The sequence below is a fragment of the Mesorhizobium subarcticum genome, assembly GCF_055456085.1.
Genome location: NZ_JBVBEG010000002.1, coordinates 403,075 through 514,420, shown reverse-complemented (window position 1 = coordinate 514,420; position 111,346 = coordinate 403,075). Strand labels below are relative to the sequence as shown.

Sequence of the window (111,346 nt, the reverse complement as noted above, 5' to 3'; positions counted from 1 at the left end):
GTCCAATGCATTTCTCGTGTGCCACCTCATCCGGAGGGACAACCCTGATCTGTGCCCTTGCGGCAGGCAGGCCCTGCAATCGTTGCCCGATACCACTTCGAATGACCTGGTTCAGGTCGGTCGGAAGCGAGACCTCGACGCCGGTGGTTCTGGCGATTACACTCAAGACGGGGCCGCAGGGCTTGGCCCCGGAACCAATCTCTATCCCTGTTCGAGATGGAACGGCGCCGGATAATACTCTGAAGCCGATACCGCCAAAAACGGCACCATGCCCCCAGCCGTCGAAAAACGCTTGATCCATGAGGGGCCATCCTATCTCCAATGATCATTATAATGACGATCAATCTGTGATATTATAATGATCAACATCGAAATAGGAGGCTCTCTGTCATGTTCATGAGGTTCGCGTTCGCAATTTTCGCCGGCGGCGTGCTCGCTTTCTTCGCCCTGCCCGATCAGGAAGCCAGCCTTCGCATGCTCAGCTTTTCCACTGCTTTCTTGATCCTGTCCCTCGCCGCCGTCTGTGTCATCGAGTTTCGAACCCGCAGTATCGAACGTTATCGTCTTCGGTCGTCGTTACAACCGTCGCGCTGTGATGACGATCTTCCTTTGCATGACGCTGCAAAGGTTGAGCGCTCCGCCTGGTCAACGTCGGGCGTCAACCCCAAGGATTCGAAACTGGCCTGGCAGTACCGCGTCAACGATCAGCGCCCTGGCCGCTTCAAACTCTAACAGGCTCTCCGTGCCAGGATCTGCTCAATCACGCACACTTCCGTCAGGTCTGCGATCTCCTGATACGGTAGCCCCAAATGATGAGGCTTGCGCAAGGCAGCGTCCCGAATTCCCAAAAGGCGGAGACCGAGACGCCCAGGAACGCCGCCAATGTGCCGATCGTCTGAAGGTCGGGTTGCGCGCCCGCGCGCAGTCATAAGGGGTTCCTGCGCAGACACCACCATGCTGCGGTTCGCGCGCAAATGGTTCTCCTACGACCGAGACTGAACCCGGGCTGCTGGAAGCTCTGGAAGAGTTGGTGCAGTCGGCGATCCGCGGCGATCCTGAGGCAGCGCTGCGGTGGGTCAGCAGGAGCCAGCGCCACCTCGCCGGCGCGCTGGCTGAACGCGGTTTCACCGCCAGCCAGAAGCTGGTCGGTCGGTTGCTGCGCCGGCTTGGCTTCAGCCTTCAGGGCAACAGGAAGACGCGAGAAGGTGCTTGGCATCCTGACCGCGATCGGCAGTTTGAACGTAAGCGCTCATTTCCATGCGCGTTGACGCGGCCCGTTTGACCGGGGTCGCTGTCGGCCAGTTGCATCGGATCAAGTAGCGGCGGTTTTGGCGAAGTTGAATGGCAAGAGATCGGTGATGTCGGCATTGTCCGCGCGCTGCGGCAATTCCGTGAGGACGTGGCGCAAATAGGCCAAGGGCTCGATGCCGCAAGCTCGGCATGTCAGCATGAGGCTGTAGACGACGGCACTGGCCCTGGCTCCGTCCACAGTGTCGCTGAACAGCCAACTCTTTCTTCCAGTGGCAAAAATCCTGATGTCGCGCTCAAGCAGGTTGTTGTCGATCGGCATCCTGCCGTCTTCGGTGTAGCGCGTCAGGTACTCCCACTGGTTCAGGGTGTAGGACACGGCGTCGCCGATCTTGCTGTCGGGCAGGACCTTCGGGGCTATGTCGTCGAGCCATGCCTTGAGAGCGTTCATGATGGGGACGCTGTGTTGCTGGCGGAAACGGCGGATGCATTGATGTCGCGTTTCGCCCTTGTCCGGCTTTTCGTTGCGCGTCTGGCTTTCAATCCGGTAGAGCTGTTCGAAGAACTTCAGCGCCTGCTCCGGCGGGCCGCCGCCTTTCTTTCTGGTCTTCAGTGCATCGACGAAGCGACGTCTGGCATGGGCCATGCACCCCAGATGGGTCGCTCCTGCCAGCGTGCGCCAGGCGGTATAGCCATCGCTCATCAGGATGCCGCGGTAATCACCGAGGAAGGCCTGCGGATAGATCTGGCCGCGGCCGGGCTGATAGTCGAGCAGCACGATCGGTTCGTCGCTGTCCTCTCCACTCCGATACGCCCACATGAAGGATGTGCTGGTGGCTTCCCTGTCCTTTTCCTTCAGGACCTGGACCGTCGTCTCGTCACCATGGATGAGCGGTTGTGACCGAAGCCGCAGCTTCAGTGCGTCATAGATGCGGGAGAGATGCTTCTCGCTCGATCCGATCACCCAATGCCCCAGAGCGCCGCGGCTGACGGGCACGCCGGCTCGCTCGAATGCCTGGCTCAAGCGGTAGAGCGGCGTGCCATCGACATATTTGTGGACGAGCGCGAAGGCCAGCGTCGAGGCCGTGGCGATGCTGCCCGGCAAGGGCTGCGCGGGCATCGGGGCAATGACAACAGGCGTATTGATGCCGGTCCGGTCGCAATGGCGGCATGCATACTTGAACCGCACATTCTGCAGGACCTTCGCCTTCACCTCGATATGGAGCTGCTCGGTGACGGCCTCACCCATGCGATGCATCTGGTGGCGGCAGCAAGGACAGGCCTTCTGACCGTCGGCAAGGTCATACTCGACGCGCTCGCGCGGCAGGTGTTCCGGCAGAGGCTTGCGGCCACGCTTCTTTCCCTCCGGCTTTTCGGTGGACGGAAAGCCGGTGTCCGGCAGGTCGACGACATTGCCATCTTCGCTGCTGGCGTCGTCTTCATCGGCAATCTGTTCGGCTTCATTGAAGAGGCGATCAACGTGCTTTTCGCTCTTCGGCGCAAAACGATGCAGCCGCGCTAGCGCCAACTCTTCCTCGAGCTTGGCCACGCGTTCTGCGAGCTGGCGGTTCTGCGCCTGCAGCGCAGCAATGCGCGCCATCAACTCCTCAACAGTCGGTTCGCCAGGTCGATTCATCGTAGTTTTGAATCTGAACCGCACCGACGCGTCAACCGCACAATTCGGGAGCCGTCAGCCCGCAACCTGATATTGCCGCACCGGATGGCGCACCATTGCATCGATGTCGATGCCGTCGAGAATCCAATGGAGCTGCTCGGTCGTCAGCGTAACCACCGCCGTCTCCCGGCGTGGCCATCGGAACCTGTCTTCGGTCAGCCGCTTTAGAACCAGCATGAAGCCGGACCGGTCAAAGAACAAGAGTTTCATCCGGTCGCGACGGCGATTGCAAAAGGCAAAGACCGCAGGCGCAAACGGGTCGAGCTCCATCACCTCCTGAACCAGGACCGCAAGGCTGTTGATGCCGGCGCGGAAGTCGATCGGTTCGCGATGCAGGTAGACTGTCAGGTCAGCGCCCAGTCTGAACATGACCCAGTGCTCCGATGATCGCCGTCAATGCATCCACATCACCGCATTCCAGCGTCAACTTCACGCCGTTCGGCAAAGACGCGCTCACCTTGGCTGGGAGTGGCGACGACTTCGACAGCCGCTCTTCACCACGCGTGGCAGGCCTCTCTACCGAATTGCCCTGCATAGGCAGGCTGTACTCCGCGGCGACGCTGACTTGAACTGGAATGAACGCCGACGGCGCAGGTGGCGGCAAAGCAACGGCGTCTTTGGTCGTCTTTATCCACTTCCGAAGAAGGTTGGCATTGATCCCATGTTCAAGCGCAAGTCGCGATACCGACACGCCAGGCTCAAGGCAGGCCGCAACGAGCCGCTCTTTTGACGCCGCGTCGTACCGCCGGCGGCCGTTACGCAAAATTCGCCTCACCAGCAGTTTCTGTTCATCGTCCTCAATCACGTGGTGTCCACCTCCAAAGTGGACACTTCATGCCAAAACACGCTCAATGGAAAAAGGTGCAGAGAAATTCGCGCTTTCTGTGGAAGCGCGAACTTCAGACCTTCGCCAACGAAACCGGATTGGCCATTTCTGTCGCCCACCACCCACCCGGTACGAGCAAGTGGAACCGTATCGAGCATCGCCTCTTTGCCTTCATCACGCAGAACTGGCGCGGCAAGCCGCTGATCAGCCACGAGGTCATCGTCCAACTGATCGGAGCGACGACGACGGACAAAGGCCTCGATGTGCAATGCTGCCTCGACGAAAACGCGTATCCCAAAGCGATCAAGGTCTCCGACGCCGAAATGGCCGCCATCAACCTTGCCCGCGACGACTTTCACGCCGAGTGGAACTATACGATCTCACCACTGCCATGCACATCGATTGACCATGGATCTTCGGCTCCCAGCGCAAACCGCGCGCTCTAGCAGGCTGTTGAAGAAGGATCACGTTTGGCCTTGAGGATAGCCTCGTCGCCGTTCTGATAGGCGAAGGTGATGTCGATCGAGCCGTCGCCGGTAACTTCGTCCATCTCATCGAAGCCGGCCCATGTGAAGAAGACCATTGACGGCCCGTACCCGAGATCGAGGCCGGCTAGCAGGGCGCCAAAGGCGATCTCACCGTGGTTGTCGGCCCCAATGGTGACCGTGGCGGGTCCGCCGAGGTCGAGATAGCCGCGATCCCACAGGTCAGCTTCGATGATCCGCCAGCGGCCGATCAGTTGACAGCCCGCGGGCGCGGTCATGTCGGCACCGCCAGCAGCTTCGGCAACCGCACGAGATTGTAGGCGGCGGCGTTGAAGGTGAAGGCCCATCCGACGCGGTCGCGGCCACGCAACTTCGTCTTCGCCTGTCCGGCGACCGTCTTGATCCACCCGAACGCCTCTTCAATGCGCTTGCGAATACGCTGACTGACAGCATAGCCGCCATGCCGCGTCGTGCGCCCGTCGATCGCCGAACTCCGGCCGCTGGTGTTCTGCGCCACATGCGGCGTCACCTTCATCGAACGCAGCTCATTGATGAAGTCTTGCGCGTCATAGGCCTTGTCGGCACCGAGTGTGATCGCCTGTGGCCGCTCCGCTCGCGGTTCGATCATGTGCAGTGCGGCCACCCGCTCAGCATGCCCGTCGGCAAACGTCAGGCAGGCGTCGACCAGAAGGCCATGGCGGTTCTCCATCAGCCCATGCCCCATGAAGCAGAGCTTCGCCTCCTTGCCCCGCCCTTTGCGATAGAGCCGGGCATCCGGATCGGTGGTCGAGGCATGTGTGTCGTTGGATCGCTTGTGGCCATGGAAGTCCGCTTCCGCGTTTCGCCCGCCCCCTTCAGCCGGCGGCTCGCCATGACCACCGCTTGGGCCGTCCTTCGGTTTGACGCTCTTCATCGATGCCCACGCCTCGATCAGTGTGCCGTCGACCGAGAAGTGATCCGTCGACAGAAGCTTCTTCACCTTGGGTTGCGCCAGCACTGCCGCCAGGAACTTTGCAGCGATGTCGCCCTCCAGCAGCCGGTCACGGTTCTTGGAGAACACCGAATGATCCCAGGCCGCATCGTCGACGCCAATCCCGACGAACGAAGGTCGTATTCCAGCCGCTCCATCAACAGCCGCTCCGAGCGGATCGAGTAGAACGCCTGCAGCAGCATCGCACGCAGCAGCTTCTCCGGTGGGATCGACGGCCGCCCAATCGGCGAGTACAGCGCCGCAAACTCCCGCTCCAACGCCGAAAGCGCCTCATTCACAATCGCCCGAATACGGCGCAACGGATGATCGCGCCGCACCCGAGCCTCGAGGTCCACATAGCTGAACAGTTCGCCCGTCTGTCCGTCACCGCCCCGCACGATTCACTCCCACCTCTTCGTGGTCAGAGTGAATCACGAACCTGAGACTGTCGCGAGCCCTTTTTCAACAGCCTGCTAGGGTTCTCCTCAGCCCATGGACCTCAAAGACAGCAATCGCCATCTTACAATCAAGAGCACAAGATGATCGATGATCCTGAGAAAACCGATCTCCTCATCTCCAAGCTGAAGGATTTGTTACCGATCGACGCAGCCATCACCAAAGATCTTCAGCGTATCCTCGCAGCAAAATCGCCCGAGATCCCAATTCCCGCAAGGTGTCAGGTGGTCGACGTGCTGAATCTCGGCGACGAGGGCGGCGTTGCCTGTTGCCTCGACATCGGCGGTGACGACGCGGCGGCTGTCCATATCGTCTCCATCACCCACCTCCTCTTCGATCGCCGCTTTCCGCTGTTCCGCGACATCGATACCTACCAACGCCGGCGCATCAAAAAACTCAAGCGGCAGCGCGGCCGCGGATTCTGACGCCATCAATCGCGGCGCGTCGATCCAAATTCCTCCCGCTTACCGGTCATCACATGAAGCGTTTGTTCCGCGCCGAGCCCTTAGTCCTGGCCCTTGAAACGCCCCGGCTATTTCGCCGGTAATGTTCAACGCGCTATTAAATCATTCTATTGATTCGATAGCGGCTTGGCGGCATTATCAGGCCCATGACAAAGGTGTCGTGGCCAAGCGCTGCGCAGGTATATCACGCTTTAGGAGGGCTCCCGGCGCGCGGGAGCTACTTGTGCCGTTGCCCAGTACCAAGTCACGGGCAAGGGAAAGGCGACCGCCATCCCTCCCTCTCTGTTCGTGACGGGGATTATCGTCTTATGCTCTACTGCTTTGCAGGCTGCGATCCCGTCGACATCGAGACCGCCATTGCGGACCTGGATTTGTCGAATCGCGCGGCCGAGCCTCTGCGTCGTGTTCGTCCGGCGGCGGCCAAAACCACGGCAGCGGACGCGCGCGCGCTCTGGTCGAGAGCGATTGCGCTCGCCGGGACGCACGGCGAAGCTTATCTTGCCTCTCGCCGTCTGCCGGCGACGTTGCCAACTTTGCGCTATCTGCCGGATTATCGGTTGGGAAAGAACCGCTTTCCCGCGCTGGTGGCTGCTCTGCAGGCCCCAGACCGTTCGATCTGTTCGGTGCAGCTCACCCTCTTGCACCCGACACGGCCAGAAAAGGCGGCGCTAGACGAGCCGCGCCGCATCATCGGCCCGAGCCGGGGCTTTGCCTTGCGGCTCGCCCCAGCGGCCGACGTCCTTGGTATTGCCGAAGGCTATGAGACCGGCCATGCCGTAATGCTGCGATACGGCCTGCCCGTCTGGTGCTCACTGGGAGCACCACGTTTGCCATTTCTTCAGCTGCCCGAATGCGTACAGCGGATCGTCGTTTTCGCCGATCCGGACAAGCCCGGCCTCAGCGCGGCCGAACGCGTTCGCGAAGCCAACCCTGAGCGCCAGGTCCTCATTCACAGACCGCCCGACGACCGGGATTTCGCGAAGCTGTGGGAGGACGATCCGACGCCCGAGACCCTACCTTGGATCTTCTGCTGCGCGAAACACTCGGCGCAGACACCTGAACCTGTCGGCGGGCCAGCTTGCCATAAACTTTGATCACAAATTTGGCACCACTTGTTCTGGCGAAGGGTGCCTTCGAGCATCGAGAACCTGCACCAGGTGCGCGCCTATCTCTACTCGACACCCATGCCTTGGCTTCAGAAGACCGGGCCGAAGTCTTCCGTCAGAGGATACTGTCGACCACTCGGTGAACTGCTCTAATGAGACCTGTGCGCGGGTGTCTAGACTGGCGTGTTGATGTGTGATTCTCTCAATCAGTACAATGGATTGGGGGATGCGATGTCACGTCGGCACATTGGTCAGGAAAAGTTTGGTTTTGTCGTTGATCGCGGCCAGCATTCGTCTTTGGATGCGCTTGCCAGACTGATTGACTGGGTGCCGATCGATCAGGCCCTTTGTGTGATTTCCTGCTCTTCGAAGGGCGAGCCTGCCTGGCCGCCAGAGGCGTTGTTCAAGGCGATGCTGCTGTCGATCTGGTACGACTTGTCCGACGTCAAGCTTGCCGAGGCGTTGGACGACAGAGGATCGTTCCGACGGTTCTGCGGGTTTTCGGCTCAAGAGCAGACACCTGAGCGAACGGCTTTCGTGCGTTTTCGAAAGGCTCTTGTGGCCCATGGTCTGGACAAGACGCTGTTCGACGAGATCACCGGCCAGCTCAAGGCCAAAGCGATTCAGGTGAAGACCGGCACGCTTGTCGATGCGACGATCATCGCCTCGGCCAGCGAGGATGACGAAGAGGGCCATTGGGTCAAGCATAAGGGCCGACCAGCGGTTCATGGCTTCAAGGCCCATGTCGGTGCCGACGCCGATATCAGCTCTGGTCGAGGAGATCGCCGTCACACCCGCCAACATCAACGACGGCAAGGCCGGTCCCGATGCTCTGCCTGACAATCCCGGCCAGGTGTTTGCCGATAGCGCCTATCGGCCCGTTACTGGACTGGATTCGGCCTGCGTGAAAAGGCCCAGGCAACAGACCGCGACATCGACTTCTGGGTAAGCATCCTCGAGCGGGACGGCCGCCTGGCCAAGGGCAAGCTGAAAGCCGCTGACATCCTTTACCGCCCGGGCGAAACCAAGACCAATTGAGCAGGGAACCGAGCGCGATGGGCACAACAACAAGGGGCGGCGAGGTCACTATACGCGACCTCGCCAAATCCTTCACCCTCGGCGGGCGCCAGCTCCCCGTGCTGAGGGCACTCAACCTCGATATCCGCTCCGGTGAATGCCTGGTCATTGTCGGTGCCAGCGGCTCCGGCAAGACCACGCTGCTGCGCATCCTTGCCGGGCTGGAGGCCGCCGACAGCGGCGCTGTCGCAATCGACGGCAAGCCGGTGCATGGCGTCGGCGCCGAGCGCGCGGTGATCTTCCAGGAACCGCGCCTGCTGCCCTGGCTGACCGTACTCGGCAATGTCGCCTTCGGCCTCGAAGTGCGCGGCGTGCCCAAGCAGGAGGCCGAGGAACGGGCCCGCTTCTACATCGCGCTCGTCGGCCTCGCCGAATTCGCCGATGCCTGGCCCAGGCAGCTTTCCGGCGGCATGGCGCAGCGCGTCGGCATCGCCCGGGCGCTGACCGTGCAACCCGAGATCCTGCTGCTCGACGAACCACTGGGCGCACTCGACGCCATGACCAAGATCGGCATGCAGGAGGAACTGGCGCGCATCTGGAGCGAGGAGAACGTCACCATTGTCATGGTCACCCATGATCTGGAAGAGGCGATCTATCTTGCCGACAGGGTGCTGATCCTGCCCGGGGAGAAAGGCGGCGCGGCGCGGTTGATCGACGTCGACCTGCCCCGCCCACGCGAGCGCAGCGAAAGCCGCTTCGTGCGCTACCGTGAAGAGTTGCTACGCGAGTTCGGCCTGCACTAGCGGAAGCGAACGGATCGGCACGACGCATGAAACGGCAATACTGCAATGCTTTGAGCCATATGCGATAGCTCTGGAGTAGTTGGGGACAGAAAGCCCTCCCCTTACGCGCCAAACAGCCGCCGGTCCCAGTAGACGGGCTGATGGAGACTCGTGTGGATCCTTGAAAACTCCGGATGAGCTGGATTGATCAGCACATTGCTATCGAGACGCGCCACGACGCTCGGCACCAGCAGGATGACACTGCGCCGTTCTAAACACCAGGTTTCGCCAAATCCCTTGCTTACCGTCGCCGGCATCGTGTCCCAGCCGGGCAGTGACGGCTGCGAAAAAACCTCGTAGCTCAGTCCGCGCGGAATTGTGATTTCGATGTAGTGCTGGTTGGGCGGCAGTCGGCCACTGCCATGCACCAGCTTTTCCAGGAGGGCGGTCGAATAGTGCTCGCTGGTGTAGATGATAGGACTTCCGGACGTATTCCATCGCCCTGGTGCGACTGTCGAGCCTGTCGCGTCGAAGATCGGGTAGGTGCCGGCCGGATCGCCGACGCGAAAGGACAATAGGGTGCGATCGAGAGTCTGCGCCGTCACGCAGCACTGCCGTACTTCAGACCTCCGAGGATATCGACCACCATTTCGGCGCCGAACTCGCTGAGGATGACGATATCGATCGGTCGCTTGTCCTCAATCATCGGATGCGGCCGAAACAAGAAACCGCGTGCTTCCTCTTCGTTCTGCCAGACATCGACAGCAAGCCCCCAGACGCGCGCCACACGGGCCAATCGTGTGCCCTCATCCGACGACAGGCGATGCGCCGTCTTGCGCCGCTCGTAGGTTGCTTTGGGGATCAGCCGATATTTGAACTGAGCATCTCCCGGGGCAACGAGATGGGCAACGCGCTCGACCACCCCAATGGGAAGTCCATTCTCGATCCGGGAGATCAGTCCGAATGGCGACCGCGCCGCCACCTCCTTAGCAGGCAGCCCCAACACGTCGGCTACATTTCCGAACGCCAGCATTCCACTCTCCATTTCATGTGAGGCACAATATAGCCTCACATGATGCGCCTTGCAAGCGTCTGCATTCGCCTTCGCCATAGCTCCAGCCCGCGATGGCCGGCACTATCTTGTCACGGGCTGGCGGTTAGCGCGTACCGATCCGATCACCCTACGATCCTTGCTGTCACGCGTTAGCCTTTGGCGCCCGCCAGCAGCATCAGTCCCACCGACACCTCCCCTGCGTAGCCTTCGAATAGCGCAGAGGCGGCGAGTGCGAACCGCCTTGGTCGCGAATAATTGACACCAGGAAAAACGCGTTTCCGCCAGCGCTGAACAAGGAAGCCCGGAAGAAAGAATGGCCGGGCTCGGATACGGCCCGGCCAAAAGAAGGGTAAAGCCTTCAGGGAGGAAACACCGTCCGGTGGAATGGGAGGAAACCATCGAACGATTTTACCTGTTTGATCCTATTTCAACGCCTTGGCGACGAATAGGATTCCAAAGATCATATAAAACGGCACAAATTCGTGCGCCACATTACAGAACGGTCGCAAGCGCGCGGTTCCGGTCTGGAGAGGTCACCATAGTTGGTGTGGCATGATGACAATCCGATCCTCGACATAGACTGTTTCATCGATGGCGCGCATGAAGAGCACGCGGTCATGTCCTCGTGCCGGAAGCTACGCCATCCCGGCGGATCACGCCGCGGACGGCTACATCGCCGCCACAGCCGCTGCTTGCAGTTCTATGGTCGCCCACCTGAAACATCAGCCTATTCGAGTCTACTGGGTTAACCACTGTCAATCCATGGGAAGCATCGTTGAACCCAATGGGTTGAACGAAACATCGGTTCAATGATTTAATCATAAGGCGAACGATCTAAAGTCGGATGGCACCTTATGAGTGACTTTGCTGTTCTGGGTCGCACGGTTGGCCCCCAGCACCCGGAAATTCAGACGCTCTTGCGTCAGGCGCGGGACCAGCAGGCCGCGTCTTGTGTTTGTGTCGCCATCCCGGAGTGCCGATGTACATTGCCGCTGTCGGCGAGGAATTGATCGTCAATGCCGAACACCGGCAAGGACCATGCGGTAGACTGTGATCGCTATGAACTGCCCCTTGCCCTGTCGGGAAAGGCGGAGGTCCTGGGTCAAGCGATCATTGAGGATCCTGCATCGGAGGCCGCGCGGCTGAAGCTGGCCTTTGCACTGACACAAGGCAAGGCGCGGCAGGGGTCATCCGGCGAGGGGACTTCGCACCACACTGTGAAAGCCGATCCGAAGAAGCTCACGCTGCGAGGCTTGCTTGACTATCTCTGGGAAGAGGCGGAGCTGACATTAATGGCGCCCGGCTTTGTGGGAAAAAGAAATTGGGGGTTGGTCCGGAAATTTCTTTGGGGCGCGGCCGATGCAAAGTCGAGCCAGAAGTTCCAGTTGCGCGAGCTGCTGTTTATGCCGGCAGTGTACTCGCCTGAACAAAAGGATCGCCTGGCAGCGGATCGGGAGCGGGCTTTCGCGGCGGCAGCTAAGGCGAAGCACAAGAAGATCGTGATCGGAATTGTGAAATCGCTGGATCCCGCCCGGTTCGGTGGCAAGCTGTCGATCAAGCATATGCCCGACGCGCCGCTTTTCCTGGATGAGAAAATGTTCAATGCAGTGCCGAAGCGCTTTGCAGCTGAATTAGACCTGTGGCGACTGCACGAAAATTCGCACCTGATCACCATCGCAACGGTCATGCAGATGCCGTCCGGCATTCTGTCGATCGACGAAATCGGCTTTATGAACGTGACGGAAAATTGGATTGATCGGGATAGGGGGACGCCTCGCGACGCCGCCCCTCCCACACCACCGGGCATACGGGTCCGTACCACGGCGGTTCGATCGGATTAAGCTTGGGCAGAGACATGGAGTCGAGGGAGACCGAGAGACTCGAAGTAATGGTTGCGCAGGGCCTGTTGGACCGCCGGGTGTCCTGACATGCGCCAGAATCCCGTCGGTGAACCGGCGGCAACCGCAGCTCCGAACTTTGGTACGCCATGACGGCGCAGTTCCTTGAAGCGGTTGTGCCCGTTCACCCATTGCCGCCAGAGATACATGCGTAGTCTTCGGCGGATCCACGCTTCCAAGTTCGTAAGCACCCGTGGGGTCTGGCAGAAGCCGAAGTAACCGCGCCATCCGATGAGGTATGGCTTCAGCTCGTTGATCAACTGCGGCAGACTGATCCCCCGTGTCCGGCGTGTCATGTCCCGGATCAGCGTCTGGAATTTGTCGAGGGCCTTCGGCGCAATGCGCCGCTCGCTCCCGTCATTAGAGATGCTGAACCCCAGGAACTTCCGCTCCTCCGGTCGCGCCACCGCGCTCTTCGCCTCGTTGACCTTCAGCCGGAGCTTCTTGGTCAGGAACCGGCTTACAGAAGCCATGACCCGTTCGCCGGCGCGGTGGCTGCGAACATAGATGTTGCAGTCGTCCGCGTAACGGCAGAAGCGGTGACCACGTCGGGCCAGTTCCTTGTCGAGGTCGTCGAGCAGGAGGTTGCTTAGGATGGGCGAGAGCGGACCGCCTTGCGGGGTCCCTTCGTCCACCGGACGGACCAGGCCATCCTCCATCACCCCGGCATTGAGGAATGCTCGGATGAGTTTGAGCACACGCTTGTCGGACACCCTCGCGGCAACGCGCGCCATCAGGCTATCATGATTAACCCGGTCGAAGAATCTTTCGAGGTCGAGGTCAACCACGTAGCTGTAACCCTCGGCAATGTAGCATTGCGCTTGGGCTACTGCCTGATGGGCAGAGCGTCCCGGGCGGAAGCCGTAGCTGTGATCCGAGAACGTCGGGTCCCACTGCTCTTGGAGGACCTGCAGCAGGGCTTGCTGGATCAGTCTGTCGACGACGCAAGGTACGCCGAGTTTTCTGACCCCGCCGTCCGGCTTGGGGATTTCAACCCGCTTGACCGACTGCGGCTGATAAGTTCCCCCGAGCAATCGAGACCGAATGCTTGGCCAGTGCTCACGCAGGTAGCCCTTGGCGTCGTCGATGGTCATCCCATCCACGCCTGGACCGCCCTTGTTGCTTCGAACGCGTTTCCACGCTGTTTCCAAATTCTCTCGGCTACATACCGTCTCCATTAGCTGTTCTGTCCAAGCAGGGCTTTCGGGTGCCGACTTCGCCACGAGTGGTTCGGCCCCTTGGTAACCGCTAACAGGGGCTTCACCCCGGTCCCTCGGTTCCAAGGCCAATGAATACTGGGTCGTCTGCCGCTTTCCACTCATGAGTTGCCAGTCCTACTTGCCACTTCCAATCGTTCGGGCCTTCGGTCATCGTTTCCGGCTCGGCCTATCCGTTTGCTCCGCCTTTCGGCCTTGGAGTGCCTCACTAGCCTTGCCGACAGCATCACCTACTACGCCCTCTGCTGACTCCTGCATCACGGTCAGGTCACCTTGCGGTTCCCTCAGTTCCGAAGTCGGAACATGACGCAGGCCTCCCCAGGTAAGTTCAATCGCCTTCCCCGCGCACCTGCCGGATCTACAGCCCTGCCCCTTGATGGATATGGACTTCGCGACACGTTGCCCGCTCGTCCGGCCAGGGATGCCTCACATCCGGTTTCTGTTCGTCAGGTCGCGGTTTTGCTCCACGCTTCCTTCAGACACCACCTCGCGGTGATGCCCTTGCGCTTTGCTAAGCCTTCACCTCCATCAGGTTGGCTAGGGGACTTTCACCCCCAAGCGGTTGAACATGCTGGGCACACAACTAAGCCGCTAGTCGCGGCAATTGGTGCCCGCTTTGAGAGACGCCTCCTGTCTGAGAGGATTTGGGTGTTGCAAACCCATCCTTCAGACAGGAGATCCAGATGGCTGAGATGAGCCCTCTGCGTCGCCGGATGATCGAGGACATGACAGTCCGCAATCTATCTCCGGCCACGCAGCAATCCTACCTTTATGCAGTCGCAAAGTTTAGCCGCTATTTTGGCCGATCGCCCGCTCGGCTAGGCCTTGACGATATCCATGCCTTCCAGGTTCACCTCGTGTCGAAGGGCATTTCCTGGTCGGGATTGAACCAGATCGTCTGTGCACTCCGGTTCCTCTATGGCGTAACGCTCGGCCAGGATACAATCCCGGAGCATATTCCGTATGCGCGCGAGCCTCGCCGGTTGCCGGTTGTTCTTTCCAACGACGAGGTCGTCGAATTTCTTCAAGCTGTCTCCAGCTTGAAGGCGCGGGTGGCTCTGACAACAGCTTATGCCGCCGGTCTCAGGGTCTCGGAGGTCTGTGGTCTTCGCGCCAACGATATCGACAGCTCAAGGATGGTGATCCACATCACGCGTGGCAAAGGCGGCAAAGCTCGCTACGTCATGCTGTCGCCGGAACTGCTCGGGATCCTGCGCAGCTATTGGCGCTTGGCGCGGCCCAAGGACATTCTGTTTCCTGGGCGCGATCCTGACAAGCCGATCGAGCCGTGGGTGCTGCATTCCGCCTGCCGTTCGGCGGTTACGGCGGCGGGTCTTTCCAAGCACGTCACCGTCCATACGCTGCGGCATTCCTTTGCCACTCACCTGCTCGAGAACGGGACCGATATCCGCATCATCCAGGTCCTGCTCGGCCACGCCCACCTCTCGACAACAGCGCGCTATACGCAGGTCTCCACTGACACGATCCGGTCGACGGCCAGTCCGCTCGATCGATTACGACTGGAGGTGACTCCGCCGGAATCGTAATCGGTTGCGCCCCACCTTCGAAGTCGCCGACATCTTTCGACGACATGGGAGCTCCTACAGGCGTAACCACGCCGTCCATCTTGGCCGCGGCGAACGACGCGTCATGGGTGCGATCGAAGCCTGCCGGACACCCAGGCTCGGCGGCCACGTCGATGCCTGCGATGATTGCGGCAGGACCCGCATCTCCTATAATTCCTGCCGCAATCGCCATTGCCCGAAGTGTCAAGGCGCGGCCCGCAAGGAGTGGGTCGATGGACGCGTCGCCGACCTGTTGCCGGTCCCGTACTTTCATGTGGTCTTCACGCTACCACCTGGCATCGCCGAGATCGCCTTTCACAACAAGGCGGTCGTCTATGCATTGCTGATGCGGATCGCAGCCCAGACGCTGCAGGCCGTTGCCGCCGACCCCAAGCGGCTGGGCGCCGAGATCGGCATCGTCGCCGTGCTTCACACCTGGGGCCAGGCCATGACCCATCATCCCCATGTCCATTGCGTCGTGCCCGGCGGCGGTCTCTCGCCCGGCAGGTCAAGATGGGTCGCTTGCCGGCCGGGCTTCTTTCTGCCCGTGCGCGTGCTGTCGCGCCTGTTTCGGCGGCTCTTTCTGACTGCCCTTGCCGACGTCTTCGCTCACGGTGAACTCCGCTTCTCCAACGAACTCAGCCATCTCAACGACGACGAGGCGTTCACCCGCCATCTCGCGCGTGCTCGCCGCGTCGAATGGGTTGTTTATTCGAAGCCACCGTTCGGCGGCCCTGACCAGGTGCTCGCCTATCTCGGCCGTTACACCCATCGTGTTGCCATCGCCAACAGCCGCATCGTCGAGGTCGATGACGGCCATGTTGCCTTCAGATGGAAGGATTACCGTGGCAATGGTCGGGACCGCGAGAAGATCATGCGCCTTGACTCGCGCGAGTTCATCCGGCGCTTTCTTCTTCACGTGCTTCCCGCCGGCTTCCACCGCATGCGTCACTTCGGCTTTCTCGCCAATAGCCACCGACGGGATCGGATCGGTCTCTGCAGGCAGCTCCTCGACCAGCCATCACCAGCAGGCGGGCAGCAGCAGACCGGCAAATCACAGCACAGGCAGTCCTACGAATGCCCTGACTGCCGGCGTCCCATGCACAGGACAGGGATCACTGTTGCGCCTGTTTCGCCGCCCCGGCCATCATCTTTCTGGTGCGATACATCATGAACTCCGACAATCCGCACCCCCTCCGATATGCCCGCAAAACCAAGCGCCCCGCCTGCGCGCGACACCGCTTGGCCCTGGTCACACCGAAAGACCGACAGTGTGCATTGAGAGCGCAAAAATCGCCACCGATCGCCCGCCAAGCTGCTCGCGAAGGTCGCCGGATCAAGCCAAACTTCGGTCGTGCCACCGCTGCACGCGACGAATTCGCTATCGCCGTCAAACAGCGTGCCCTACTATCTCCATAACAGCGGCTAACAACCCGCGCCTTACTTCAATCCGGCTTATGTGAGGTCGCTCGAGCTCGCCGCGACGACCGATGCGACCTCACATAACCCTCCAGATTCCGTTTCAGCACGACGACGAAAAGGAATTGATCGAGGTCCTGACCGGGGAGCATCGGCGGTTTGTGAAAACGTTGCGCTACAACGTGCTGCCAGCGGTGCCGATGGCGTTCGGTCTTCTGACCGACGTTGACCAACAGGGAACCGCGCTTTTTGTCGTACCGCACGATGCCAAGGAGGCGGTACGGGCGGAATTCGACCATCTGATTTCAAGCTGCGAGCTCGAGACCTGGCGCTGGGACGCAAGCGGCCCCCGACCGGCGCTACCGGGCAAACAGCAGCGGCTTTCCGCTCCGCCCGGCAGGCAGGCTTTGGAATATTGACCGAACAACTGAAAAGCCGAAGCGCGGGCGACGGCTGGCGCACCCAGAGGGCAGGCTGAGCCTAGGGGCTTGCGCCTGGCGCCGGTGTTTACGCTAAAAGCGACCGTTGATCGGGGCCGTGACCAGGGGGTGCGAAAAGGAGAAAGCGATGCTGAAGAAATTCGACATGGATCCGGGAACGGGCATTGTCATCGCAACAGTCCTCATTTTGGTGCTGTCCGGCGCCCGGCTTTTGAACCAGTGGGACAGTCTATCGTTTTGGCGAGAGCCGGGGCTGATCGCGGCTATAGTTCTCGGATTGATTTCGGCGATTGCGCTTGCCGTCGCGTTCGTGGTCCGGCGATGGCCTCAGCAGAATGTACAGTATGATCCAACGCGCCGGGGACCGGTTATCGATTTGCAGGCGGATTCGAAGACTGACCAGCCTGGTTAGATGCGTTTCGGATATCGCGGAGGATGATGGCATTCGGATCGGGCACGTCAGCAAACTGCCACAGGCCAAGGTGCTGCTTTTTAGCGACCTCCTGCGCGACGATATAGGGAGCATGGACCGGAGCGCCGTTCGGAGTGACGGCCGCGAACGCCCAGCCGGTCGAGATCAGCGCCGTGCCGAGATCGATGCGAGAACCGGCCGCGGAACCTGAAGTAGGCTGCGCGACGCAAACGACGAAGCGCGTTTTGGTCGCGGCCTGCCAAGCGGCCGTGTAGCATTGAGGTTTGAGATCCCGGATGAGAGAGACGAGCATTGCAAGGCTTGCCTCCCCGCAATCGACATGCCCCCCTGCGCTATTTGTGAAATATGTGCCTCGCAGGCAGGCTTGAACGCCGTAGAGACGGTGGGTCTCACCGGCATAGGTCCAGGTGTCGCCGGTGCTGAACGATGCTGTGGCGGGGATCGGAAACCAGAGATTGGGTTTGTCCTCGGCCAGTGCCGGAACACTGGCGAGGACGGCCGCGAGAATGCCGGCGGCGGCGAAGCCACGTTTCATTATTGATACCTGCTCAGATTGAACCAGAACCGTTGTTTGCCGTCGGTCGTTGTGAGATCGAGATAGTTTGGCTCCGTCCTCTGCTCGCGCCGCGTCACGGCCGATGTTGGACGCGCACCGTAACCCGAACCTCTCGGGTTCGTGTCCCAAGAGGCATTCGTTGCATTCCGCGCAGCACAGAAAGCGCCGTTATTGTCAGGCTTGTAGACAGTTTGTGAGCGAGAGCTGTTGTCGCTCCCGCTCGATTCCGTCTCGGGCGAGACGGCGATCGTGCCGTCTGGGCAGGGTTTGAATTTCTCATATCCGATACGACCGGAACTGCCGGCCTCGGGGCACTGGGGCCAGGGCTCCCCATGCGCGACCATACGGAAAGCGCGCTCGACCGGAGGCACACATTTCCCGACGCTCGCCCAACCCTGCGGGTTGAGGATGCATAGCAAGACCTTACAGCCAAAATCATCAGCATGGGCCGGCGCCGGGGACAGAGCCGCCAAGGTCGGCAAAAACGCCACAACGGGAAGAACCTTGCTCATTTTCATTGTGTCTGCCTCATTTTCTCGATTGCAGTTCATCGATTCATTGTATTAATTCCGCATTCCAGAATCGGCAACGGCGCAGGATTATTTTAATGATTCGATCCCGCAAAACGGTACTTGCAGCGGGTGCGATCCTGGTGACGTGCCAAGCGGCGTCTGCACAGGAAGCTTCGCAGAAATTCCAGGACCGAGTTACGGCACCTGCCACGCGCAGCGTTAATGCTGCCGTCGACGTGAATGGCCGGGTTATGCCGGCCTACCAGGTTGAAAGCCAGGACGTGCAGCGGATCGGTGCGGCGGGAGGTGCTGACCGCGCGGCCGCTACGGTGACATCGACCTTGGCTGACAACCCATGCCCCGGCGTCGCTGCCCTGTCGAAGGACGAAGGACAGCGGATCGTCGAAGCGGTCGCGCGCCAGCAAGGCTTTGCCCCGCCCCTCGTCCTCGCGGTTGCCCGGGCCGAAAGCCGCTTCAATTCCGGCGCGCTATCGCCCAAAGGGGCCTATGGCCTGATGCAGCTTCTGCCGTCCACGGCGGTAAGCTACGGTGTCAATATCTGCGATCCCGCGGATAATGTGAAAGGCGGGATCGGCTTTCTGCGAGATCTGCATCGCAAATTTCCTAACCCGATATACATGCTCGCCGCCTACAATGCCGGCGAGGTCGCGGTTCTAAAATATAAGGGCGTGCCGCCCTACCCCGAGACGGTTGGCTACGTCGCCAACGTCATCAACGATTTCTACCAATGGCCATCGGTCGGGTCTGGGGCAGTGATGCCCACCGGGGTGGTGAGCCTTGACCTGGCCGTCGTTCAATCGGCTGCGGCCGGCGCAGCGGATCAACGAAATGATCCGACATCCCGCACCAACTCCCGCAATGGCAGCACAATGACGTCTCGCGAAGCGACGGTGCCGGTCTGGCAAGGCGGGATGGTGCAAAACTTTGACTGAGGAGAAGCTTTGATGACCTTGTGGAAGATGTTTGCTGCACGCAGCACTGGTGTGGCGATGCCGCTCATGCTCTTGGCAACGCAGGCGATGGCTGGGGGCGGAAATCTCCAGCCGGTGCAAAGCACGCTGCAGACGTTGGTGCAGACCCTGACCGGGCCGATCGCGACGGCTTTGGCGGTTCTGTTCTGCATTTTCATGGGCTTCATGGCCTGGGCGGCACGCCTGTCATGGTTTGTGGCCGGCAGCTGGGTCTTGGGTATCGTGCTGGTCTTCGGCTCGGCCCAGATCGTCGAATTCTTTCAATCCGCGGTCGGAAGGTGATCGGCATGGCAGACGGCCGGCTCGATCCTGGCGAGCCCAGATTGTTGATCACTCCGCTGGTCAAGGGCTTGACCCGAGCGCCGACGGTGCTCGGTATCCCCTACGAGCTTGCGGGGTTCATCGGCGTGCTGACCGCTGTCGTGTTCCTTGCAACCCATAATCTGGTCATGCTCTCTATCTGCGTGCCGCTCTATGCGGTTGCCAGGATCGCGATCCTGCGCGATCCCATGTTCATCGAGATCATGTTCATCCGTTCACGCAAGACGCCGCCCCGAAGCGCCAGCTTCTGGGGTGCGCGCAGTTATCGGGTGTGACCGTGGCGATCGCACGGGCTCTTCGCGATGAACTGAGTTTCGGGGCCGTGTCTCGTCGGGAGAATCCGGTTTCGGCCCATATACCCTATTCGCGGCATGTGTCCGACGAGGTGATCAAGACGCAGGACGGCATGTTGATGTCCTTCGTTCACATGAGCGGACTGTGCTTCGAGACGATCGATATCGCCGAGATCAATTCGCGCCTGCTCGGCCGCAACGATCTCATCCGGGGGTTGGCGAATTCCCGCTATGCGATCTACTCGCATATCGTGCGCCGCGAGGTAAAGCCGGCGATCGAGTCGAGCTTCGAGAATAAGTTCTGCCAAGAGCTGGACCAACGCTACACGGCGGCCCTACGCACCCACCGCATGTTTGTGAACGATATCTACCTGACCATCGTGCGGCGCGAGCTGCAAGGCACGGTCGGGACGGCGGATCTCGTGATCCGCAAGCTTTTGGGACGAAGGGCTGCGGACGGTCGCTCTTCGAGCGAGGAGCGGGCGCTGATCGAACTCACGGACGTGATGAAAGCCGTCCGAGAGAGCCTGCAGGCGTATGGCGCGCGGGTTCTCACCGTCGTCAAGCGCAGTGACGTTTGGCATTCCGAGCCGCTGGAATTCCTGGTGCAGCTGGTCAATGGCGGATTTCCGCGGCCGATGGCACTGCCGCGCATGAAACTCGCGGAGGCGCTAGCGACGAAGCGGCTGTTCTTCGGCCCGAATGCGCTGGAAATTCGCGGGGCGTTCCCTGGCGAAACGCGATACGGCGCCATCATTTCGGTAGGCGAGTACCCCTCCATCACGGGACCAGGGATGCTCAACCCCATGCTAAAAGTGCCGCACGAATTCATCGTCACGCAATCCTTCGCCATCATCGACAAGCCCCAGGCGCTGACCCAGATGGAGCGGGTCGGGCGCAAGATCGACATGTCGGATGAAGCCGGCTCGATCGTGGCCGATCAACTCGGTGAAGCGCGCGATGAGCTTCTGTCCTCGGAAGCGCTCTATGGCTTGCATCACCTGACGGTGCTGTGCCTCGGGAAAACCATGGACGACGTGGCGCGCTGCGTGACCGATGTCGGCACGGCGCTGACGGAGGTGTCCGCCCTGTGGGTTCGCGAGGACCTGAATTGTGAACCTGCGTTCTGGGCCAGCCTGCCCGGCAATTTCGCTTATGTGGCGCGCAAGTCGATGATCTCATCGAAGAACATGGCGGGCTTCTCCGCCTTTCATAACTATCCGAGCGGCCGGGCTGGCGGGGTGCATTGGGGAACGCCCATAAGCGTCCTCGAGACGACGTCGCAAACGGCCTACTTCTTCAACTTCCATGTTCGAGACCTCGGCAATTTCACTCTGAACGGTCCCTCGGGCTCGGGCAAGACGGTCTTGCTCGGCTTTCTCGCGGCACAGGCGCAGCGCATCACGCCGCGCCCCAAGCTGGTGATGATCGACAAGGACCGCGGCCTGGATATCTTCGTGCGGTCGCTTGGCGGCCGCTATGAGGTTCTGAAGGCCGGGGAGCCTTCCGGCTTCAATCCGTTGCGCCTGCCCGATACGCCGCGCAACCGGGATTTTCTCTTCCAGCTTTTCAGCTTCATGCTGCGTCGATCCGACGGATACGCCCACTCGACGCGCGAGGAGCAAGTCATCCGCAACGCGATCGCCCAGGTGGCGAGCGCGCCGCCGGAAGGTCGAACCATGGAGGAGTTCGCCGAGCTGTTGCGTGGTGCGATGCGCGCCGGCGATGACGACCTCTATTCGCGCTTGCAGCCATGGATGAGGCCGGATCAGCGCGGTTGGTTGTTCAACAACGCGGAAGACTCGTTTTCGATGTCGTCCATTTTCGGCTTCGACATGACGAGCGTGTTGAGCGACGCAACGACCAGCACGGCGGCCTTGCTCTATATCTTCCATCGCATCGAGGAGCTGCTTGACGGGCAACCGGTCATGATCTTCCTCGATGAAGGCTGGAAGCTGCTGGACAATGATATTTTCAGCTACTTCATCAAGGACAAGCTGAAAACCATTCGTAAGCTGAATGGCATCATTGGCTTCGGCACGCAGTCAGCGGCGGATATTGTGAAGTCATCGATCGCCAACACGCTGATCGAACAGACGCCGACCAATATCTTTTTCCCCAACCCGAAGGCCGACGAGGAATCGCACAGGGCGTTCGGGCTGTCGGAGCGCGAGATCAAATGGATCCGCGAAACCCCGCCTGAAGCCCGCAAATTCCTGATCAAGCATGATCAGGACAGCGTCATTGCGCGCCTCAATCTGGGCGCGATGCCTGACGCGATCAAGATCCTCTCCGGTCGAATTGAGACGGTTCAGGAGCTCGACGCGCTACGCGCGCGCGTCGGCGACGATCCGCAGGTTTGGTTGCCAATCTTTCTTGGGAGGGACCCGGAATGAAGACCATTATGGGCGCGACGGCCGCCCTTGTGACGGTGTTCGCGGGATCGACGGCCATGGCGGCCGTGCCGGTTTCTGACAGCCCGATCCTGTCGCAGCGGAGCGAGGACAAGGCCGACAAGGTTCAGATCAAGCTCATCCAGGAGGATACGAAGTCCGCCACGCAGGGCGTCAATTGCTCGGTAACGACACCCAAAAAGGCGCAGAACGTGAAGAGCCCGAAGGCTTCGGTCGATCCGGCCAGTGGCCGGGCGTCCTTGGAACAGGCCAATCCGGACATCAAGGGCTCTTCGGCGTTCGCCTCGACCGGGTCGGGATCGGGCGCTGTCGGCGGCAATGCCGGCGAAAGGGGCCAGTTGGATATCACCGGTCAGGTTCTCGGGGGCATGAATGGCAGCATGTCAACGGTGGCCCCCAATAAGCAGTCCTTCGAGACCATGGGTCAGGATATCGGGACCGACAAAACGGTCATGGAAGCCTTCGACCGAAACAGCGCAATCCGCGCCCAAGGCGGGCTGACCTTCAACGAGGTGATCCAGGCGACAGGGTTCTTCGCCCAAGCTTTCAACGTGCGAAACATCGGCACTGCCACACTGACAAGTCGGGGATCCTCCGGCCTGGTGGTGCTCACTCCCGCGTCCCCGCCGCCTGGCTCGGGTGGCTCGACAAGCTGTCCCGGGGCTATGAGCGGCGGCACGGCCGGCAACCCGTGCTGCCCCTCGACGGACAGCGCATGCACGGCGCCGCGCACGACCGACACGGTTGAAAACGTCTCGCCCGTGCTTTCGCAAATCCAAAGGGACGCGAACCGCGCTCCCGTGACAATGACGACCGACGAACTGATGTCGGCCGTCAAGCAATATCAGGCTCAATAGGAGAAAGCGCTATGCGTGGAATTCCGTTAACAGCGGCACTCTTCCTTGGCTTGGGCGGCATCGCCTTTGCGCAGGTGCCTACGATCGACGAGGCTAATCTGGAACAGGCTCGGCAGATTGCATCGGCCACGAGCGAGATCCTCAGCACCGACCGCAACATCATGAACTATACGCAAAAGACGCTGCAGGCCGTCACGGGCGACCGGTCTAGCCAAGCCGGCCAACTCGCGCAGATGGCCTTGGGCAATGGCGGCTTCTCCATGGGGGACGCGCCTTCGCTTGGTAGCGTGATCTCGGGCGGCTCATTGTCGTTCGCCGGCCTCGGCAATGGATCGCAGGGCATCGTTTCAAACATGATCAATGGCTTGCAGCTGGTGAAAACCATTTCGGGCCTGATCAATGGCCAGACGACGCAGATGGATAAGAACTACAGCGCCCTGGTGAACGTCGCGGCCACTGTTACCGGGCTGGTGGACTCCTCGCAAAATGGGGTGAAGACTCGTTCCAGCGCTTTTCAGTCGGGCGCTCAACGGATCGGCACGGCGCAGGACATCAAGGGCTCGATCGATCAGAACAGCCAGATCATGGTGCAAACGGGTCTGACCGTGAACGAGCTGATCGGCGCGGTGAACACCGCTACGGCTGCCGCCAACCAGGAAAACATCGATCGTATGAACCTGATCACGCAGGCCTCGCGGGGGCTCGAATACAAGTCCGGCCAATGACGGTGCGCTTTCTTCTATCAGCGGCCGCCATCATTGGCGCTGTCGCGACCTCCGGGTGCGGCCACAAGCCGCTCAAGGCTCCATGCTCGCGCGACGAGGGACCGATGCAGCCGATGGCGTTCGCGGCGCCCGAACCAAGAACAGAAGCGAAGAAGCCATTCGAGTGCGGTCCGATGAAGGCACTCAATAGCGATCCATCTCTGTTTCCAGGTGGGATGGCAAAAAAATGAACTTCAATATCACGACGCTTCTGCAACAGGTCGACAAGTTCGGCAATAACTATGTATCGCAAGCCTACCAGAACCTGGCGTCGGCCCTGACCGGCGGCGGACAGGTGGGCGTCGCCGGCCTGATGCTGACGCTGTACGTGATATTCTGGGCCATCGGCATCTGGCAGGGAACCTCGACCGGATCGGGAAAAGAGATGGTCTGGCGCCTGTTCCGCGCCTTCGTCATCTACGCTCTGGCGACGAGCTGGGGGGACTTTCAGACATATGCCTATTCGTTCGCGAATGAGACACCTTCCGCGATCGGGAACAGCCTTCTGACGAGCGTTTCGGCCAATGTGACCGGGACATCGGCCGGGCTGAACTCCGTCAACTCGGTGCAGACGGCCCTGCAAAATATCTGGGATTCGCTCGCCAATTCCACCTCCGCCTTTATCAAGAGCCTTGGGGTGTTGAACTTCGGCGGCTACGTGCTGGCGGCGATCATCCTTGTCGTCGGCGCGCTGCTCATCGGTTATGCGATCTTCCTCATCATCCTGTCGAAGATCTTTCTTTGGCTTTTGCTGGCGCTCGCCCCAGTGTTCATCATTCTTATGCTGTTCGGCTACACGACCCGGTTCTTCGCCGGCTGGGTAACCGCGATCGTGCAGTACATGTGTGTGCAGATACTGGTCTACGCATTCTGTGCCTTCTTCATCTCGATCACCCAGACTTATTTCGACGCGGTCAACCGGTCGAACGGCGCTGCGACAACGACCTTGACCGAAGCCGCGCCGCTGATCCTGATCTGCCTTGTTGGCGTGCTGCTGCTGTCGCAAATCACCAACGTTGCCGCCTCTCTCGCGGGGGGAATTGGTATTGGAACGCCTTCGTTTGGGCGCTTCTACGGCGGCGCCTTCGCAGCGATGGGCCAAGCCGGTCAGCGCAGGCTGATGGGACGCTTGGGCTGGAGCACCCGGCAGGAACGCCTGGCGGGTCGCGAGCGGGCACGCGTGAGCCTCGCACAGAGAAGGTATGAGAATTCAGCGGAATATGCACGGCTTTCCCGAAAGCTAACGGATCCCGCATAGGTTTGGGGCACCAATGAGCGATGTGAAGGAAAACGCTGGGCGACAGGCGAAGGAAACCGAGTCTCCCTTGCCGTACTACGTGGATGCGGCAATCTGGGAAAAAGATATCGCGCGGCGCAATCGCTGGTCGCGATCTCTGGCGTGGTGTGTGGCAAGCGTCGCCTCGGTCATTGCCGTTGCAGCGGTGGGCGCGCTGATCCTTGCGCTGCCGCTCAAGACTTATGAGCCCTACATGGTGGTGGTCGACAAATCCACCGGGTTTGTCGAGGTCAAGCGGCCGCTGGCCGACGGTCCTTTGCAGCAGGACGAGTCGATGGGGATGTTCGATATCGTACGTTATGTGAAGGCTCGCGAGACCTACGATCCGAAGGCGCTGAAGGACAACTTCGATCTCGCGCAATTGCTGAGCGCCGGCGATGCCTCGAGGGAGCTCGTCGAGCTTTTCAGCCCGGCAAACAAGGTGACGAACCCTGTCGTGCTGTACGGGCGAAACTCCGTCGTGGCTGTGACCGTGAAGTCGGTGACGTTTCCCAACCAGAGGACCGCCCTGGTCCGGTTCATGACGGAGGAAAAGAGCCAGGCGAACACCGTGCAGCGGCATTGGGTGTCATTGATCCGGTTCCGCTACACCGGCGTGCCGGCCAAAAACGAGATCCGCTTTCAAAATCCGCTCGGCTTCCAGGTGCTCGAATATCGGCGCGATCAGGAGACGGCCCCGGCACCCACCGCGGAGACACCGCAATGAAGGTCGCCGCCATCCTGATGGCAATCGGGCTCGGCGTTTGCGCGGTTCAGCCGGCCCTTGCCGAACAGACCCCTCGGGCGGGATCTCGTGACAGTCGCATTCGCTTCGTCTGGTATCAGAAGGACGATGTGGTGTCGGTGCCGGCCAGCTATGGCGCCTCGACCATGATCGAATTCGGCGATGACGAGAAAATCGAAACCCTCGGCGCTGGCGACGTCCCGGCCTGGAGCATCGAGCCCAACAAGAAGGGCAATGTGCTGTTTGTGAAGCCGATCGAGAAGAATGCGGGCGGAAATCTCAACGTCCTGACGAACAAGCGCAGCTATGTGTTCTTCCTCAACGGCGAATTTCGGCCGGTTGCGCAACAAGTCTATGCGATCAAGTTCCGCTATCCCGAAGAGGTGTCGGACGCGGCGCTGATGGACGAAGCCCGGGCCCGGGCGGCACAGCCGAACCGGCAGGGTTTCAAGGCCGAAAACGCCAACTCGTCCTATGCCTACAAGGGGTCGTCGGCAAATAAGCCGCTCGTGATCTACGACGACGGCGTGAAGACCTGGTTCCGCTTCGATCCAGCAAGGGAAGTGCCGGCGATCTATGTCGTTGATAGCGAGCGCAATGAGACCCTTGTGAATTATCGCCGCGAGGGCGCGTACATCGTCGTCGACAAGGTCAATTACCAATGGACGCTGCGCAACGGCAACGAAGCAACCTGCGTCTTCAATCTGAGACTGAACAATGTGAACGAACCGACCGGGCTTGAACCTTACGAGCCGCAGCGTGTCGGCGGTGGGGCTGTTCGGAAAGTGAGGGGACCCGATGCCATCTCCCAATGAGTACAGAATGCTCGCCGAGGAAGGCACGGCGGTCGCCCCGCCAAAATTCGGGGCGAGCACATTCTTCAAGATCGTGGTGCCGCTGGGTGCGGTGGTCTTCGCCGGCTGGATGATCTATGCGGCGACGCGTGCGCCAGACAAGCCGCTGTTGACGGCGTCGGATGGCGAGGAGTTTCACACCACACAGTTTCCCGCACCTGGGCTCGATACGCCGCGTCCCCAGCTTGATAACGGGACCCTGAAAATTCCGACGGCTCCCGAGGAGCCGCCGGCCGCGCCGGCGCAGCCGCCGTCGACGGTCGAGGCTCCGCCTCCCCCTCCACCAGCATTGCAACCGCCTGCAGCTCCACCGCAGGTCCAGGACGATTCCGAGGCCCGTCGCCTGGCTGAGGAAGAACGACGCAGGCAGGAAGAAGAGGAGCGGCGCAAATGGGAGCGCTTGCGCGCCAAGCAACTCGTCGTCGATAGCGGCGATGCGCCTGGCAGTGCATCAGCACTGGGCGGCAATGGAACGGATGCAACGGCGGCCGGGAACACAAGCGAGGGCGAGGAGGACCCCAACCGGCGTTTTTTGGCACGGGCGAGCCAGAGCGGAGCGGATACATCGAAGGCCACGATGAACCCGCGCACGGACGCTCTGGTCGCCCAAGGGACGATGATCAAGGGCGTGCTCGAGACGGCGATTCAGAGCGATCTTGCCGGTATGGTTCGGGCCGTCGTGTCGGAGGATGTGTGGTCGTTCGACGGTCGCAGGGTTTTGATCCCCGGTGGCTCCCGCCTTATCGGTGAATATCGCAGTGGCCTCGCAACCGGCCAAACGCGGGTGTTCATTGTGTGGACACGCCTGCTTCGATCGGACGGCATGTCGGTGCAGCTCGGTTCGACCGGCACCGACGAGCTCGGTCGCAGCGGCATGCCGGGCGAGGTCGACAACCATCATTTCGAGCGCTTCGGCTCGGCGATCCTTTTAAGTGTCGTGGGTGGCGCGATGCAGCTCATCGCCAACCTTGGCAACGATCAGAACGGGTCGAACACCAATCAGACCGATACTGATCCGCAGACCGGACAGACGGTGACAATCCAGACGCAACCCAACCAGTACATGCAGAACGCGCGCCAGATCGGCGCGCAACAGGTCTCACAAAGCCTCAACCGCATTGCTGAAGAGGCGCTTCGCAATTCGATCAATATCGCGCCCACGATCCATGTCGATCAGGGGTCGCGCATCATGGTGTTCGTCCGTCGCGACCTCGATTTTTCGGAGTTCTATCCGGACCCGGTACGCGAGGCGTTGAGGGAGATACGACGTGAGCGGGCAGCAAAGAACCGTCTTTCTAAATAAGGCGCTGGAGCCGGTGCGGCGCTGGCTCGACGACGATCGCGTGGTCGAAATCTGTGCGAACGGGCCTGGACTTGTGTGGGTCGAAATTGTTGGCTCGACACATATGGAGCCCTTCGACGTCCCCGAGCTCGACCGCGCCGCGATCACTTACCTCATGGAACGTATAGCGGCATCATCCTCGCAATCGATCAGCGAGGAAAATCCCTTGCTTTCGGCCGCCCTCCCCGGCGGCGAACGCTTCCAGGGCGTGCTTGCGCCGGCGACGCCGACAGGAGGCGCCTTCGCGATCCGCAAGCAGGTCGTGAAGGATATGCGCCTTGATGATTACCGGAAGCGGGGGTCGTTCGATACGATCTCCGTCCAGGATCCCGGCGAATTGAGCGAGACCGACAGCGCCCTTTGCGAATATCTCGACGCCGGCAAGATCGAGGATTTCCTCCGCCTGGCCGTGCGGGAACGGTATTCGATATTGCTTTCAGGAGGCACATCGTCGGGCAAAACGACGTTTCTGAACGCGATTTTGCACGAGGTGCCTTCGGATGAGCGGATCCTCACCATTGAGGATACGCGAGAGGTTAAACCACACCAGCCCAACTATCTGCCCCTCGTCGCATCAAAGGGCGACCAGGGCCTGGCGCACGTGACCGTTGAAACGCTGCTGCAAGCCGCCATGCGGTTGCGGCCGGATCGAATCTTCCTGGGCGAAATCCGGGGAGCGGAAGCCTATTCGTTCTTGCGCGCCGTCAACACAGGTCATCCCGGATCGATCACGACGATCCATGCGGACAGCCCGACCGGTGCGTTTGAGCAGCTAGCCTTGATGGTCATGCAGGCTGGGCTCGGGCTGAGCAAGGCAGAGATCATCGATTACGTGCGGTCCGTCCTGCCGATTGTGATCCAACAAACGCGCCGGGGCGGCTGGCGCGGAACTTCGGCGATCTGGTTCAACCGCATGACCGAATGGAGAGCCGCCAGAAAGGTTCCCCAGAATGTCTCGCGTATTCGCTTATAGGCTTCTCCTCGGCCTCATCGGCCTCGCCGCCTTCCTTGCCCTTTGGAGCCTGGCCTACGAGCTGGTGACGACATGGCGGTGGAATCCCGCCCTCCCCTCTGAAGGCGCCTCGCGCTGGGGGCTTCTAAAGTACCAGAACGCGCAACGCAGCTTAAGCGGCCTGTTCGTTGCCTGGCAGCATTTCAGTCAGCGCCTGGCCTATCATCCCACGCAGAGCGAGACGATCATCCGGGGCGCGATCGCGGTCGCGGTTGTCGTGGCGATCGGCGTCGGCTTGATCTTTGCAGGCCTGATCAATCGCAGGCCAAAGCACTACGGCGATGCGCGGTTCGGCACAATCATGGACGCCGAAAGGAAAAACCTGCTGGCAAAGCAAGGCTTGATCCTCGGCAAGATGGGTGGGGCGACGATCCGCTCGGACGAGCCCGCGCACGTCTTGGTGGTCGGGCCGACCCGATCCGGCAAGGGCGTCAGCTTTGTCATTCCGAACGGTTATATGTGGCGAGGATCCTCGGTGTGGTTCGATCCGAAGCGAGAGAACTTCGAGGCGTTCGGTGCGCACCGGCAGGCTCTCGGCGATAAGGTCTTTTTCTTTTCGCCCGGCGAGCAGGATTCGCATCGCTATAATCCGCTGGATTTCATCCGGCGCGATGCTCGCATGCCGACGGACTGCGCGGTGGTCTCCTCTTTCATCATCCCCGAGGCGACAGGAAGTTCCGAGATCTGGGCGCGCGCCGGCCGGCAGCTGCTTTCGGCCATGATAGGCTATGTGCTGACGTCACCACGCTATGAGGGGCAGCGTCATTTGCGCGCCGTCGCGATGCTTCTTTCGACCGGCGTGGATTTTCTCAGGGTGCTGACGAATATCCGCAATGACGAGGAAAAATATCTGCCTTCGTGGGTCGTGCACGGGCTCAACCAGTTCATTGCGCTGGAAAAGGAAACGCGAAACTCGGCCTACTTCAACCTGACGGCGGCTCTCAACCCCTGGACCAATGATCTCGTTGCAGCCGCTACGGCGTCGACCGATTTCGATATCTCGAAGTTTCGCAAGGACCCGACGGCTCTCTTCATCGGCTGCTCCGTGGCGCAGCTCGACGTGTTCCGGCCCATTATCAAACTCTTGGTTCAGCAAATCCATGATGTGCTGATGGCTTCCTCGCCAGGCCCTGACGAGCCATATCAGGTCCTGGTGATGATCGACGAGTTTCGCCAGCTCGGCAAAATGGAGTCTATCGTTTCCAAGCTGGCGATCAACGCGGGCTATGGCTTTCGCATGGTTCTGATCCTGCAGGATCTAGCCCAGCTTGACGAAGTCTATGGAAAAGCGACGCGGCAGACCACGGTGACCGCGTGCCAGGTGAAGCTTTTCATCCGCATGAACGACGTGGAGACCTCGGAACATGTCTCTGTAATGCTGGGACCGACCACGATCGAGGTGCCCACAGCGATCATCAGGGCTGGTCAAGGTATATTTGGGGGCCGAGACAAGAGTTTAAGTTATCAGGAAAGGCCGTTCCGGACGGCGGCGGAGCTTCGGCAAATGCCGGCGAAGCAGGCCGTGGTTCTGGGCTCGAGCCCCCCTGGTTTCATGGTGCGCAAGATCACCTATTATAAGGACGCTCCCTATAAGGCGACCTATCAGGAATTTCGGCACCGGCGCTTGAAGGTTCCGCCTCTCTCACGATGGCAGGATCTTCCGCTGCGCTCCATGGCGGAGGTCGAAGCGGCGGCTAACAACGCGCCGGCGGCACCTTTCGAGTTGGGGGAACCCGATACCGTCGAAGCACCGGTTTCAGGCGATACAGCCTATGCCGATGCGGTGTCGCCTGCGACTGGTGCGGCGGCTGAAAGGGTTGATCCCGTCGCGTTAAAGCCGAAAGTAAAGAGCGACAGCGCGGACGCACCAAAGGCGCTGCCAAGCTCAGGCCGTCCAACGGGCGGTGAGGCTAAAGCAAAGAGCGAGGTCGCCGCTGAAGTTCCGGAGTTGAAGCCGAAGCGGACCGATCAGACGGCGGATGATGCGGCGCGGCCCCTTCCCACCCTTGGCCGGCGATCGGCGCCGGCAGCATCAAAGGCGTCCGACCCGAGTGCGTCTGAAGGCAAGGCGAGTGTCTTGCAATTCCAAGTCCGGCCGGGAAACAAGTCCACGTCGATCGCCGCGCTGCTCGCATCGCTCGATCAGGACGTGGAGGCCGGCGCTCTTTCCCTGTCACCGTCAGTGGATAGCGGAGATGTCGACGGGGTACCGTCAGCCGCTCTTGAGGCGCTGCAGGATCAAATTAGACGTCACGGCGATCGCTAGGACGTGAATTCAGTTGAATACAAATGAGCGATTTGTGTCTTCAGTGCCTATGTCGAGTGTGAGAACAAGACGAAGCGTCCCTAATCCGATGGCGGGCGCATCGAACCGTTTCGTTGCGCCTCCCGGTTCTGGGTGGGGACGTGAGCTGATTGCTGGTCCGTAAAATGCGATTGATTTTCACTCTACCCAACATGTATCAAAACCGATACAGTGCACCCCGATGAAGGTGATTGAATGGCTTGGAAGCAGCAGAGCGGATGTTCGAGCGTTTCCTGACGATGCGCGGATAGAGGCCGGCTGGCAGCTCGAACTTGTCCAGCGCGGCGACGATCCCGACGACTGGAAGCCTATGCAGATCGTGGGGGCCGGCGTCAGGGAAATCAGAGTCCGGGAGGCATCGGGAGCGTTCCGCGTCATCTATCTGGCAACGCTGGAGGACCGCGTTTTGGTGCTTCATGCGTTCCAGAAGAAGACACAGGCCACATCCAAAAAAGACCTCGATCTGGCGGCTCAACGGCTAAAACGATGGAAGGCAGAACGATGAACGTAGAAATCTATGAGAACGTCTGGGACGCCCTGGCGGACACCGAACAAGAGGCAGCAAACCTCAAGGCGCGCTCGGCGCTGCTCTACGAAATCCGTAAGGCAGTCCAGCGTTGGGGCATTCCTCAGGAGGAAGCCGCCAAGCGGCTCGGTCTGACGCGCCCTCGCACCAATGATCTGCTGCGCGGTAAGCTCGCCAAATTCTCGCTTGACGCCCTCGTCAACATCGCCGCCTCCGCTCACCTGGATATAGAAATCCGGGTGAAGGAGGTTGCATAATCACGAGGTGTCTAATCCTCGTCTTTCCTCGGAGTACATTTTGCGTTTGGACGCGAGGATGTGCCGGACGGAGCCGCTGCCAGAGCCCGGCTTAGGGAACAACGAGCCCACGCAGTGGCGCATTACGAGGCAACTACTGCTTTTGCGGCTTTTGTGAATCCGGCTCTTCGCCTTCGACTGGAGCGGTGTTGATGCTCCTCGACTGCAGGCGCTGCAGTTCTTCGAGCCGTTCGCCTTTGACGATCTCGGGATCAAGCCGCTCGTTAGGATTCTGCGCCAATACGCGCGCGGCTTCGCTTGCGGCTTGTGCCTCACGAGCTTCCTTCGCAGCGATGCTTTCGGCGTCGCGTACCATTTCGCGGTCTTGCGCAACCTGCTCAAGCGAGGTCGGATCAGCCGATCCAGCTCGTTCGTCGCGGATCTCCTGCTCGATGGCGCGATTACGGATCTCGCGAGCGCGATCGGCCTCAAGCCGCTCAGCCGCCTCGATCTCCTGGGCGCGATGGATCAAAGCTTCGGCGCGCGCGCCGGCAATCCGATGGGCCTGGTCTTCACTGACATGCGTGACGCCACCTTCCTGCAGGGATTTGAGATCCGTCCGGATCGCAAGCAGCTCCATGGTGGGCGCTGCGCGCCGTAAGAACTCCGCTTTCGTCTGGCCGTTCATCATGGCCGCTGTCTTGTTAACGGTCTCGTTGATCTGTTTTAGGTTTTCCCGCATCTGGTCCGCGGTGGCATCTGAACTCATTTGAACACCCTTTCCATCTCGAATAGCAACCACAACAGTACCGGATCGGAAAGCTTGCGTCATCCGATCAATAAATTGACTCGCTATCGCGTTATCCGGCTGAGAAGCAGCAACCGAGTGCCAGTCCCGAAGGCTTGCGTGGGTGGCCTGCAGCTGGCGCACCGAAATCGGAATCTTTATCGGGTTGGCCTTCGCGTAGTCGATCCGCTGGCGGGCTTTCTCGATGACGTGCGGGTTTGCACGGGCGTAGGCGCGGTCACGCGCCTCCCTGCCCGGCCGCGGCTTTTCGGCCGTGGCCACAATCGCCTTGTCGCGCGGACCATAGCTTTGTGATGACGCTCGATAGGCCGCGGAAGTCGCGACGATTTTCATGCCCTGCGCTTGTGCGTGCTGGGCATAGAGCGCGCGCCATTCGCGAAGCTGGGCCGGACCTGGTCGCAATCGCTCACCGTCCTCACCCTTCACGGCGACGATGGCATGGACATGAATATGGCCGCCCTCCTCCGCCATATCGGCATGCATGCCGAAGGCGAATTTGTGATTGGGGAACTGCTCATGCAGGAACCCACGTGCGGCCCTCACCAGAGCTTGCCTGTCCTCGCCCGCCTTGGCCGACAGGATCATGTGCATGGTGTCGCGAGGCTTGTAGGAATTCAGGGTCTTGTCCCAGGACTGTGCGGTCTGCCGAACCGCCTCCTCAGACGCGATCGCGGCGCCGTCGGCGCCGATCGCCGCTCCGTCATGGGTAAGGCGCGCGAGCTGGAACACGACACCGGCTTTGCCGTGGCTGGGCTCCCCAATTGGCTTCACCGAAACGGTATCCTCCTTGACCCCAAGCGCCTCGGAGATCCGCGAGGCAATCATGGCCCGGGTCGGTGCCGAGAACTGGCGATCCTGCTGGCGTCGATCGGAAAAGTGAAACCGATGCTTTACCTTCTCGTTCCCGTTCTCACCCCGCACGACGCTGTGTCCGGCCATGGTCGCGACGACGCGCGCGACGCTCGATCCGTCCTGCAGAGTGTCGATACGATAGGCGAAACCGTGGCCGGCGAAACCTGCCTGAACTGCCTGTGAAAGGCGCTCGGCATTCTCCTGCCCTGCCAGCGAAAGCCGAAACGTCGCCACATCCTCGCTCTCCCGCCGCTTGTCGAAACCCTTGCCCCACAGTTTCATTTCTTCGGCAACGGCTTCCTGCGTTGCCAGGATACGCGCGTCATGCGTCTCGAGCGCGACGCCCTCCTTCTGGATATATTGACTGATGGCGGCTGCCCTTGTGACGCCATGCCCGTAGGAAATCACCTTCAGAACGGCCGGCTGATACCCGGCCGCCAGCTTGTCGGCAGCGGCCCTCGGTGCAGGTCCGCCGGCGAGCTTCCGCCGCTTCGCTGGCAGGGCGAGGTTTAGTCGCCCGGCTTTACCGAGCGGCGGTTCCAGCTCCCCGGGAGACGAACGCGGCACGGGCGGTTCAGGTGGCTGGCTTGCCCCGAAACCGCCCTCCCCTGTCCGGCCGCGAACCGTCTTGAGCAACCAATCATCGTCATTTCCAGCAAAGGACAACATGGCCCGATGCCGGCGCTTGCGGTTCGCCGCGCTCGCGCGAATCCGATCGGCTATGGCCTGTATGGACGACTGGTCGAGGTTCACGCGCCCTCACCATCCAGCAGATGCGCCGCCTTCCGAAGTTTCAGGCCATGCGCGATCGTCATCGCCGTCAATTCGGCGTCGACAGCTTTCACCCTCTCATCCAGCGCTTCCCATATCGGCAACGCCGCCTCCATGGGGGCAGCGTGGCCGGAATGAATGGCATGGAGAAGCTGGCTGAGGTTTCGGCCGACCATCCGGACTTGCGAGGCCAACGCGGCGACAGTGCGTGAATTCTCAGCTGACAGAGCGGGACCGACATCCAGGCTGGCCCGGATAATGCGCCGCAACGTCTCCGCTCGGTCAAGCTGGAACACCTTGCAGGCCTCATCCAGGAGCGCGCCTGCCTCCGGCCCGATATCGATCCGGGAACGCTTTCGAGTGTCCTTGTGGGCGGCGCTGGTGTCCAAAATTCCTCGCTATGGCGGATGGGCCTCACGTCGAAGACGGTCCAGGTCGAAGCGAAGCGACGACCTGCTCAGCCAATTTGGACCCAAATTGCGTATCTTGTCAATTCACCATACCACATTATACTGATCCGATGACTCGCTAGTCCAGAACCAATTATGCATCACGGAATATTGCACCGATGCGCAAATTCATATTATCACATAGGCACTTATGTGCCTTCGCACTTTGCTGCATCGGCGCATAGGCATAATGCAAGAAAGTCACTTTGGCGCCAAATCGCCTATGTGCCTTGACGCCAAAGTCGAACGCGAACATTGGGAAAAAACAATGCCGGAACAACGCGCGGTGCAAATCACAGTGGCCTCTCCCAAAGGCGGGGTCGGCAAGACCATGACCACCATCCTGCTCGCTGGCGAATTCGCCGCCGCCGGTCATCGGGTGACGGTGCTCGACACCGATCCGCAACTGTCCGCGGTGGAGTGGAGCAAAAACAGTCGCCGCGCCGGGTACGCTCTTTCAAACATCGACGTCATCCCCATCGGCTCGACCGACGAACTGATCGATCGACTGGCGCAATCCGACGCCGAGGACCTGCTGCTGGTGGATGTCCAGGGCACGGCCGTGGCCGCACTCGGCCCGGCCGTCGCCAACGCCGACTTCGTGCTGATTCCGACGAAAGCGCACGTCTTCGATGTCAAGCAATGCCTCGGTCTGATCCGGCACATCCGCTCGCTTGGAGGGCGCCACCGCAAAATTCCTTACGCGGTGATGCTCAACATGGTTTCGGGGATCGAGCACAACACGATGGCCTTTCGCACGGCGATCCAGCTGCTGCGGCAGGCCGACGCCAGCGTGCTTGAGACGTTTTTGTCGCAGCGGCCGACCTTCGCCTCAATCGCAACCGCCGGGACGCTTTACGAAGTCCAGCCTGTGAACAAGGCCGTGCAGGATGCTCGCGACCAGACGAATGCCCTGACCGCCGAGATCATCCGCAAACTGAACGGAGCCACCCCGCAATGAACGAGAAAAGCGGTCGGACCGCAAACCAATTGCCGCTGCCCGCCTTGAAACCGCGTGCCCGTTCGGATGATCCGTTCTCGCGCAACATGGCTGCCATAGTGGAATCCAGCATCAGCGAAACGGACAACCTGGAGCAGCAGACGAGAACCCGGTCTGCCAGAGAGGCGAAAGCGAAGATAGAAAGGCCAAAGGCAGACGGCGGGACAGCCCGGCTGCACACGCGCATTCCGGTCTCGCAGATGATCGAGCTGCAGGTCCATTGCGCGCGCAACAGGACAACCATGCAGGAGGTGGTTCAGGGTCTGATAACGGAATTCCTTGCCCGGCAGCCGAAGTAGCCAGACGCGTCCATCAGCGTCGATCGTTACGACCAACCGCGCACGATACGGGCCAACGTGGATTGGCTACATCTCTCCGGGAAGGGCCATCAAAGACGCTGTTGAACGACTGACGTTCGGTTCCATCCATCACCAAAGCGAATCGATCCGCGTCTGCTGATTCAAACCATTCATTGGACGCGCGCGTCCGGCTGCGCGATTCTGTCTGCAATGATCGCGCAGCTCTATCGCCTCTGTATCGAACGCCGCGACGCGGATCGGAACATGGCGCGCTTCTATGCGCTGTCGATCGAGGAGACCCTGTTCGGCCAGACCTGCCTGGTCCGGCGTTGGGGTCGGATCGGAACCACCGGCCGCACGGTACAGCACTCCTTTGATACCGAGGGCGAAGCCGTCGAACTTTTCCTCGCGCTGCTGCGCGCCAAGCGGATGCGCGGCTATCAGCCGCGATCCGCCCGACGCGCAGAAGCGATCCCGTCTGGTTGACAGGGTAGCCGCTGGGGCGACGGGAGCCAGGCGAAGTCGTTCGTGTCCTCGCTCTGGTTGGAGCTGTCGCGCTTGGGTCAAGCGGGGAATTCGACGGCGCCGACAACGATTTCGGAGCTGTTGCGCTCGATGCCGCGTTGTCCGTCCACTGGTGTAGTGGATGCGCCCAAGACCCCTCGGGAGGCGGCGAGAAAGGCATCGAGAGCGGCGGCAGACTTGGCGCCACATTGGTACTGGAAGCCGTTGGCGTCGTCGCACTGCTGTGCTGACTCCGGTGCATCGATACCATTGAAGCGAATGCGCTGGCCATGGATCTCGATCGTGTCGCCGTCGATCACAGATGCGATCCCAGCAATTGCTGCCGGCCTCGGCTTGATTAAGTTCTGCAGATTGATTTCCGGCAGCGATCCGCTGTTAATGCATGACAAACTGCGTCACCAAAGCGAAAGCCGCAGCCATGGTCACGAAGACCAGCCGCATCGGCACGCCGGCCCAGCGCCGTACGAGCGAGCGTCCTGCGCCAGTAAGCTTGCGCCACGGGCTCGACCGATCATTATAGCGGGATTTCTCCAAGCCCCTTCTCCCCGGCGCAAGAATGCGCCCCAAAATACACGGAAAGTCCACAATCCTATCGGAACCGCTCCACTTTTAAATCAAGCGTTATTCGACCATGCTTCCAATCGATGTCACCAAAGGTGAGATTGGCGACCTCGCTCGCCCTGAGACCCAGCCGAGCCAAGAGCAGCAAGACGGCGCGATCACGTAACCGGTCTTCGCCATCACAAGCGGCAAGGAGCCGGTCGATATCGCTTTGCCCAAGGAAGCGCGGTGTCGTTGCCATTTGCCAGCTTGCAAGCTCGGAACCGCATATTCCCGGCCAGCGGGGCATTGCCCGATCGCCACAAGGTATTTGAGGTAGGCGCGCGTTGCGACAGTGATACCCTGAGCCCGAGCGCGGCCATGCGGTTTCGCGCGGTCGAGCACGAAGCCACGCATCGCGGTCGCCGTATAAACCTTTGGATCAGTGCCGAGCGACAACAGAAGGTCGATCAAGATTGGCTGATAGGTATCGAGCGTGGAATCCTTGATACCACGCTGCTCCTTCATCCAGAACCGGAACGCGGCAAGTGCTGGCTAGGTCTCCTCCAGCGACGTGTGCAGCTCTGCAGGCAGAATGTTTTTCTCGCGCAAATAAGCGGCCGCACCCTGCGGAGCGCGCGCGCTTTTGCTGCCCTGGAACACCGACGCCGATGCACAGAAGCCAACCGCGAGCGTGCCAATGTCGAAACCGGTCGCTCGTACCCAGTCACCCCATAGTGCCAGTAGACGCACCACCTCGACGATCGGTGCGGGGGAATAATTCTGCTGAGAAAGCCACTCCTTGAACCCGTCAACATGCGGCAGTAGCCAGTTGATCGAAAGCGCGAATTTCTCTGCACCTTTTTCCATTGAGCGTGTTTTGGCATGAAGTGTCCACTTTGGAGGTGGACACCACGTGATTGAGGACGATGAACAGAAACTGCTGGTGAGGCGAATTTTGCGTAACGGCCGCCGGCGGTACGACGCGGCGTCAAAAGAGCGGCTCGTTGCGGCCTGCCTTGAGCCTGGCGTGTCGGTATCGCGACTTGCGCTTGAACATGGGATCAATGCCAACCTTCTTCGGAAGTGGATAAAGACGACCAAAGACGCCGTTGCTTTGCCGCCACCTGCGCCGTCGGCGTTCATTCCAGTTCAAGTCAGCGTCGCCGCGGAGTACAGCCTGCCTATGCAGGGCAATTCGGTAGAGAGGCCTGCCACGCGTGGTGAAGAGCGGCTGTCGAAGTCGTCGCCACTCCCAGCCAAGGTGAGCGCGTCTTTGCCGAACGGCGTGAAGTTGACGCTGGAATGCGGTGATGTGGATGCATTGACGGCGATCATCGGAGCACTGGGTCATGTTCAGACTGGGCGCTGACCTGACAGTCTACCTGCATCGCGAACCGATCGACTTCCGCGCCGGCATCAACAGCCTTGCGGTCCTGGTTCAGGAGGTGATGGAGCTCGACCCGTTTGCGCCTGCGGTCTTTGCCTTTTGCAATCGCCGTCGCGACCGGATGAAACTCTTGTTCTTTGACCGGTCCGGCTTCATGCTGGTTCTAAAGCGGCTGACCGAAGACAGGTTCCGATGGCCACGCCGGGAGACGGCGGTGGTTACGCTGACGACCGAGCAGCTCCATTGGATTCTCGACGGCATCGACATCGATGCAATGGTGCGCCATCCGGTGCGGCAATATCAGGTTGCGGGCTGACGGCTCCCGAATTGTGCGGTTGACGCGTCGGTGCGGTTCAGATTCAAAACTACGATGAATCGACCTGGCGAACCGACTGTTGAGGAGTTGATGGCGCGCATTGCTGCGCTGCAGGCGCAGAACCGCCAGCTCGCAGAACGCGTGGCCAAGCTCGAGGAAGAGTTGGCGCTAGCGCGGCTGCATCGTTTTGCGCCGAAGAGCGAAAAGCACGTTGATCGCCTCTTCAATGAAGCCGAACAGATTGCCGATGAAGACGACGCCAGCAGCGAAGATGGCAATGTCGTCGACCTGCCGGACACCGGCTTTCCGTCCACCGAAAAGCCGGAGGGAAAGAAGCGTGGCCGCAAGCCTCTGCCGGAACACCTGCCGCGCGAGCGCGTCGAGTATGACCTTGCCGACGGTCAGAAGGCCTGTCCTTGCTGCCGCCACCAGATGCATCGCATGGGTGAGGCCGTCACCGAGCAGCTCCATATCGAGGTGAAGGCGAAGGTCCTGCAGAATGTGCGGTTCAAGTATGCATGCCGCCATTGCGACCGGACCGGCATCAATACGCCTGTTGTCATTGCCCCGATGCCCGCGCAGCCCTTGCCGGGCAGCATCGCCACGGCCTCGACGCTGGCCTTCGCGCTCGTCCACAAATATGTCGATGGCACGCCGCTCTACCGCTTGAGCCAGGCATTCGAGCGAGCCGGCGTGCCCGTCAGCCGCGGCGCTCTGGGGCATTGGGTGATCGGATCGAGCGAGAAGCATCTCTCCCGCATCTATGACGCACTGAAGCTGCGGCTTCGGTCACAACCGCTCATCCATGGTGACGAGACGACGGTCCAGGTCCTGAAGGAAAAGGACAGGGAAGCCACCAGCACATCCTTCATGTGGGCGTATCGGAGTGGAGAGGACAGCGACGAACCGATCGTGCTGCTCGACTATCAGCCCGGCCGCGGCCAGATCTATCCGCAGGCCTTCCTCGGTGATTACCGCGGCATCCTGATGAGCGATGGCTATACCGCCTGGCGCACGCTGGCAGGAGCGACCCATCTGGGGTGCATGGCCCATGCCAGACGTCGCTTCGTCGATGCACTGAAGACCAGAAAGAAAGGCGGCGGCCCGCCGGAGCAGGCGCTGAAGTTCTTCGAACAGCTCTACCGGATTGAAAGCCAGACGCGCAACGAAAAGCCGGACAAGGGCGAAACGCGACATCAATGCATCCGCCGTTTCCGCCAGCAACACAGCGTCCCCATCATGAACGCTCTCAAGGCATGGCTCGACGACATAGCCCCGAAGGTCCTGCCCGACAGCAAGATCGGCGACGCCGTGTCCTACACCCTGAACCAGTGGGAGTACCTGACGCGCTACACCGAAGACGGCAGGATGCCGATCGACAACAACCTGCTTGAGCGCGACATCAGGATTTTTGCCACTGGAAGAAAGAGTTGGCTGTTCAGCGACACTGTGGACGGAGCCAGGGCCAGTGCCGTCGTCTACAGCCTCATGCTGACATGCCGAGCTTGCGGCATCGAGCCCTTGGCCTATTTGCGCCACGTCCTCACGGAATTGCCGCAGCGCGCGGACAATGCCGACATCACCGATCTCTTGCCATTCAACTTCGCCAAAACCGCCGCTACTTGATCCGATGCAACTGGCCGACAGCGACCCCGGTCAAACGGGCCGCGTCAACGCGCATGGAAATGAGCGCTTACAGTTGATCCGAACATCGACACTGCGGCGATATCTATACTTTCGCTTTGTCACGCTGATTTCTGATTTCCTCGATTTGCTTGTTGACGCCGGGGAAGTCCGGCGCGTAGCAACAAATCGGAGGTTTCAAAGCCATTCCAGCGTCGGCGGGCAGCTTTTCCAGCATCACCCCTGGGTTTGCTAAAAGAGGCACCCGCAGCGTGTCTTGTGCATCGGGAGACGGCGGCTGCGACGACGGGTGTGGTGATGCACCCGCGGCGGCGCTGATCATGCTGATGAGGAGACATCGATCATTCACGTCGTTCTCTGCTGACGGCGCGAAAGTCTCCCATACGGCCTCTCTTTTGGGCTGGTCTGGCGCCGGTCCGGCCTTGGCCTGCAACGGCTCCGCCGACCTTCTTCCCCTGACCGCAAGCGGTCATTCCTCGCGAGCCAACAAGCTCGGCTGCCGCCGTCCTTCGCTAACGCTGCGGTCCTGCGGATGCATTCCGTCCAATCCGTCGCCTGTCGACCGCCATCGAGGCCGCATCGGACGGCTTCGAACAACCTCAGGAGATACGACAATGGCTCAGATCGGCACCTTCACCCGCGACGAAACCGGCGCATACGCAGGCACCATCAAGACCCTAACCCTCAACGTCAAGGCCACCATCAAGCCCTGCGACCGCGACAACGACCGCGCACCCGACTTCCGCGTCACAGCAACGGGTGTCGAGTTCGGAGCAGGCTGGAGCCGGACCGCCCGGGAATCGGGCGCCGAATACCTCTCGCTCAAGCTCGACGATCCGTCCTTCACGGCCCCGGTCTACGCATCCCTCGTCCAGGGTGACAAGGGCGAGCACAAGCTCATCTGGTCACGCTGACCAGCACCACGGCGCTCCGCTCAAAGCGGGGCGCTATCACTCAATCACGTAGCCCAGCGCACGATAACCCACTCGTCGCTTTGCGGCCATCCGGGCCAGCACGGGAACGGTGCTATCGACGTAATCGACGACCAAGACGTCTTTCTTATCATCATGCTGGCGATGCAGACGGCCGACATACTGCGCCAGAGTTCCCTTCCAGGCGATCGGCATGGTCAGGAACAATGTGTCGAGCCGGGCGTCATCGAACCCTTCCCCGATATAGCGGCCTATCGCAAGTATCAGGCGCTCATCATCGTCTGCGACATTCAACGCCGTGTTGGCTTGCTTGCGATCCTTCGCCGACATGCCACCGCGCAGCACCACGAGGTTTTTTACAAACGGCGAGAACCTCTGCTGGAGATAATCGAGGTGATCCTTCCGCTCCGTTAGCAGGATGGGCGAACGTCTGGCCTCGAGGGATTTCAACACGTCATCGAATATCAGGTCATTTCGGCCTTGGTCCTGCGCAAGGGCCGCATAGATCGCTGGCATTGACGGGCGCTCGGCCGAGACGAGTGACGATGGCAACTCAAACTTCGTCGAACGGTCGCGGGCACGGTGGCGAATACCACGCTCGGCAGCTTGAACTCTCGCATCGACCCGATGGCGAACGGGGCCGCATTGCATGAAGATGATCGGATGATGGCCGTCCTTTCGGGCGACCGTCGCTGATAAGCCAACCACGTATCGCGCCTTGGACCTGCGAGCGACGAGTTCAAAACTTGAAGCGGACAGATGGTGGCACTCATCGACAATCAGATGACCGTAATTGCCGACAATGTCATCGACCTCGCCATTCCGAACCAAGCTTTGGATCAGCGCCACGTCGATGATCCCTGTTGGCTTCCTTTTCCCGCCACCGATGATGCCGATCTGCTTTGGGTCGATGCTCAGGAAGGAACTCAGACGCTCCACCCATTGGGTGAGAAGCTCCCTGCGGTGAACAAGAACCAGCGTGTTGCAGCTTCGATGTGCTATGAGCGCAGCTGCGACAACTGTCTTGCCGAAGGCAGTCGTGGCGGCGAGCACGCCGTTATCGTTGGCGACAAGAGCATCAAAGGCCCGCGATTGTGGCCGGCGTAATTCCCCTTGAAACGAGACGCCGGCGGGTAGAGCCTCTCCGTCTTCGCGGTGATCCTCGAGAATGGCGGTCGTGCCATGGCTCTTAATGAGTTCAATTACTTCGTCGAAGCAGCCTCGTGGCAGCGCGACATGGCGTGGATGAAGCTCGGCACAGGAGATAATCCGCGGCTTGCCGAATGTCGGCAGTCGCATTGCTTGCGCGCGATAGAATTCCGGATTTTGGAACGCTGCCAGACGCACGAACTGTGCGATCAGCGCCGGCGGAAGTTCCGTCCTATCGAGGTAGACCTGATCTGCGACTACGACCTTGATGCCTTGCGGGATAGCAGCTTCTATTCGCCGTGGCTCGCTACGACGTGACGGCAACATCTTCCACGGCTCGTCGGCATGTTCGTCATCAACCGGCATCCGGACCCCCAAGACCCGCCCCGCCAATTCAGCTTCGTCGGCGATCCTGAAGACTTCGTCTGCCGATAGCCTGCTCAACGACGACAGGTACGCCCACTGATCATCGTAAGGTCGCAAGTCGCCATCGACAAAAACGCTGTTGCCATTTTCTCGAGCCTTCCTTTGTAAGGGAAGCGCGATCAAATTACCGAAGCCGCCAAGTGGCATCGTGTCCTGATTGGGAAAGAAACGGTCATACGATGTGAAGCCGATCTCGGGACGGTTCTCCATCGTCTCTGTTATCAGCGCGGCACCAAGTTGTCGGGCGATCTTCGCGGGAACGGGCTCGGAGAAGAATATCCAGACATGGCCTCCGTTTCCCGACCTCGAGCGTTCGAGGGCTGCGGCAATACCTTTTGCACGACATGTTGCCAGCAAAGCTCTGGTATCATCCGCCCAGCTTTCCTTGTCGAAGTCAGCAGCAAGGAACCAGCATGTTTCGTCTTGCAGCAATGGATATACGCCGGCAACAAAGTCGCTTGAGCGAGCATCGCCGCCACGGAGGTGCTTTTCGATGATATCTTCGGAATATGGGATGAAAGCCTGATGCGGGCAGTCCCCGCATTTCACCTTTGGCTTGCCGCAGATTCCTTTCGCCCACTCGTTGGAACAGTAAGGCGAATAGCCGGTGCGTCCATCCTTTCTATTTTCCCATCGTACCGGAAAAACATCGGCGCGGCCGGCAAACAGCTGCCAGAACAACTCCACCTTTTCCATCGACGGTGAGCTGTTGGTAATAGGTGCATCGGCGAAGGCTGGCTTCTCCACGTCGGCTTGGCCATCGGAAATTAGCTGTTGCTCAAACGCTTCCAGTTCACGCTCAAGCGCCATCCGCTCATCATTCAGATCGGCCAACCGCCGTCGAATGCGCGCGATGTTATCCCAGGGAACACTCTTTTCCGCCAACTTTGTAGCTTTCGCCTAGATGATCATGCGGATTAGCATAGGCCAAAGACGCTCGCACTTTAAGACCGACACCATCCATCTCACTAGCCCGAAGGCTCCGAGATTATGCGGAGCATAATCCGCCGCAACCGCCGGCAAATCCAGACTTCAGCGACCATAACTCCGCATAATCCCGCTCTCTGCATAATCGACGCTACCCGAGTAGACGCGGAAGTGAGGGCCTTTGTCGGAAGGGTTCTCGACGCGGATCAGCTTGGCCTTGACGTTGAGGTTGAGGGTTTTGATCGTGTCGGTGAACCGTAGCCGGTGGAGGTGAAGGTGCCGATGGTAGCCATTGACTCATTCCTTTGTTGGTCGGGCCGCGCCCATCGCGACCTCGATGACGGTCGGTGGAACGGAGGCGATCGACCCGCACCCACCGGGGTTCGGCGCGTTTTCACAATAAAGGACTTGGGCGGGCGATGAACGGCGCGGGAGCGGCAGGAAGAAGCCCTCGGCCTCCGGGCGGAGGTTATCAAAGGCGACGGATAGGCGCGGGATATTGTGCAACCAGATCGTCGACGGTCAGCAATGTAATGCCCTCGACGATCGACTGAGCAATCAGGATCCTATCGAAGGGGTCCTTGTGGATGGGGGGAAGCCCCTCCACGGCTATGGCATGCTCGCTTGTGATTGGCAGGTCATAATAGCCGTTGTCGATCAGGGCCCTGCGCAAAAGACGCGCATCGACCGTGAAATCAGCGCGGCCCAGACCCCGTTTGATCGCAATCTTCCAGAGACTTGCAGCGCTGAACGTCAGGTCGTTGTCGGCATTCTCGATCTCAGCGAGGGCGGCAGGCGGGAGCTTGTCGGGCTCGCCCGCCGCCCAGAGCAGAAGATGGGTATCGAGCAGAAGTTTCATGCGTCGCCGCCAAACAGCTTCTCGATTTCCTCACCGGCCATGCGATCAAAATCGTCCGGAACGGAAAACTGCCCGGCCATAAACCCGACGCGACGCATTTCGCCGGCCGCAGGAGCGTCTATCGCGACGACCTTCACCATCGGCTTGCCGGATTTGGCGATGATGAAAGATTCGCCCTTGGCCGCCTTGTCGATAAGGCGTGACAGATGCGTCTTGGCCTCGTGGATATTGACGGTGCGCATTGCTGACTCCATGACTTAGTCCATGCAACTTAGTCTATGCGTGCCTGACGTTCAAGTGGACCTGCCGAAGAAGGCTGAAGGTCCCGCCTTGCGGCGGAGCCCTCGCGCGAGATCCTCAGTCCCGGTTGGGGCGAGACCAGATCAGCTGCAGGCCTTCCTCGCCTTCCACCTCGATCAGGGTGGCGTAGATCGGAGCGGGGAAGCTCGGGTCGTCCAGCTTGACCGAGAGGTAGTCGCGGCCCTCGTTGGAGACCTTCTGCCAGGCGGCTCCGAGATCGACGCTACCCGAGTAGACGCGGAAGTGAGGGCCTTTGTCGGAAGGGTTCTCGACGCGGATCAGCTTGGCCTTGACGTTGAGGTTGAGGGTCTTGATGGCTCCGGAAAATCCGGAGTTGCCGTTTGAGGTGAAAGTGCCGATGGTAGCCATTTGTCGTCTCCTTGAGTTTCTCGGGCCGCGACCACCGCGACCTCGATGGCGGTCGACAGACCGGAGGCGATCGGCCCGCACCCGAAGGGCCGGAACGAAAGTGAAGGGCAGCCAGGGCGAGGCTTTCTTGTTCCGCGAGGAATGATGGCGAAGCCAGCAGGGGAAGAAAGTCACGACCGGCTGTTGCAGGTTGAGAACGAGGCGAAGCGAAGCGAAGACGGCCTTCGGTCAGACCAGCCACATCGAGGACGCATGTGGTGCGCCCTTCCATGAAACCCCGGCCACGGACGACAGGCGAAGCCTATCGGCATGATCGCCGCAACCGCAGCCACGTTGGAGCGCCATCAAGCCCGGCCGTCCCCGTCACGCGTCATTGCAGAACGACGGCCCCGTGGCCGGAAAGACGCACCAGTCTGCTCATATCGGTCGAACGACGACGAGGCCGATAGGCGAAACTCCAGCAGCCAGGCAACCTGCTGCTTCAAGCAGGAACGGCCCCTTAGCGGTCATGGACATAGGCATCTCGGACTGGGCGCCGGCACGGGCCGGCTGATTGGCTCCGGCCCCGGGATTACCGCTCTGACAGGGGCCAGCCGCAAGGCGGGGCCTTCAGCCTGCTGTGCAGCCCGGTGTGCTGAAGCCAACGACGCTTTCCAGGCTGGACGATCACACGCCGCACATCCCTTCACATTCGTTTGGCAACAAGTCGAGCTGGCCTGTGCCGTCGACAAACCGACTTCGCCAAGGGGAACGCCGGATCGGTGCAGAAAGACCTCGCCGCCGATACCGCGCAGGCCGGTGCGAGTTGCCCGGTCAACGTCGACAGCATCGGGGACATGCCTCGGCGTCATTGTCACGCATGGATCGCCAGAGGCTGTTGGCGTGGATGGGGCAGCCGAGCGCTTTTGGGCGGATTCCGAGCCATTGAGTGGCGACCGGATGCTGCAGCGAGTGCCGGCGCGTGAGGCTAACCGGCGCGGGATCGTTTCGATCCGCCGGCTGTGGTCGTGCACTGCCAGCGGGTCATGCCGATCAAGACATTGGCGCGCCGGTCGACGGTGCGGGTAGAAGCGGGAATCGATGCCCAACGCTTGCCCACAGCGGCGTTGAGGCGATTTTCGCGCAGATTACCGTCCGAGACGAACCAGAAAGGGGCAGCTCATTCGGCGACATAGCCAGCGCAAATGCTCGTCGACGGCGACCGGTTCCCAGCGAGCATCGGCGAATATAGCGCAATCCAAAGGCCCGAAATGACCATGTGCCGCCATAAGGGCGAGCGTGGTCGATTGCACACCTGCGCCCCAGACTCAGGACACGAAGGCGGATCAGGGAGGGCTCGGCGCCCTCCCCTTGCAAGAGCGGAGCGCGTAACATCAGGCCGCCCTCCCCAATTCTTCCGCCTGCGGCTGGAATTCGTGGAGATAATTGACCGCGCGTTGCGCGTGGGCGGCTGCCTGAAAGATCGCCCGCTTGTCGCTGCCCAGCAGGCTGGCCCAGCCCTGAATATAGGCGGCATGATCGGGCCTCGGCTCCAGCTCAGGGACGATATCGAGGTCCGCGCAGAGCATCGCAGCACCCAACTCCACGAGCAATTCTTCGCGCGCGCGATCCGTGCGGTCCTTGTGGTAGCGGCTGAGGTCCCTGTTCAGCCGGTGAGGAGCCGATGTCCAATGCAGGGTCTCATGCGCGCGCGTAGCGACGAACGAAGCCATGTCCCGGAAAAACTCCGGGGACGGCAACTGGACATGGTCAGAAGAGGGACAATAATAGGCCTGGTCTCCGCCATACCGCACGACCGCTCCTGTATTGTCAAAAAAGCGATCGGCATGCTCGATGCGCTGGACAGGATCAGTAACAGGATCGGGCGCCGCGTAGTATTGCTCGGGAAGGCCCTCGATCTGGTCGGCGCAAAACACCGTGTAGGCCTTGAGGAACGGAATACCCCGCTCGACTTCCTCGCCGTGCGCATCGGTTTCGGTCTTGGTGAACCGGCTGGCGTAAACAACCATGGAGCCGGTCTCGCCTTCGCGAACCTGACCGCCGAGTTCCGTACTCTGCTTGAACGTCATCCAGACCGGAGAGACAAAGCCTCTCGCGACCGCCTCCGACCACAAAAGCAGTGTGTTGATCCCTTGATACGGCACGCCGTTGTGACGGAGCGGCCGTGTGATGCGACCGGTCGTATTCGCAACGCTCCACGGTTTGACCCAGGGACGCACGCCCTTTTCCAGATCCGCGACGATGCGATCGCTGATTTTCGTATAGATGTCGACGCGGGGCTTGTTGCTCTTCCTGTCCATTTCAAACCTCCATTCGAGGCCGCGCCGATCGCGACCGTCACGAGGTCCGACCGCGCAGGACCGCAGGTCCGCGAACCCGGTCGAGGTTGAATCGGAGGAAGGAGAAGTCTCGCAGCCGGGCCGCAACGGCAGTGGAGGACGGCGAAGCCGTTTCGCGGCCGAGGACCGCAAGCAGGACCATCATTCGTGACGGCCGCGATCGGCGCGGCCAAACCAAAAGGATTTCCTTCTCTTTCAAGGATCTGGAGTCGGATACATTGCGACACGCAAGCAGGCCGGCGCCCCTGGAATCGGGCGGAACCGAAGTCCGCCCGAAGAGTGTCAGCCCAGAGCCGCCATCTGGAGATCGGCCGCCTGCCGGCTGACGCCCTGGCCGGGATTCTCGGTCTGGCGTTCGTAAGGCTTCCAGCCTTCACCAACGACGTGCTCGTAGGCTGCCACGGCGCCCTCGGCCGCCATGCGCAGCGCATGGGCCTGCAGGCCCATTTCGGCGGCGAATTCGCGCTTGCGCTGGGCCTTGCTGTCGAAGCCGACCGGACCGTCAATGTCTTCGTCGCGGGTGTCATTGGCGAGCTTGGCCGTAGCGTCCTTCGCCTCGGTGACGGCTTTCGAGTAAAACTGGCCTGCTCCATAAGCCGAACCGACATGGGAGCCGACGATCCTCTGCAGGTGGATCTGCATGGCCTTTTCGGAAAGGCCCTCGGAGAGCGTATCGGCCCCATCGATCAGGCTGCGCTCGTGGAATTCGCGGATGCCGTCGCTGTCGAGGACGGGAAGGCCGAAGCTTTCGGAAATGAGGGTGGCCTGGTGGCCATCCGGGCAGCAGAGCCGGACCATTTCGAGGGTGGTGCCCTTGCGGAGCTGGACGACGCGGGCCTTGGTCTTGGTGGAGCGGGTTGAACTGGACATTGAGCTTTCCTTTCTAGCGATGCCCTTCAGGTGTTCCGGCCCTTGCCGGTCTTCCCTGCGGGTGCGGTCAAAAGGAACCGGCGGAAGCTGGACGCTTCAGGGTCCGGAGCCTGACAGGCGAGCGAGGTTGGCTTGCGGACAAGCGGGGCCAGTTCTTCACTGGCCCTGCGCGGGACGCGGGCCAGCCTTGCCGAGATCGGCGGGTTCCGGCCGCTCCGCGGCGCGACAGCGGCCTTGAAGCGAACAGCCGCGGGTTCAGACCGCAGCAAACCCGCCGGGAAGGCTGGCAAGGAGATGGCACGGATACCGGCATGCGGGAGGAAAAGCACCCGGTCGACCCGCGCTGCCATGCCATCGCACGGCCTGCCCAATGACGCCGGGCGTCCGCGGTTTGAACGCCGGCTGCTGCTGGTATAGGTGAGCTGCGCCGGTCCGCCGCTGCGGATCAACTCTTGGCCTGCTCCCATGTCGGGCTGACAGCGCACTGCATTCAATCCCGAGGCGAGGGCAGCAATGACCGATCACAACGACGACTACGTCTATGACGACGCGACAGGGGAATGGCGACCAGCGTCGGAGATGGCTGCCATTGCAGCTTCTGCCGGAAGCATCGAAGTGCGCGATGCCGCCGGCAACGTGCTGGCCGACGGCGACTCCGTCGTCCTCGTCAAGGACCTCAAGGTCAAAGGCGCGGGGCAGACCCTGAAGCAGGGCACGGTGATCAAGTCGATCCGCCTCACCGACAATCCCGAAGAAATCGACTGCCGGCATGACGCGATCAAGGGGCTGGTGTTGCGAACCGAATTCGTCCGCAAGCGCTGACCAGGCCGCGGTATCAGGCGCGCATCAGGTCCGGTGGCAGTCTGGCACGCAGCACCTCGATTGCAGCATCCTGCCTTGCGAGCTTGCGGGAGAGAGCGTCGATCTCGTGCTGCCTCTCCAGTGTGATCGCTGCAAGGTTGGCCCGATATCGTTCGAGAAACATTGCCGGCTCCAGGCCCCTGTCACGTCGATGGCCGGCACATTTGGGTGTGAGCTGCGGAATGATTGCCGTTATCCGCCTCATGATCTGCCGGTCGATCAGATCGAGCTGGCGCTGTGTCTGGCGCCGAGCCTCTTCCATGCGAAAGAGCTGCGCGCGGCGATCGCGGACAGACATTATGTGTCCCTCCGCTGCCAGCCAATGAAGCTCGAAGGGCCGCCATAGACGGCGTGGCGATCAGGATCGATGACGAATCCAAAGCGGCCGACAAGGTATTCGTCGGTCGGAACGAGAAAGCGACGTTCCTCCGTGCCCGGCCCGCGCTTACCGCCAGGGGTCGCGATGACCTCGGTGAACCCGAGTTGATGATCGGAGAGGATCGCCGAGACCACGATCCAGTGGCCGGCGTGCTTGTCGGAGAAGGCACGCTCATCCTTCTTCCAGGATTCACCGGGTCCCAGCACGTTGCCTGTGATCGCTTCCCAGGCGTCCGGGAAGCTGTCCTTCATCGTCCTCTCTGCGCTTCGCGACTCGAAGCTGGTGAACAGGGGCGGAAAGCTGAAGGCAACGATCGCCCAGGCCTCATCCTCCTCATAGGCGCCGCCTGTGACACGGAGCGACCGATGAACCTTTCGGTTGCGCTCGGGCGAAAGAAGGAACCCGCCATGACCGGCCGTCGAGTGAAAAACGACCCCATCGGCATAGACGGTGGCAACCTGCGACGGCCCCCATGGCGTGCTCGCCACGGATCGTTCTTCGCGCCGGCCGAGCGCGATCTTCTCACGCTGGTCTTCTGCCTGCTCCAGTACCTTCGCACGGAAGGCGTTCTCGTCCGCGAGCTCTCCAGAATGACCGTAGAAATCGCTGCGCGTCCATTCGGCCATGGGCCGGCGGATACGCCAGCCCGTGACAAGATAGTGCCGGCCATCGGGGGCTGGAGCCATGGCGAAGGCGTGCTCACCGACAAGGGCAACGCAAAGCCCATCGGCGCTTCGGCCAAAAGAAACTCCCGGAAAATCGGGGGTTTCGACGACATGGGTTTCAGAAGTTCGCGGAGTCACGCTGCCGTCCTCCCCTCTACAGTATCCGCCGCTACGGTGTCGGCCGTCACTTTCTGCAAAACGGCGTTCGGATAGCCGTGGCGGGTTAGCCATTCCTCGGCGGCCGTGCGATTGGCGGCAAGATGGACAAGCTCCGCATCGTCGCCGGCGCGGTCGAGAACGAGAACCGTGCCAATGGCGGGCCGCTCCTTGACCGAAAACTTCAGGTCGCTGTTCACCGAAAACGTCTGGTGGACGCGCAGCACAATGGTTCCCTGACTGCCATAGTCAGCCTTGTGCAGGGTGATCGAGGCGGGCAGCGTCGTACTGCCGACGCGGGCCTCGGCCTGTTTGCGGATCAGGCGACCGCCGCCGTTGCGATTTTCCCAGGCTGCGAGCTTTTTGCGATGCCGCTCTGGCGGGCGTGGGGATCCGTCGGAAAAAGTCACGATGGATGCGAGGGGAACAAGGTCATAGATCAATTGAGCCGACATTATGGTCTCCGTGTTGCTCATGGTGGAAACAAAACCGCCGCCGGTGAGGTCACAGGCGGCGGGAATGCGGAAGGAAGAAGGCGCGCGCTGCTATTCGGCGGCCACCCTGTAAGCCTCGATCTGTCCGTCAGTGAGGTCCTCCTCCTGCGGAGCGGGGTCCTCGCCGACGTCGTCGTGCGCGGGCTCGACACCCGCATCGCCGTCGAGCTCGTCCTGGTCCTGCGGCGTGCCGTTGTCCTCGGGCTGTTCCCTGGCCTCGTTCTTCTTCAGCCAGGAGGTGAGCTTTTCCGGAGTGGGCGCAAACAGCGCCGACGGGTGGACGAAGCGGCCTTCCTTGAAGTGCTCGACCAGGGCCGCACGGGTATCCTTGACCTTCTGACGGGGCAGGACGGATGTATCCGCGCAGGCGGCTTCCAATGCCGGCCGCGACAGGCATGACAGGAAATCCTCCGTCCCCATGTTGGCCAGGAAGTTGTCGGCGGCGATGACGTCGCCGGCCACGCGGGAGACCACGCCGCTGTCCGAGCGATTCTCCCTGCAGGACAGAACGTCGATCAGCAAGGACCGCACGGCAATGCGCAGCGTTTCCATGTCGAACTCGATCTTGCCGTCCTGGTCGAACAGGCGCGCGGCATGTTCGCCAAGGCCTGCGGCCCCGTAATAGGAGATGTCGCGGGCACCGGATGCCACCGTCACATTCTGGCCGGCGAAAGCGAGAACGAGCAGGGCCATCAGCGTGTCGTCCCCGATCGGTGCGCGCGACAGCGCCTCGTGCAGCGCGTCGGTGCGCAGGTCGCCGATCATCTCCATGCCTTTGCGCGTGACGTCCGGACGCGGCTTTGCCGTAACGACGATATCATCGCCATCGGCCTCAACATCAGCGCCATTCTTGCCCTTGGGCTTTTTGGCCGCCGGCATGCGGTACACGACCGATTGCACCTTGCCGTCGCGGTCGAGATACATGGCAGTGTGATCGGACTTCGACGGCTTACCGTACACACGCTCGGCCTTGGGCGGCAGATTCGGCTCGCCCCACTGACCGGCTTCCACGATCACGCCACGCTTGGGCACAGTGTTTGCCATCCACTCCTGCTGCGCGCCAAGGAAGGCCTCGACATCCGTCGTATAGCGGCTGTCCTCGTCGGCCGGAGCGAACAGGTCCTCGACCCAGGCGATGCCGTAGGCCTGGGCGAGATCGTCACCGAAGCTGGCGTCGCGCGCGTACATGCGGCGCTTCGTCAGGCCCTGCGCCACGCTCCACCACGACACCCGCGGATCGGTCTTGGACGGCTTGTGCTTCTTCCAGACCTCCTTCTGCTCATCAAGCGAAGCCGACGCAATGGTGCGCAACTCCTTCTCGTTGGGCATGTCGCCCTTGGCCATCTGGTCCAACATGGCCGGCAGAACGTTGGCGAGCAGGCGCAGCTTCCTGATCTGGCGGACGGGAAGCGCCAAAGCGACGGCGATCGCTTCCTCGGTCCAGCCGAGCGCGACCAGCCGCTCAATCGCGCGCCATTGGTCGACGGGGTTGAGCTGCTCATGCGCCAACGTCTCGGCCAGCGACCGCATTGCGCCACCATCCTCGGCGCGATCGATCACCAGCACGGCGATCTCTTCCAGACCGGCGGCAATCGCCTGCCGCACACGACGATGGCCGGCATCGATGACGTAGCTGTTGCCGCCATCCGTCTGCAGCGCGACGACAGGCGGCTGCACGATGCCGACGGCGCGGATGGTGGCCAGCAGCAGCGCGTCGGCCTGCGGACTGGACTTCGAGCGTCGCGCCTTGTCAGGGTTATCCTTCAGCGCACGCGGATCGACAAACTTCAGTTCCATGGAGATGCTCCTTCAAGGGGTTTGCGGACACCGCCATTCGCTGCGTCCTTCCTCGTCTTCTTCCCGAAGACATCCCCCGGCCCGTGGAGCGGACGGGCCGGTGCAACTGCGGCCGAGCATCCCTGCCCGGCTGGCCGAGCGGGGCTCTTGGGCCCTGCGCAGGACGACGCGACCGGGATCGCGAGCGGCGCGGTTGAGCGCCAGCGTCAGCGGCCCGCCCGATCTGCGAGCGGGTTTTATTCTTCCTCCGTTTTCCTTTCCTCATCCCTGCGACGTAGACCGGGGTATGGAGATAAGCGGAAAGTTTAGCACGGCAAACTGGAGGTTAACGTCTTTGAACCTACGGACGCCGCAAGGAGCCCTCTAGCGGCTCGAAGCTGTCGCGCTGTGATCATGAGGTCACCCATTCATGGTCAGAAGGCAGCTACGAACTCGTGCAGGACAAACGTTCCGGAAAGACGTCGACCGGCGAACTCCGAACCATCTGATGGAGGCTACCAGGCAGTCTATCTCAACCCTTCCACATCGTTGAGCGAAGCCGCGCGCCTCGAACTCTAAAAGATATCGGGCCTTAGCCAAGCATTGCCTTCCCTGATCGCAGGATAGGCGCAGATGGCCAGCCGCGCCATTTCCTCAACTCGGCTCGCTCTATCATGGTCACGGCTGTTTTCGGCCACTTCGTAGAGGACCTTGCCGAACGCCGCGTATGCTGTCTTCAATCAGCGCTCGCAGGTCGTTGGATGGTTCTCTGTCTCGGCGCGGCGGCTCCGTGGCGAGAGCCCACAAGGTTTTTGTTCTATGTTTGTTCTCTTTGAAGAGAAACCCGGCTGCTAGCGGGGACCCCGGTATTGTTCCATTTCGGGACCAAAGTGCTGGCATTGCTCTTGCTTCGGACGTGGTGCCGGTTGATCCCGGTCCTGATCGCGTACTTTGATCAGGTGTAGGCTCGCCGGGCTTGAGGTGGTTGGGGTTTCTTCGCCCGGCGAGTTACGCCACGCTAAGAACAAAGGCCGGCGCCCTCGCTGAAGCTTATCCGAATGGCGCCGGCCACGGGCGCGATTGGGATCCGCCGCGCCTTGACATAGCTGAGTCGTTACGTAGCGTCAGGTGGTGGCGGACACTTTGGCTTTCCGCTTCGCAGGTGCCTTCTTGGCTGGTGCGACGGGTTCAGCCTTGCGGCCAAGCCCGATGGACTTCGCCAGTTGCGAGCGCTGAGCGGCGTAATTCGGAGCCGTCATCGGATAGTCGCGCGGCAAGCCCCACTTCTCGCGATAGGCGTCCGGCGTCAGACCGAAGTCCGTGCTAAGGTGCCGCTTCAGGGATTTGAACTTCTTGCCGTCTTCGAGGCAGATAATGAAGTCTGGCGTCACCGACTTCTTCGGGTTGACCGCGGGAGTTTGCGGCTCAACGACAGGCGCGATCGGCGTACCAAGCCCCGACAGAGACATGTGCACGGATGCGATTAGTTCAGGCAGGCCGGAAGCCGGTACAGGGTTCTTACTTACGTAGGCGGACACAATCTCCGCAGTAAGCTCGGTTAGTTCGGCGGCGCGGTGGTCGGATTCTTCTGTCAATGTGTCGGTCCTTTTGTCTGATTTGTCCCATCTCTATTTGAGCAGTGTCCAGTACGCAACCGGGCCTGATCTATTCTAAGCTGGCGGCCGGCTTTGCGACGCAGGCCAAGAGCGACGCCGAAATTGACGCGTTCTTTTTGGCCGTGACTAAGCTGTAGACCAATAAAACAGGCGGCCCGTCAGCCATCTAAGTGACGGGCCGATTACATGCGGATTATCTAAAATAACGGAACGTCCAATGGACAAGTACGGAACCAAAGCGGTTACGTCAGACCTTTGCTCGCATGGCACAAGACTTTGGTCCTGCCGTCTTATTGTGAAGAACGGGAGTTGATCGGCACGACATAGGGCCATCCGCAACGGATCGATAGCAAACTGAATTTAGGCGGCTATGGTGTGAACGCGGAACTCGGGTCAGATCCGCTTTAAGTCCTTAAGCCCTAGGCGTACCCGCTGGCCTTCCGCGAAGGCAAGGGCGAACGATTCTAGTGGTGAAAGCCTGACGCTTGGTACCGGACGCGTAGGGCAGCTCAGGGTGGAAAGCGGCCGCTTATTCCTATAGCGAGGAGATGACCTAAACCGGACTGCTCTCGATGAAGCTCATTATCTTCGACTGTGACGGCGTGCTTGTGAACAGTGAGGAGATCTATCTCGCCGCCGAACTTGAGTTCCTAGCGTCCATCGGAGTCATTTTCGAACGTGGCTCCTACACGCAAGCATTCATGGGGTTATCCCCGGAGATGTGGAAGACAAAGCTCCAGTCAACAGTCGAGCAGAAGAGCGGGGGGACCCTCCCTCCCGACTTCTTTGAGCGACTAGATGAACTTACGTCTGCTCGAATGGACAAGCATCTGGCGGCCTTACCAGAGGCTCGGCTGACGATTAGCGGTATAACGGCGCTCAGGTGCGTCGCATCGAGCACGCCTTCCGCGCGGCTGCATTGGAAACTGCAGCATACCGGCCTGATCAGCCTCTTCGATCCTCATATCTTCTCGTCAGACATGGTCAGGAACGGGAAAACTGCGCCCGACCTCTTTCTCCATGCCGCCGCCGCCATGGGCGCGCACCCCGACGAATGCGTGGTTGTCGAGGATAGCGTCAATGGCGTCATGGCGGGTAAGGCAGCCGGTATGCACGTCATCGGTTTCACCGCTGGCGGTCACTGCGGCGACAATCATGGGGATAGTTTGTTGATGTCCGGTGCAGACACAATCGTTTGCAAGTATGGGGATCTAGTCGCCGCATTAAACGGGTTGGGCACAATGACTGCCTAGGGGCGCTCCCGCGCGACGGCAGCTATGGGTCGGATCTTGCCGGTCATGGCGGGTACCAAGTGTCAGGCTTTCACCACTAGTGTCGCGTCGCGGTGATTATGACTCTTTGAGAGATGGCGTGGGATAGGATTTTGCCATCTTCGCTCGGGCCTGCTGTGTGGAGAACATCCAGCGGATGCGGGCGCCACTTTCGGTGCGGCGGCGTTCCCAGGTCCGGATCTCTGTTTCAAGGAGGTCGCGGCTAGCGATGCGGCGATCAAGACATTGGCGGCGCATAACGCCGATTTCGATCTCGACGATGTTGAGCCAACTGGCGTGCCTGGGTGTGTAGTGGAACTCCAGGCGTCGCAAGATCCGACGCGCCTCGACTGCTGGAAAGGTCTGATAGACAGCGGAGGCCGTGTGGGTTGATAGGTTATCCATCACGACGCGGACCTTGTCGGCGCCGGGATAGTCCACGTCGACCAGGTCGCGCATGCAGACGGCGAAGTCCTCGTTTGCGCGCCGGTCGGTGACCTTGACCCTGCGCCACGACCGGTTGGCGTCGACCATGACAAAGAGGTTGGCCGTGCCGTTACGCTTGTACTCGGAGTCGTAGCGGTATCGCTTTCCGGGTTTCGGCACGATGGGCACGCGCACCTCGCCGATGAGCTGGATCGGACTTTCATCGAAGCAGACCACCGGTCGCTTGGGATCATGCGGCTCGGCATAGAGATCGAGGAGATCCTCCATGCGGGCGATGTACTCCCCATCGATATTGGCGATGCACCACATCTTCTGTTGCCAGGGCTTCAGATCGTTGTCGTTCAACCGCCGGCGGACGGTGTCGCGTGAGACGCTCGGGTGTTCCATCACTTCGACCAGGGCGTTGGCCAGAAGCTTCAAAGTCCACCGGGCGCATCCCTGCGGCGGATCAGAGCAGGCCAGCGCCACCAGTTGCACCTCCTGCTTGCCGCTTAGTTTGCGAGCCGCCCCCGGACGCGGCCCTTCACTGAGGGCGGCCTCCAGGCTGATCTCCACAAAGCGCTTCTTGGTGCGGTAGATGGTCGAGTCGCTGGTCTGCACCGAGATGGCGATGGCCTCGTCGGCGACCCCGGCGTCGGCGGCCAGCAGGATCTGCATCCGCTTGAGCCGCCGCACCGGCAGTTTACCCCCGCTCACCAAAGCACGCAGCTCGTCTCGTTCGGATTGGCTGAGTTCGACCCGATATCGTATGTTCATTCCCAAAGCCCTTCTTGGTGGAAGAGCCGTAGGTGAATCTACAATGAATCAATTGCTTGACCGAAAGACGCCGGCGCCGACAGTACGGTTCACCGCCAAACAAGGCCAGTACCTCGCCTTCATCTGGGCCTATTCGCAGATCAATCGCCGCGCTCCGGCGGAGGCGGACTTCCAGCGCTACTTCAGGGTCACCGCACCGTCAGTCCATCAGATGCTCAAGACCCTCAACCAACTCGGCTTGATCGACAAGCAGCCCGGTGTCGCTCGCAGCATCCAGTTGCTCGTCCCGCCACAGGACCTGCCCATTCTCGGCGTAGACTAACCCGTCACAATCACTGCGACGGTACACTAGGTCGAATGATCGGGTAAGTTCTTCGCCGTTCCCAACAACACGAACGAACCACTCGCCCATGGCCTCGACTATCTCAACGGACGTGTGGTTTGCGCCGCCTTTGGTGTCGTCCATCGCAACTGCCTCGTGTCTGGATGGGGACAAGACGAAACAATAGGACTGCTCGCCTTTCAAGCGCTAAAAGGCCGGCGCCTGCTTTTGCAGGGGGCTCTGGCAGGCGCCGGCCGGACGGTCCAATCAGGTCCGCCGCGATGATCCAGTTAGCTGATTCTTGACGTTACGTCATGTGGTCTGGCTGGCCGGAGCCGAGCATGACCGAAACGTGGCATCAACATGGGTAAGCAGTTCGGCGCGCCTCCTGCATCGCCTGCACCCGAGCGGCCTTGAACCTTTGCCGCCGGTCAATGGCTGACAATGATCGGCAGCCTGTATCGAGCCTGCTATGCGGCTGCACGCGGATCCTGGCCATCAATCGAAGACGCAAGATCGGTTTCGATTTCAGCAAGCTGCCCGCGCTTCTCGGCCAGTTCACCAGAGAACCCAAACTCGCCGCCCTCACGCGAGCGATAGGAGGTGAGCCGGCGCTCGGCATCCTCAAGACGCTGGCGGTATCGTTCCTGCTCGCCCTCGAAGCCGGCCAAGGCATGCTCGAGGCGAGAAATCGCACCAAGCGGCGTGGTGGTCACCGGCAGCTCGATCTCATCATCGGCGCCGGTGCGCATCAGCCTGGTGGCATAGCGGTAGCTGTCCTTGCCGAAACGCTCGCCGGAATATTCGCAATCGAACCCGCCGATGGAGGCGATAGTGGTTTCGCCTTCCTTCTGAAGCTGCACGAGAGTCGGGATTTCCTTCATCAGCGCACGACCGACGAGTTTGCGCTGCGTGAACGCGTCGCCCCCGATCACCATGCTGAACCCATCGCCGGTCGTCGGCACGAGGCGCTCGATATCCTTGCCGACCTCGCCGATGCGCAGGGTCGAGTATTCGATATCGCGCTCGGCATCGCGGATCTGCCGCCGAACGGCGTGCGCGTCATCAATGTGGGCCGCGCGAAGGCGCTCCAGACGGGCAATGTCTGCCTCCAGACCTGCCTTCTGCATCAGACGCGGATCGCCCGAGGCGATCGCCTTGGCCATCGCGAACTGGTTGGCCTGCCCCTCACCCATATCCTCCAACCGTCGAATGGAGGTGTCTCCGGAGAGGGCCGCCGCGATGAACCGGGCCTTGCGCTCGTTGTTCTGCCACATCTGGGCGTCCATCGATCCTTCCGTGGCGTAGGCGAAGATATCGATGACTTCGTGCTGGTTGCCCTGCCGCAGGATACGACCTTCGCGCTGCTCGATCTGGGAGGGAAGCCAGGGCACATCGAGGTGATGCAGCGCCTTGAGGCGAAGCTGCGCGTTGACGCCGGTGCCCATCGTGTCGGAAGAGCCGACTAGGAACCGGATTTTTCCAGCGCGCACATCAGCGAACAGGCGCTGCTTGGCTTCCGACTTCCTGAAATCCTGCATGAAGGCAATTTCCGATGCCGGAACGCCCCTGCGGATCAGCTCGTCGCGAATCCAGCGATAGGCCGAGAAGCCTCTGGTTTTCTCGACGCTGATCGTGCCGAGATCGGAAAAAATCATCTGCGCTGCGCCCGGAAGCTCGAACAGCTTGCCGTCGGCGCGGACATAGCTGCTTACCGCTGTTTCTTGCCAGATACGGAAGGCATTACCGATCAGGTCGTTGAGCTTGTTGTCCGGCTCATTGTCATTGTCCGGATCGACCAGGCGCAGGTCGATAGCAGCGTGCCGGCCATCGGTGATAACCGAGAGCAGGATGTCGTCACCCGGTTCTGCCGGACGGTCGCGTTCCTCGATGGCCTTGATGCGGGCGTCGAGCACCGTCTGGTAGCGCTTGAAGGCCGCGGACGGCTTGGCGGTGATGATCTGACGTGCGCCGGTCGAAAGCGCCGGCACCTTCACATATTCCCGAAGGTCTTGCGGCATCACCACATCCGCGAAGGAGCGGAACATGGCGATCAGCTCCGGCACGTTGACGAAGGTGGCGAAGCGCGTCACCGGCTTGTATTTGCCGGATGGCTGCAATTCGAGTTCAGTCGTGACGTCGCCGAAGGTCGAAGCCCAGGCGTCGAACTCGTGCAGGCCGCGCTGAAGCAGCGCCTCGTAACCGAGATAGCGCTGCACCGAGAACATCTCGCCAAGCGTATTGGTGATCGGCGTGCCGGAGGCCAGCACGAGCGCCCGGCCCGGGTTCTTGGTCTCGATGAAGCGGGACTTCACATAGAGATCCCAGGCCCGCTGCGAGCCGTTTGGATCGACGCCCTTGAGCGTCGACATGTTGGTGGCGAAGCTGAGCTTCCTGAACTCCTGGGCTTCATCGACGATGATCTGGTCCACGCCGATCTCGGAGATGGTGAGCAGGTCGTCCTTGCGGGTCGCCAGCGCCTCCAGCCGTTCCTTGAGCCCCTCCTTCAGCCGCTCAAGGCGCTTGCGCGAGACGCGGTCGTCGCTCTCGACCTTGGTCAGCAGCGTCTCGTAGAGTTCCAGTTCGTCGTGGATCATCTGTTGCTCGAATGCCGACGGCACACCGATGAAGCGGAAGGCGCTGTGCGTGATGATGATCGCGTCCCAGGCGGCGGTCGCCGCCCGTGACAGGAAGCGATGTCGCTTGGCTAAAGAAAAATTCGTCTCATCGGCCACGAGGATTCGCGCGGTCGGATAGAGCGCCAGAAATTCGCGGGCCATCTGTGCAAGGCAATGGCCGGGAACGACCAACATGGCCTTGGCGATGAGGCCAAGCCGGCGCTGCTCCATGACGGCGGCGGCAATCGTCATCGTCTTGCCGGCGCCGACTGCGTGGGCGAGGTAGGTCGAGCCGGCCGAGACGATGCGCCAGATGCCGCGCATTTGGTGCCCATAAAGAGAAAAGGCGCCGGAGGCGCCTGGAAGTCGCAGGTGATCCCCGTTGAATCTTCGGGGAGCGATGTTGTTGAAGCGGTCATTATAGACCCGCGCCAGCCGGTCGGTCCGGTCGGGATCGGACCAGATCCAGTTCTGGAAAGCGGTCTTGATCTTCTGCAGCTTTTCCTTGGCGGCTTCCGTATCCACAACATTGAGCACGCGCTTTTCAGCAGGGCCGTCCTTCACCGTATCGAAGATCTGCGGCACCCGGCTGTTCAGCGCGTCGGTTATGAGCTCGCCGGCATGACGGCGATCGGTGCCCCATTCGGACGTGCCCGCCGCCATCCACCCCAATTGCCGTGCCTCTACGGTCCACGATGCCAGCTCCGGCATATGATGGATCCTGATCTCGGCGCCCATCGTCTCCTTGACGAAGGCAACGACATCGGCGGCGGGGATCCATGGTGCGCCAAGACGGGCGGTAATGTCGGAAGGCCGAAGATCGGCCGGCTGAACCTCGACCAAGGCACGGACATTGCGCTCGAAGACGGGGTCGAGTGTGGCAGCGGCTTTTGCGGCCTTGAGCTTGTCGCGGACCTGGCCGGAGAGATAGGCGTCGGCCGTTTGCCAGGAACCGGTCTCGGGATCACGGTAGATGGCGTCGCCGAGTTCGCCAACGACGTCATCGACATCCTCATGCAGCAGCTCGGCGATCTGATCGACATCGACATGGCCGCGTTCGTTGAGCACGACGGCAAGCGCATCGGCGGCACTTGTGATTATGGGTGCCGCGGGCGGCGCGATGACGCGCTCGGTGAAAATCGGACCCGGCCGGGCGGTATTGGTTTCGAGATCGTAGTCCTCGATGGAGGCGACCAGCCAGCAATCGGGATCGTCGAGGAAGGGCTGCAGAATCGGCCGGCGATGCACTTCGCGGACCTCGTCGGTCTCGGCGTCCTCGCTGGTCGAAACGACGGTCGTGTTGATCGGGCCGAAGGCGCGCACAAAATTCGACCAGGCGATGCGCAGCCTGACCTGGGCCGGCTTCCAGGGCCGGTCGAACTCCTGGGCCTTCAGGACTTCACGCACGGCATCCCGGATCGGGATCAATCTGCGGATGATACGCGCGTGCTTTTCCGGCACACCTTCAGCCGCCCTGCCCTTGCGCACCGTGATGATCACAGCAGCGCCATCGATCATTTGTGCGAGGGCGGCATTTTCCGCGACGAAGAAACTGCCCTCGCGCACGCCGGCGCCTTCCGGCAAGGCATCGACGATATCGGCACTGGGCTCGGCGTCATGATCAATTTCGTCCGGCTCGCCGTCATAAATTTCTTCCGGAAGGAGGGAGATCGCTGCGGTGAGCGCCCGCTCCAGATCGACACCGGGATGGGGCAGGCAGGAATAGGCCTCGCCGTAAGGCCCCGAGATCGTGGCATGCGTGCCGAGCACGAAATCCGGGTGGCGCGCGAACCAGCGGTTGACGCGGATCGCGCCTTCATCCTGCGTCGCCTGGCGGACTTCCTCGATGTCGAGCCAGGACAGATTACCTTCGGGCTCGGCGACCTTGCGCTTGCGGAAAAAGAGGATGTCGACCACGACGTCCGTGCCGGCGTCAGTTCGGAAACTGCCCTCGGGCAAGCGCATGGCGGCAATCAGGTCGGCCGACTTCGCAATGTGCTTGCGGGCGGTGCTGTCTGCCTTGTCCATCGTGCCTGAGCTGGTGACGAAGGCGGCAAGAGCCCCCGGCTTCAGCAGATCGACCGAACGGGCAATGAAGTAGTCATGCAGCCGCAATGCCATCGACCGATACGCCTGATCGGAGCGCACGGTTCGATCAGAAAACGGAGGATTGCCGATGGCGAGGTCGAAGCTCGCCGGCAACTCGGTTCGGGCGAAATCGCCGGCTATGATCCGCGCTTGCGGCTGCAACAGCCGGGCGATGCGGGCGGTGACGGGATCGATTTCGATCCCAGTGACATGGGAAACATCGCGCAACGACTGCGGCATCAGCGCCGGAAACAGGCCGGTTCCGACGCCTGGTTCAAGAACCCGACCGCCGCGCCATCCGAGACGCCGGAGGCCCGCCCAGATTGCCCGGACGATGAACTCCGGGGTGAAATGGGCATATTGGGTGCAGCGTGCGAGCGAGGCATAGTCGATCTCGCCGACGGCATCTTCCAGGTCCGAGCCGATCTCGGCCCAGCCTTTGCGAAAATCGATCTCGCCGGGGCGGCGGAAGACACCCTTGGCAAGGTCGGACGCGCCGAAGCCGGTGAACCGGATCAGCCACTCCTGCTCCTCGCGCGTGGCAGGGCGCTCATCGGCCTCGATCTCGGCGGCGAGCCGGATCGAAGCGATGTTGTCGCGGGCCCGATCCTTCCAGCCAGGGGCCAGCCCACGATCGCCGGCAAGATGAAAGTTCAGTCCATGACCCCGTCGAGGCTTCGACGTCGGTTGCATGGCTGCAACCGCCGGCGTGACCGGCGAAGGCGCGGAAGAATTGGGATCATCGTCATCGCCCGGCCCGAAGTCAGCCGCGAAGGCGGTGACGCCAAGGCCAAGTCCGGACGAAATAGCCGTGCTGCCGAACAAGTCGATGGTAAAGGGGTCGTCATGAGCCATGGAAAATCTCCTTGGATTTGAGGGCAAGCGCGAGCACGCGGACGCCGTTGGCGGCCGCGTGAAAGGGCTGGCGGGTTTGCTGGGGTTAGCGGGCGATCAGCGAGAGCGAGACTTCGGTCTCGGTGAGCTGCACGTTGAGATGCGTGCAGCGAAGGTTGCGATCGAACAGCGGGATCAGTTGCTCGGCGTCGATGAATTCGATGCCGTCGTCACCACCGAAATGGCGCTGCTTGTAGTGAAACCAGTCGGGGTTGCCGATCGGGTGGCATTCTTGGGAATAGCAAAGGAGCGCCTTCTGGCCCTCGGCGAGCTTGCCATTCGAAAGCACATACACGCCCTCGTCTCCGACCAACCACAGGCCGGGGATCTCGCCCTGGCCGGGCTTGAGGCCATAGTAGGGATTGCGAAAACCGCCGTTGTTGGCGGCATCGATTTTTCCGCGCTCGATGACCTTGCGAACTGCAAGAATGGGAAAAGTGAACATCGCATCCCCCTCACGCGGCAACGGCCAGGGGAAGGTGGCGCAGATGCACCGGCAGCTTCGCCGCGATCTCATCATCGGTGAGCTCGTCGAGCAGCTTCAGCATGGCGCCCTGCCGACCGCCATAACAGAGCACCGTGCGCTTGCCGTGATGCTCCGGCAGCCAGCGGTCCCCGGCATAGCCACGGTACTCGTCGTGGGTGGCGCTCCAGATATGCTCCAGCCGCTCTTCGCGCGTCATCGCCTTCACCGGCCAGGACTCGCGCTCGACGATGGCATCGCGCATTTCGGCAGGCGATCGCGCCACATTCAGATCGCAGTAGGCATGGAAGTAGCGCATTTTGCCGTCGATGCGCAGCGTGTAGAAGACGCTGGTGATGCTGTCGGTAAGCAACTCGCGCAACGCGAACATCTCGCCCCGCATCCAGAGCGGTGGCAGGATCTCCAGCATGTAGTCGTGCTCGACGCGGCCGACTCCAAACCACTCGCCGCTATAAAGTGATCCGGCATCGACGTGATCCCGGTTCGGGCGCTGCGCATGGCGGTCGAACAAACGGAACATCTGCCGGCGGTCGGCAATGCCCTGGTAGACTTTACGGATGGGAGAAAAAGGGTTCATCGGCGGGCTCCTTCGGCCTCGTCGGGCTGAGCGCGCAGCATCCTCGTGGATGCCCATCATCTTCAGCCCTTCATGACCCCTTCCCCGCGGCCGCCTCTCCGTCCGGACGGGTCAAGGGCCGGCGCAGCCGGGCGAAGCTTCACCCTTGCACGCGACCGGCGGGCATGCGGCAACCCGGTTTCCTTTTCTTTTCTCCCTTCCCTTTTACCCTCCCCCATTTGGCGGTGCGAACCGGCTGTCATGTCCGCGCGGGCGCACCCTTTCGAGTTGACATGACCATGGCAAAGCCCGGGCCGGCGATCTTCAATTCTGCAGCGGCAGTTGAGTGATCGGCACCGTCAGGGGGATGCCGCGTCCTGCAGCATCGCGTTCCAGTCTTCGGCGAGCGGCTTTAACCGCTCAAAGTCGCAGGCGAGCTCGCCGGCAAGCTCACGCAGCCTCGATACGAATGTCTCACCCTGCGGGTTGGCGTCGGTGGCCGCTACAAGCCGCGTGTTCGGCCTTCCTGCCAACAGGCGAAGAGCCGTGTCCGTCGCCGGCGACCAACCGCCGCCGGTGCTGGCATACAGCGTGTCGCGCTGGTTCCGTTCGATCGCGGCCAGGCTCATGGCGTCGATCGCCGCTTCAGTGACGCAGATGCGAGCGGCCGTCACCGTCCCCAACCGGAACAACACCTTGCCGCCTCCGGCCGCAAAACCACGCCATTGCGGGCCGCGCTCCTCCCAGCCAGTGACGATACCAGCCGCGTCGCTGTGGGCAGCCCACATGCTGCCGCGCGGGCCTTCCCTCAGAACGTCCTGAGCGATCGCTGTCGCGATGACCTGTTCGGGAATGTGCCGCTCATCGCGCAGATAGCGCCAGGTCGCCGACCCGCGCCACGGCTTGCGTCGCGCCGCCCATCGTTCCGTGACGGAATAGTCGGGTTCGGTCTCCCGGGACCGCCGTTTCCATTCGGGCTCGCTCGGCACGAATCCCACAAGCGACGCTACCTGCACCAAGGCATCCAGGAAATCGCCGCCATCCAGATGCTGCACCAGCAAATAGACATCGCCCTTTGCATCCGACAACGGGTCGAACCATCCCTTGCCGTCATGGATGACAATGATGATATCGTCGCCACGACGGTATTTGACCGCTTTGCGCGTGCTTTCCTTGAGGTCGACCGTGAAGCCGCTGGTCTCCAGCACCGCCGCACAGCCGACCCGGCCGCGCAGCGCTTCTATATCCGTCTTTTCCATTTTTTCTCTCCCGGCAGCCTTCCGGTCCGCCTTTCTCCAAGTCTATTTCTTCCACACAATTCGCGGAACACTCGGCGACCGCCGCAAAGAGCAAAGGGCGCAAGGGCGCGGCTTCCGCCGCGGCGCAGCCTCCCTTGCGGCCTGCCGCTCGCAAGCGGCACGCCCTGGCATAGATGCCGGTTCAATGAACCGGCCGGCCTCCTGTGTATGGACAGTATTCGGCGATCGCCTCGACCTCGTCGCCGTCGAGGTCTTCGGCAGGGAGAACGCCGTACTCGTTGTCATTGACCTTGAAGAGGATGACCGGCGTCATCAGGGTGCGAGCGAGGTTCCAGGCGTGGCTCTGAGCGAGGCTGAGTTCGTGCGACATTTGTTTGGCTCCCGTGTTCGCGGGGACCATTCCCCGCTCGACAGGCGCCCGTCGGGTCCAGCCGGGACCGCGATCATCGCGATGGCGAAGCCTTGAGCGACGGCACGCTTGCGTAGTCCGACCCCGAAGCGGGTTGATCGGCAAGGTCCGGGCTGGAACAAGGGAATTAAGCCGAAAGAGCGGGAAATGGGCTCTGCACAGGAGCCAAGTCACTCGCCGCGAAACCTCGCGGATTCATGCCTGCAGCACTTGCGGCTGACTTATGCCGGCTTCAACAAGGTTTAGGCGAAAAAACCGTTCTTCCTGTTCCGACGATGCCGCCACGATAGTGGCGTCCGCACAAAGAACTCCATCAGGGCACACCATGGCCGACGAGAATACGAGAGCCACATCAGCCTGATCGGGCTGACCGCCGATAAGTTGTCGCCTGGGATTGGCAGTGAAGGAACTTCAGATGCTGCGTATCCAGGTCGCTGTATCCCGATCAAATCACGCTTCGCTCGGTAGCTGCCCCTCGAGGCGCGCGGAGGCTATCTCGTCCTTAGTCCAGCCGGATTCCGCCGCGTGCTGAACCAATTGCTGGAGGGCCGGTTCCAAGGCGAGCCGGCATTGAAGGCCGCGTCCCGGATGGTCTACCGGGCAGCTTGGTTGCACGATCGCAATGACGGATCGCTTCATTGCAGGCCATGGGCTCTGCCCTTCTCCTTTTGCCACACAAGGCGTGCCAGCTCACGCGTTGTTCGTGCGCGGCCCGGCAACCGCTTCATCTTGTCAACCAGCCGCTCCAGCGATCCCGCGCGTTCCAACTCCTTGAAGAAATGTTGAGGCGTGACGCTACCGAGCTGGTGCGTCCGGGCCAGGTTCCACACATACGGATATCCGCGCCATCTGTCCGGTGGCCAGCAGCAGCGCGTCGCGATCGCCAGGGCACTGGCGCTGAAGCCGAAGGTGCTGTTGTTCGACGAGCCGACCTCGGCGCTCGATCCCGAGCTCGTCGGCGAGGTGCTGGACGTCATCAAGGAACTGGCCACCTCGGGCACGACAATGGTGATCGTCACGCATGAGATCGGCTTCGCCCGCGAGGTCGCCGACACCATCGTCTTCATGGAAGGCGGCAAAATCCTCGAGGTCGGAACGCCGTCCCAGGTCTTCACCACCCCCGCTCATCAACGCACGCGCGAATTCCTCGCCAAGGTTCTTTAGCGCCGGAAATCCCGAGCACCACCGGGCCGGCGCCATGTGCGAACCGCCGGCTTTCCAGGCTCCCCGTCGGGGAGCGTCAACCCCGCACATCCATCATGCAAGGAGAGACCCATGACATTGTATAGGAAACCTCTATCCCTCGCCTTAGGCGCTGTCCTATCGGCCATCGCCTTCGTCTCCATCGCCCCAGCGGCGGAATTCGACCTCAGCCCCGAGCAGCCGGGCCGCATCCATGCCGAAAAGAGCGAAAAGGCTGCCGCGGCGATCGCGCCGACTTTCGAGTTTGCAAAGGAAGGCTATCTGACCGTTGCCACCAGCCCGGGGGATCCGCCACTCGCCACCTATGCGACAGACGCCAGGACGGTGGTCGGCACCGATGCCGACGTCGCCTTGCTGATCGCCGAAACGCTGGGGCTCAAGCTCGACCTGGTTCCGGTCGCCTGGGCCGACTGGCCGCTTGGCCTCGCATCGGGAAAATATGATGCCGTCATCAGCAATGTGACGGTGACGGAGGAGCGCAAGGAGAAGTTCGACTTCTCGACCTACCGGCAGGACGTGCTCGGTTTCTACGTAAAGGCCGACAGCAAGATCACCTCGATCAAGGAACCGAAGGACGTCGCGGGCCTGAGGGTCATCACCAGCGCCGGCACCAATCAGGAGAAGATCCTGCTTGAATGGGACCGCGAGAACGTGGCGGCGGGGCTGAAGCCGATCGAGGTTCAGTATTATGACGACTCCGCCGCGAGCCAACTCGCCATCCAGTCGGGCCGCGCGGATGCCGAGTTCAATCCGAACGCTACACAGTCCTACGCGGCTGCCGTGAAGAGCAAGACCAAGCTGGTCGGCATCGTCAGCGGCGGCTGGCCACTCACCGCTGAGATTGCTGTGGCCACGCGCAAGGACAGCGGCCTCGCCAAGGCGATCACACTCGCCCTCAACGAGTTGATCGCCAGCGGCAAATATGGCGAGGTGCTGAAGAAATGGAGCCTCACCGCCGAAACCATCGATCAGTCGCGCACCAACCCGCCCGGTTTGCCAAAGCCCAACAGCTGAGCCCTGTTGGTTGAAGAGGCGGATTATCAGCTTCCGTCTCTTCGTCCGGCGGAAATGCGCGATATCCAGCAAGGAATGCCGGAGCGGCGTGTCGTGACAACGATCATGGAAAGTTGGAGATAATGCTTTCGAAAACCAAGGCGATGTGTTTCGGCGCTGCTGTACAGCAACGAAGTCGCTGTCAGGGTTCTCCGGCTCGCACAAAGTGATCGAGTCGATTGCAAAATCGACGTCGAGCGCGGACCCGAATACAGCCTCCAGACGCCGTTGAACCTCGCCGTGTTCCCGCGGTTCAACGGCGCCGGTTAACGTCACATGGAAATCGAAGCGATCAAAGACATACGGATAGCCCCAGGTCACCAGATGCGTGATCTCAATCTCATCGATTGGAACCTGCGTGCGGCGCTTTAGCTCGCAGCTATCCAGCGGTGCCCGAAATTGATCGAAGGCGGACACCACGCGGCACGCGAAGCTTCTGGCAAAGGGGTTGGGCGGCGCGGCTTCAGAGCGAATATATCGCCAGATCTGGCGATTCGCAGCGGACCCAGCGGACAGGGACGTTGCGAGCCCGCAAACTCTTCGATTGCCAAGATGAGTTCTGGCCGGCTCGTTCCGGGTTTCAGCCGGCGTGGAACCCGTAGCGCCGGGGGTCTTCGATCAGTGACGGATGGGATTTCGCGTCCCTCATGCCCAAGGGCAAGCACAGATCAGGAACGCCTCGCCTCAACCAACGATCGCCTGCAAGGGTCAGTGGCCCGAGCGGTGATGTGAAATAGATCGCATATCTCGGTTCAAAGTTCGGCAGCCCTGTTTCGGGTAGGGTCTGTCCAGTCAGTTCCATGTAAATGAGCGGGAAGGTCCGTTCGCGACGAACGGACCATGGAAACACGTGATAATCGGGCCAGCAGGCTTCCTTTTACGCAAGAAACTCTTTTTCATTGGCCTTTACCTGATCCATCTTCTGGAGACGGAAAATTTCCTCGACCGAGACGATGTCCTTGTCGACATTGTGAATGCCGCGGTCCTTAAGTATCCGGGCGAACACATCCTTCATGGCCGTCACCGAGGCTCGGATCGCATGGTTGCCGTAGATGACGACCGAGATTTTTCGCAGATCCTTGATCCGGGCCTCGTTCATTTCGGGATAGGCGGTCGGAATGATCACAATGCCGGCTTTGCCATTCCAGGCCCGGACAAAGCTCTCCACCTCATCCGGTGTCTTCTGCTTGGAGTGGACGACGATGAGGTCGGCGCCAGCAGCTTCATATGCGGCGGCTCGATCGAGGGCCTCTTTCTCGCCGAGAGCGGCGATCAAGGCCTCTGTTCGTGCAATGACGAGGAAGTTCGGATCGGAACGCGTGGCGATCGCTGCGCGGATCTTGCCCTGAAATTCCTCGACCCGAAGCAGTTCCTGCCGGCCATCAGCCAACAGGCTCGTCACTTTGGGAAAGGTCTTGTCCTCGATGACAACAGCCGCTGCGCCTGCACGTTCGTACTGTTTTACCGCGTGGATCACGTTTACGGCATTTCCGAACCCTGTATCGATGTCGGCGATGATCGGCAGCGACGACTGCTCGGCCATTGCACGCAGCATCTCGAGATGCTGCGTCATCGATACGAGGCTGACATCGGGGAGGCCGTACAAAGCTGACAGCTCAAAGCCGGAGGCCCAGATGCCGTCGAACCCGGCTTCCTCGACCAGGCGGGCCGACAACGGACTATGGGCCGCCATCACATGAGCGAGGCCGTTCTTCGAAATGATGTCCTTGAGATTTGTGCCCTGGCTCATGCTGCTTTGTCCTGAGAAAGTTTGGTGCAAGCCGCGGTGATGCGGTCGCACGCCGTGGTGAGGTCCTCGATCGAGGAGGCATAGGAAATGCGGATGTATGGAGAGGCCAGAAAGCCCGAGCCGGGAACGACCGCGACGCCGGCTTCTTCGAGCAGATACATTGCGAAGTCCGTATCGGTCGCGATCACTCTGCCGGCTTCCGTCTTCTGGCCGAGAACACCGGCACAGTTGGCGAAGACGTAGAAGGCCCCGTCGGGGACGGTGCAGCTCAATCCCGGCGCGGCATTGAGTCGTTCGACCACCAGGTTACGTCGCTTCTCGAACTCAGCCCTGAACTCGGGAACATAGCCTTGGTCTCCGGCAATCGCTTCGATCGCTGCGTATTGGGAGATCGAGCTGGTATGCGACGTTGTCTGGCCCTGGATGACATTGATGGCTTTGATGAGCTCAAGGGGCCCGGCGCCATAGCCGACGCGCCAACCTGTCATCGCATTGGTTTTCGAGACACCATTGATCGTGATCGTGCGGTCGAAAAGGTCGGGGGCAGCCCGCGCCATTGTTGCGAACCGCGCTGCGCCGTAGACCAGCTTCTCGTAGATATCGTCTGACAGGATGTAGACGTGCGGATGGGGCCTCAGAACCTCAGCCAGCGCGGCAAGCTCGGCTTGGCTGTAGACCGCGCCCGTGGGATTGCTGGGCGAATTCAGCATAAGCCATTTGGTGCGGGTTGTGATCGCCTTCTCAAGCCCCTCCGGCGTCAGCTTGAAGCCGTCTGTTTCCGGGCAGTTGACGATCACAGGTTCGCCGCCGGCGAGGCGCACCATGTCGGGGTAAGAGACCCAGCAGGGCGCAGGGATGATCACCTCCTCGCCGGGCTCCAGGCTGGCAAAGAGGGCATTGAAGACGACCTGCTTGGCCCCGCAGCCGACCGTGATCTGGTCGATCGAATAGGTGAGACAATTTTCCCGCGCGAGTTTGTCTCGAATTGCTTCTCTTAGCGGAACCACCCCGGCCACCGCCGTATACCGGGTCCGGCCGTCACGGATCGCCCGGATACCGGCTTCAGCTACGTTCAAGGGGGTATCGAAATCGGGTTCGCCCTGACTGAGGGTAATGACCTTATGGCCTTGCGCTTTGAGCGCGGCAGCTCGCGCCGTCATCGCCTTCGTTTCGGACGGGCGAATGGATTTGAGACGGCTTGAAACGAGTGACATGGACAACTCCGGGAGTGAGGGTCGTACATGGCGGATGCGGTCCTGATACCGGCGCCACAGGACCATGGCACGACACATGGGCAATATGACCATGAGACCTTGCGAAATGCGGATCGGGCAAATTCATATATCGCATTTAGTGATGATTGCAGCGCATTATTCGATCTTGCTGGATTCCACGATCAGAGCCTCCTTGCGGCAAAGACGCACCAGCCAGCGACAGAATGCACGTGCGAGTTCCGGATTATCGCCGCGGTCGACGGCATATGCCCGGTACTGCATTCCACTTGGCGTGCGCGAGTTTGGAACGACCTTGAGCAACCCGCTACGCACCAGGTTGCCGACAACGATCTCAGGCGCGACAAGCAGGCACGCGCCAGTGGTGACTGCGGGGAGCGCCATATAGTGGTGATCGTATCGGGCCCCGGGCTTGATGTCGTCGGAAGTCAAATCATGCGCTTTCAGCCAGGTCGGCAGGATGTCGGGGCGGGACGTAATCGTGAGGATCGGCAAGGACCGGATGATTGCCATGCTTTTTCCAGCGACGTGACTGGGAGCGCCAACACAGACAAGATGCTCCTGATAGATTTCCCAGTGATCCGATGGTTCGATGAGGGCGAGGTCACGCGTAATCAGCACGTCAAATCCATCTGTCGAGGAGGGCAGCGACAGGGAACTCATCACATCGACGACAGCGCCGCCCATCTCGGTGGAGAATTCCTGAAGATTTGGGATCAGAAGTGTATAGGCGAAGGTCGGCAGGGACGAATTGACGACAATCCGATTGACCTCGCGCCGCTCTCGCCGGCGCATTCTCCGCGCTGTGAATGAGATGTGATCGAGAGGTTCGGCTACGGAATTGGCGAAGAGTCGTCCGAAATCGGTCAGCTCGGTATATCTGCCCTGTCGTTTGATCAGCTCGGTGCCGAGGTAGTCTTCCAGGACGGCCAGGTACCGGCTGACCGAGCTCTGTGTGATGCCAAGCGCCTCAGCTGCTTTGGTGACGCTCCGCTCCCGCGCAATCATAGCAAACGCCCTGATTGCGTTCAGGGGGACATCGCCAACTTCTGATCCCATCTCGAGGTCGCTCCGTGTTGTAAGTAGGCCATCGAATAAGGGCTCTAACGCATCGTATTATTCGATATATGTCACAGATTTGTTACTTCGGGCCGATACGCCGCGCCTGCGTTTGCAGGGTCGGTTCCCATGAAAATTCTTATTGCAAGTTTTGACGGGCTTCGCCCCGATCTGATCAGTCCCGAACTCACCCCTAACACTACGTCGACACTGCCGATGCGCGTCTCCGCTTTTCAACTTTTGATGGGATACAGCAATGAACCTTACTAGCCTTCTTCTCAGCTCCGCTGCGGCCCTGATCGCAGTTTCCGGTGCGCGCGCCGCCGACGCCGTCGTCGTCGCCGAGCCGGAGCCAGCCCAGTACGTCAAGATCTGTGACGTTTATGGCGCCGGCTACTTCTACATCCCCGGCACTGAAACCTGCCTGCGCATCGGCGGTTATGTCCGCTACACTATCGGCGGTGGTGATGTCGGATCGTTCGACGGCGCCCGCGCCACGGATCAGTTGAACGGCAAGGATCAGGGTACTTGGCAGAAAAATGCCCGCTTCACGCTGAAGACCTGGACCGGCCAGGAAACCGAGCTCGGTACGTTGAAGACTTACACAGAGACCCGCATCAATTTTGGTAACACTGCCAGCAGCGGCCTCGGACCCGATCCCGCTGGCGCCTTTAACAAAGGCCTCACACTGAACTTCGCCTGGATCCAGTTGGGCGGTCTGCGCGTGGGTAAGGATTATACAGCATACGACACGTTCATCGGCTACGCCGGCAATGTCTTGCAAGACACGATCATCCCGTACGGCCTCAAGGACACCAACCTGATCAGCTACTATTTCGACGCTGGCAACGGCTTCACGGCGGTAGCTTCGCTTGAAGAAGGCTCCGGCACTCAGAGCATCGACAGCTATGTCCCCCATGTCGTCGGCGGCGTGAAGTACCAAGCAGGGTGGGGGGCGATCACCGCTGTTGGCGCCTACAACAGCGCCTGGGAAGAATGGGCCGGCAAGGTTCGGCTTGATATCAATGCCACCAAGGACCTGACCCTGTTCGTGATGGGCGGTTACGGCACCGACCACAACATCGCCAAGAGTTTCTTCAAGCCTTGGACCGGTAATTTTGCCGTCTGGGGCGGCGGCTCCTATCTGGTCAACAACAAGACGTCGCTCAACGCGCAGGTCTCCTATACCGACGCCAAGGACTTCGCCGTGGCGGCAAACGTCGCCTACACGATTGTTCCGGGCTACACGATCACGGCCGAAGTCGACTATTTCAAGAATTTCGACATCAGCAATTCCAACGCGATCGGCGGTCTCGTTCAATTCCAGCGCTCGTTCTAAGGTATCGAGCAATCCGATCGAGGTGGCCCGCAACGGCAATTGTGGGCCACCTCTCGCAACGTGGCGTCGGGTACCGGGCACCTCCAGCAGCCTGTCCGGGCTCAGACGACTAGCGAAGGGGTGCCGACGCCCTCGTTCACGACATGAATGGCAATGCAATCATGTCTGAGGAGCCCGAATGTCACTCCATGTTGTAAGCGGCCGTCCATCGAATAATGGCACTATCGCATCGTATTATTCGATATATGTCACAGATTTGTTGCGTCAGCCCGATATGCCGCGCTGCGACGAATACTGAGGTTGCGTCTGCAGGGTCGGTCCCCATGAAAATTCTCGTTGTAAGCTTTGATGGGCTTCGTCCCGATCTGATCAGTCCCGAGCTCACTCCCAACATCGACCGGGTGCAAAGAGCCGGCACGACGCTGTCCCGCAATCGAACGATCTATCCGAGTGAGACGCGAGCTGCGTTTCCGAGCCTGGTTACGGGAGCGACATCCAGCAAGCACGGGATGGTGGGCAACAAGTATGTTGATCGAAAAGCCGTGCCGCAGCTCTACGTCGACACTGCTGATGCGCGCCTCATCGACCGATTGAACCGCGAAAGCAAGGGCGGCCTGATGACAGCGCCGACGCTGGGCGAAATCCTTCACGAGGCTGGAAAGAGCCTTGCGGTCCTTGCGACCAACACCCCTGGGACGACGCGGCTATTCAATCATCAGGCCGAATCTTTCGGTCATCTCCGCTTTTCCGGACATTTCCGTGAGGCCTGTTCACCGAGTGACTTGCTTGCCCAGGCAGAAGCCCAACTCGGCCCGTTGCCGCCCGCGCCACCACAAGGCGAGCCGGACACCGATGGGCAAGTCTGGATCACGTCCGCTTTTCTCGATTTCGTCTGGCCGAAGCTTGAGCCGGACGTAACGATAATTTCCTATGGCGAGCCGGACACGACCTCGCATTTCCATGGGACCGGGGCAGCCGCCACCCGTGAGATCATCTCCTTTTGCGATGCGCAGCTCGGCCGCGTAGTCGACTGGTGGGAAGCAGAAGGAAAGGCGGCCGGCGTTCAGATCATCATCGCTTCCGATCATGGCCATATCACTGCACAGAACCGCGTCTCAGTCATCGACGAGCTTAAAGAGGCGGGCTTTAACCCCGGCCCGGCGCCGGATACCGGCGTGGACCTGGTGGTCGTTCCCGGGCAGGTCGGCGCGCTCTACCTGGCCGAGCGCTCTGAAAGCAATCTGGACCGCCTTGTCGAGGTCCTCACCGAACGGCCCTGGTGCGGGCCGATCTTCACCGCCGCCCGAAACGCTGTTGAGGGCATAGCCCGGGGCAGTTTTGCCAGCAGTCTGGTTTTTGCCGACCACGAGCGCGCACCCGACGTCTATTTTTCGTTCCGGACCGACGACAAAGTCGATGAGTTCGGGCTGGTGGGTAGCACCTGGTACGACAACGCGCGGCGCCCCGGCCTTGGTGTGCATGGCGGGCTGCATCCGAAAGAGCTTGCCGCAGTCGGCATCGTTGCGGGTACGGCGTTTCAGAACGCCGGTCAGAATTCGGATATTCCATCGGGCATCTGCGACTTTGCGCCCACGGTTCTTCATCTCCTGGAAGTGCCAATCCCTGCGTCTATGACGGGACGGGTGCTGACGGAGGTGCTGGTAGGCGCCTGGGACCTGCCTGCGGCCAGCTTGGAACCTGAGGTCTTCGAAACCGGTCTCAATGGCTACCGGCAGATCCTCCGATGCATTCGTGTGGATCAGACAACTTATCTGGAAGGCGGCTTGGTTGCTTCCAATGATATTGCGGAGGCTGCTGGGGTATGAGCGGGATCGCCATTAACAATTTGAAGAAACCCTTCGGCCAGACCTCGGTTCTGCAAGCTATTTATTTTGTTTATTTTGTCTCTTACCGTTCCGGCAGAAAACCATCGCAGAAACGATACTGTCTTTTCGAATAATTCGATATGTGTCACCTGTCTGTTACTTCCGCTGGATACTCAGCCCCTAACAAAACACCGAGGTGTTTTCAAGCTGGGCAAAATGAAAATCGGGCTGGAACTGACCTTTGGCCCATTCTGATCGCCTTGAATTTCAAGTTCAACGGGCCGGGTACGCCCCCTCTGCTCCAAGGCGCGCCATCATTTTTAGAAACCGCGCGGGACAGCAATTTCCGCAAAACCTCAGGACAGGAGCTAACCATGGGTAATTTATCGCTGACGAGACGACAGCTTATCGTAACGGGTGTCGCAGGCGGTTTGCTTGCCATCGCCGGAACGCCCTTCGCGCGGGCGCTGGCCACCGAGCGAAAGGTTCTCAGAATCGGCATGTCCGGCTTTCCGCCTGCCGTTGAGCCCGCTCTATATACTCATACCGCGACACGGCGCATCGCACCGCAAATGTTCGACACGCTGATCGCTTTCGACCAGACACCCCACATGGCGTTGCGCCCAGCCCTGGCAGAACGCTGGGAACGGATAAACACCAAGTCAGTTCGCCTTTTCCTGCGCAAGGATGTGACGTTCCATGACGGCGGCCCATTTACCGCGGAGGATGTCGCCTTCAGCTTTAGCCCTGAGCACCTGCTGGGCCCGGGCATGGCAGGGAAGGCTACCGCCATGCAAACGATGGACACGATCGACAAAGTCGAGATTGTGGCCAGCCACACCATTGTCGTTCATGCCAAGGGCGACGATGTATTGCTTGAGAAGCGGCTGGCGTCATGGGGCGCCGAGATCGTCAGCAAGCGCGCTTTCGAAACTGCGGGTTCCTGGGACGCCTGGACGGCAGCGCCGGTTGGAACAGGCCCGTATCGGATTGTCAGCCAATCTCTTGATGTCGAAGTCAAGCTTACCTCGCACGACGCCTATTGGGGCGGTTTGCCGCCCTTCGCTGGCATTCATTTCCGGATCATTCCGGAACTATCCTCGCGCATGAACGCGCTGATGGCCGGAGAGGTCGACTTCATTACCGACATTGCGCCGGATATGTTCGCCCAGATCGAGACACATCCGGAAATCGAAATTGCAGGCGGGCCGGTCCAGAATATCCGCTTTCTGGCGATCGATAAGACCGACCCTGTTCTCGGAAAAGTCGGCGTCCGCCGTGCTCTAAGCCTCGCACTCGATCGCAAAGCTCTCGTCCAGGCGCTCTGGCAAGACAAACTCCCCGTTCCAAACGGCTTCCAACTTGCAAGCTTCGGCGAAGCCTATATCGAAGACTTCGCGGCCCTGGCCTACGATCCCGATTTGGCGCGGAAGCTCCTGGCCGAAAGCGGCTACAAGGGCGAAACCATCACCTATAAGCTTCTGAACAACTATTATCCCACCCAGGTCGCGGGCGCTCAGATCATGGTCGAGATGTGGCGGGCCGTCGGCATCAACGTCGAAATCCAGATGATGGAGAATGTCGCACAGATCGAGACCAAACCCGTCCATGCGATTTACGACAGCTCGTCGACGGCCATCTTCCCGGATCCACTCGCACATGCATGGCGCACATTCGGGCCGAAGAGTACCTCGCGGAAGGTAGGCGCCTGGAGCAACGAAGAATATTACAGTCTTGGCGAGAAGCTGAAGGAAACAGCCGATCCGCAAACACGCCGGTCGATCATCCGCAGGATGCTCGAGATCATTGACCGGGAAGACCCGCCTTGTGTGATCCTGCACGGCTCCGGTCAGTTCTATGGCAAGCGCAAAGACGTCGCCTGGGTCCCGGGGCAGACACTCGACCTGAACTTCGGTCCTTTCAACGCCGCCTATACGCAGAACTGATGACTACGCGAGGAGGAACGGCGCATCTCGTCGGTACCGCACCACCATCCGCGTTTCCGGCGGCTTCGTCGCCGGGAGCATTGCTCACGATCGAGGGCCTGGCCGTCGACTTCAGCGGCGTGCGGGTCATTCGGGGGATCGACCTCACGCTTTCACGGGGCGAAGCGCTTGGTATTGTGGGCGAGTCAGGGTGCGGCAAGTCCGTCACCTGGCTTGCCGCCCTCGGGCTGCTGCCGCGCACGGCCACCGTGTCAGGAAGCGTCCGTCTGGACGGGGAGGAAATGCTGGGCGCAGCAGCCACGCGGCTCGACCGGATCAGGGGCGGGCGCGTGGCGATGATCTTTCAGGATCCGTCGAGCGCGCTCAATCCTGTTATCCGGATTGGCCGACAGGTTGGCGAAGTTCTCGCGCGACATCAGGGGGTGTCGGGATCGAGCATTCGGGCGGAAACGAAACGTCTTTTCGAACTCGTGGGCCTGCCGGACGCGGGGCGTCGGCTCGACGCCTATCCCCATGAACTGTCTGGCGGCCAGAACCAGCGGGTCATGATTGCCATGGCGCTCGCCGGAAAACCGGACGTCCTGGTTGCCGACGAGCCGACAACCGCGCTCGACGCCACGATCCAGGCTCAGATACTGGATCTGCTGACCACCATTCGCCGCGAGACGGGCATGGCTCTTGTCCTGATCAGCCACGATCTCGGCGTCGTTTCCGAGACCTGCGAACGCATCATGGTCATGTATGGCGGCCGCGTCGTCGAGACGGCGCCGTCAGGCCCGATCTTTGCAAACCCGCAGCATCCCTATACGCAAGGTCTCCTTGCGGCTGTACCACCTTTCGACGGCGCGTTGCATCGGCTCATTCCCATCGAAGGACAGGTGCCGGAGCCGGCAAACATGCCTCCGGGTTGCCCGTTTGCGCCCCGCTGTCCGCAACGTCTGGCAGTTTGTGAAGAAGCTGTTCCACCACTCGCGCAAACCGAAGGCGGCCATTTCTCCGCCTGCATTGCAGGGGCCGCCACTGAGGCCCAGCAATCCCCGAACGTCAACAAAAGCGTGCTGGCATGACTGAAAACATTCTTGAACTGCACGGCATTTCCCGAAGCTATTCGACGCGGCAGGGCCTCTTCGCAAGAAAGGTGCCTGTCCATGCCGTCGATGACGTGTCGCTGTCGCTGCAACAGGGGGAGACGCTGGCGCTCGTCGGCGAATCCGGTTCGGGAAAATCAACGACAGGACGGATAGCGCTTGGTCTTGAACGACCGAACAGCGGATCTGTGCTGTTCCGCGGGTCTGAACTGCCGACCACCGATACACCAGCCTGGCGCCGCATGCGCACGCAAATGCAGATGATCTACCAGGATACACTCGCCGCGCTGGACCGCCGACTGTCCATCCTCGATCAGGTCCGCGAACCTCTCGACATTCACGACATCGGATCTGCATCGGAGCGGAACGACAAGGCGCTGGCGATGCTCGACGCGGTCGGCCTGAATGCCAGTCACGCCGCAAGTCTGCCGCATCAGCTGTCGGGTGGGCAGCGTCAGCGGGCCGTTCTTGCCCGGGCGCTGATCATGCAACCGGCGTTGCTGGTCTGCGACGAGCCGGTCTCGGCTCTGGACGTATCGATCCAGGCCCAGGTGGTGAACCTTCTCATGGACCTCCAAAAGGACCTGCGTCTCAGTCTTCTGTTTATCAGTCACGATTTGAAAGTGGTTCGCCAGGTCAGTCAGCGTATTGCTGTGATGTATCTTGGGCGCATAGTCGAATATGGCGAGACAAATCTTGTGCTCTCGAACCCTACGCACCCTTACACGAGGGCCCTGGTATCGGCAGTCCCTGTTGCAGGCCGGCGCACGCGTGAGCGCATCATCCTCAAAGGCGAACCACCCAATCCCGCAGACCGTCCGACGGGCTGCGCGTTCCACCCTCGCTGTCCCGTCGTGCGGCCGGAGTGCATGAGCCTTTCCCCCACATTCTCAACGCTGCCGGACGGACGCTCCGTCGCTTGTCATGCCGTCGATGCCGCCCAACCGACCAAGGAGGTTGGAATCTGATGCTTCGGTTCGCTGCTATCCGTATCCTCCGTGCCGTTCTGACAGTCGTGCTGGTGATCACATTCGCCTTCATCGTCCTCAGGCTTTCCGGAGATCCAGCCCGCAGTATCATGGGCGACGATGCCGCGCCGGAGGCCATGGCCGCCTTTCGCCGGGAGTGGGGTCTCGATCAGCCGCTCTGGATGCAATATCTCCACTATTTCGCAGCGATTTTCCAGGGCGAGCTCGGCCGGTCGATGCGTGGCGGCGGGCCGGCACTTGACCTTGTCCTCGGACGTATCCCGGCAACGCTCATGCTGACCCTGCCTGCACTTGTGATGAAGTTGGCGATCGGCATTCCAGCCGGTATCTATGCCGCTCTGCACCGGGACAGCGCCATCGACCGCGCCGTTATGGTCACGGCGGTCGCCGGCTATACGGTACCAAGCTTTGTCCTCGGACTCGTCCTGGTTCAAGTCCTGTCAATCTGGTTTGCCTGGCTGCCGACCGGCGGCACGGGCAGTCTACTGCATCTCATCCTGCCGATTATCACTCTCGGCGTTGGCGGCGCCGCCGTACTCGCCCGCTTCGTGCGAAGCGCGATGCTGGAAGTGCTGGGGCAACCCTACATTCGTACTGCCAGTGCCAAGGGAATCCCTTGGGCTGCGGTGGTGCGTGGCCACGCCCTGCCGAACGCCGCGATTCCCACCGTTACCATTGTCGGCTTCATGGTTGGCAATCTGATCGCTGGTTCGGTTGTGGTCGAGAGCGTGTTCTCTTGGCCGGGTGTCGGTAATCTGCTGGTCGTGTCGGTGACAGCCCGCGATCTGGCGGTCGTGCAATGCATTCTCCTGCTGGTCGCTGTCGCAATGGTGCTTTCCAATCTCGTCGTGGACTTTCTCTACGGCTTTCTCGATCCGCGTCTGGCCGAAGCCAACTCTGGCCGAGGACACTGAGAATGAAAATGATGGAAAAAGTGACCGAAACAGCAGCTGGCAAGCGGAAGAACCCCAACCGCCGGATCCCATTCTCCGTTATCGTCAGCGTGCTCTGGATTGTTCTTATCGTCGCCGTAGCGCTGCTCGCCGATCAAATCACCCCATACCAATACACCGCTCTTGATCTGCCGAACCGGCTGGCATCGCCATTCCACCCGCAGCATCTGCTCGGAACGGACGAATTGGGGCGCGATATTCTGTCGCGATTGATCGTGTCCGTTCGTATCTCGGTTCTGGTCGCGCTGGGGGCGACGCTGATTTCGGCTTGCTTCGGCACGACGATGGGTTTTGCGGCGGCCCACTTTCGCGGTCGCATCGAGCAGTTCATCCTGATGCTCGCCGACTTCCAGGCGGCCATGCCGTTCCTTATCCTTTCGCTCTCGGTGCTTGCGTTTTTCGGCAACGCTTTGCCATTGTTCATTGGACTGATGGGGCTTTACGGCTGGGAGCGTTATGCCCGTATCTCTCGCGGGCTTGCGATCTCCGCCAGTGCACAAGGCTACGCGGGTGCTGTTCGTCAATTGGGTGCGAGCCCGACGGGGGTATATGTGCGTCATATCCTGCCGAATATCTCATCGACGCTCATTGTTTCCATGACGCTTACCTTCCCGGAGATCATCCTCATGGAAAGCAGCTTGTCCTTTCTGGGCCTTGGCGTTCAGCCCCCGCTGACGAGCCTCGGCAATATGGTCGGCTATGGCCGGGAGTATATGACCCGTGCGCCCTGGATCATGTTTGCGCCTGCTGTGCTGATCGTCACGACGACGCTCGCGATCAGCTTGTTGGGCGACTGGCTGCGCGACCGGCTGGACAAAGGACTGCAGTGATGCGGTAAAACAGCAATCGAAGACGGCAGCCCTGTCAGGGGCAAGAGGATCAAACAGATCGCAAGGTTTCATAAATGAGAATAATTGTTATCGGAGCGGGGGCAATTGGTTGCTCCATTGCTTATCACTTGGCGCAAGAAGGCGCCAGCGGTTGGATGGCAGTCTGCGATGAACCTTCTCGCGCCATAAACAGCTTATTCAGTCGTCCCAAAGACGGCATTTCGAAGCGTTCGAAATAAACCAAAAACTAGGAGTTGAACATGAAAGTGATTGTGATTGGCGCGGGGGCAGTTGGTTGCTCTGTTGCTTACCACCTGGCGAAAGAAGGCGCGGCGGTCACAGTTGTTGATCCTGAGGGCTTGAGAGGTGGAGCCACACTCACCAGCTTCGCCTGGTTGAACGCTCACGACAAGCGCCCAGAGGAATACTATCACCTGGTGATGCGTGGAAACAGGGCCCATCGCGAGTTGGGCGAGGAGATCGGACATGCGAATTGGCTAAGACTGACTGGATCTATCGAATGGTGGCCGGCGGGTACAGAGAAAGCAAGAGAGCATGCCGGGCGGCTTGATCGTCTGCGTTCGTACGGACACCCCATCGAGGTCTTGAGCGCGGATGATGTGCTGGCCTTGGAACCAGATGTCTCCCCGTCAAGTCTTGAAGGCTGCGAAGCCGTCTATTACCCTACGGATGGCGCCGTCGACACTGTCTCGTACCGTCACGTTCTCATGCGCGGCGCGGAGCAGCGAGGAGCTATTCTGGTCGAGGCCAAAGTGACGGAACTCGTGGAGCGCTCGGGCCGGATAACGGGTGTTCGCCTTGCCGATGGTCGCGAATTGGAAGCCGACTCCGTCATCAATTGCGCAGGCCGCGGGGCCAACGCCATCGGTATTCGTCTCGGATATTCAATTCCGTTGGATTGGCGACCAGGGATGACTGTAATCACAGACGTGAACCGCAACAACGTCAGCAGGGTCATCAAGGCGCCAAAAATCTATATCAAGCCCGAAGGCGCAGGCCGACTGCTCTTGCATGCGAAATCCGCTGATCAGACGCTGAACGACATTGATGCGCCCGATGCCGGGAAAGCCGGTGCTGAAGAAATTGCCCGACTTGTCGAAACAGTTCTTCCGGACGTGCGAGACGTCAAGATCGCTGAGGTGAGGATCACAGTCAGACCCTATCCTGTCGACGGGAAGCCGGTATTTGGTTCTCTTACTGGTGTCGGCGGCTATCACGTCGCAGTCATGCATTCAGGAATATCGCTCAGCCCGCTGGTAGGCCGCGCTGCCGTAGAGGAAGTGCTGTACGGCCGAACTTCGGCGGATTTTGAAGCCTATGGGCCCATGCGGTTTTCAACTGCGGCTACGCCTGCAGCCTGACGACCCACGGAGTTCAGGGCGTTATATGACCTCGGCGCAGGATGCGCCAAGGTCAGGATTCGGTCACGCAATTGGGTGCGATGTTGCATGCTCTCATGAGCGATTTTTGGGCCCCTGCTTAACGGAGGCCCGCGTTACAGTGAATGATTTCGCGGATCGATGGGCTATCCGACTTGCGCCCCTACTTCAACGGCAATGCAGGACGGTACTGCGCTTCGAGCTGCTGACGGAAGGTGGTCTGTCCAAACAGCCACAAGCACCAGCAATAGAAGCGGAGCATGCAACACTTTATCGGCCTCGATGTCGCGGTGAAAGAGACCGCAGTTTGCATTGTCGATGAATCCGGCAGGATCTGCTGCGAGGTAGAGGTCGTCAACCACTCCGACGATCTTTATGACGGGATTGTCGCTCCCAGGGATATTGGGCAACTTCCGCCCAAAGAGGCTCCGAACGGCAAATACCTAGAACGGACGATCGCTGCTCTGATTGCGGTCGCGGCGCCGGGAGCTGGCTTTGTTCGTCATCAAAAGGGGCCAGAATGCAGGAACGCAGGCAGTTTCGTGCCTCGCGAATAGCCAAGACACGTGCAACAGCAACTTTTGCGGTGCCGAACTTCGCAGTACGGCATCGCGCCCGATTAGATACTTCAAGCCTATCAGCCTATCGTAAATGGAGATCTTTACATCGCATTTTTCGATAACCGTCATGCTGTTGTAGCAGAGCGACCATAAACAATCGTCATGGTGCGCATTTCGAGAGAAGGCTGCACGTTCGGTGCTGCGAGGGCGATGAGGCAGCATCCGCGACTGCGAAATTGGAAGGATAGCATGATTGGTTTTATCAAGTACACGATCGTCGCGGCGGCCATTCTCGGCACCCTCGCAAGTGCGGCGATCGCTGCCGTGAGCGGGACCGCGATCAACTGCCTCTCACTGTGCCGCTCGTCCTAACCGTTCCAAGGAGACGCCGTATGACTGCCGCACTGGACTGCAAGGGCATCGTGAAGTCGCTCGGCGGCAAGCGGGTGCTAGACACGCTCGATCTCGACGTCGCCGCCGGTGAAGTGGTCTCGTTGCTCGGCGCTAGCGGCTCCGGCAAGACCACGCTGTTGCGCTCCATCGCCGGGCTGCATGACCCCGACGACGGCACCATCACGCTGAACAGGAAGGTGATCTGGAGCCGGACATCTAAGGTTCCGGTGGAAAAGCGCCGCATCGGCATGGTTTTCCAGGATTATGCGTTATGGCCGCACATGACGGTGGAGGGAAACCTTGCTTTCGGCCTCAAAGCCCAGAAGATACCACAGGCGGAAATCAGAAGCCGCATCTCCCATGCGCTGGAAGTGGCGCGGTTGCTACCCTACGCCGAGCGCTATCCCACCGAACTTTCCGGCGGCCAGCAACAGCGTGTCGCAATCGCGCGGTGCCTTGCCGCAAGGCCTGCGCTGATACTGTTCGACGAGCCGCTATCCAACCTTGACGCCGCGCTGCGCGAGGACATGCGCACCGAGATGATGGAACTGGTGCGCCGCGAGCGCATCACCGTGATCTACGTCACGCATGACCAGGCCGAGGCGATGGCGGTCTCAGACCGCATCGCGGTGATGTGCGACGGGCGCATTGCGCAGTTCGACACCCCGGCGCGCATCTACGACGCTCCAGCCAACGCCTTCGTTTCCAGCTTCATCGGCTTCTCACTGGTTCGTGGCAAGGCGGAAGTCGGTCATTTTCGCGTAGACGGCGACGATCGGGGCGCGCTTGCAATCCCCACTGTCCAAAACGGCAATAGCATTCTCGTTGTTCGCCCCGAGGATGCCCGTCGTGCCGACGCACATCCCGAAAGCCGGCTCGCCGCCACCGTGCATTCGCGCGCCTTTCAAGGTCGGTGCTGGCAGCTTGGCCTCGATATCGGCGGCCACAAGGTGAGGATCGACTGGCATGAAGGCGTCGAGCCGGGCAAGGAACTGGTTTTCTCGCTCCCACCGGAGCGCTGCGTAATTCTTTCGGCATGAACGCTTAGACTGCGGTAGGGAGCGAAACGACCATGAATGACATCACAGCAATTACCTCGACTATTACTGCCTCGTTCCTCGCCTCACTCGTCGAGGTAGTAGAAGCCTTCACCATTGTGCTGGCCGTCGGCATCACCCAGAGTTGGCGTCCGGCCTTCATTGGCACCGGCGTCGCCTTTGTCGTGCTCGCCGGGCTGGTATTGCTGCTCGGGCCGCTGCTGACGCTGATCCCGTTACAACTCCTGCAATATGTCATCGGCGTTCTCTTGATGCTTTTTGGCATGCGCTGGCTGAGAAAGGCGGTACTCCGAGCTTCCGGCTATATCGCCCTGCATGACGAGGACAGGGCGTTCGCCACTGAAACCGAGACGCTTTCCAAGCAGAAAGCAGACAAGCGAGCCGACTATCTCGCCGGGGTCACGGCGTTCAAGGCCGTGCTGCTTGAGGGCGTCGAAGTGGTGTTTATCGTAATTGCAGTAGGCGCCGCCCGTGGGGCGACGCTCTATGCCGGGCTCGGCGCGCTGGCCGCCTTCATCGCCGTGCTGGTGATAGGGCTCATGGCGCACAAGCCGCTATCACGAGTGCCAGAAAACAGCCTGAAATTTGTAGTTGGCCTGATGCTTACCAGCTTCGGCGTGTTCTGGATTGGTGAGGGGCTTGGCGTTGAGTGGCTGGGCTCCGATCTGATGCTGGTCGGCATATTCGTCGTCCTCGCTGTCTTTTCGCTTTCCGCCGTGCGTTGGCTGCGCGGCATCCACCGCATTGCCGAAGGAGCCGCCGAATGAACGCGATGCGCATCGCATTTGCCGAACTGGTCGGCATGTTCGTCGACGACGGCATGCTGGCTCTCCTTACTGTGTTCTGGATCGCGATCGTCACAGGACTAGTCAAGCTGGTGGGCGTTTCGGGGCTCGTCGGCGGCCCCCTGCTGTTGGTCGGCGCGATTGTCATCCTTGCTGAGAGCATGAAACGCGCTACCAAGCGGCAATGAACTCGTGCAACCACGGAATAACTGGCGCGGAAATGGATCGCATTTCAACGCTGAAACGAGAAGTCAACATGATCGGTGTTGCGGCGCTGAGGCAGCATTCGCGGCCGTCAAATTGGGAGCATAGCATGATTGGTTTTTTCAAGTGCGTGGTCAGCGCGGCGGCCATTCTCGGTGCCCTTGCGAGTGCGGCGATCGCCGCCGACTCCATTACGGTCTATTCCGCCATCGGCTCGGCACGGCCGGTTGCAACTCTCTTCACCCAAAGGAGCGGGATCGCGGTCAACCTCGTCGTAGTTCCGACGGGCGAACTGCTCGGCAAGATTGCCGCCGAAGGAAACAATCCGCTATTCGACGTGCTCTGGGTTGAGGGCTCGGCGGTCATGAGCCGCGTGGCAGCTGATGATCTTTTGAAGCCGCAGCCGGATCTCGCGCGATCGCTAGCCTATTCGAGCACCGGAAAGACGCTTATCCCTCTCGGTGCCACCTTTTTGCCCACAGCGGTGAGCGGCGTAGCCATGGCCATTAACACGAAAATTCTTGCCACCAGCGAGGCGCCCAAGTCCTGGTCCGATCTCCGGCGTTTCGCCGGCCAGGTGGCGATGAAGGACCCAGTTCTGTCGGGCTCTGCGTTCCACGGAATGGCCGAATTGTTCCAAACAGACGGCGAGGTGGCTGGCAAGGCGCTGCTTACCAGCGTGCTGACCAACAGGGCAATGGCGGGCCTTTCGGGCGGCGACGTCAATCGCGCGCTGATTTCTGGACAGGCGAAAGTCGTCATTCAGCAAGATAGCGCGATTTACGGCCTGATTGCCAAGGGCGAACCGGTTCAGGTCGTCTATCCGAGCGAGGGAAGCGTTGCGCTCGTGACCTGCATCGGCATTTCGGCCGCGACAAAAAAAGAAAGTACCGCTCAGGACTTCATTCGCTTCGTTCTCAGCCCCGACGGCCAGAAGTCGATGATGACCTCCGGCGATGACGACAGTTATTTTGGACCCATCGTGCAAGGCGTTGCAGCCAAGGGCGGCCGGCCCGACAAGCAAGATTGGATCCGCTCCGATGACAACACGATCGTGCAGAAGGAGCGAGAGTGGAAGAGCTGGTACCGAAACACTTTTGCGCCTTGAGCGCATCGATGCCGTCGTTGTCCCCACGGATGCCAGCCAGACCCCGAATGGAATACTTCCTTTTCGTACGCATCGGATGCGCTGCGCGTGGATCTGATGAGCGCGTTTCACCGGCGCGCTTGCCCCTGAACGGATTTCGATGATGACGATTGGCAATGAAAGTATTCTCCCTCTGTTTCGCTCGGGACTGCCTCTCCGGCAATGGCGTTCGTTGCCTGCCATGATGACGCTTTGGAGCTTGACCTGCTGCTTGATCCTGCTGCCACTAGCGGCGGTGATACTTCAAGCATTAATACCCAACATCTTCGCACCGCGGCGGCCTGACTTCGGCTTGTCGGTGGCGCCGTTTTTGGAGCTGGCGTCTTCTCCGCGCTTGGCACGAGGCGTGCTCAATTCGTGCCTCGTGGCCTGTGTCGCGGCGACTTTCGCTACAGCAGTCGGGACCGCTATTGCCTTGATCGTTGATCTGACCACCGTAAGGGGGCGCCGGCTTTGGGTGGCTGTTCCCTGGATCGTGTTCATGACGCCGGACATCTTCAAGGGGCTCGCATGGGTCCTGCTTCTGTCGCCAAGCGGCTATCTGGTTCACTTGGGGCTACTGTCGTCCGATGCAGCCGAACGGTTCTTCAGCCTGCCCGGGCTGATGCTTGTCGAGTCCCTCGCAGTGTTCCCCATTCCCTACTTCCTCGCGCGCGTCGGGCTTTCAGGTCTCAATCCCGGGATGATCGAGGCGGGGCGCCTCACCGGGGCCTCGGCACGAGTGGTCGTGCGGCGAGTAGTTCTGCCGGTGATCGGACAGGCGCTCGCGCTGGCCTGGCTTGTCAGTTTTGCCCATGTGATTGGCGATTTCGGCTTTGCATCGACGATCGCACACTCCATGAATGTCGGGCTGCTGACCTACAACATTTATGCCGCGACGCTGCAATATCCGGGAGACCTCGCTGCTGCCGCAGCCCAATCAACGCTGCTGTTGGGCTTGGTGGCGATAGTGGCTTATGTCGGGAGAATAAAGAGCGGGTGGCGAGGCCAAGCCGCTGGCCATGGCCTTAGGACCTACCAAAGATTCAGGCCCGGCCACGCCGAGGGTCCGCTGATCGCCATCTTGCTTGTGATCGTCTTGGCGGCTGTCGTGCTGCCGCTCGCTGCCATTGTGTTGAGGGCGAGCACCCTCACGCTGAGCGGTGGCCTCGCCTGGCAAAATCTTTCGCTCCATTGGTTTGCCGAAGTGATCGGCGGAAGCGAACCGTCGATCCAGGCACTCGTTTCAAGCGTCGGCTATGCGATCGGAACGGGTGTCGTGGCGAGCCTCATCGGCTTGCAACTCGCCTATTGGACGGCGAACTACGGAAGCAGGAAAAGGGCGGCGATAGGCACGGCGGCCGTTATCATCACCGGCCTTCCCGAGATCATCCAAGCGGTTGGATACGTGCTCGTCTATTGCCGGATCCCCGGCATTCGAGATCTGCCTATCTATGGAACCTCGACGGCTCTGATGATCGGCTATGTTGCCACCGCCTTGCCTTATGCGTTTCTTCTGCTTCTTGCCGCGATTGAGCGGCTTAAGCCTTCGCTGCGCGACGCTTCGCTTTTGGCCGGCGCTTCGGATTGGCTGCACATGAGAGCGATTGTCGTACCGCTGATTACAACCGGCTTGACGGCCGCGTTCGGGATTTCGGCCCTTCATGCGATGTTCTCGCTGGCGATCTCAGAATTCCTTGTTCCCGTCACTGGGCCACCTCTGCCGGTCGTTCTCGTCGAGCGGTTCTCGAACGGGCGTGAGGCAGAAGCATGTGCCCTATGCGTCGAGGCCGCTATCGTGCTCGGATTTGGGGCCGCGATTGTAAAGGTGGTGAACCGATTGCTTGAGCGCCGGCATCGAGGGCATGGCCTTCCTGGACCACTGTCTTTCGGACGCAAGGACGGTCGCCAAACTTTTCCGGACCATCGGACGGGATTAGTGGAAACAAACGCTCTATCGTCCGACACGACCTGTAACACAGATCCGCTGATCGTCGGTGCTCCTCGAAGGCTTTGACCATTCCGGCCAAGCTGAGCATGATCAGCGGCACCGTAAAGTTAACCGACACCGGTCAAAAATGTTGCACGCGGCTTTCGCTTATGCGGTTTGCAGGCGTGCGATTTCGTTCCACATCTGCATGGCTTCGGTTCTCAGTTCGCGATGATTGTCTGATGAGATCTCGTGGCGTGGAATGTGAAAAAGGTTGGCGACAGGGTCATGGGAATTCTCCGCCCGGTTGTTCAGGCCTTTGTGTGATCGATGTTCGACGCCGGGCATGATGTCGCGCTTTGCCGCACCATAGGATCGCAGCTTGTCGGTGATCATGACGCGCGGCGAGCGCCCCTGTCCTTTCATAAGCTTTCGCATCAGGCGTTTGGCGGCCTTGGTATTGCGGCGGTTCTGCACCAGCACGTCGAGAACAAAACCGTCCTGATCGACAGCGCGCCACAGCCAGTGCTTCTTGCCGCCAATGGAGATGACGACCTCATCGAGGTACCATTTGTCGCCGAGCCTGCCGGCGGATCGCCTCCGGATATCATTGGCGAAATGCCTACCAATTTCTCCACCCAGAGACGCACGGTCTGGTGCGAAACGATGTCCCACGCGCCGCCAGCAGATCTTCGACCATGTGTTGATGGCTTTTCAAAAGCGCGTCTAAACGACGACAAGGGTTTGGTGCTTGTGGACGGAACAAAAAGGCGGCCTTTGCAGGCCGCCGCGTGTCGAGGATGTGTGCTTTAGAACGAGGACGGGGCGTTTTCGATATTGCTGTGATCGGTCGGTGCTCGTTGCTGCTCCTGGATAAGTTCCTGGAGCTGGACGCCGTAGTGCGACCAGATGCTGTCGGCGAGATCGTTGAGGAGCTCGAAGACAGCGAGCGCCGCAGGGGTGTCCATTCGGGATTGATGAGGAAGTGGATACCCCGACTGAGGAGGGGCGCTGATGATCGCCTTCGAGCAGCATGTGCACTGCCTGAACCACAAACCGGTCATCGTCGTTCTTGAAGGACAGAATACCCTTCATGCGGAGGAGGTCCGCACCGAAGCGCTGCACGATCGTCTGGACCCAGGGCATAAATTTCTGCGGGTCGAGCGGCTCCTTGGCAATTAGCGAGAAACTCTGGATGTGGTCGTCGTGCTCGTGGTCATGATCGCCGTCGATGAAGTCGGGCTCGATCTCCAGGATCCGGTCGAGGTCGAAAGCGCCGCAATCCAGAACCTTGTCGAGAGGAATGTCGCAGCGCTCGGTGCGATGGATGGTGGCTGTCGGATTGATCCGGCGGATGCGCGCCTCCACGTCCTGCAACTGGGCTTCCGTCACCAGATCGGTCTTGTTCAGAACGACGACGTCGGCGAAGGCCAGCTGCTCCTGTGCTTCGTGCGCCTGTTCGATTTCATCGAGCACATGCTTGGCATCGACGACTGTGACGATCGCGTCGAGCCTGGTTTTAGCTCGAACATCATCATCGACGAAGAAGGTTTGCGCGACTGGCGCCGGGTCGGCAAGGCCGGTCGTTTCGATGAGAATCGCATCAAAGCGGCCCGGGCGCCGCATCAGCCCTTCAATGATGCGGATGAGATCGCCGCGCACCGTGCAGCAGATGCAGCCATTGTTCATCTCGAAGACTTCCTCGTCCGCGTCCACGATCAGGTCGTTGTCGATGCCGACTTCGCCGAACTCGTTGACGATGACGGCGTATTTCTTGCCATGCTGTTCGGAAAGAATCCGATTGAGGAGCGTGGTCTTGCCCGCGCCGAGATAGCCTGTGAGCACGGTGACGGGCGTCTGTATGTTGGCGATGTTCATGTTCGTTTCCGTTCGTTGGCGTGTTACTTGAAGTAATCTTGGCCCGTCATCGCAAGCGCCGGAGCAGGCCCCCGCCCAATTCCGTCACAGATCGCGGGACGCGCGCGAGCAAGGATGAAAGACTGACGGGACGGGCGTGGAGGGTTGCCTCGAACAGCTCTCGGATTGGCTTCTCATCGATACCGTCGGTGATAAAAACGAGGCGCGTGGTGTGGTCGTCACTTGGCCACGCGTTAAGAACGACCGGAGGGAAGACCGCGTGCTGGACCGCATGAACAATGCGCGGCCGGTCCGGATCGGTTGCGAAACCGACCAATCCCTTTACCCGCAGGAGCCGTGCTCCGGCCGACTGGCGAAGGATATCGAGAAACCGGTCGAACGCCTCCGGCTCGACGGCCAGTTCGCGGACAATAGAAAAGCTGCGGATCCGCCCGCCATGCCTGTCAAAATTACTGGGCCGTGCTTTCGTATGGCCCTGATTGCGACCGATCACCTGGTCCAGCGCCAGCCATGCTGTGACGTCGTCACCAATAGCCGAAGGCACGTAGGCCCTCGGCTCGAAAAGCTCCGCAACATTGAAATCTGCGGAATGTCGATCGACGATCAGGGCGGCCGGGTTAATACCTTGCAACCGGTCCGCCAGTGCCGCGATGTCTTTTTTCGATGCCGGATCGAGTGCAAGATCGGTCTTGGTGATGACGACTCGGTCGGCGAAGGCAATCTGCTTGGCGGCCTCGAAATGGTTCTCGATCGCCAGTTCGCCCGTGACCATGTCGACTGTTGCCACGAACCCTGCGAGATCATAGGAGCGGGCGACGACATGATCGCGCAGGCCCATCGCCGGCGTGACGCCTGGCAAGAGCTGGTTGACCAGCGGGGCCGGATCGACAAGTCCGGTGGTCTCGATGATCACGCGCGAAAATTTCGGCATAGCGCCTGTGCGTGCAGCCTCGTGCAGTTCGAACAGCGTTGCCCTGAGATCGCTTCCAAGCGTGCAGCACAAACACCTGGTGGATGTGCGCAGCATCTCGCGCGATCCGATACGCACCAGGTCGTGATCGATTGCGACATCACCGAATTCGTTGATGATGACGGCGCTATCGTCAAAGGCTGGATTTTCCAGGATTGCGTTCAGCAGTGTGGTTTTGCCAGACCCAAGGAAACCCGTGAGGATGATCACAGGAATCTTAGGCATCGATGCACCATCCGCATGACGGCCTGTGCGCCTCGCGTGCTAACTGTTTCAGAAGACCGCAAAAAGTACCCAGATGCCACCCGCCGTCCCCGAGGCGACCTGTAACCGCTTCTTGATTCATCGTCTGTCTGCGCACTGCGCTGGATGTATCAGCCGAAAACCGTGTCATATATTCCCAACGCCTGAAAGGTAATAACATTACAATTCGATAGACAAATGTAATAACATCACATAGGACAACGTCAAGGTCGAATTGCCCTTGCGGAGTCTCCATGCAGTCTGAGACATTCTTGAAGCGCCGGAAATGGCCGTCCCTCGGCATGATGTCGATAGCGGGGCGGTTGATGATTGCCGCTGTTGCGATTGTCGCCATCTGGCTGACGCTTATTCCGCTGGTGTCCGGTTCATGATGCCTGCGTCCGCCGTCACGCTGCACGATCTGACGCTTGGTTATGACGGCCATCCTGCGGTCCATCATCTAAGCGGCAGTTTTGCGAAGGGATCGCTGACGGCGATCGTCGGTCCGAACGGCGCGGGCAAATCGACGTTGCTTAAAGGTATGATGGGAACGATCACGCCGCTTGGCGGGCGCATCGAACACCACGGCACGCCCGCGCGTGACATCGCCTACCTGCCGCAGATCGCCGACATCGATCGAAGCTTTCCGGCAACCGTCAACGATCTTGTCGCACTCGGTCTGTGGAAGCGTCGAGGTCTGTTTCGCGAAATCTCCGGACGCGATCGCATAGATATAGCCAGTGCGCTGGAGGCCGTCGGCCTCAGCGGTTTCGAACACCGCCAGATCGACACGCTGTCGGGCGGTCAATTGCAGCGCTGTCTGTTTGCGCGCGTTCTCCTGCAGGATGCGCAGATCATTCTCCTGGACGAACCGTTCACGGCGATCGACCAAAGGACCACGGCGGACCTGATCGATGTCATCCTGCGCTGGCATGCGGAAAGCCGCACCGTCGTCGCCGTTCTGCACGACACCGGCCTTGTCCGCGAGACGTTTCCGCAAACGCTGTTGATTGCCCGAGAACCGATCGCCTGGGGACCGACTGAAAGCACGCTAAAGGCGGAGAACATGCTTCGGGCGCGGCGGATGACGGAAGCGTTCGACGAGACGGCACCATGGCACGACCATACCGATCATAAGGAAGCACGGTCGTGATAGATTTTCTCTGGGGGCCGTTTGCCGAATTTGCCTTCATGCAGCGGGCGCTGGCAGGGGCCATCATCCTTTCGCTGAGTGCCGGGCCGGTCGGCGTGTTCCTCATGCTGCGGCGGATGAGCCTGACCGGCGACGCCATGGCGCACGCGATCCTGCCGGGAGCAGCAGCCGGCTTCCTCGTGGCGGGTCTGGAAATCCTGCCGATGACGATCGGCGGCTTTGTTGCCGGCATTCTTGTGGCGTTTCTCGCCGGTGCCGTCTCGCGTTTTACTGTACAGCGGGAGGATACCAGCCTTGCGGCATTCTACCTGATATCGCTGGCGCTCGGCGTCATGCTGGTCAGCCTCAAAGGCTCCAATGTCGATCTGATGCATGTCCTCTTCGGAACTGTACTGGCGTTGAACGATGACGGACTGATCATGATCGGTGCCATCGTTTCGGTCAGTCTGGCGATCCTTGCCGTCATCTGGCGTCCTTTGTTTGCCGAATGTCTCGATCCCGTCTTCCTGCGCAGCGTCAGCAAATCGGGCTATCCGATCCACCTGATTTTCCTGGCGCTGGTCGTCATGAACCTCGTCGGCGGGTTTCAGGCGCTGGGTACTTTGCTGGCCGTCGGCCTGATGATGCTGCCGCCCGCCGCATCCCGCTTCTGGGTGAGAAGCCTCGAACGCATGTGCCTTCTGTCCATCCTGATCGGCGCAATCTCCAGCTATATCGGCCTTTTGCTCTCTTTCCATCTCAGCGTGGCCTCCGGGCCCGCCATCATTCTGACAGCAGGCGCGATCTACGTCGTCTCCATGCTGTTTGGAAGCCGCGGAATGGTGACGATCCGCCTTACTCCAAAGCGTCACCGTACAGCTTGAAGGATAACGACATGAATTTCACCAAACGTACGCTGATGCTTGCCATCCCGGCATTCCTTGCGCTCTCATCCTCGACCGCGCTGGCGGCCAATCTCAACGTCGTTGCCAGCTTTTCGATTCTCGGCGACATCGTTTCGCGCGTCGGCGGCGACCGGATCGCGCTGACAACCATTGTCGGCCCGAACGCCGACACCCACGTCTATGAACCGACACCGGCCGACGCTGTCGCGCTGACCAAGGCGGATCTGTTTTTCGTCAACGGCCTCGGCTTCGAGGGCTGGCTCAACCGCCTCGTTGAATCCACCGGATACAAAGGCAAGGTCGTCGTTGCCAGCGAAGGTATCTCGTCGCGGAAGATGGACGAGGACGGTGAGACCATCACCGATCCCCATGCCTGGCAAAGCCTGACCAACGGCCTCGTCTACGTCAAGAACGTCACGGCCGGACTGTGCGCGGCGGATGCAGCGGGATGCGACAGCTACAAAGCGAATGCTGCGGCCTATTCGGCTGAAATCGCCGCTCTCGACGCTGAGGTAAAGGCTAGGATCGCCGAGGTTCCGGAAGGGCAACGCAAGGTCATCACCACCCATGATGCCTTCGGCTATTTCGGGGCGGAATATGGCGTCACGTTCCTGGCACCCGAAGGCATCAGCACCGAAAGCGAGGCGTCGGCTGCGGACGTCGCCAAGCTGATCCAGCAGATCAAGACCGATGGGGTCAAGGCGCTCTTCGTCGAGAACATGAGCGATAGCCGCCTGATCGAGCAGATTGCCAGTGAAACCGGCGTTAAGCCCAGAGGCGAACTTTATGCCGACGCGCTATCGAGCAAGGACGAGGCCGCCCCGACCTATCTCGATATGTTCAAGCACAACATCGCGCTGCTCGCGCCAGCCATGATGGGCATGTAGCCCTCCTTTGCTTCTGTCGTGCGCCTGATCCTTGGCGCGCGACAGGTCGATGCGCAGAGGGCAGGAGCGGCCCCGACTAGAGACGCTTGTCCTTTCGTGGAAGAATGTTGACAGGGGCGAGATCGACACTGCATCTTCGCTCAGAAATTGCCGGACCACGGTTTCTGCTCCCCTGGTGCGAAGCTTCGGGGCGACCGTCAGCAGCTGATCAGTACGCCGGCCAATGTCTGAAAAGCGTGAGCAAATGCCTAGAGGAAATCACGCGGGGCTCGGCCGACGTCGCGGCGCGCTACGGTTGCGAGGAATTCGTCGTCCTGCTTCCCGAGACGGGATTGGCCGACGCCGTTATGCTGGCGGAGCAGTTTCGGACCGAACTTCAGTCACTGGGCATAACACATCGAGTTTGGCGTCGTTACCGCGTGCGTCGGCATTTCCAGCATGGGGGGGGAAATCCGTTTCTCAATCCGCTGGAGCTTGTTGCGAGGGCGGATACGGCGCGGTACGAGGCTAAAAGCCAAGGCAGGAACCGGGTGATTGTATCCCCTCCAGAGCCGTTGCGCGGAAAATCCAGCGCTGCCCAGATAGCCAGGGTATAAGTGTCAATCTCAGAAAGCGCACATCGGCGCCACTCCTTCGTCAAAGCAACGATACCCTCACTGCGTGACGCCAAAACCACCACCACGGCTGAAAAAATCGCAGGTTCATCTATCTACATCGCGACACCAAAGCCGGAGATCCGCATGCCATCGACGACAACGCCCCCGACCTGCTGGTGACCCTGACGGCCGAAATCGTCTCGGCCTATTTGGCCCTATCGGGCCGAAGCTGATGCGATTTTGGCCAAGCTGAAGAACGATAGGTGAACGTCAGGGATTGGCGTGAGCTTTGGGGTCTGAGTAGCACGCTGCTACTCAAACCCCAAGTTGCACTACTCGCGGGCAGTTTCATTGAAAATATAACGCGGAATAGATTTAAACCGCGATTCTTTCTTCACGACTTATAGATTGAAGGCGGGCATAGCTCAAATCCAGAGGCGGCTGGCTACACTTAGCCGAGAGCGACCGGGTTTGTAGATTTCACGCCGCCCTTTGCTATAAAAATCCTGTCCCTTGAGAGAGAAAATGCAGCGGCAAGTCGATCCCACACGGCAATTCTTCTTCAAGGTTATTTTGCCGCTTGCTCTGCTGACTGCATTGCTCCTCGTTGGTTCGGCTGGCGGTCTGATCTGGCTCGCAAACTATCAGACAAAAACCGCGATAGGCGAACAGGCACGATTGGCGCGCGCTGCGGTTGATGTTCATGGCGAAGCCCTTGCCAAGGGAGCGGCAGACTACGGCCATTGGGATGAAGCCGTAGCCGCGATCATCGATCGCTTCGATTTTACCTGGGTCGACGGCAATATCGGGAAAGGCGGCGCGGAGAGTTATGGGCTGGCTATGTCGTTCGTGCTGGACCCCGAAAATCGTACCGTCTACTCTTACGTCGATGGAAAAGGCGGAGCGACGGATGCCCAGTCGCTGCTGTCCAACGGCTTCAACGAAATAATTGCGCATAATCGCGCCGGCGATCACGTTAGCCCAACGTCTGGTCTGGTAACCGCAGGAAACGAACTCGCCATGGTGGCGGTAGCACCCTTGCGCCCCTTCGAAGACAAGGTGCGGCCGCAGGATACCGGCTATCTGGTTGTGTTCGTGGACCTCTTGAACGGACGCCGCTTGGCCGAGCTTGGGCATACTTATCTGCTGCCCAATCTGAGATTCGTTGATTTTGATAACGAGAGTGTAGATCCTCGTGCGCGAATCCGCATTTCGGACGAGATACGGGCAACGGCCCGCTATCTGGCCTGGGATCCTGCGCGTCCCGGTGATGCGCTCTTGCGAATGGCTGGACCGGTTCTCATCATCACCCTATGCGCCTTCGTGGCTCTGTCGATATTCGTCCTTCGCTGTTCGGGAGAGGCGGCCCGGCTGATCCGCAGCAGCGAGGCTCGCGCTATGCGCGACGCACTTACCGGCTTGCCCAATCGCGTGCTGCTGCTTGATCGCCTGGATCACCTTATCGGCCATCTGAAAAGCCGACAGCCGGGCGTGGCGCTCATGTATCTCGATCTGGACGGCTTCAAAGCGGTCAACGACGGGCACGGCCACGCTGCCGGTGATGAGCTTCTCTGTCAGGTCGCGGAGCGGTTGCAATCGCTCCTGCGCGAGCAGGACACCGCGGCCCGTATCGGCGGTGATGAGTTCGTCGTCGTCATGCCGGTGCTGACCAATCATGAGGAGTTGCGGACGCGAGCGAACCAAATCATTGAGACTTTGCGAGCCCCGTACAGACTAGCCGACACTGTCGTCGAAATCGGTGTTAGCATCGGCATCGCCGTATCGCCCGCCGACGGACAGGAAAGCGCCGCTCTCCTGCATAAGGCCGATCAAGCACTTTACCTGGCTAAATCCAGCGGCAAAGGAAGAGCGCGGTTTCACTCGGAAAAGGCCCTTCGGGTGGTCAGCCGCTAAGTAACTGCCCGGTTGTTACCAAAACCCCGTCGGCTCATCAGTCAAATAGAGCCGCGATCGATCCGCACAGCAAAACAGCCATCATGTTTTATTTGGCGTCAAACGCGTCCGATCGGCAAAAGCATCGACTGTGTGAACTTTTTTACACGTACTTTCAATCTACCCTAAGCTGGGCGGAAGCCTGTTTGGGGGCGAGAAGGGCAAAGACCCTCAGTCCCCCCAGAAGGATCTCGCGCCTCGAGCGCGACTATCCCGGCGAGATCTCGCCGGCAGCACGAAGGATCGTCACATGACTATGCGGAAACCCGGCACTGGGTTCCGTGGAGCTGCGGCAAGGCCGCGGCGGAATAGAGCCTGGCCCAAAGGGCGTGCCGTGGAAACGGAGAATATTGCCTTATGCTACTGAGTAGTATAGACTGATGCCAGAAGGAGATTGGAGATGAGTGTCAAAGCGTCTGTCTCGCTAACAGAGTCCCAGGATTCCTTTGTACGGACTCTTGTGGCTGAAGGTCGGTTTTCCAGCGTGAGTGCGGCTATCCAGCATGGACTGGAGATGTTGCGCGATGAAACGGAAGCTCGACGATCACACACAGAAGCACTGAGTGTGCTGCTTGCGGAGCGCCGTGCCGGCAAGTTCGTCAGTCTGGAAGAAGGCCGTCGTCAGACCCTGGATATGATCAGCAGAAAAAAGGCTGAATATGGCCTTTCGGGTTGAACGGTCCGAAGCTGCTGCCGCTGACCTGGAACTGATATTCGATTTTCTCATCACTGCCGGACTAGATTTTGGCGAAGATCCAGAGGCCGCTTTCGAACATGCATCATCTCGTATTGCAGAGATTGAGCGAGCCCTGGAACGGATTGCAGACGCACCGTTTCAGGGCACCCTCCGGCCAGAGCTCGGGGATGGCATCCGAAATGTCACAAAACATCGGGCTATTTTCTACTTCGAGGTTTTGGAAGAACAAAAGCTGATAAGGGTTCTGGCAATATTCTTCGGAGGACAGGACCATCAGGGCCGGATGCTGCTACGGATGTTGGGCAGCCCGCAAGCCTGGTGAAGCTGGTCGCCATGCACTGGCCGGCGGCGCGCCTTTGCATTGGTTTCGTGGATGACCGGAACAAGGCGTTGGTGCATGGGTCCGGACTTGCGCGGATGTCGATCTTTGAAGCGGCAGACTATGCCGTGGCCGCCTTGCGGCGCGCGGATTTCGGGCGTGCGCAGGCAAGCATGCGGTTGAGGACGGCGTAGCCGATGGCGACTTCGGTCTGCTGAACGGGAAGCGACCGTGCCCGCAAACGCCGCCCGATGGTGGACTTGTATCGCCCTATGGCGGTCTCGACCAGCGAGCGTTTGCCATACCCGTTGGAGACCTGCCATTTCATCCGGCCGTCTCTGCCGATTGCGGCGATATGCTGGTCCCTTTGGCCGGGAGGTCTATCGTCGAATGGTTCGACCGCGTTGGCACGAGGCGGAATGACGATTGCGGCGGCAGCGCTATGATCGATGACTGCGTCGTAAGTCGGGTTTCCGTCATAGGCGCCGTCAGTAGTAAACTGTCCGATCGGACCGCCAATCTGGTCGAGTAGTGGCTCAACTTGAGAGACGTCGCCAGTGTCCTGATCAGTCAGGGTATGGGCAATGATCTCGCCGCTGTCGGCATCCAGTGCCAGATGCAGCTTGCGCCAACTGCGACGGGATCTGGCGCCGTGCTTCTCCTCCAGCCACTGACCCGCGCCGTAGACCTGCAGGCCGGTGCTGTCGACAAGAACATGCACTGGTCCCTCCGGCGGAACCTGGCGATCATGCCGTTTGTTGGGCGATTGCCATGTCCGCGCCCGACGGCTCAGGGTGGTATGATCGGGGACAGCGAGCGCCAGCCCCATCAGTTGCAGCACCGATTCCAGCAAGCCTTCTGCCTGGCGCAGCCGCAGGCCAAACACAAGGCCCAGCGTCAAGGTGGTCTCGATCGCCAGATCAGAATAGCGGTGCTGGCCGCCACGTGTCCTGCGTCTTGGTGCTTGCCACCTGGACAGAGCTTCCGGCGTCACCCACAGGGTCAAACTGCCGCGATGACGAAGTCCTGCCTCATATTCTGGCCAGTTCGTCACCCTGAACTTCATCTTCTCAATATGATGGCGGCGGCTGGTATTGTGTTTGAAAGGCATGGCTACGCTACAAAGGCTATTGCGGTTACCGCTTGCCTAAACCCAAATCTCGCACAGCATCCGCAGGCTGGCCTTCCTCACGCCCGGCAACCATCCGCGACATCGAACTCGAAAAACGCGTTCCGCTGGACAAGGAGCCCTCGAACAAAAAAGGCCGGGCTCGAATGCGGCCCGGCCAAAAGAAGGTCAAAACCTTCAGAGGGGAACACCGTCCGGCGGAATGGGAGGAAACCGCCGAACGATTTTGCCTGTTTGATCTTATTTCAGAGCTTTGGCGACGAATGACATTCCAAAGAAAGCGCGAGACGGCAAAAATTCGTGCTCCGCATTGCCGCAAGCCTCACGGCGCGCTGCTCCGGACTCGAGAAGATCGGCTTAGTGCCGGCGTGCCACAGCGGGATGCGAACGCAGCCAGCTTTTCAGAACGTTGGTTCCGACATCGCGGAACAACGGTTTGTCCGGATCGCTCGTCGGTCCGCGCGGCGTCACGACGCGATGCATGGTGGCCCGCAGGTATCCATTCGATGCCAGTTCGAGCAGTTCGCCAATATTGACAATAAGCGTTCCCGGGAACGGGTCCACATTGACCCGCTTCCGTCATACTCGACCGGCTGTCGAGACCGCTTCGACACTCACTCACAAGCCCAAGGGAGAAAGCCGGGGCAAAGTATCCCCTCGCCTGTCGCTATGAAGGAGATGCAGGCAATGCTCTTTCAGGCGCATGAACTCGCCCGAGGCGATGATCTCGGTCATGCGCGGCCTCTCGAAAGGCACGGTGATTTCCTCGTGGATTGCGCCTGCATGACGATGATCCGGTCGGCGAGCAGCAGGGCTTCGTCGATATCATGGGTGACGAATAGGATCGTCTTGCGGAATTGCTCCCAGATATCGAGCAGCAATTCCTGCATTCGAAGCCGTGTCAGGGCATCGAGCGCCCCGAAGGGCTCGTCCATCAGCAGCAGCCGTGGCTGGTTGACGAGAACACGCGCGATCTCGACGCGTTGCTGCATGCCGCCGGACAGCTGGCCGGGATAGCGCCCAGCAAAGCCGTTCAGACCGACGAGATCGAGCATTTTGTCGGACTCGAGACGCCGCTGCCCGCGCTTGACGCCGCGCATCTTGAGGCCGAAAGCGACGTTGTCGCGCGCGTTCTTCCACGGAAAGAGCGTGTGGTGCTGGAAAACGATACCGCGTTCCGGATGGGGGTCTTTTACGGGCTGTCCGTCGACCGAAAGGACGCCGGCAGTTGGCTTGATATGTCCCGCCAAGGCGCCGAGCAGGGTCGACTTCCCGCAGCCAGATGGCCCCAGAAGACAGACGAATTCGCCGGGAGAGACTTCGAAGCTCGCATCACTGACGGCTTCGAACGCACTGCTGCCGCGACCGAGCCGGATCGAAACATGATTGGCCTCGATACGGCCCGTTGCCGGGCGAAAGCTGCGCTGATGGGCGTTCATCATTTGCTGTCCTTCGTGTGCCATGGAAGAAGTGCCGCCCCTGCCGCTCGCAAGAGGGCGCTGCTTCCCATGCCGAACAGCCCGATCAGGATCATGCCGACGATGATTTCAGGATAGTTTTGCAGCGTGTAGGATTCCCAGGTGTAGTAACCGATACCGAACTGGCCGGCGATCATCTCGGCTGTGACGAGACAAAACCAGGACGTGCCCATGCCGATGACCAGGCCCGTGACGATGTTTGGCGCCGCACCTGGAACAATGACCTCCAACAGCATCGCGGTCCGCGTGCTTCCAAGGCTGCGCGCAGAGGCGATCAGCCTTGGATCGACGCTTTCCACGCCATGGACGGTGTTGAGCAGGATCGGAAACAATGCGCCCGTGAAGGTGATGAAAATCATCGAGAGTTCCGACGACGAAAACATCAGAACCGCAAGCGGAATCCAGGCGACGGCCGGGATCGGCCGCAGGAGCTCGATCGGGGCTTGCAGGAAATCCCCGAGCCACCGTGAGCGACCGATGACGAGGCCGAAGCCGATACCGATCACGGCGGCGATGCCGAAGCCGGCCAGAACCCTTTCCAGGCTGCTCGAAATATGGGCAAAGAACTTGGGCGAGCGCAGGAAATCCAACGCTTCCGACATGACATCAACCGGCAATGGCACATTCTCGAACGTGACAATACCGAGATTCAGTCTGAGGCTCGATGCGATCTGCCAGAGAATGAGGCAGATGGCGAGGGATCCGGCCCGGCGTAACCAGCGCCCAAGGTGGAAACGCGTCATGGCCAGCCTCAATTGCTGGCCATGATCGAGGCCTTGGCGGCAGCGAAATCCAGCACCTTGCCACCATGATCCTTGGCCCATTTCTCGGCGTTTTCCTTCAGAAGGAAGGCGCTGACTTCGCCGCCGTCGGCGCGCACGAACCAGGCCTGATTGCCGAGCAGCTTGATGCCGCTTTCACGGTCCTGCGCATAAAACACTCGGACCGGCTTGCCCTCACCTTCGATGGCCTTGAGCGCCTTGAATGCGTTCTGCGGCGACGCAGAGTGTCGGACGAGCGGCTCACCCTGGACCCAGATCTCAGCAACGCGCTTGGGATCGCTGATCGCTTCACCGGTGGCAGCATCCTTGGCATTCAAAGGCAGCTGGGCATAGTTCTTGAGCGAGACATCATAATCGAGCCCAGACGCCTTGAATGCAGCCTTTATGAACCGGTCATCGACAAAGCTGTTCACGTCGAGCGACTGGTCGGTCTTTTTCAGGAGCCTCAAGGTGTCGATCGCAGTGGCGACAGCCTGGTGGTATTCCGGCTTCCAGGTGAGATCGGTCCATGGAACAGGTATTCGACCTCGGCGTCGACGCCTGTCACCTTGGCGATCAGCTCACTGTATTTCTCCGGCTCCTTGGCGATCAACTGATTGGCCTCGATTGCGGCGCGAAGATAGGCAACAACGATCTCGGCCTCGTCGGCCGCTCGCGCGACTTGCAGACGAAATATCTGGCCTCAGTCGGCAGCCACGATGCGCTGTATCTCGCGGTGCCCCCGGATTCGCAGATCAAGACGGTTGAGGACTTGCCATGACGTAGCGCAGTTCCGCGGTACCAATTTGCAGACCGCCACCGGCCGCGTCCTCGAAAAGCACGGCCTCACCGAAAAGGACATCTGCATCGCAGCAGCCATTATCTTCTGGCTCTGATCTATGCGTCCTGGCCCCGGTTTTTCAGAGGCGAAAGATAACACTTATAAAGAATTACCTGACACTGTCACCCTGTGCGCTGCGCCTTATCAGGGTGACTTCACCAGGAATGCTACAGGGTATTTGGGCACACGTATTGGCGGTTAACGTGCTGCATCTCCAGAACAATATCCTCGAAATGATCGCCAGGGGCGAAACGCTCGAAGCGACGACGGAGCGTCTTTGCCGCCAGATCGAGAAACTGTTGCCGGGCGTCAGATGTTCCGTTCTGCGCGTTGACGGTAACGGGTTGTTGCATCCCCTCCCAGGTTCCAGCTTCCCGAATGAATATATGGCTCTTCTCGAAGGCCTGATGATCGGTCCGCTTGTAGGCTCCTGCGGCAGTGCGGCCTATCTCGGAAAAGCCGTGGCTGCGAAGGACATCGCGACCGACCCGCGCTGGATCGGCTTCAAGGAGCCGGTCCTGGCGCTGGGCTTGAAGGCCTGCTGGTCGAGCCCGATCTGCGACGCAGAGGGCGCTGTGCTCGGCACCTTTGCCCTGTACTTTCCGGAGAAGCGCGGCCCCACCCCTCGCGAGGAGAAGGTCGTCGCCTTGTGTACCTCCCTGTGCGCCATCGCGCTTGAGCGTCACAAGCGGGTCATCGAGCGAGAGCACGGCGCCTATGTCGATGCGCTCACCAACCTGCCGAACCGGGCGAGTTTGGACGTAGCCCTGGAGCGGCTGTCCTGTACCCAACCGAGCGCCTGGGCGGTCCTGATCTTCGACCTCGACAACCTGAAGACCATCAACGACACCTTCGGTCATGCGGCCGGCGATGCTTTGCTACAGGCGGTGGCGTCACGTCTCGCCGAAAGCCTAGCGCCGGACCGTGTGTTCCGCATGGGTGGCGACGAGTTCGTCGTAATCCTTCAGCGAGCCGGAGCGCCCGCCGGCATTGAAAGCACGGCGCGTCATATTCTCGACACTCTGGCTGTGCCCGCCGATTGCGACGGGCACATGATCCTGGCACAGGCTACCATCGGCGGCGCAGTGCTGTCGGCGGGGGACATCGATGCGAAAAGCGTGCGCCAAAACGCCGATTTCGCGCTCTACCACGCCAAGGAAACTTCGCGAGGTGGCTTCGTGCTGTACTCGCCGGGAATCGGCAGTGCAATCAAGACCCGGATCGACGTGATCCGCGATGTTGACGTGGCTTTGCGCGAAGGCCGGATCGACGCGTTCTACCAGCCGATCCTGCGGCTCGACACCCGCGCGATCGTCGGCATGGAGGCCCTCTGCCGCCTTCGCAAGCCGGATGGCGAGGTCGTTTCCGCCGCTGCGTTTCACCAGGCGACATCCGATGTCAGCGTCGCCTCGAATCTGACGGAACGCATGATGGCGATCGTCGCAGCGGACGCGCGCTCGTGGCTGGATCAAGGTATTCCGTTGCAGCATGTCGGCATCAACATTACTTCAGCCGATTTTTATAGCGGCACGCTTTACGCGCGTCTCGAAGCCGCCTTCGGTCGCGAGAACGTTCCATTGAAGCATATCATTTTGGAGGTCACGGAGTTGGTCTATCTCGGCCAGCGGGATCCGGTCGTCGCTCGAGAGATCAAGGCGTTGCGGGCCCATGGCCTGCGCGTCGCGCTCGATGATTTCGGAACCGGCTTCGCTTCGCTCACGCATTTGCTGACGGTGCCGGTCGATATCGTCAAGATCGACAAATCCTTCATTGATCGCCTTGTCCAGGGAGATCCGAGCCTGGCCATCGTCGAGGGCTTGGTTGGCATCGCTCGCAAGCTCGACATCCAGGTCATCGCCGAAGGCATCGAGAACGAAGCCCAGGCCGTTTTACTTGCAGAGATCGGGTGTCAGTTGGGTCAGGGATATCTGTTTTCGCAAGCGGTACCACGTCAAATAGCGAAAGGCCTTTTGAAGCAGTTCGGGCGACCACCTGCTGAGGAGACCAGGGTAGCGAGCGGGATAGCGAACCCAATCGATCGGATCGCCTGACAGAAATCCCTCCCTGGGGGCGGCTTGAGCAGGCGATACAGAGTGCTGCGGCGCCTCGCAGAGAATGTCCGAAGAGGAGACAAAATGCGCATGCCATCCGCGTCACAGCTTATTCGCAAGGCGTTTGGTCGCACCGGGTCGGGGCAGTCATCGGCAGGCCAGGCTATCCGATCGGACATTCTCCCGGAGGAAACGAATTTCCGGATGCTCACTGAGAACAGCGGTGACGTCATCATGCAACTCGGGCCGGACACGAAGGCACGCTACGTTTCACCGTCATGCACCCGACTTCTGGGATGGCTGCCGGAGGAAATGGTGGGGCATGGTCCGGAGGAGTTCGTCCCGCCCGAGCATCTTCAAAACATCGCTGCGGCAGCCGCGCTCTTGCTTGCCGGAGCAGATGAAGGCGAGCCGCTTGCGATCGAGATCCGGCGCAAGGATGGGAAAACTATCTGGGTTGAGAGCAAGGCGCGCATCGTCCGTGATCCGCTAACCGGCGTTCCAGGCGACTTCGTCCTGATCATGAGAGATATAACAGAACGCAAACGGCTCGAAGAACAACTTCGCTTACTTGCGATGACGGACGGGCTGACCGGCCTCGGTAACCGCCGCGCCTTCGACGAGACCTTGGACAGGGAATGGCGGCGCACCGTTGGTAGCGCTGGACAGATGTCCTTGCTGTTGCTCGACATCGATCGTTTCAAAGGCTTTAACGACAAATATGGTCATCAGGTAGGCGATGATTGTCTTCGTGCCGTCGCTGCCGCAATAAGAGACGTGCTTAATCGTCCTGGGGATCTGGCGTCCCGATATGGCGGGGAAGAACTCGCCGTCATCTTGCCTGATACCGATGGCGAAGGAGCGCTCGAAATAGCGGAACGGCTGAGGCTCGCCATCGAAAACCTCGGCCTGCCTCATGGCGACAATCCGGAAGGCGGCGGACGCGTCACCGTCAGCATTGGTTCAGCGACCGCACTGTCACGATCGGGCGGGACGATCAGGATGCCGGAAGGCCTGCTTCTTGCCGCTGACACCGCCCTTTACAAGGCCAAGCACAAAGGCCGAAACCGCGTCGAAGTCGCCCTGCTGCTCGCATCGGAAGGTCCCGACGCGGCCTGATCAAAGGGCGCTACAGCCTCGCACATCGATTCAGCCAGAAGGTCTTGATTTTGTTGGCCTGGGCCAGAAGCAAACCTTGAGCGCGGCTGGGTGTCGCGGCAGATATGCCCTCTGCCCTCTGCAGTGGCCCGGTTGCCATTGACGCAGCCCGGCTGTGGGCGGGTTCGTAGGCCGTCTCGCAGCAGCGGCGTAATAGGGCCAAAAGCGGTCCAGATAGGCATCGGTTTTGGATGCGTTTGCGGCAGGCAGGCATTGCTGTCTCGGCCAAAAACATGATAGGAATATGGTCCTGCCTCGTTGTCAAGAATGTGCCGAGCCGTCAGTAACTTTTTTGATGACAAGCACTTTCGGCGGAGTCATCTTCGCCTGTCGGCGGGTCTCTCCGCCGCCGCCTTTGTGTCGTTCAAGATCTCAGCCCGCAGGAGGCCCGGACGATTGATCGTCTCAACCTTGACCCAGCCCTCTATCCAAGTGATTTGGAAAGCCTGAAGTCGGTTTTCGACCAGCTTTGCCAAGAGAGCCATATCCAGCCGGGGTCACCAGAAGCCGAAAATGTTGCCTCTGACCTCGTGCGCCTTTTCCAGACCGGACTAAGCGACCAGACTTGCCTGCTCATAGCAGCTAGGGCGCGACAGCGGGATTTGAGGCGGGCAGGCTAACCGTTCCCTCATGGACCCGCACTGAATGGTAGCCGGCGCGATGGCCGTGCCCGTGCACCCCTGCAACTTCGTCGAACATGCTCGACAAGTGTCGGATTTTTCTGAGACAGAAGTTGAGGGCCAACCCGTCCGACTGATCTCGGGCATATCGGTCAAATCCTGTACTTATATTGCGACCGGCCCGTAAATTGTATCACTGCAATATCTTCGTACGGGCCGTGGGCGATGCGCCGTCTAGCAGGCTGTTGAAAAAGGGCTCGCGACAGTCTCAGGTTCGTGATTCACTCTGACCACGAAGAGGTGGGAGTGAATCGTGCGGGGCGGTGACGGACAGACGGGCGAACTGTTCAGCTACGTGGACCTCGAGGCTCGGGTGCGGCGCGATCATCCGTTGCGCCGTATTCGGGCGATTGTGAATGAGGCGCTTTCGGCGTTGGAGCGGGAGTTTGCGGCGCTGTACTCGCCGATTGGGCGGCCGTCGATCCCACCGGAGAAGCTGCTGCGTGCGATGCTGCTGCAGGCGTTCTACTCGATCCGCTCGGAGCGGCTGTTGATGGAGCGGCTGGAATACGACCTTCTGTTCCGCTGGTTCGTCGGGATTGGCGTCGACGATGCGGCCTGGGATCATTCGGTGTTCTCCAAGAACCGTGACCGGCTGCTGGAGGGCGACATCGCTGCAAAGTTCCTGGCGGCGGTGCTGGCGCAACCCAAGGTGAAGAAGCTTCTGTCGACGGATCACTTCTCGGTCGACGGCACACTGATCGAGGCGTGGGCATCGATGAAGAGCGTCAAACCGAAGGACGGCCCAAGCGGTGGTCATGGCGAGCCGCCGGCTGAAGGGGGCGGGCGAAACGCGGAAGCGGACTTCCATGGCCACAAGCGATCCAACGACACACATGCCTCGACCACCGATCCGGATGCCCGGCTCTATCGCAAAGGGCGGGGCAAGGAGGCGAAGCTCTGCTTCATGGGGCATGGGCTGATGGAGAACCGCCATGGCCTTCTGGTCGACGCCTGCCTGACGTTTGCCGACGGGCATGCTGAGCGGGTGGCCGCACTGCACATGATCGAACCGCGAGCGGAGCGGCCACAGGCGATCACACTCGGTGCCGACAAGGCCTATGACGCGCAAGACTTCATCAATGAGCTGCGTTCGATGAAGGTGACGCCGCATGTGGCGCAGAACACCAGCGGCCGGAGTTCGGCGATCGACGGGCGCACGACGCGGCATGGCGGCTATGCTGTCAGTCAGCGTATTCGCAAGCGCATTGAAGAGGCGTTCGGGTGGATCAAGACGGTCGCCGGACAGGCGAAGACGAAGTTGCGTGGCCGCGACCGCGTCGGATGGGCCTTCACCTTCAACGCCGCCGCCTACAATCTCGTGCGGTTGCCGAAGCTGCTGGCGGTGCCGACATGACCGCGCCCGCGGGCTGTCAACTGATCGGCCGCTGGCGGATCATCGAAGCTGACCTGTGGGATCGCGGCTATCTCGACCTCGGCGGACCCGCCACGGTCACCATTGGGGCCGACAACCACGGTGAGATCGCCTTTGGCGCCCTGCTAGCCGGCCTCGATCTCGGGTACGGGCCGTCAATGGTCTTCTTCACATGGGCCGGCTTCGATGAGATGGACGAAGTTACCGGCGACGGCTCCGCAGAATTGCTCGACGACGGCTCGATCGACATCACCTTCGCCTATCAGAACGGCGACGAGGCTATCCTCAAGGCCAAACGTGATCCTTCTTCAACAGCCTGCTAGGCGAGGCGAATGCTCCGGACTTCCAAGCCTTTCTTGCCTTGCCCGCATTCGACAAACACCTTCTGTCCCTCCACCAGCACGCTGAGCCCTGAGCGGGCCAGGGTGCTGGCATGAACGAAGACGTCCTTTTCACCGTTGTCAGGAGCAATGAAGCCAAAACCCTTTTCGGGTTTGTACCACTTGACCGTGCCCGCGCTCTCCAGCTCCGCACCCGTCTCGGCGATGGTCCCTCCAGCGGCGAGCTTATGTGACGGAGTTTTCGCGATCTGATCGCCGATCTCCAGCACCTGCGCGACTTGATGACCTTTCGGACTTTTTTCGACAGTGACCTTGAGAGGCGTCCCCTCGGCAATATCCCGGCTTCCGGCCGCCTCTAGCACTCGGACGTGCAGATAGGCCTCCCTGCCGTCCGACAGTTTGACGAAGCCAAAACCCTTGCTGACTGTGAACCACAATACCTCGGCGTCGACAGGGTGTGCGGTGACGGGCGCCGGGCGCTGAAAGTAGCTTGGCTCGGAGGTCCGTTCCGAAAAAGAAACGGGGTCATCGTCATGGCGATGCCCGCGTGGCTCGCGATGGTCTCGATATTTGCCCATGATCATCTCGACTGGCAGGATGGCGAACTACGCTACCGTCAAGATAATCTCAATCGGGCGACGCGTTTATGTCAAATGGCCGTGATGGCCGCAGCTGTGCCCGACCTATCGGTCGAACCCTTTGAAACTAGATTCATTTCACCTGAAACAATAGTGCCGGCGCGTCGATTTATTGACTCGCATTAGGCTGTGCTGGAGTTGGCGGCGCGGGCGAACTGGAGAAGACTGTCGCAATGTCGATCGACGAGCTTTGCAATCGGCGTGTACATCCGGCCGTGTGATTGCCTTGGAGTTGGCAACCGCGCTCAATGGACGCCTCGTTCCCCAACGTTACCACCCACGGGTGTCGCGTTTGGCACATTTTTGTGCAGCGGCGAGGAGCTAAAATCGCGACCCCGCTTGGTGTTGACGCGCCGACAATTATCAGACAAAACCAAATTAAATCGATTCAGCCGCCTACGCGGCAAAGCTCTGCCCAACCACTTCGGGGACCATGGACGATCGCGCAAAAGGCATTAGGAAAGGCAAGGCCGCGGTTAAGGCCAACGACGTCAAAGCCGACCTGATCGCCGTCGTTGTGGCAATGAACGGTGGTGGACCTTGTGTTCTCACCGTTGGACAGGAAGCCGCGCTGCCCTCGGGGCCATTCGAGCTTGCTCATCGTTCGCTGCAGTCGGGCCTCAGGGGATGGGTCGAACAACAAACCGGCCACCCGCTCGGCTATATCGAACAGCTCTACACCTTCGCCGATCGCGACCGGATCGGCGCCGAAGAGCGCGTGATCTCGATCAGCTATCTCGCACTTACGCAGATCGAAGATGCGGGCGCCGCAGCCAGGCGATCCTGGGCAAGCTGGTACGACTATTTTCCATGGGAGGATCACCGCTCTGGCGCGCCGGCGGCAGTGCTGGAAGATTTGCGACCGCGCCTAAGGGAATGGGCGGATAGCGCTGGCGACGCAGCAGTACGGCTTGATCGCCGGCGGCGCGCGGCTGTTGCCTTCGGCTTCGACGACCGGTCATGGAACGAAGAGTTCGCGCTGCAGCGTTATGAACTACTCTATGAGGCGGCGCTTGTGGAGGAAGCGATACGCGGTAGACCTTCAGCCGCACCTACTCCGGTAGCGGGCAAATCGATGATCGCCGATCACCGCCGCATCCTGGCAACGGCTGTTGCGCGGCTGCGCTCCAAGATCAAATACCGGCCCGTCGTGTTCGAACTGATGCCGCCGCTCTTTACGCTTTTGCAGCTGCAGCGAACCGTGGAGGCGCTCTCCGGCAGGCTTATCAACAAGCCGAACTTTCGCCGGCTGATAGAACAACAAGAGCTGGTGGAGAAAACCGGAGAGACGACCACCGAAACCGGCGGCCGGCCGGCGCAGCTCTACCGCTTCCGCCACGACATTCTCGATGAGAGGCCGGTGGCTGGGACAAAATTGCCGCTTACGAGGGCTTGACATCACTTATAGTCACAACGGATATATAGGTCTTATATTCTTGTGGACTATAACCGGAGGCTCGATGAGCGCCATCCTGCCTTCAGGCGCGTCCCTGTACGAGCGCGTTCGCCACTTTGTCCCCACGATCGAATGGCCGGTCTTTGCCGAGGACATCGAGGCCATTCTCGACCTCAAGAAGCAGCGCAACGCCGTCATCCTCGCGCACAACTATCAAACGCCGGAGATCTTCCACTGCGTTGCCGACATCGTCGGCGACAGCCTGGCGCTGGCCCGCAAGGCGATGTCGACCGAAGCGGATGTGATCGTTCTCGCCGGCGTGCATTTCATGGCCGAGACGGCAACGCTGCTCAATCCGCAAAAGACGGTGCTCATTCCCGATCTGCGCGCCGGCTGTTCGCTGGCGGATTCGATTACTGCCGAGGACGTTCGCCTGCTGCGGCAACGCTATCCCGGCGTGCCTGTCGTCACCTACGTCAACACGTCGTCCGAAGTGAAAGCCGAGTCCGACATCTGCTGTACCTCGGGCAATGCGAAAGCCGTCGTGGAATCCCTGGGTGTTCCTCGGGTGATCATGCTGCCGGACGAGTATCTGGCTCAGAATATCGCCGCCCAGACCGACGTGAAGATCATCGCCTGGAAAGGCCACTGCGAAGTCCATGAGCGCTTTACGCCGGCCGACATCCGCGAGTTGCGCGAAAATCATCCTGGTGTGATCGTGCTTGCGCATCCAGAATGTCCGCCCGACGTGGTCGCGGAGGCAGACTTTTCCGGCTCGACGGCGGCCATGTCGGATTATGTCGAAAGGCAAAAGCCGCCACGCGTCGTGCTGCTGACCGAATGCTCGATGAGCGACAATGTGGCGCTCCAGCATCCGGAGCTCGAGTTCATCCGGCCCTGCAATCTTTGCCCGCACATGAAGCGGATCACGCTCGCGAACATCCGCGAGGCTCTCGAGCAAAACCGGCATGTCGTAAACATCGATCCTGAGATTGCCGGCCGGGCCCGGCTCGCCGTCGAGCGGATGCTGGCGATATGAGACACCCAAAGGTGCACCAGTGAGCGCGGATGTGCGCAGCTTCTTTGGCCGGCCCATCATCATTGGCGGCGGCATTGCCGGATTGTTGACCGCGCTTCATCTGGCGCCAGAACCGGTGCTTCTTCTGTCCAGGACACCGCTTGGAACCGACGCATCGAGCACGTGGGCACAGGGCGGACTGGCTGCCAGCCTTGGCGTCGACGATGATCCGGCACTGCATCTCGCCGACACGCTCGCCGCCGGCGATGGGCTGTGCGATGCGGAAATGGCAGGCCGAAT

107 protein-coding genes and 12 pseudogenes (2 of these 119 running past the window's edge) are annotated in these 111,346 nt (G+C 60.4%); 69 read left to right on the top strand and 50 right to left on the bottom strand.

The annotated features are described in order from the left end of the window. Positions 1-301: the 5' portion of a hypothetical protein gene (locus ACZYHG_RS34390; RefSeq protein WP_464614915.1), read on the bottom strand. The gene continues 152 nt to the left of window position 1, outside the view; only the first 301 of its 453 coding nucleotides appear in the window; it begins with the start codon at positions 299-301; the stop codon falls past the left edge of the window. A gap of 89 nt (positions 302-390) precedes the next feature. Here ACZYHG_RS34390 and ACZYHG_RS34385 point away from each other — a divergent pair, with 89 nt between their 5' ends. Both ACZYHG_RS34385 and ACZYHG_RS34380 read left to right on the top strand, forming a co-directional pair. After that, positions 391-732, top strand: coding sequence for a hypothetical protein (locus ACZYHG_RS34385; protein ID WP_258580759.1), 342 nt, complete (start codon positions 391-393; stop codon positions 730-732). 250 nt (positions 733-982) lie between these two features. Beyond that, positions 983-1,240: pseudogene (locus ACZYHG_RS34380) on the top strand (ISAzo13-like element transposase-related protein); the annotation flags it as partial. Positions 1,241-1,312: 72 nt separating this feature from the next. Here the strand turns inward: ACZYHG_RS34380 and tnpC (ACZYHG_RS34375) are convergent. Genes tnpC (ACZYHG_RS34375) through tnpA (ACZYHG_RS34365) form a run of 3 tightly spaced genes read right to left on the bottom strand, consistent with a single transcriptional unit; the run spans position 1,313 to position 3,725 of the window. Next, the gene (gene tnpC, locus ACZYHG_RS34375; protein WP_464613071.1) at positions 1,313-2,884 is read right to left on the bottom strand and encodes an IS66 family transposase; all 1,572 of its coding nucleotides are present in this window, start codon (positions 2,882-2,884) and stop codon (positions 1,313-1,315) included. Between the two features lie 54 nt (positions 2,885-2,938). Then, positions 2,939-3,292: an IS66 family insertion sequence element accessory protein TnpB gene (gene tnpB / locus ACZYHG_RS34370; protein WP_464613070.1), complete on the bottom strand. Its 354-nt coding sequence runs from the start codon at positions 3,290-3,292 to the stop codon at positions 2,939-2,941. Then, positions 3,273-3,725 (bottom strand): IS66-like element accessory protein TnpA, encoded by a 453-nt coding sequence (gene tnpA / locus ACZYHG_RS34365; protein WP_464614636.1) that lies wholly within the window; start codon positions 3,723-3,725, stop codon positions 3,273-3,275. The genes tnpB (ACZYHG_RS34370) and tnpA (ACZYHG_RS34365) overlap by 20 nt, the downstream gene beginning before the upstream one ends. Before the next feature lie 80 nt (positions 3,726-3,805). Here tnpA (ACZYHG_RS34365) and ACZYHG_RS34360 point away from each other — a divergent pair. Next, a pseudogene (locus tag ACZYHG_RS34360) lies at positions 3,806-4,195 on the top strand (ISAzo13-like element transposase-related protein); the annotation flags it as partial. On the opposite strand, the gene ACZYHG_RS34355 reads toward ACZYHG_RS34360, so the two are convergent. Beyond that, the gene (locus ACZYHG_RS34355; RefSeq protein ID WP_464614914.1) at positions 4,192-4,512 is read right to left on the bottom strand and encodes a hypothetical protein; all 321 of its coding nucleotides are present in this window, start codon (positions 4,510-4,512) and stop codon (positions 4,192-4,194) included. The pseudogene ACZYHG_RS34360 and the gene ACZYHG_RS34355 overlap by 4 nt on opposite strands. After that, positions 4,509-5,602: pseudogene (locus ACZYHG_RS34350) on the bottom strand (IS5 family transposase). Before ACZYHG_RS34350 ends, ACZYHG_RS34355 begins: the two are co-directional and overlap by 4 nt. A 141-nt stretch (positions 5,603-5,743) precedes the next feature. Here ACZYHG_RS34350 and ACZYHG_RS34345 point away from each other — a divergent pair. The 4 genes from ACZYHG_RS34345 to ACZYHG_RS34330 all read left to right on the top strand — a co-directional run bounded on the left by ACZYHG_RS34345 (position 5,744) and on the right by ACZYHG_RS34330 (position 9,050). Continuing rightward, a complete protein-coding gene (locus tag ACZYHG_RS34345; protein WP_464614913.1) occupies positions 5,744-6,085 on the top strand; it encodes a hypothetical protein in 342 nt (113 codons plus the stop codon). Between the two features lie 347 nt (positions 6,086-6,432). Next, positions 6,433-7,218, top strand: coding sequence for a DUF7146 domain-containing protein (locus ACZYHG_RS34340; protein WP_258580756.1), 786 nt, complete (start codon positions 6,433-6,435; stop codon positions 7,216-7,218). 201 nt (positions 7,219-7,419) lie between these two features. Further along, positions 7,420-8,070, top strand: a complete 651-nt coding sequence (locus ACZYHG_RS34335; protein WP_464614912.1) for a transposase — start codon at positions 7,420-7,422, stop codon at positions 8,068-8,070. 215 nt (positions 8,071-8,285) lie between these two features. Then, positions 8,286-9,050: an ABC transporter ATP-binding protein gene (locus ACZYHG_RS34330; protein ID WP_464614911.1), complete on the top strand. Its 765-nt coding sequence runs from the start codon at positions 8,286-8,288 to the stop codon at positions 9,048-9,050. A 101-nt stretch (positions 9,051-9,151) separates the two neighbouring features. On the opposite strand, the gene ACZYHG_RS34325 is transcribed toward ACZYHG_RS34330, so the two are convergent. Continuing rightward, positions 9,152-9,634, bottom strand: coding sequence for an RES family NAD+ phosphorylase (locus ACZYHG_RS34325; protein WP_464614910.1), 483 nt, complete (start codon positions 9,632-9,634; stop codon positions 9,152-9,154). After that, positions 9,631-10,062, bottom strand: coding sequence for an antitoxin Xre-like helix-turn-helix domain-containing protein (locus tag ACZYHG_RS34320; RefSeq protein ID WP_464615357.1), 432 nt, complete (start codon positions 10,060-10,062; stop codon positions 9,631-9,633). The genes ACZYHG_RS34325 and ACZYHG_RS34320 overlap by 4 nt, the downstream gene beginning before the upstream one ends. A gap of 1,037 nt (positions 10,063-11,099) precedes the next feature. On the opposite strand from ACZYHG_RS34320, the gene ACZYHG_RS34315 reads away from it, so the two are divergent. Further along, positions 11,100-11,924 (top strand): DUF1173 family protein, encoded by an 825-nt coding sequence (locus ACZYHG_RS34315; protein WP_464614909.1) that lies wholly within the window; start codon positions 11,100-11,102, stop codon positions 11,922-11,924. Here ACZYHG_RS34315 and ltrA read toward each other — a convergent pair. Next, positions 11,921-13,303 (bottom strand): group II intron reverse transcriptase/maturase, encoded by a 1,383-nt coding sequence (gene ltrA, locus ACZYHG_RS34310; RefSeq protein ID WP_464614908.1) that lies wholly within the window; start codon positions 13,301-13,303, stop codon positions 11,921-11,923. The genes ACZYHG_RS34315 and ltrA overlap by 4 nt on opposite strands. A gap of 578 nt (positions 13,304-13,881) precedes the next feature. Between ltrA and ACZYHG_RS34305 the strand changes: the two genes are divergently transcribed. The 4 genes from ACZYHG_RS34305 to ACZYHG_RS34290 all read left to right on the top strand — a co-directional run bounded on the left by ACZYHG_RS34305 (position 13,882) and on the right by ACZYHG_RS34290 (position 17,034). Further along, positions 13,882-14,745: a tyrosine-type recombinase/integrase gene (locus ACZYHG_RS34305; protein ID WP_464614907.1), complete on the top strand. Its 864-nt coding sequence runs from the start codon at positions 13,882-13,884 to the stop codon at positions 14,743-14,745. 4 nt (positions 14,746-14,749) lie between these two features. Beyond that, a complete protein-coding gene (locus ACZYHG_RS34300; protein ID WP_464614906.1) occupies positions 14,750-15,937 on the top strand; it encodes an IS91 family transposase in 1,188 nt (395 codons plus the stop codon). 316 nt (positions 15,938-16,253) lie between these two features. Continuing rightward, positions 16,254-16,601 carry a DUF1173 family protein gene (locus ACZYHG_RS34295; RefSeq protein ID WP_464614905.1) on the top strand — a complete coding sequence of 116 codons (348 nt, stop codon included), beginning with the start codon at positions 16,254-16,256 and terminating at the stop codon, positions 16,599-16,601. Between the two features lie 148 nt (positions 16,602-16,749). Continuing rightward, complete coding sequence (locus ACZYHG_RS34290) at positions 16,750-17,034, top strand: hypothetical protein (protein WP_156394383.1); 285 nt, start codon at positions 16,750-16,752, stop codon at positions 17,032-17,034. Here ACZYHG_RS34290 and ACZYHG_RS34285 read toward each other — a convergent pair. After that, on the bottom strand, positions 16,991-17,590 hold the full coding sequence (locus tag ACZYHG_RS34285) for a thermonuclease family protein (RefSeq protein ID WP_464614904.1): 600 nt from the start codon (positions 17,588-17,590) through the stop codon (positions 16,991-16,993). The genes ACZYHG_RS34290 and ACZYHG_RS34285 overlap by 44 nt on opposite strands. Positions 17,591-18,218: 628 nt before the next feature. Here ACZYHG_RS34285 and ACZYHG_RS34280 point away from each other — a divergent pair. From ACZYHG_RS34280 to ACZYHG_RS34215, 14 genes are all read left to right on the top strand, one after another. Further along, positions 18,219-19,076 carry a lytic transglycosylase domain-containing protein gene (locus tag ACZYHG_RS34280; protein ID WP_464614903.1) on the top strand — a complete coding sequence of 286 codons (858 nt, stop codon included), beginning with the start codon at positions 18,219-18,221 and terminating at the stop codon, positions 19,074-19,076. 12 nt (positions 19,077-19,088) lie between these two features. Continuing rightward, a complete protein-coding gene (locus tag ACZYHG_RS34275) occupies positions 19,089-19,397 on the top strand; it encodes a TrbC/VirB2 family type IV secretion system protein (RefSeq protein WP_023819752.1) in 309 nt (102 codons plus the stop codon). A 5-nt stretch (positions 19,398-19,402) separates the two neighbouring features. After that, the gene (locus tag ACZYHG_RS34270; RefSeq protein ID WP_464614902.1) at positions 19,403-19,711 is read left to right on the top strand and encodes a VirB3 family type IV secretion system protein; all 309 of its coding nucleotides are present in this window, start codon (positions 19,403-19,405) and stop codon (positions 19,709-19,711) included. 2 nt (positions 19,712-19,713) lie between these two features. Continuing rightward, a complete protein-coding gene (locus ACZYHG_RS34265) occupies positions 19,714-22,125 on the top strand; it encodes a VirB4 family type IV secretion/conjugal transfer ATPase (RefSeq protein WP_464615356.1) in 2,412 nt (803 codons plus the stop codon). Between the two features lie 8 nt (positions 22,126-22,133). Further along, positions 22,134-23,000: a hypothetical protein gene (locus ACZYHG_RS34260; RefSeq protein WP_464614901.1), complete on the top strand. Its 867-nt coding sequence runs from the start codon at positions 22,134-22,136 to the stop codon at positions 22,998-23,000. Between the two features lie 11 nt (positions 23,001-23,011). Continuing rightward, positions 23,012-23,725, top strand: coding sequence for a type IV secretion system protein (locus tag ACZYHG_RS34255; protein ID WP_464614900.1), 714 nt, complete (start codon positions 23,012-23,014; stop codon positions 23,723-23,725). 226 nt (positions 23,726-23,951) lie between these two features. Continuing rightward, positions 23,952-25,022 carry a TrbL/VirB6 family protein gene (locus ACZYHG_RS34250; protein WP_464614899.1) on the top strand — a complete coding sequence of 357 codons (1,071 nt, stop codon included), beginning with the start codon at positions 23,952-23,954 and terminating at the stop codon, positions 25,020-25,022. A gap of 13 nt (positions 25,023-25,035) precedes the next feature. Then, entirely contained in the window at positions 25,036-25,767 is a 732-nt protein-coding gene (locus ACZYHG_RS34245) for a VirB8 family type IV secretion system protein (protein WP_464614898.1), read from the top strand. After that, a complete protein-coding gene (gene virB9 / locus ACZYHG_RS34240) occupies positions 25,764-26,600 on the top strand; it encodes a P-type conjugative transfer protein VirB9 (protein ID WP_464614897.1) in 837 nt (278 codons plus the stop codon). The genes ACZYHG_RS34245 and virB9 overlap by 4 nt, the downstream gene beginning before the upstream one ends. A 7-nt stretch (positions 26,601-26,607) precedes the next feature. After that, entirely contained in the window at positions 26,608-27,942 is a 1,335-nt protein-coding gene (gene virB10 / locus ACZYHG_RS34235; RefSeq protein WP_464614896.1) for a type IV secretion system protein VirB10, read from the top strand. Beyond that, complete coding sequence (virB11, locus tag ACZYHG_RS34230; protein WP_023819761.1) at positions 27,908-28,954, top strand: P-type DNA transfer ATPase VirB11; 1,047 nt, start codon at positions 27,908-27,910, stop codon at positions 28,952-28,954. The genes virB10 and virB11 overlap by 35 nt, the downstream gene beginning before the upstream one ends. Positions 28,955-29,210: 256 nt before the next feature. Next, positions 29,211-31,259, top strand: coding sequence for a type IV secretory system conjugative DNA transfer family protein (locus tag ACZYHG_RS34225; RefSeq protein ID WP_464614895.1), 2,049 nt, complete (start codon positions 29,211-29,213; stop codon positions 31,257-31,259). Between the two features lie 220 nt (positions 31,260-31,479). After that, entirely contained in the window at positions 31,480-31,803 is a 324-nt protein-coding gene (locus ACZYHG_RS34220; protein WP_027054595.1) for a type II toxin-antitoxin system RelE/ParE family toxin, read from the top strand. Further along, complete coding sequence (locus ACZYHG_RS34215; protein WP_464614894.1) at positions 31,800-32,081, top strand: helix-turn-helix domain-containing protein; 282 nt, start codon at positions 31,800-31,802, stop codon at positions 32,079-32,081. The genes ACZYHG_RS34220 and ACZYHG_RS34215 overlap by 4 nt, the downstream gene beginning before the upstream one ends. A 133-nt stretch (positions 32,082-32,214) precedes the next feature. Here the strand turns inward: ACZYHG_RS34215 and ACZYHG_RS34210 are convergent, their stop codons facing one another. Continuing rightward, positions 32,215-34,473 carry a relaxase/mobilization nuclease domain-containing protein gene (locus tag ACZYHG_RS34210; RefSeq protein ID WP_464614893.1) on the bottom strand — a complete coding sequence of 753 codons (2,259 nt, stop codon included), beginning with the start codon at positions 34,471-34,473 and terminating at the stop codon, positions 32,215-32,217. Continuing rightward, positions 34,470-34,880 carry a hypothetical protein gene (locus ACZYHG_RS34205; RefSeq protein ID WP_244493981.1) on the bottom strand — a complete coding sequence of 137 codons (411 nt, stop codon included), beginning with the start codon at positions 34,878-34,880 and terminating at the stop codon, positions 34,470-34,472. The genes ACZYHG_RS34210 and ACZYHG_RS34205 overlap by 4 nt, the downstream gene beginning before the upstream one ends. 328 nt (positions 34,881-35,208) lie before the next feature. Between ACZYHG_RS34205 and ACZYHG_RS34200 the strand changes: the two genes are divergently transcribed. The 3 genes from ACZYHG_RS34200 (at position 35,209) to ACZYHG_RS34190 (ending at position 36,725) form a co-directional block, all read left to right on the top strand. Then, positions 35,209-35,901 (top strand): nucleotide-binding protein, encoded by a 693-nt coding sequence (locus ACZYHG_RS34200; RefSeq protein WP_464614892.1) that lies wholly within the window; start codon positions 35,209-35,211, stop codon positions 35,899-35,901. Then, a complete protein-coding gene (locus ACZYHG_RS34195) occupies positions 35,898-36,239 on the top strand; it encodes a hypothetical protein (RefSeq protein ID WP_464614891.1) in 342 nt (113 codons plus the stop codon). The genes ACZYHG_RS34200 and ACZYHG_RS34195 overlap by 4 nt, the downstream gene beginning before the upstream one ends. Before the next feature lie 210 nt (positions 36,240-36,449). Further along, positions 36,450-36,725 carry a WGR domain-containing protein gene (locus ACZYHG_RS34190; protein WP_464614890.1) on the top strand — a complete coding sequence of 92 codons (276 nt, stop codon included), beginning with the start codon at positions 36,450-36,452 and terminating at the stop codon, positions 36,723-36,725. A 77-nt stretch (positions 36,726-36,802) separates the two neighbouring features. On the opposite strand, the gene ACZYHG_RS34185 is transcribed toward ACZYHG_RS34190, so the two are convergent. The 4 genes from ACZYHG_RS34185 to ACZYHG_RS34170 form a co-directional block, all read right to left on the bottom strand. Then, positions 36,803-37,153 carry a thermonuclease family protein gene (locus ACZYHG_RS34185; protein ID WP_464614889.1) on the bottom strand — a complete coding sequence of 117 codons (351 nt, stop codon included), beginning with the start codon at positions 37,151-37,153 and terminating at the stop codon, positions 36,803-36,805. Continuing rightward, entirely contained in the window at positions 37,140-37,298 is a 159-nt protein-coding gene (locus ACZYHG_RS34180; RefSeq protein WP_464614888.1) for a hypothetical protein, read from the bottom strand. Before ACZYHG_RS34180 ends, ACZYHG_RS34185 begins: the two co-directional genes overlap by 14 nt. A gap of 55 nt (positions 37,299-37,353) precedes the next feature. After that, the gene (locus ACZYHG_RS34175; protein WP_464614887.1) at positions 37,354-37,566 is read right to left on the bottom strand and encodes a tyrosine-type recombinase/integrase; all 213 of its coding nucleotides are present in this window, start codon (positions 37,564-37,566) and stop codon (positions 37,354-37,356) included. Positions 37,567-37,859: 293 nt separating this feature from the next. Continuing rightward, positions 37,860-38,174, bottom strand: coding sequence for a hypothetical protein (locus tag ACZYHG_RS34170; RefSeq protein ID WP_464614886.1), 315 nt, complete (start codon positions 38,172-38,174; stop codon positions 37,860-37,862). 49 nt (positions 38,175-38,223) lie between these two features. Between ACZYHG_RS34170 and tnpA (ACZYHG_RS34165) the strand changes: the two genes are divergently transcribed. The 3 genes from tnpA (ACZYHG_RS34165) to tnpC (ACZYHG_RS34155) are packed head-to-tail and all read left to right on the top strand — an operon-like array spanning position 38,224 to position 40,636. Beyond that, positions 38,224-38,676 carry an IS66-like element accessory protein TnpA gene (gene tnpA / locus ACZYHG_RS34165; protein ID WP_464614636.1) on the top strand — a complete coding sequence of 151 codons (453 nt, stop codon included), beginning with the start codon at positions 38,224-38,226 and terminating at the stop codon, positions 38,674-38,676. Beyond that, entirely contained in the window at positions 38,657-39,010 is a 354-nt protein-coding gene (gene tnpB / locus ACZYHG_RS34160; RefSeq protein WP_464613070.1) for an IS66 family insertion sequence element accessory protein TnpB, read from the top strand. Before tnpA (ACZYHG_RS34165) ends, tnpB (ACZYHG_RS34160) begins: the two co-directional genes overlap by 20 nt. A gap of 54 nt (positions 39,011-39,064) precedes the next feature. Continuing rightward, positions 39,065-40,636, top strand: a complete 1,572-nt coding sequence (gene tnpC / locus ACZYHG_RS34155) for an IS66 family transposase (RefSeq protein ID WP_464613071.1) — start codon at positions 39,065-39,067, stop codon at positions 40,634-40,636. 103 nt (positions 40,637-40,739) lie between these two features. Here the strand turns inward: tnpC (ACZYHG_RS34155) and ACZYHG_RS34150 are convergent, their stop codons facing one another. Next, on the bottom strand, positions 40,740-41,087 hold the full coding sequence (locus tag ACZYHG_RS34150) for a hypothetical protein (RefSeq protein ID WP_464614885.1): 348 nt from the start codon (positions 41,085-41,087) through the stop codon (positions 40,740-40,742). Positions 41,088-41,268: 181 nt separating this feature from the next. On the opposite strand from ACZYHG_RS34150, the gene ACZYHG_RS34145 reads away from it, so the two are divergent. Then, positions 41,269-41,568, top strand: coding sequence for a DUF736 domain-containing protein (locus tag ACZYHG_RS34145; RefSeq protein ID WP_464614884.1), 300 nt, complete (start codon positions 41,269-41,271; stop codon positions 41,566-41,568). Positions 41,569-41,604: 36 nt separating this feature from the next. On the opposite strand, the gene ACZYHG_RS34140 is transcribed toward ACZYHG_RS34145, so the two are convergent. The 7 genes and pseudogenes from ACZYHG_RS34140 to ACZYHG_RS34110 form a co-directional block, all read right to left on the bottom strand. Further along, the gene (locus ACZYHG_RS34140) at positions 41,605-43,971 is read right to left on the bottom strand and encodes a TOTE conflict system archaeo-eukaryotic primase domain-containing protein (RefSeq protein ID WP_464615355.1); all 2,367 of its coding nucleotides are present in this window, start codon (positions 43,969-43,971) and stop codon (positions 41,605-41,607) included. Positions 43,972-44,232: 261 nt separating this feature from the next. Then, a pseudogene (locus ACZYHG_RS34135) lies at positions 44,233-44,381 on the bottom strand (DUF736 family protein); the annotation flags it as partial. Positions 44,382-44,560: 179 nt separating this feature from the next. After that, entirely contained in the window at positions 44,561-44,947 is a 387-nt protein-coding gene (locus tag ACZYHG_RS34130; RefSeq protein WP_464614883.1) for a type II toxin-antitoxin system VapC family toxin, read from the bottom strand. Next, entirely contained in the window at positions 44,944-45,189 is a 246-nt protein-coding gene (locus tag ACZYHG_RS34125; RefSeq protein ID WP_258580728.1) for a type II toxin-antitoxin system Phd/YefM family antitoxin, read from the bottom strand. The genes ACZYHG_RS34130 and ACZYHG_RS34125 overlap by 4 nt, the downstream gene beginning before the upstream one ends. Before the next feature lie 115 nt (positions 45,190-45,304). Then, complete coding sequence (locus ACZYHG_RS34120) at positions 45,305-45,616, bottom strand: DUF736 domain-containing protein (protein ID WP_027054589.1); 312 nt, start codon at positions 45,614-45,616, stop codon at positions 45,305-45,307. A 1,373-nt stretch (positions 45,617-46,989) separates the two neighbouring features. Continuing rightward, positions 46,990-47,916, bottom strand: a complete 927-nt coding sequence (locus ACZYHG_RS34115) for an ArdC family protein (RefSeq protein WP_464614882.1) — start codon at positions 47,914-47,916, stop codon at positions 46,990-46,992. Positions 47,917-48,237: 321 nt separating this feature from the next. After that, complete coding sequence (locus ACZYHG_RS34110) at positions 48,238-48,825, bottom strand: hypothetical protein (protein WP_464614881.1); 588 nt, start codon at positions 48,823-48,825, stop codon at positions 48,238-48,240. A 513-nt stretch (positions 48,826-49,338) separates the two neighbouring features. On the opposite strand from ACZYHG_RS34110, the gene ACZYHG_RS34105 reads away from it, so the two are divergent. Continuing rightward, on the top strand, positions 49,339-49,647 hold the full coding sequence (locus ACZYHG_RS34105; RefSeq protein ID WP_464614880.1) for an alkylphosphonate utilization protein: 309 nt from the start codon (positions 49,339-49,341) through the stop codon (positions 49,645-49,647). A 13-nt stretch (positions 49,648-49,660) separates the two neighbouring features. Here ACZYHG_RS34105 and ACZYHG_RS34100 read toward each other — a convergent pair whose 3' ends face one another. The 6 genes from ACZYHG_RS34100 to ACZYHG_RS34075 all read right to left on the bottom strand — a co-directional run bounded on the left by ACZYHG_RS34100 (position 49,661) and on the right by ACZYHG_RS34075 (position 54,751). Further along, a complete protein-coding gene (locus ACZYHG_RS34100; protein WP_464614879.1) occupies positions 49,661-49,984 on the bottom strand; it encodes a hypothetical protein in 324 nt (107 codons plus the stop codon). After that, entirely contained in the window at positions 49,984-50,868 is an 885-nt protein-coding gene (locus ACZYHG_RS34095) for a DUF7007 domain-containing protein (RefSeq protein ID WP_464614878.1), read from the bottom strand. The genes ACZYHG_RS34100 and ACZYHG_RS34095 overlap by 1 nt, the downstream gene beginning before the upstream one ends. Further along, positions 50,865-51,341: a hypothetical protein gene (locus tag ACZYHG_RS34090; RefSeq protein WP_464614877.1), complete on the bottom strand. Its 477-nt coding sequence runs from the start codon at positions 51,339-51,341 to the stop codon at positions 50,865-50,867. Before ACZYHG_RS34090 ends, ACZYHG_RS34095 begins: the two co-directional genes overlap by 4 nt. Positions 51,342-51,431: 90 nt before the next feature. Further along, complete coding sequence (locus tag ACZYHG_RS34085; RefSeq protein ID WP_464614876.1) at positions 51,432-53,177, bottom strand: ParB N-terminal domain-containing protein; 1,746 nt, start codon at positions 53,175-53,177, stop codon at positions 51,432-51,434. 554 nt (positions 53,178-53,731) lie between these two features. Then, positions 53,732-53,896, bottom strand: coding sequence for a hypothetical protein (locus ACZYHG_RS34080; RefSeq protein ID WP_464614875.1), 165 nt, complete (start codon positions 53,894-53,896; stop codon positions 53,732-53,734). 384 nt (positions 53,897-54,280) lie between these two features. Next, positions 54,281-54,751, bottom strand: a complete 471-nt coding sequence (locus tag ACZYHG_RS34075) for a Ros/MucR family transcriptional regulator (protein WP_464614874.1) — start codon at positions 54,749-54,751, stop codon at positions 54,281-54,283. A gap of 593 nt (positions 54,752-55,344) precedes the next feature. Here ACZYHG_RS34075 and ACZYHG_RS34070 point away from each other — a divergent pair. Beyond that, positions 55,345-56,025, top strand: a complete 681-nt coding sequence (locus ACZYHG_RS34070) for an HAD family hydrolase (protein ID WP_464614873.1) — start codon at positions 55,345-55,347, stop codon at positions 56,023-56,025. 96 nt (positions 56,026-56,121) lie between these two features. On the opposite strand, the gene ACZYHG_RS34065 is transcribed toward ACZYHG_RS34070, so the two are convergent. Next, positions 56,122-57,246 (bottom strand): IS630 family transposase, encoded by a 1,125-nt coding sequence (locus ACZYHG_RS34065; RefSeq protein ID WP_258580779.1) that lies wholly within the window; start codon positions 57,244-57,246, stop codon positions 56,122-56,124. 43 nt (positions 57,247-57,289) lie between these two features. On the opposite strand from ACZYHG_RS34065, the gene ACZYHG_RS34060 reads away from it, so the two are divergent. Next, on the top strand, positions 57,290-57,568 hold the full coding sequence (locus ACZYHG_RS34060) for a LexA family protein (RefSeq protein ID WP_258581105.1): 279 nt from the start codon (positions 57,290-57,292) through the stop codon (positions 57,566-57,568). A 470-nt stretch (positions 57,569-58,038) separates the two neighbouring features. Here ACZYHG_RS34060 and ACZYHG_RS34055 read toward each other — a convergent pair whose 3' ends face one another. From ACZYHG_RS34055 to ACZYHG_RS34035, 5 genes are all read right to left on the bottom strand, one after another. Further along, the gene (locus ACZYHG_RS34055) at positions 58,039-63,129 is read right to left on the bottom strand and encodes an Eco57I restriction-modification methylase domain-containing protein (protein WP_464615340.1); all 5,091 of its coding nucleotides are present in this window, start codon (positions 63,127-63,129) and stop codon (positions 58,039-58,041) included. A gap of 85 nt (positions 63,130-63,214) precedes the next feature. After that, positions 63,215-63,613 (bottom strand): DUF3085 domain-containing protein, encoded by a 399-nt coding sequence (locus tag ACZYHG_RS34050; protein ID WP_464615339.1) that lies wholly within the window; start codon positions 63,611-63,613, stop codon positions 63,215-63,217. A gap of 10 nt (positions 63,614-63,623) precedes the next feature. Then, positions 63,624-64,229, bottom strand: coding sequence for a DUF1419 domain-containing protein (locus tag ACZYHG_RS34045; protein WP_464615338.1), 606 nt, complete (start codon positions 64,227-64,229; stop codon positions 63,624-63,626). Positions 64,230-64,567: 338 nt separating this feature from the next. Beyond that, the gene (locus ACZYHG_RS34040; RefSeq protein ID WP_464615337.1) at positions 64,568-65,467 is read right to left on the bottom strand and encodes a DUF3991 and toprim domain-containing protein; all 900 of its coding nucleotides are present in this window, start codon (positions 65,465-65,467) and stop codon (positions 64,568-64,570) included. A gap of 181 nt (positions 65,468-65,648) precedes the next feature. Further along, on the bottom strand, positions 65,649-65,837 hold the full coding sequence (locus tag ACZYHG_RS34035) for a hypothetical protein (RefSeq protein WP_006205770.1): 189 nt from the start codon (positions 65,835-65,837) through the stop codon (positions 65,649-65,651). Between the two features lie 876 nt (positions 65,838-66,713). On the opposite strand from ACZYHG_RS34035, the pseudogene ACZYHG_RS34030 reads away from it, so the two are divergent. Next, positions 66,714-67,040 (top strand): annotated as a pseudogene (locus ACZYHG_RS34030) (amino acid ABC transporter ATP-binding protein); the annotation flags it as partial. A gap of 111 nt (positions 67,041-67,151) precedes the next feature. Further along, positions 67,152-68,093: an ABC transporter substrate-binding protein gene (locus tag ACZYHG_RS34025; protein ID WP_464615336.1), complete on the top strand. Its 942-nt coding sequence runs from the start codon at positions 67,152-67,154 to the stop codon at positions 68,091-68,093. A 183-nt stretch (positions 68,094-68,276) separates the two neighbouring features. Here the strand turns inward: ACZYHG_RS34025 and ACZYHG_RS34020 are convergent. The 4 genes and pseudogenes from ACZYHG_RS34020 to ACZYHG_RS34005 all read right to left on the bottom strand — a co-directional run. Beyond that, a pseudogene (locus tag ACZYHG_RS34020) lies at positions 68,277-68,797 on the bottom strand (DUF1045 domain-containing protein); the annotation flags it as partial. Positions 68,798-69,009: 212 nt separating this feature from the next. After that, positions 69,010-69,882 (bottom strand): phosphonopyruvate hydrolase, encoded by an 873-nt coding sequence (locus ACZYHG_RS34015; protein ID WP_464615354.1) that lies wholly within the window; start codon positions 69,880-69,882, stop codon positions 69,010-69,012. After that, a complete protein-coding gene (locus tag ACZYHG_RS34010) occupies positions 69,879-71,096 on the bottom strand; it encodes a pyridoxal phosphate-dependent aminotransferase (RefSeq protein WP_464615335.1) in 1,218 nt (405 codons plus the stop codon). Before ACZYHG_RS34010 ends, ACZYHG_RS34015 begins: the two co-directional genes overlap by 4 nt. Positions 71,097-71,252: 156 nt before the next feature. Next, positions 71,253-72,173: a LysR family transcriptional regulator gene (locus ACZYHG_RS34005; RefSeq protein ID WP_464615334.1), complete on the bottom strand. Its 921-nt coding sequence runs from the start codon at positions 72,171-72,173 to the stop codon at positions 71,253-71,255. 256 nt (positions 72,174-72,429) lie between these two features. Here ACZYHG_RS34005 and ACZYHG_RS34000 point away from each other — a divergent pair, with 256 nt between their 5' ends. From ACZYHG_RS34000 to ACZYHG_RS33925, 16 genes and pseudogenes are all read left to right on the top strand, one after another. Continuing rightward, positions 72,430-73,512 (top strand): porin, encoded by a 1,083-nt coding sequence (locus ACZYHG_RS34000; protein ID WP_464615333.1) that lies wholly within the window; start codon positions 72,430-72,432, stop codon positions 73,510-73,512. A 323-nt stretch (positions 73,513-73,835) separates the two neighbouring features. Further along, complete coding sequence (locus tag ACZYHG_RS33995) at positions 73,836-75,338, top strand: alkaline phosphatase family protein (protein WP_464615332.1); 1,503 nt, start codon at positions 73,836-73,838, stop codon at positions 75,336-75,338. A 374-nt stretch (positions 75,339-75,712) separates the two neighbouring features. Continuing rightward, complete coding sequence (locus tag ACZYHG_RS33990) at positions 75,713-77,284, top strand: ABC transporter substrate-binding protein (protein ID WP_464615331.1); 1,572 nt, start codon at positions 75,713-75,715, stop codon at positions 77,282-77,284. An 80-nt stretch (positions 77,285-77,364) separates the two neighbouring features. After that, positions 77,365-78,351, top strand: a complete 987-nt coding sequence (locus ACZYHG_RS33985) for an ABC transporter ATP-binding protein (RefSeq protein ID WP_464615330.1) — start codon at positions 77,365-77,367, stop codon at positions 78,349-78,351. After that, positions 78,348-79,340: an ABC transporter ATP-binding protein gene (locus ACZYHG_RS33980; protein ID WP_464615329.1), complete on the top strand. Its 993-nt coding sequence runs from the start codon at positions 78,348-78,350 to the stop codon at positions 79,338-79,340. Before ACZYHG_RS33985 ends, ACZYHG_RS33980 begins: the two co-directional genes overlap by 4 nt. Beyond that, on the top strand, positions 79,340-80,275 hold the full coding sequence (locus tag ACZYHG_RS33975; RefSeq protein WP_464615328.1) for an ABC transporter permease: 936 nt from the start codon (positions 79,340-79,342) through the stop codon (positions 80,273-80,275). The genes ACZYHG_RS33980 and ACZYHG_RS33975 overlap by 1 nt, the downstream gene beginning before the upstream one ends. Positions 80,276-80,283: 8 nt before the next feature. After that, positions 80,284-81,144, top strand: a complete 861-nt coding sequence (locus ACZYHG_RS33970; RefSeq protein WP_464615353.1) for an ABC transporter permease — start codon at positions 80,284-80,286, stop codon at positions 81,142-81,144. Between the two features lie 74 nt (positions 81,145-81,218). After that, entirely contained in the window at positions 81,219-81,383 is a 165-nt protein-coding gene (locus ACZYHG_RS33965; protein ID WP_464615327.1) for an FAD-dependent oxidoreductase, read from the top strand. A gap of 21 nt (positions 81,384-81,404) precedes the next feature. Beyond that, positions 81,405-82,526: an NAD(P)/FAD-dependent oxidoreductase gene (locus ACZYHG_RS33960; protein WP_464615326.1), complete on the top strand. Its 1,122-nt coding sequence runs from the start codon at positions 81,405-81,407 to the stop codon at positions 82,524-82,526. Between the two features lie 278 nt (positions 82,527-82,804). Then, positions 82,805-82,918: pseudogene (locus ACZYHG_RS33955) on the top strand (IS110 family RNA-guided transposase); the annotation flags it as partial. Between the two features lie 435 nt (positions 82,919-83,353). Then, complete coding sequence (locus ACZYHG_RS33950) at positions 83,354-83,476, top strand: hypothetical protein (protein WP_464615325.1); 123 nt, start codon at positions 83,354-83,356, stop codon at positions 83,474-83,476. Positions 83,477-83,496: 20 nt separating this feature from the next. After that, a complete protein-coding gene (locus ACZYHG_RS33945; RefSeq protein ID WP_464615324.1) occupies positions 83,497-84,537 on the top strand; it encodes an ABC transporter ATP-binding protein in 1,041 nt (346 codons plus the stop codon). Between the two features lie 32 nt (positions 84,538-84,569). Next, positions 84,570-85,322: a COG4280 domain-containing protein gene (locus ACZYHG_RS33940; protein WP_464615323.1), complete on the top strand. Its 753-nt coding sequence runs from the start codon at positions 84,570-84,572 to the stop codon at positions 85,320-85,322. Continuing rightward, positions 85,319-85,528 (top strand): hypothetical protein, encoded by a 210-nt coding sequence (locus ACZYHG_RS33935; RefSeq protein ID WP_464615322.1) that lies wholly within the window; start codon positions 85,319-85,321, stop codon positions 85,526-85,528. Before ACZYHG_RS33940 ends, ACZYHG_RS33935 begins: the two co-directional genes overlap by 4 nt. A 32-nt stretch (positions 85,529-85,560) precedes the next feature. Next, positions 85,561-86,652 carry an ABC transporter substrate-binding protein gene (locus ACZYHG_RS33930; RefSeq protein WP_464615321.1) on the top strand — a complete coding sequence of 364 codons (1,092 nt, stop codon included), beginning with the start codon at positions 85,561-85,563 and terminating at the stop codon, positions 86,650-86,652. 139 nt (positions 86,653-86,791) lie between these two features. Further along, positions 86,792-88,687, top strand: a complete 1,896-nt coding sequence (locus ACZYHG_RS33925) for an ABC transporter permease (protein ID WP_464615320.1) — start codon at positions 86,792-86,794, stop codon at positions 88,685-88,687. Positions 88,688-88,768: 81 nt separating this feature from the next. Here ACZYHG_RS33925 and ACZYHG_RS33920 read toward each other — a convergent pair. From ACZYHG_RS33920 to ACZYHG_RS33910, 3 genes and pseudogenes are all read right to left on the bottom strand, one after another. Beyond that, positions 88,769-89,300 (bottom strand): annotated as a pseudogene (locus tag ACZYHG_RS33920) (IS6 family transposase); the annotation flags it as partial. A gap of 26 nt (positions 89,301-89,326) precedes the next feature. Further along, the gene (locus ACZYHG_RS33915) at positions 89,327-90,478 is read right to left on the bottom strand and encodes a CobW family GTP-binding protein (RefSeq protein ID WP_464615319.1); all 1,152 of its coding nucleotides are present in this window, start codon (positions 90,476-90,478) and stop codon (positions 89,327-89,329) included. Positions 90,479-90,524: 46 nt separating this feature from the next. Further along, positions 90,525-91,673 (bottom strand): CobW family GTP-binding protein, encoded by a 1,149-nt coding sequence (locus ACZYHG_RS33910; protein WP_464615318.1) that lies wholly within the window; start codon positions 91,671-91,673, stop codon positions 90,525-90,527. A 272-nt stretch (positions 91,674-91,945) separates the two neighbouring features. Here ACZYHG_RS33910 and ACZYHG_RS33905 point away from each other — a divergent pair, with 272 nt between their 5' ends. Genes ACZYHG_RS33905 through ACZYHG_RS33890 form a run of 4 tightly spaced genes read left to right on the top strand, consistent with a single transcriptional unit; the run spans position 91,946 to position 94,615 of the window. Next, on the top strand, positions 91,946-92,083 hold the full coding sequence (locus tag ACZYHG_RS33905) for a hypothetical protein (RefSeq protein WP_464615317.1): 138 nt from the start codon (positions 91,946-91,948) through the stop codon (positions 92,081-92,083). Then, the gene (gene aztA / locus ACZYHG_RS33900) at positions 92,083-92,844 is read left to right on the top strand and encodes a zinc ABC transporter ATP-binding protein AztA (protein WP_464615352.1); all 762 of its coding nucleotides are present in this window, start codon (positions 92,083-92,085) and stop codon (positions 92,842-92,844) included. The genes ACZYHG_RS33905 and aztA overlap by 1 nt, the downstream gene beginning before the upstream one ends. After that, positions 92,841-93,707 carry a zinc ABC transporter permease AztB gene (gene aztB, locus ACZYHG_RS33895; RefSeq protein ID WP_464615316.1) on the top strand — a complete coding sequence of 289 codons (867 nt, stop codon included), beginning with the start codon at positions 92,841-92,843 and terminating at the stop codon, positions 93,705-93,707. Before aztA ends, aztB begins: the two co-directional genes overlap by 4 nt. Positions 93,708-93,718: 11 nt before the next feature. Beyond that, on the top strand, positions 93,719-94,615 hold the full coding sequence (locus tag ACZYHG_RS33890) for a metal ABC transporter substrate-binding protein (protein WP_464615315.1): 897 nt from the start codon (positions 93,719-93,721) through the stop codon (positions 94,613-94,615). On the opposite strand, the gene ACZYHG_RS33885 is transcribed toward ACZYHG_RS33890, so the two are convergent. Beyond that, on the bottom strand, positions 94,526-94,861 hold the full coding sequence (locus tag ACZYHG_RS33885) for a DUF1403 family protein (RefSeq protein ID WP_464615351.1): 336 nt from the start codon (positions 94,859-94,861) through the stop codon (positions 94,526-94,528). The two genes, ACZYHG_RS33890 and ACZYHG_RS33885, sit on opposite strands and share 90 nt — an antisense overlap. On the opposite strand from ACZYHG_RS33885, the gene ACZYHG_RS33880 reads away from it, so the two are divergent. The 4 genes from ACZYHG_RS33880 to ACZYHG_RS33865 all read left to right on the top strand — a co-directional run bounded on the left by ACZYHG_RS33880 (position 94,852) and on the right by ACZYHG_RS33865 (position 98,183). Next, positions 94,852-95,211, top strand: a complete 360-nt coding sequence (locus tag ACZYHG_RS33880; protein ID WP_464615314.1) for a diguanylate cyclase — start codon at positions 94,852-94,854, stop codon at positions 95,209-95,211. The genes ACZYHG_RS33885 and ACZYHG_RS33880 overlap by 10 nt on opposite strands. 525 nt (positions 95,212-95,736) lie before the next feature. Continuing rightward, the gene (locus ACZYHG_RS33875; RefSeq protein ID WP_464615313.1) at positions 95,737-97,125 is read left to right on the top strand and encodes a diguanylate cyclase domain-containing protein; all 1,389 of its coding nucleotides are present in this window, start codon (positions 95,737-95,739) and stop codon (positions 97,123-97,125) included. A 439-nt stretch (positions 97,126-97,564) separates the two neighbouring features. After that, positions 97,565-97,840 carry a ribbon-helix-helix domain-containing protein gene (locus ACZYHG_RS33870; RefSeq protein ID WP_464615312.1) on the top strand — a complete coding sequence of 92 codons (276 nt, stop codon included), beginning with the start codon at positions 97,565-97,567 and terminating at the stop codon, positions 97,838-97,840. Next, on the top strand, positions 97,824-98,183 hold the full coding sequence (locus ACZYHG_RS33865; protein ID WP_464615311.1) for a type II toxin-antitoxin system RelE/ParE family toxin: 360 nt from the start codon (positions 97,824-97,826) through the stop codon (positions 98,181-98,183). Before ACZYHG_RS33870 ends, ACZYHG_RS33865 begins: the two co-directional genes overlap by 17 nt. 118 nt (positions 98,184-98,301) lie before the next feature. Here the strand turns inward: ACZYHG_RS33865 and ACZYHG_RS33860 are convergent, their stop codons facing one another. The 5 genes and pseudogenes from ACZYHG_RS33860 to ACZYHG_RS33840 all read right to left on the bottom strand — a co-directional run. Further along, positions 98,302-99,291 carry an IS5 family transposase gene (locus ACZYHG_RS33860; protein WP_464615310.1) on the bottom strand — a complete coding sequence of 330 codons (990 nt, stop codon included), beginning with the start codon at positions 99,289-99,291 and terminating at the stop codon, positions 98,302-98,304. A gap of 375 nt (positions 99,292-99,666) precedes the next feature. After that, a pseudogene (locus ACZYHG_RS33855) lies at positions 99,667-99,899 on the bottom strand (2OG-Fe(II) oxygenase family protein); the annotation flags it as partial. Positions 99,900-99,927: 28 nt separating this feature from the next. After that, positions 99,928-100,748 (bottom strand): annotated as a pseudogene (locus tag ACZYHG_RS33850) (ABC transporter ATP-binding protein). After that, positions 100,748-101,530 (bottom strand): ABC transporter permease, encoded by a 783-nt coding sequence (locus tag ACZYHG_RS33845; protein ID WP_464615309.1) that lies wholly within the window; start codon positions 101,528-101,530, stop codon positions 100,748-100,750. Before ACZYHG_RS33845 ends, ACZYHG_RS33850 begins: the two are co-directional and overlap by 1 nt. An 8-nt stretch (positions 101,531-101,538) precedes the next feature. After that, positions 101,539-102,227: pseudogene (locus ACZYHG_RS33840) on the bottom strand (ABC transporter substrate-binding protein); the annotation flags it as partial. Between the two features lie 326 nt (positions 102,228-102,553). Between ACZYHG_RS33840 and ACZYHG_RS33835 the strand changes: the two are divergent. The 4 genes from ACZYHG_RS33835 (at position 102,554) to ACZYHG_RS33820 (ending at position 107,976) form a co-directional block, all read left to right on the top strand. Further along, positions 102,554-104,440 (top strand): sensor domain-containing phosphodiesterase, encoded by a 1,887-nt coding sequence (locus tag ACZYHG_RS33835; RefSeq protein WP_464615308.1) that lies wholly within the window; start codon positions 102,554-102,556, stop codon positions 104,438-104,440. 84 nt (positions 104,441-104,524) lie between these two features. Next, positions 104,525-105,559, top strand: coding sequence for a sensor domain-containing diguanylate cyclase (locus ACZYHG_RS33830; protein WP_464615307.1), 1,035 nt, complete (start codon positions 104,525-104,527; stop codon positions 105,557-105,559). Positions 105,560-106,531: 972 nt separating this feature from the next. Then, positions 106,532-107,635, top strand: coding sequence for an IS5 family transposase (locus ACZYHG_RS33825; protein WP_258580758.1), 1,104 nt, complete (start codon positions 106,532-106,534; stop codon positions 107,633-107,635). Beyond that, positions 107,632-107,976 (top strand): hypothetical protein, encoded by a 345-nt coding sequence (locus ACZYHG_RS33820; RefSeq protein ID WP_258580592.1) that lies wholly within the window; start codon positions 107,632-107,634, stop codon positions 107,974-107,976. The genes ACZYHG_RS33825 and ACZYHG_RS33820 overlap by 4 nt, the downstream gene beginning before the upstream one ends. Here the strand turns inward: ACZYHG_RS33820 and ACZYHG_RS33815 are convergent. Further along, the gene (locus ACZYHG_RS33815; protein WP_464615306.1) at positions 107,973-108,572 is read right to left on the bottom strand and encodes a cold-shock protein; all 600 of its coding nucleotides are present in this window, start codon (positions 108,570-108,572) and stop codon (positions 107,973-107,975) included. The genes ACZYHG_RS33820 and ACZYHG_RS33815 overlap by 4 nt on opposite strands. A gap of 493 nt (positions 108,573-109,065) precedes the next feature. Here ACZYHG_RS33815 and ACZYHG_RS33810 point away from each other — a divergent pair, with 493 nt between their 5' ends. The 3 genes and pseudogenes from ACZYHG_RS33810 to ACZYHG_RS33800 form a co-directional block, all read left to right on the top strand. Then, positions 109,066-110,028, top strand: a complete 963-nt coding sequence (locus ACZYHG_RS33810; protein ID WP_464615305.1) for an NUDIX hydrolase — start codon at positions 109,066-109,068, stop codon at positions 110,026-110,028. Between the two features lie 64 nt (positions 110,029-110,092). Next, positions 110,093-111,067, top strand: coding sequence for a quinolinate synthase NadA (gene nadA, locus ACZYHG_RS33805; RefSeq protein ID WP_464615304.1), 975 nt, complete (start codon positions 110,093-110,095; stop codon positions 111,065-111,067). A gap of 19 nt (positions 111,068-111,086) precedes the next feature. Then, positions 111,087-111,346, top strand: a pseudogene (locus ACZYHG_RS33800) (L-aspartate oxidase) (it continues 1,283 nt past the right edge of the window).

Bases quoted from the DNA above. Each gene is read 5' to 3' on its own strand.
- ACZYHG_RS34110 (WP_464614881.1), bottom strand. From the start codon at position 48,825: ATGTCCAGTTCAACCCGCTCCACCAAGACCAAGGCCCGCGTCGTCCAG.
- ACZYHG_RS33860 (WP_464615310.1), bottom strand. From the start codon at position 99,291: ATGCCTTTCAAACACAATACCAGCCGCCGCCATCATATTGAGAAGATG.
- ACZYHG_RS34330 (WP_464614911.1), top strand. From the start codon at position 8,286: ATGGGCACAACAACAAGGGGCGGCGAGGTCACTATACGCGACCTCGCC.
- ACZYHG_RS34355 (WP_464614914.1), bottom strand. From the start codon at position 4,512: ATGACCGCGCCCGCGGGCTGTCAACTGATCGGCCGCTGGCGGATCATC.
- ACZYHG_RS34040 (WP_464615337.1), bottom strand. From the start codon at position 65,467: ATGGAAAAGACGGATATAGAAGCGCTGCGCGGCCGGGTCGGCTGTGCG.
- ACZYHG_RS34035 (WP_006205770.1), bottom strand. From the start codon at position 65,837: ATGTCGCACGAACTCAGCCTCGCTCAGAGCCACGCCTGGAACCTCGCT.
- ACZYHG_RS33940 (WP_464615323.1), top strand. From the start codon at position 84,570: ATGAATGACATCACAGCAATTACCTCGACTATTACTGCCTCGTTCCTC.
- ACZYHG_RS33870 (WP_464615312.1), top strand. From the start codon at position 97,565: ATGAGTGTCAAAGCGTCTGTCTCGCTAACAGAGTCCCAGGATTCCTTT.
- tnpC (WP_464613071.1), top strand. From the start codon at position 39,065: ATGAATCGACCTGGCGAACCGACTGTTGAGGAGTTGATGGCGCGCATT.
- ACZYHG_RS34270 (WP_464614902.1), top strand. From the start codon at position 19,403: ATGGCAGACGGCCGGCTCGATCCTGGCGAGCCCAGATTGTTGATCACT.
- ACZYHG_RS34060 (WP_258581105.1), top strand. From the start codon at position 57,290: ATGAATCAATTGCTTGACCGAAAGACGCCGGCGCCGACAGTACGGTTC.
- ACZYHG_RS33930 (WP_464615321.1), top strand. From the start codon at position 85,561: ATGGATCGCATTTCAACGCTGAAACGAGAAGTCAACATGATCGGTGTT.
- ACZYHG_RS34085 (WP_464614876.1), bottom strand. From the start codon at position 53,177: ATGGAACTGAAGTTTGTCGATCCGCGTGCGCTGAAGGATAACCCTGAC.
- ACZYHG_RS33975 (WP_464615328.1), top strand. From the start codon at position 79,340: ATGCTTCGGTTCGCTGCTATCCGTATCCTCCGTGCCGTTCTGACAGTC.
- ACZYHG_RS34335 (WP_464614912.1), top strand. From the start codon at position 7,420: ATGTGTGATTCTCTCAATCAGTACAATGGATTGGGGGATGCGATGTCA.
- ACZYHG_RS34015 (WP_464615354.1), bottom strand. From the start codon at position 69,882: ATGAGCCAGGGCACAAATCTCAAGGACATCATTTCGAAGAACGGCCTC.
- ACZYHG_RS34245 (WP_464614898.1), top strand. From the start codon at position 25,036: ATGAGCGATGTGAAGGAAAACGCTGGGCGACAGGCGAAGGAAACCGAG.
- ACZYHG_RS33950 (WP_464615325.1), top strand. From the start codon at position 83,354: ATGATTGGTTTTATCAAGTACACGATCGTCGCGGCGGCCATTCTCGGC.
- ACZYHG_RS34345 (WP_464614913.1), top strand. From the start codon at position 5,744: ATGATCGATGATCCTGAGAAAACCGATCTCCTCATCTCCAAGCTGAAG.
- ACZYHG_RS34005 (WP_464615334.1), bottom strand. From the start codon at position 72,173: ATGGGATCAGAAGTTGGCGATGTCCCCCTGAACGCAATCAGGGCGTTT.
- ACZYHG_RS34275 (WP_023819752.1), top strand. From the start codon at position 19,089: ATGACCTTGTGGAAGATGTTTGCTGCACGCAGCACTGGTGTGGCGATG.
- ACZYHG_RS33965 (WP_464615327.1), top strand. From the start codon at position 81,219: ATGAGAATAATTGTTATCGGAGCGGGGGCAATTGGTTGCTCCATTGCT.
- ACZYHG_RS34050 (WP_464615339.1), bottom strand. From the start codon at position 63,613: ATGTTCACTTTTCCCATTCTTGCAGTTCGCAAGGTCATCGAGCGCGGA.
- ACZYHG_RS33905 (WP_464615317.1), top strand. From the start codon at position 91,946: ATGCAGTCTGAGACATTCTTGAAGCGCCGGAAATGGCCGTCCCTCGGC.
- ACZYHG_RS33945 (WP_464615324.1), top strand. From the start codon at position 83,497: ATGACTGCCGCACTGGACTGCAAGGGCATCGTGAAGTCGCTCGGCGGC.
- ACZYHG_RS34000 (WP_464615333.1), top strand. From the start codon at position 72,430: ATGAACCTTACTAGCCTTCTTCTCAGCTCCGCTGCGGCCCTGATCGCA.
- ACZYHG_RS34260 (WP_464614901.1), top strand. From the start codon at position 22,134: ATGGGCGCGACGGCCGCCCTTGTGACGGTGTTCGCGGGATCGACGGCC.
- ACZYHG_RS34125 (WP_258580728.1), bottom strand. From the start codon at position 45,189: ATGCGCACCGTCAATATCCACGAGGCCAAGACGCATCTGTCACGCCTT.
- ACZYHG_RS33890 (WP_464615315.1), top strand. From the start codon at position 93,719: ATGAATTTCACCAAACGTACGCTGATGCTTGCCATCCCGGCATTCCTT.
- ACZYHG_RS34045 (WP_464615338.1), bottom strand. From the start codon at position 64,229: ATGAACCCTTTTTCTCCCATCCGTAAAGTCTACCAGGGCATTGCCGAC.
- ACZYHG_RS34295 (WP_464614905.1), top strand. From the start codon at position 16,254: ATGCGACCTCACATAACCCTCCAGATTCCGTTTCAGCACGACGACGAA.
- ACZYHG_RS34065 (WP_258580779.1), bottom strand. From the start codon at position 57,246: ATGAACATACGATATCGGGTCGAACTCAGCCAATCCGAACGAGACGAG.
- aztA (WP_464615352.1), top strand. From the start codon at position 92,083: ATGCCTGCGTCCGCCGTCACGCTGCACGATCTGACGCTTGGTTATGAC.
- ACZYHG_RS34090 (WP_464614877.1), bottom strand. From the start codon at position 51,341: ATGTCGGCTCAATTGATCTATGACCTTGTTCCCCTCGCATCCATCGTG.
- ACZYHG_RS33810 (WP_464615305.1), top strand. From the start codon at position 109,066: ATGGACGATCGCGCAAAAGGCATTAGGAAAGGCAAGGCCGCGGTTAAG.
- ACZYHG_RS33820 (WP_258580592.1), top strand. From the start codon at position 107,632: ATGACCGCGCCCGCGGGCTGTCAACTGATCGGCCGCTGGCGGATCATC.
- ACZYHG_RS34130 (WP_464614883.1), bottom strand. From the start codon at position 44,947: ATGAAACTTCTGCTCGATACCCATCTTCTGCTCTGGGCGGCGGGCGAG.
- ACZYHG_RS33845 (WP_464615309.1), bottom strand. From the start codon at position 101,530: ATGACGCGTTTCCACCTTGGGCGCTGGTTACGCCGGGCCGGATCCCTC.
- ACZYHG_RS33865 (WP_464615311.1), top strand. From the start codon at position 97,824: ATGGCCTTTCGGGTTGAACGGTCCGAAGCTGCTGCCGCTGACCTGGAA.
- ACZYHG_RS34100 (WP_464614879.1), bottom strand. From the start codon at position 49,984: ATGTCTGTCCGCGATCGCCGCGCGCAGCTCTTTCGCATGGAAGAGGCT.
- ACZYHG_RS34255 (WP_464614900.1), top strand. From the start codon at position 23,012: ATGCGTGGAATTCCGTTAACAGCGGCACTCTTCCTTGGCTTGGGCGGC.
- ACZYHG_RS34250 (WP_464614899.1), top strand. From the start codon at position 23,952: ATGAACTTCAATATCACGACGCTTCTGCAACAGGTCGACAAGTTCGGC.
- ACZYHG_RS34170 (WP_464614886.1), bottom strand. From the start codon at position 38,174: ATGGAAAAAGGTGCAGAGAAATTCGCGCTTTCGATCAACTGGCTACTG.
- ACZYHG_RS33835 (WP_464615308.1), top strand. From the start codon at position 102,554: ATGCTACAGGGTATTTGGGCACACGTATTGGCGGTTAACGTGCTGCAT.
- ACZYHG_RS34120 (WP_027054589.1), bottom strand. From the start codon at position 45,616: ATGGCTACCATCGGCACTTTCACCTCAAACGGCAACTCCGGATTTTCC.
- ACZYHG_RS33935 (WP_464615322.1), top strand. From the start codon at position 85,319: ATGAACGCGATGCGCATCGCATTTGCCGAACTGGTCGGCATGTTCGTC.
- ACZYHG_RS33995 (WP_464615332.1), top strand. From the start codon at position 73,836: ATGAAAATTCTCGTTGTAAGCTTTGATGGGCTTCGTCCCGATCTGATC.
- tnpB (WP_464613070.1), top strand. From the start codon at position 38,657: ATGTTCAGACTGGGCGCTGACCTGACAGTCTACCTGCATCGCGAACCG.
- ACZYHG_RS34220 (WP_027054595.1), top strand. From the start codon at position 31,480: ATGAAGGTGATTGAATGGCTTGGAAGCAGCAGAGCGGATGTTCGAGCG.
- ACZYHG_RS33960 (WP_464615326.1), top strand. From the start codon at position 81,405: ATGAAAGTGATTGTGATTGGCGCGGGGGCAGTTGGTTGCTCTGTTGCT.
- nadA (WP_464615304.1), top strand. From the start codon at position 110,093: ATGAGCGCCATCCTGCCTTCAGGCGCGTCCCTGTACGAGCGCGTTCGC.
- ACZYHG_RS34315 (WP_464614909.1), top strand. From the start codon at position 11,100: ATGCCGAACACCGGCAAGGACCATGCGGTAGACTGTGATCGCTATGAA.
- ACZYHG_RS34145 (WP_464614884.1), top strand. From the start codon at position 41,269: ATGGCTCAGATCGGCACCTTCACCCGCGACGAAACCGGCGCATACGCA.
- ACZYHG_RS34320 (WP_464615357.1), bottom strand. From the start codon at position 10,062: ATGCTGGCGTTCGGAAATGTAGCCGACGTGTTGGGGCTGCCTGCTAAG.
- ACZYHG_RS34115 (WP_464614882.1), bottom strand. From the start codon at position 47,916: ATGGACAGGAAGAGCAACAAGCCCCGCGTCGACATCTATACGAAAATC.
- ACZYHG_RS34215 (WP_464614894.1), top strand. From the start codon at position 31,800: ATGAACGTAGAAATCTATGAGAACGTCTGGGACGCCCTGGCGGACACC.
- tnpC (WP_464613071.1), bottom strand. From the start codon at position 2,884: ATGAATCGACCTGGCGAACCGACTGTTGAGGAGTTGATGGCGCGCATT.
- ACZYHG_RS33980 (WP_464615329.1), top strand. From the start codon at position 78,348: ATGACTGAAAACATTCTTGAACTGCACGGCATTTCCCGAAGCTATTCG.
- ACZYHG_RS33910 (WP_464615318.1), bottom strand. From the start codon at position 91,673: ATGCCTAAGATTCCTGTGATCATCCTCACGGGTTTCCTTGGGTCTGGC.
- ACZYHG_RS33815 (WP_464615306.1), bottom strand. From the start codon at position 108,572: ATGGGCAAATATCGAGACCATCGCGAGCCACGCGGGCATCGCCATGAC.
- ACZYHG_RS33990 (WP_464615331.1), top strand. From the start codon at position 75,713: ATGGGTAATTTATCGCTGACGAGACGACAGCTTATCGTAACGGGTGTC.
- ACZYHG_RS34195 (WP_464614891.1), top strand. From the start codon at position 35,898: ATGAACGAGAAAAGCGGTCGGACCGCAAACCAATTGCCGCTGCCCGCC.
- virB10 (WP_464614896.1), top strand. From the start codon at position 26,608: ATGCTCGCCGAGGAAGGCACGGCGGTCGCCCCGCCAAAATTCGGGGCG.
- ACZYHG_RS34285 (WP_464614904.1), bottom strand. From the start codon at position 17,590: ATGAAACGTGGCTTCGCCGCCGCCGGCATTCTCGCGGCCGTCCTCGCC.
- ACZYHG_RS34200 (WP_464614892.1), top strand. From the start codon at position 35,209: ATGCCGGAACAACGCGCGGTGCAAATCACAGTGGCCTCTCCCAAAGGC.
- ACZYHG_RS34190 (WP_464614890.1), top strand. From the start codon at position 36,450: ATGATCGCGCAGCTCTATCGCCTCTGTATCGAACGCCGCGACGCGGAT.
- virB9 (WP_464614897.1), top strand. From the start codon at position 25,764: ATGAAGGTCGCCGCCATCCTGATGGCAATCGGGCTCGGCGTTTGCGCG.
- ACZYHG_RS33925 (WP_464615320.1), top strand. From the start codon at position 86,792: ATGATGACGATTGGCAATGAAAGTATTCTCCCTCTGTTTCGCTCGGGA.
- ACZYHG_RS33875 (WP_464615313.1), top strand. From the start codon at position 95,737: ATGCAGCGGCAAGTCGATCCCACACGGCAATTCTTCTTCAAGGTTATT.
- ACZYHG_RS34070 (WP_464614873.1), top strand. From the start codon at position 55,345: ATGAAGCTCATTATCTTCGACTGTGACGGCGTGCTTGTGAACAGTGAG.
- ACZYHG_RS34140 (WP_464615355.1), bottom strand. From the start codon at position 43,971: ATGGCGCTTGAGCGTGAACTGGAAGCGTTTGAGCAACAGCTAATTTCC.
- ltrA (WP_464614908.1), bottom strand. From the start codon at position 13,303: ATGAGTGGAAAGCGGCAGACGACCCAGTATTCATTGGCCTTGGAACCG.
- ACZYHG_RS33915 (WP_464615319.1), bottom strand. From the start codon at position 90,478: ATGAACATCGCCAACATACAGACGCCCGTCACCGTGCTCACAGGCTAT.
- ACZYHG_RS34305 (WP_464614907.1), top strand. From the start codon at position 13,882: ATGGCTGAGATGAGCCCTCTGCGTCGCCGGATGATCGAGGACATGACA.
- ACZYHG_RS34105 (WP_464614880.1), top strand. From the start codon at position 49,339: ATGACCGATCACAACGACGACTACGTCTATGACGACGCGACAGGGGAA.
- ACZYHG_RS33970 (WP_464615353.1), top strand. From the start codon at position 80,284: ATGATGGAAAAAGTGACCGAAACAGCAGCTGGCAAGCGGAAGAACCCC.
- ACZYHG_RS34290 (WP_156394383.1), top strand. From the start codon at position 16,750: ATGCTGAAGAAATTCGACATGGATCCGGGAACGGGCATTGTCATCGCA.
- ACZYHG_RS34025 (WP_464615336.1), top strand. From the start codon at position 67,152: ATGACATTGTATAGGAAACCTCTATCCCTCGCCTTAGGCGCTGTCCTA.
- tnpB (WP_464613070.1), bottom strand. From the start codon at position 3,292: ATGTTCAGACTGGGCGCTGACCTGACAGTCTACCTGCATCGCGAACCG.
- ACZYHG_RS34055 (WP_464615340.1), bottom strand. From the start codon at position 63,129: ATGGCTCATGACGACCCCTTTACCATCGACTTGTTCGGCAGCACGGCT.
- ACZYHG_RS34010 (WP_464615335.1), bottom strand. From the start codon at position 71,096: ATGTCACTCGTTTCAAGCCGTCTCAAATCCATTCGCCCGTCCGAAACG.
- ACZYHG_RS34280 (WP_464614903.1), top strand. From the start codon at position 18,219: ATGATTCGATCCCGCAAAACGGTACTTGCAGCGGGTGCGATCCTGGTG.
- ACZYHG_RS34385 (WP_258580759.1), top strand. From the start codon at position 391: ATGTTCATGAGGTTCGCGTTCGCAATTTTCGCCGGCGGCGTGCTCGCT.
- ACZYHG_RS33830 (WP_464615307.1), top strand. From the start codon at position 104,525: ATGCGCATGCCATCCGCGTCACAGCTTATTCGCAAGGCGTTTGGTCGC.
- ACZYHG_RS34175 (WP_464614887.1), bottom strand. From the start codon at position 37,566: ATGGCAACGACACCGCGCTTCCTTGGGCAAAGCGATATCGACCGGCTC.
- ACZYHG_RS34340 (WP_258580756.1), top strand. From the start codon at position 6,433: ATGCTCTACTGCTTTGCAGGCTGCGATCCCGTCGACATCGAGACCGCC.